The organism is Gloeothece verrucosa PCC 7822 (assembly GCF_000147335.1).
Classification (GTDB): domain Bacteria; phylum Cyanobacteriota; class Cyanobacteriia; order Cyanobacteriales; family Microcystaceae; genus Gloeothece; species Gloeothece verrucosa.
The window spans coordinates 519,045-634,387 of record NC_014533.1; the positions used below are offsets into that span (position 1 = coordinate 519,045).

Sequence of the window (115,343 nt, forward strand, 5' to 3'; positions counted from 1 at the left end):
TAGCAGTTTTTTGCCGAAATTCTAGGTTATGTTGGCTAATTTTTCCGTTTAAATAAGCTTCATACATAGCCATAATTTTTTCTCGGTCATCTTCATGAGTTCGTTCTATTAAAGAAGAAAAAGTTTCTTGAAATTTTTCAGGATTATAATCAAGTATGAGGGCATATTCCGGGGAAACTGTGGCCTGATTTGTAAGCAAATCGAAATCAAATATTCCTTGGTTAGCGGCTTCTAAAGCGAGACGCAATCGCTCTGCCATTTTTTTTAGTTCTGCTGTACGAAGTTGAATTTGCTGTTCTAATTGAGTTCTGCGATGGGTTAAAGTAACCACTACATTTGTTAGCACTCCTGTGAGCAAAATTCCTACTGTTGCGGCTATAATGCCTGTATACTTCAAATCAGTTTTAACAAATGCAGGCCCGGGTTCAGCAAATATTCCATAAGCTTTATCAGCCAGAAATAAGGGATAAATTAAAGAAAAATTGTTTTTTGGTTCTTTTAATAAAGTTTTAATTAACGCTGGTGATTCATAATAGCGTTGATGGGATTTAACTAACCATTGTATAGGCTGATTGATTTGAATTTCAAGCCAATTTAGATACACAGAAGTCTGTTCTTCTCCCGATGGCGTTATGGTTTGTTGAACGAATGGTTTTAAAGGCAACACAGCTATAACAAAACCTTTTATAGATGAGGAAAATAAACTTTTATTATTTTGATTTTTTCTGATTTTTTCTCTGTCGAATACAGGATAATAAATGACAATTTCTTTTGCATTTTCTGTTTGATTTTGTCGCCTTAAAAATTCTGTAACAGTGGGTAATCCCGTTTGAATTGTTTCTGCTAGTGATGCTGAGGAAAAAGAGGCTAAATCATAACCAAAAATTGCTTTATTTGTTTCATTCGGTTCTACATAAAATATAGGATCAAATTCTTGCTGATTTAATGATGAAGCTTTTTGACCTGGTGCATCTTTTTGAAAAATAGAGAAATTAGTTAAGCCTTCTAACTGAGCTTCAGACTCAAATTTTTCTTTTTCTGTAACAGCAACACGAGGAACCCAGGCCCAGGCTTTTACGATATTTTTATCAACTAAAGAAGCTGTATAATAGTTAAATTCTGGCAGACTCACCCATTTACTACTTTCAAAAAATCGTGCTAAAGAAGATAAATTATTTTCGACTTTTTTTAACTCATAAACTACTTTAGAAGCTTTGGCTTCAGCAATTTGTGTAAATAATGATTGACGAGCATAAAATTCACTCTTGGTAACCAGCCAAGTCATGGTTATAGTAAAAACTAAACCACACATCACACTCACATAAATTTCGATGTGTCTTAATTTTTTTTGGTAATAGGGGGTTAATTTTTCCCGTTTTTTTAGGATTAGTGCTATGAGTGACAACATGGCCAACACTATTGCCATAAATATTTCAGGTAAAAGTTTAAGACGATTAATTTGTTTTTGCCATTCAGCAACTTCAACATCCATCGCCACTAACATTAAAACTTTCCCTGAGTCCGAGGCGATTACTGGAGCGTAAGCTGTGATAAATTGACCGTATTCGTCTTTATAAGGCCCCACTGTTCCTGCTTGTGATGAGTGCAAAGCGGCTTGTAATTGGGTAGGCGGCTGCTGGTAAATGGTTCCAGGGGGGGAAGCTAAAGGATCTTTTTCTAAAAGACTTTCCGGACCAAAAACAATTTGGTTATTTTTGATGGCCATACTATATATACTTCTATAGCCAAAAGACTGACTATAAGCCATCATTTGACCCCGCAGTCTTAAAAACTGTGAGTTAGTTTTATCTTTATCTGTAAACGATAAGGATTCTATTTGTTCTGGAGCAATCATTTGGGCTATGGCCTTAACTTGCAGAAGCAATTCTTGACGTAGCTGTAGATTTTCTATTTGCTCTAACCAAATTATTATAGAAATTCCTGTACCTAAAACTATTAGCAATACTAGAGGTAATAGCCAAGAATACCATTGAATTTTTTTAGATTTTTTTCCGAGACGAGGTTTTGGGTTTTCGCCTTTTTTATTCATGTTTTTTGGCTTTCTATTTTTGTTTACACCTTCTATTACTTAATATTTATTATTTCTGCTCGATAGCCTATGCTTTTTTCTTCTTTTAACGGTAATGACTGGGCTGGTCAAATTTTAAAAGTAAGCAGTGGGAAGCTCAGTCAGGTTTGCCTGTTCCCCCATCTAAGTGAACTGCCCCGAAATTTGGCAACAAGCTGGCTGGAGGGTAATAGGGCACGATTGTCCGCCTTTGACAATTGTTGCACATACTACTTTATTTATGCTCCATGTATTGAATCCGTAATTTCACTTGCTCGATGTCATCGGGAAAAGTCAAAATCTATTGTTAACTTTTTGGCTTTGATTTAACCTCTTTCTAACCTTGTATAATTATTATGCCCTTTTTATAGTGGCATATTGCGATCCGGTTTTTGAAACTGCAAATTTAATAATTAGTAATGAATTTAGGCTGAAATGTTGAGTTAAAATTTATGATAACCTTCCGCGAATTGGGGAGAAAACATCAATTTATCTAACTAATTAGTCTCGTTACTAAGTACCTGGGCAAAAATAAAGTGGCTCTCCCGTAGTTGTGGTGATAAAAAAAGCTTATAAATTATAGGGTGGGTTACGGCGCGGCTCAAAAGTAAACTTAACTGTATTACCAAAAAGTGATATATTAATTCTAGTCTCAACTCTTTAATTGTTTTCTCATGATGTCGGATAAGCTTAAACCCGACTGGGCTGGTGAAGACTTCATCTCTCGCTTTGTTAATTTGATGATTCAAACCAAGCCGGTTTATCGTCTGATGAAACACCAAGCTCGGCAAGTCATTATTAATACTGCCAAAAAAAATGGCATTGATTGGCAAGAAATCTGCCAAAATTTAGAAAAATCGGTCACAAAAGGGTTATTAGCCGAAATGACTAACCCTAATATCACTTATCCCGATTATTATCTCGTTCCCTTTCATGCCTATGACGAGGGGAATCTATGTTGGCAAGCCGCTTTAGAAGCCATTCCGGCCACGCAATCTTTAGGCATTCGGGTATGGAAAGGGGAGAAATTGTCTTGGGAAGTAGCACAAGCTCGTTTACGCTCAAGTTTTCATCAGGTCTTAGGGCGTTACAGTTCTCCTATCGTTAGGGACATTTTAGATTTAGGTTGTTCTGTAGGTATTTCCACAAAAGAACTTCATCGTTACTACTTAAAACGGCAAGACCCTCATCCTCTACAAACTCGAGGACTAGATTTATCTCCTTATATGTTAGCGGTTGCCCAAGTAACCGACGAAAAGGAAGAAATTGCTCAATGGGTTCATGGTTTAGCTGAAAAAACCGATTTTCCCGATAATTCCTTTGATGTTATTACCCTGCAATTTGTTCTTCATGAATTGCCGCGTCATGCTAGTTTAGCTATCTTTACAGAAGTAAAGCGCCTTTTACGTCCTGGGGGAGTTTTTGGCATGATTGATAATAATCCACGCTCAAAAGTCATTCAAAATCTTCCACCAGCCCTATTTATGTTGATGAAAAGTACAGAACCCTGGAGTGATGATTATTATACCTTTAATGTAGAACAATCCCTCATAGAGTTAGGCTTTGACTATCAAACTACTGTTGAAAGCGATCCTCGTCATCGCACTATCGTAGCCACTAAGCCATTATAGCCAATGTTTACTTAGGGTTTTGTCCGTCGCTCGCCGACTTAAAACCCTACCCAAAATGCAGAGATGATCGAAGTTTTAGTTATTTTTAGAAAACACTACAAAATTGGCTCTTCCGTCCTTATGGTGATCAGAAAAGTTTATAATTCGTAGGGTGGGTTAGGCGTGTTGATGATTTTCATGAAAAATAGATAAGTTTTGAGTCGCGCCGTAACCCACCTAGGACTTACGCACCGTAACCAAATTATTAGGGTTTGAGATTGTCCACGATCCTTCGCAAGGCTCAGGATGACATAAAATCGTTGTTTTTAATCGAGAGTGCGTAACTCCTACCACCAAATACAATAAGGTTTTAAATAAATCTGTTTCTTAAATTTAGGTAAACAGGTAGCCAAATATTCTACAGACTATCGACTAGATAGCACTTTGGATGAGGCGATAATAACGTTAAAAACTTTTTTGGAGCGCAAAGACTTTATTATTCTGTCTGCCCTAGAAAAGGTTAAATACGGGAAAATCTACACAGAAATTTATGGGATTGTAGCCGGTGATACAATTGAAGGACTACAACATATTGAGAAAAAGTTACAGAGTCAAGGGTTGCATGACCTCAGCTAAACAATGGGATTTAGATCTGTCTTAAGAGAAAGGAACAAACTCTTTTTTGTTTTTAATATTTATCTATAGCAGTTCTCTGTAAAAAATAATTTAAGAATTTTTACCTTAAGAGCATCCTAGATTTCCTATTCTTAAGGGAATTTCTTTCAAACTCAACAATTAAAAACCCTTTGCGGAAAAGGATATTCTTCACGCTCCCCTTAGCACCGTGAGAGGCTAAGTACCTGGACAAAAATAAAGTTAACTGGGGTCGGGAACGCGTTCCCGACTGTGAGGTTAGGGTGTCGGGTGTCGGGTGTGGGGTAATTGTAGCCATTTTACAATTCTTTAGAACGTCTGTCTTTTGTAGAAATGGGGCGAAACTTTACAATAAGATACGAAGAGTATATCTATGAGAGAGTTAAAGAATTAACCGTTGAACAGGTGAGTAAAAATGAAGACTTAAGCCCTGAAAAAGTTGCAAGTATTTTTAAAAGAATCGCACTTAAAAAAAAAAGACTGGGGACTACCTGAGCGTTTAAGCTTGGATGAGTTTAGCCGAAAAAAAGGGCAAGGAAATTTTGTGACTGTTGTTAGTGATATTGACAAAAGCTCTTTATTAGAAGTAATAGATTCTCATAAAACTGATGAAATTATAGAGGCTTTAAAGCAACAACCACAAGAGTTACGAGAGAATGTAAAAGAAGTTTGTGTAGATATGTGGGGAGGTTTTCAAAAAGTAATTAAAGAAGCTTTTCCTCATGCTTTAATTGTAATTGATAGATTTCACGTCATGAAATTAATTAATAAATCTTTAAATAAAATCCGTTTAATTTTAAATTTAAAAGGCTTAAAAACTCGCTGTTTACTTCTTAAAAATAGTACAGACTTAACCGAAGAAGAAAAGAGCGAATTAGAGGAAGTTTTAAAATCCTCTCCTTGCTTAAGGATAGCTTATGAATTAAAGGAAGAACTACGCAATATTTATGAGAGTAGTACCACCGTAAAAATGGGACTGAGAAGAATTAAAAAATGGTTAGTTTTGGCTAGGTGTCTTTTTGGCCAAACTGCCAAAACTGTAGAGAAGCATACTCAAGAAATCTGTCATTACTTTGTTAATAGAACAACCAGTGGTGTTATGGAAGGAATTAATAATAAGATTAAATTGATTATTAGACAAAGCTATGGCTTTAACATTTTTGATTCTTTGCGAGAAAAATTATTAGCTTGCTTGTTTTAATAAGCCGTGCTTATCATCACAGGTACGGGAGAGCCGCTTTATTTTTAGATAATTTACCTTTGAAGAAAGTGCCAAAACATAATGCTGCCCCAGTACCCAAAAACGTTAAAGGTTCTGGAATTGGTTCTACTGTCTTAAAAATTATACTTCCTGAAGATAGTAAATCATTAGTATAGGTATCTGTGTATTCAAAAAATTCTCCAGTATTAACATCGAATCCTCCCACAGAAACGGTTCCCGTAAAATATTGCTCGTAGCTACCACCCAGAAGAAAAAGCGAATGTATCCCATTAATTGTTACTCCCGTACTACCCCCTGGATAAAATACTTCATTGTAAATTAGCTCTGATTCTAAAAATATTCCTGACAATTCTCCTTGATTAAAGTTAAAACTAATGGGAGTTTTAGAACCCGAGATTATGGCGGTTGGAGGAAAGGGCGACGAGGGAATGCCTACATAAGAATAAAAAAAATCAGCATTTTTTAGTTCAGATAACTGAACAGTTTCTAAACCTATTCCTGTTATGGAAGAATTGTCAAAAGATAAAATACCAGACCCTTGGTCACCAAGGAAAAACTCAAAAGAAGCCGCATGAGCCGATGAAGCCGATTCGACAACCACAGTTTTGGCTATAGTTGAGACTTTCACCATAAAAAGGCCAAATTTGTTAACCATAACTTTGCCAGGTTAGAACGAGGTTACAAGGGTTTGCGCCACTGCTCAAGTTGACTTACCTCGGCTATAATTACTCTAACTCCCAAATGTCAACCATAACCGTGCCCGAAGTTCTTGCTCCGTTCGCGCTCCTAAAAAGTTTTCTAAAAACAGCCCCTTTCAAGAGTCAGATATGGTTGATTTTGGCAAAGATATGATTTACAATTAAGAGTAAGTAATAAGCTTAAACACTGACGCAGAGAAAGATTAAAAGGTTTAAAAATGTTGGAACAACTCTAAGGCACTTCGAGGAGTCAAAGAAAGTCAATGAATGACCAACAATTTACTGACTGGTGTCAGAAGTTAAAACTGCCCTCGCCAACCGTGGAATTGATTAAATCAATTCGCTCGTCTCCTCCGTCGCGTCGTGTACAGGGTCGAGCCGGCAATGTGAGCGGGGTGTACCCAAGTCGTAAAATGGGGCATACGGTCTCCTTTGAGAGTGCAAAAGTGGAATTGTGGGCTATTTACCAGATGGAACACGATAAAGATGTTCTGGAGTTTTATGACCAACCAGAGGGGTTTAAAATTAAATATCAAAATGCGGCAGGGCGAACAATTGGACACTATCACACGCCGGATTTTTTCGTGCTGCGCTCAAGTCACGCGGCTTGGGAAGAGTGGAAAACCGAAAAACAATTAATTAATTTAAGTGAAAAATATCCTACCCGTTATCAAAAAACGGAGCTTGGGGTTTGGCGATGTCCTCCAGGGGAAGAATTCGCATCTTTACTAGGTCTTAAATATTATGTTCGTTCTGATGCCAGCCTCAATCCGATTTATATCCAAAATTTAATATTTTTAGAAGATTATTTAAAATTTACGGTTTCGGTTTCTCGAGAAATTCAAACACAAGTTAAAACAATTATTCAAGATAATCAAGGAATCACGCTTACTCAAATTCTGTCAAATTTAGAAGAGGTTCGAGCTAATGATTTGTATAAAATGATAGCTCTTGAACAAATTTATGTAGATTTATCAGCCATCCCTTTAGTTAATGGTGCTGAAGTAAGGTTATATTCCGATAAAACGAGCCATGAAACCGTAATTTCATCCCGTCTCGCCTCAAATTCTCTCTTACCCATATCGTCGATGTTATTATCCGCTAATACTCAGCTAGACTGGGATGGAAAGTTTTGGACATTAATTAATCAAGGGCAGACCACAACAACTTTGTTACCTGAAAATGGACAGCCAGTAAAACTAAATAATGAAATCTTCCAGAACTTATTGCTGTCGGGTTCGATAACTAAACGTTATCCTAATTTATCAGAAAATAATCAACAAAAAATTCGGGAATTAATAAGTCAAGCCTCGGCTAAAGATTTAGAAATAGCTAACCATCGTAATTTGGCTGTTCAAGCCTATTTGGAGCGAAATAAGAATTTTGAAAAAAATTTCTCAGAAAGGACAGTAAGAAAGTGGGTTAAAAAATTTCGTGAAGCTGATGTTGAGTTAGGTTGCGGATACGTAGGTTTATTACCTTTAACAAAAAAACGAGGAAATCGCTTACCCAAAGCCAATAATCAAGCACTTTCATTACTCGATAGTTTTATCGCACAACATTTTGAAACTTCTCGACAAGCTCCTGCGGCATCAGTGTATCGAGCTTACCAGAGAGCTTGTTCGACGGCTCAAATTACTGCCCTTAGTCGCACCACATTCTACAAACGAATAAAAGAGCGCGGATCTCCCGAACATCTAAGAAAGCGATACGGGGCTAAAGTAGCTTATCAGGTAAGTCCTTGGTATTGGGAACTAAATGCTTCTACCCCACGCCACGGAGACCGGCCACTGAGTGTAGCTCATCTGGACCATACTCAGCTAGATATTGAATTACGTTCTTCTACTACAGGCAGACTGTTAGGGCGACCTTGGTTGACTCTGCTGACTGACGCTTACAGTCGTCGCATTCTAGCCATTTATCTAACCTTTGACTCTCCATCTTATCGTTCCTGTATGATGGTTTTACGTATTTGTGTAGGGCGAACAGGGCGCTTTCCTGAGTCATTAGTCGTCGATGGGGGCAAAGAATTCCACAGTGTTTATTTTGATAGCTTACTGGCAAGGTATCACTGCCTAAAAAAAACTCGTCCCGCTCATCAACCTCGCTTTGGAAGCGTTATCGAGCGACTGTTTGATACAACGAATACTCAGTTTGTCTATAATCTATTAGGAAACACTCAAGCATCCAAACAGCCTCGAACCCTCACCAAAGATATTAATCCAAAACAACAAGCGGTTTGGACTTTAAGTGATTTGTACACTTATCTCCAACAGTGGGAGGGGCGAGCTTTATGACACAACTGAGCATCCGGCTCTTTGTGTGACACCCCGAATTGCTTATGAACAGGGGTTAATCTTAACAGGAGAGCGAGAACATCGACATATTGCCTATGATGAAAACTTTATCTTAGCTACTTATCCCACGACCTCTAAATCCACAGCTAAAATTCAAGCCGGTCGCGGAATTAAACTGCATTATCTCTACTATTGGAGTGAGGCTTTTCGTAACCCGGAAATTGAAGGAACTTCTGTGCCAGTCCGTTATGACCCCTTTGATGTTAGTGTCGCTTATGCTTATGTCCAAGGACGTTGGGTCAAGTGCATTTCTCAATACTACAGCATTTTTGAAGGGCGAACTGAAAAAGAACTTGTTTTAGCGGCACAAGAAATGAAGCAACAGGCAAAACTCACCAATAGAAAAATTGTTATTTCTGCGCTTCGTCTAGCCGATTTTCTGCATAGTGTGCAAAAACATGAAGCTTTGCTACTACAACGTTTGCGAGATCTTGAAGGGAAAAATGTTCTTAACGCGCTCGCTCTTGAGCCTACAACAAAATCCTCTGTTAGGCTAACATCAACCCAAATTTTCCCATTATCATCATACGATTCACCAATTACTTTCTCCGAGGTAAAAACCCAATCAATTCCCCCAAAAGTTGAGCTTTCTTCTTTGCCTATATTTGAGGAGTATCGCTAATGGATGAGGAACTATTGGTTAGTAATAGTTTAGCACGCCAAAAGCTCAGTCAATTTAAGGAATATGCGGTATTACATCCTCATTTAAACAAAATTGATCAAGCTTTGATGCGTGCTATTGTCGAGCCAGCCGGCTTTGCTCATGTATTAGTGTACGGACCTAGCGGCGTGGGAAAAACGACAATGATTAATCGTCTTGGAGCAAGGCTAATTTTCATGAAGGTGAAGATACCTTAAGACTACAGCGTATACAAGAGAATGCTCTTACTTTGGCGATAGGGTGAGCGAATGGCTATAGATGCAGTAGAAGGAGAACAAAAATTAACTTATTCGGCAAGTCGCCAAGAACATTTATCAAGATTATTAAAAATGGAAGGAGCTTTGAGAAACATAAAGAATAACGAACAATCTTCTCTACCCGACAGCACATCAAAAATTCCTTCTCCGGAAACGACTTTAACAACTTCTCCCGATGCTCCTCAAACTAATTCTTCGTCAACTCAAAAGAAAAGTCGCAAACGTACTCCAACTGCTTCTTCTACATCTTCAGTTGATAAGGGTAATACAACAGTTGCTTCATCAGCACCAACTGTTAAAAAAGGAAGAAAAAAAGCGACCTCAGTCAAAAACGATGAAATTATCCCTCCTCCTTGTAATAATGAAACTAGAGGAGAAGAGAGCGTAAAAGTAGAAGACCTTGATACAATTGATGCCACATCAACACAGAAAAAGACAAAGCGAAGAGTGGGAGCGCGTAAACCCAAACGCGACCATGTTGGTTCCGAACCCGAAAAAGCGTGAACCTGTATCACTTCGCCCCAGAACCGAGAAACAAGCAGGAGAAGAGCGCTCCTCAGTCAGAAGGAGTAAGCTAGTACATTGATAGTACCCCTAATTTTGTTAACTATAAAAAGACCAATTTGGCCTTTTTATGGTGAAAGTCTCACACACTTTAGTAAGCTGTTGTGCATTAACGCCATTTTCCCTAAGTAAGCAGTTGTTCAGTCCAAGTCGGGCCTTGGGAGCGCGGTCCTTGTGATGTCCAAATCAGCTTATCTAGGCACATTCGCCGCTTTGTCATCTTTGTGTCCCAAGCATGATAAACAATATACTCACTACGATCATCAACCCCCAAAATTATTGAATTATGGCCAGGACCTAAAACACGCTCATTAACAGAACGTAAAACCCTCGGTCCGTTTTCGTTGCCTACGTCTGAGTAAGGCCCCATCACCAGTTCAGCCACAGCGTAATCTACACCATAAAGATCACTTTCCCAGCGTCCTCCGCTATAGAAACAGTAGTATCGCCCAGAATGTTTGCGAACATAAGGCCCTTCAAGAGTATGCCAATCGAATAACTTACCATACATTAAGCGATCTTTTAAAAATCTTTGCCAATCCGAACGCGCTCGTAGAACAACTTTTCCCTCTCCAGATAGAGTTGTCATATCTTGAAGCTTATCTACAAACAGCGCCGTACCGGCACGAACTTCATCCTCAGTATCTAAAAAATCACGAGCGTAAAACAAATACCATTGCCCATCATCATCGCAAAATGGGTGAGGATCGATAGCAAACGGACAAGATTGAGGATCACTTAGCGATTTTCCCACATCACGATAGGGGCCGCTAGGAGTGACACTTTCGGCAACGCGCAACTGATGATTTTTATCCCCATGCCCTACTGAATAATAAAGATAAAATTTGCCGTTGTTATAAGCCACTTCAGGGGCCCAAAAGTTATCACCCAAATGCGAATCAGGCCGTACTAAAGCATTATCCATCCGTTCCCAGTCAACAAGATTATCTGAGCGCAACAAAGGAAATACTAACGATTGAGTCTGTGGGTGATCAATATCTCCTGCCGCTTCAGCCGCTCCTGTGCCGATGGCATAATAAACCCCAAAGTATTTCCAAATAAAGGGATCTGCTAAATAGCCTTCGTACACTGGATTAGTATAAGTCAGGGGAACGGCAGAAAAATTAGATGTGAGATTGTTATCAGACATAGTAATTTTTTGAGTGACAACGGTCTTTGTCGAGGTACTTATCTGTTTAATACTTAAAATTTATATAGGTTTCAGCTTTATTGATGTCTAACTGCTCAATAACCTGACAACGTAGCATTTGTTGTGTTTGTGCTGGCAAACTTTGATAATAATCTTGCGAGAGGGTTAAATCTACTTTTGGCGTGTGTAACCAGTGAATAACATAACCCATGACGATCATTGGTCTTGGAGTCGCCGTCAAATTCGGAGAACCTCGGTGTAAGGCAAAAGGATTTCGCACGATAATGTCACCGGGTTTTAGGTAAAAAGATTCCATTGGGATTTCCCCGCTTGCAATTTTAGCTAACCCTTCGGCACGAGATAGAAGATGTGTCCCCCGCGCCATTTGGAACGGTCCATTATCTGGGGTTACTTCAACCAAAGGAAAATTAATTGCTAAAGCGTAAGCCGGAGTAAATATTTGTTCCGAAAATAAAGGGCGGAAATCTCGGTGAATTTCTTGATAATCAGAACCTTGTACAGGTATATCACAGCCGAGTTGAACCATTACATATTCCTGCCAAAATACGCGGTTTAAAATTTCCAAAACCACTCTATTAGCAAAAACTTCCTCATTAGCAAATGGGGCTATCCAAGGTAAAGTTAAATAATAGCGAGCTTTTTCACGAGGGGCTAGTCCCCCTGGTCGCTTTTGACGCTCTTGAAATAACTTTTCAAAAGCTTGTTGCCACTCTTCAATTAACTCTTGATTAAAAACATTAGGGATGACACAAATTCCATCTTGTTTAATAGCTAAAGCGAATTTATCTAAATCTGTCTCTGTATAGTTAACTTGATTGATTGTTTTTGCCATTTTTTCTCTTTTTAATGAAAATTTCCCCAATTGATTGTCAGTTTTGAAAAGCTGATTGAGCCGCTAATTGACTTCAATTGAAGTTTAAGGTGATACTTGAATTCTAGCAAAACGGCTCTTTTCGCATCGTGGGAGAAAATGTTCATTTATATAGAAAATATAGTTAATCGCTTTGATAATTACAATTTTCCTGAATCTCACTGTTAACTTTATTGGGAGTCCGCCTACTTATTGACTCGCTTTGGTTGTGGCTGGTTCTCTTCAGTTAGCCGCTTTAACTGTCTGTCAAGTGCCTAAATCTTATTTGGTTATGCTATTGCTCTGTTCATCTGTTTCTGTTCGGTGCTGTTGAGTTTATGGAAGTTTTAGAATGGAGTTGGATGAGCGAATGAGGATGATCTTAACTTAGATTTTATGGTTTAATAAGTCGCAGCAAATAGATTGTTAGACCAGCGATAATAAAGGCAACCATTTATTGGAGACTAAGGGAGGCAAAAAAATGTCCACTTCAAATATTGTCAAAGGCAGTTGCTTATGCAAAGCGGTGAGCCTGTCAACAACCAGCTTGAATCATCAAATAGCGGCGTGTCATTGTAATATGTGCCGTAAATGGGGTGGTGGTGCGTTGTTAGCGGTTGAGTGTGGTAGTGACGTGAGTTTCTCTGGTGAAGACAACATCGGAATTTATCAATCATCTCAATGGGCAGAACGAGGTTTTTGTACAAACTGTGGTACTCATCTATTTTATCGCTTGAAACAAAACCACCAGTATTATATTCCAGTGGGAATTCTTGATAATGTGGAAGGTCTTGTTTTAGAGCATCAGGTATTTATCGATGAGAAGCCGGAATATTATTCTTTTGCCAATGAAACTAAAAATATGACCGGAGCGGAATTATTTGCACAGTTTGCACCTCCTGACGAAAGACAATAACACTCTTACCTCACCCTTTCCCATGACACCTACAGGAGACTATCCTGCACTGATCTTTTATAATTCTTTTCAAGGAGGCAAAACCTTTAGAGAAAGAGGATATTTTTGTACAAGTTACTAATTGTTGCGCCTTGGCTGTTTATAATAGTCAAGGTAAGTACCTGGACAAAATTAAAGTTAACTGTTTGGTAAGGGAACAGGGAACAGGAAAGGTTTTCAAGGCTTTTACATTTCTTAACATAATCAACTTTATTTATGTCCAGGTACTTAGCACTTTATTGTTTTAGAACAAAAAGACTCAAAACTGGTGAACGGAATTTTGGTCTATTACATAGACTTTATAAGCCCAAATCAAAATCGATTCTGCACAGATAATTGCTTTCAATTCCTCATTTTCTTTTTTAAATATTAAATTTAAGAAACTTTGAACTTGAAAGAAATAATAATTAAGTTTATGAAAAATGTAACGGACTAAGAAATAACCTTGAAAAAGAAGAGGATTAGAAAAAAATTGTATCGCTTTAACTTGCTCTTTTTCTTTCTCTTTTCTGGGCTGCTCTCCCTTAACATCTAAATAATCATTGGCTAGACGAATTAAAGTATAAATTTCTTCTCGGAAACTTGTTATTTTTTTAGAGAACCAAATTGCGGGAGATATATTAAGAATATAAGCTATATAATTAGAGAGAAGTTCTGCTCCAATGCTGTAACGGCTAATCTGTAAGTATTCTTTTAAAGAAAGTAGTGGGGCTTCATCTGACTCTTCTTCTATGGCTTTAAAAAAATGTTCTATAGCTGGTTGTGTTAAAGAGGAAGATTCAGACAATAATATGCTCATTTTTTCTCGAAGATCCTCGACCTCTGAACGAGCAAAAGTCTTTTCTTTTATATCATAGAGAGAATCCACCTCAAAAATTAGATTAACTAAAGGAAGAAGCACTTTTAACTCTCTTGAACTCACGGAAAGTTTCAACTGTTCTAAAATTTTCTGGTAATAATTAATGTAATGAGAGATTTGCAATTGATTTGGCATAGCTGCACTCAAAACTTTCTCTAACTTTGTTTGATTTTTTGGCTTTCTCAATAATAGTTAGAAATTTTTGGCTCAAACGTAATACCGATTCTCTATAACGCTGCATTTAATTGATCCTCCCAACCCCCTTGTTAAGAGGGCTTTAAAGAAAAATAAATTGTATTATTAAGGAGAATTGGTATAAGTAAACTTAACTATAAATATTCTGGCATAGATAAATTGGCTCTGGCTCTTACTTAAGAGAGATTTTAAAACGTCAATCTTTTAGGTAAAATCTAGCAGACTAGCTAGAAAGCGGAGAACCCGAAAATCTTAAAGAATAATTATTAAAAGCAGGGAAACAATTTATTAAAAGTAAAATTTTTAACAATTAAAGTTTATGCTAGTTGATTAGCGTATTCTTCAGTGAGTAGAATCACAATTATTTTGTTTAATGGCGGCTTATGAGAAAACCTCTAAAGTTTTCTTTCTTCACCGAAAAAATGCACAGCCGGCGACGACAGAGTGAAAACTGTCTCCCGATAGATAACTAGCCTATCGTAGGTCACTAAAATAAAACAAAAAGCTTACCTTTAAATAAAAATTATGGATGCCCTACCCCTTGTCGTCAATCGAGAGCAATTAGAACTGATATATCAAAGCATTTCTCAGATGAGTGCTAATTTAAAAAATGAACAATTTTCTGATAGTTCAAAGCGAGAGCAAAATTTTTCAACTTATGGAACAGATGAATACTCCGAAGCGAGCGAGCGAGCAAAATCGATCGAGGAGGAACTAAAATCTCAATTGCAGTCGTGGGATCATGCGGCTGATCATTCATCACCCATACAGCTTTCTTTAGATTCATATCAACTTAAAATACTGCGGCTAGGGATTGAAAACCAGATGAACACTCTCAACCAGCCTTCAAAAAAAGAACTACTATCGGATGTAATCCATCAGCTTCCTGAAGAAAGCCTACAGGAAGACGCAGATTAAATAAATTTGCCCCAATGGGCGCTCTGCTGATATTTTCTTGCTTTCTCAAACACAAAAATATAGCGTTTTTCAGTCTAGTGAGGTACAAAGTTTTTGGTTTTTGTTCGGTAAACTTTACTATTTTGTAGAGTAATTTAGCTATTTCTATTTAAAAGAGCAAATATTAAGATAGTAATAGATTAATAGCCAGTTAAAAAATTTAAGTCTATGGCGATACTAGAAGAACAAATACAAGCTATTCCTAATGAAGACAAAAGAAAGTATCTTTCGGCTGGTTCTCATGCTTCTATTTTCATAAGCTCATTGGTTGTTTCGATTGGTATTCCTTGTGCGATTGGGTATGTAAGTGAAGATAATATAGTCAAAGAAAACACGGCTGAAGCCATTAATTTTCATCTAAACGTTTGGTTTTATGGAGCCATTATTGCCTTTTTATCTTTTATCAGCTTTGGCCTATTAGGTTTGATTTTAGTTCCTATCTGGTTGGTTTATCATTGGGGTTTGTCGATTTGGGCAGTTATTCACTGTTTGAATAATCCAGACGTTTCTTTTCGTTATCCATTAATTTTTCGACTTGTTTAAAATCATTAAAAATGGTAAATAATTTATCTGACTATCCAGACTGTAAATTATTGAATGAAAAAGGTCTAGCTTTTTATCTTAATCAAGAGTACACAGAAGCCCTTCTTACTTTTAAAAAAGTAGCAGCAATAGTACCTTATTCGGCCACAATTTGGAATAATATAGGAAATACTCTCTCGGCATTAAAACGTCAATCAGAGGCATTGGCGGCCTACGAACGAGCGACTATTCTTGACCCCCAATTTCATGCCGCTTACTTTAACAAAGGATTACTTTTAGCAGAAATGGGAGCCTATGGAAACGCTTTAGAATCTTATGCCAAGGCGATTTCAATTTGTGCTGACCCTTTGTATATACACGCTCAATCAAAAATTTGGCTCAAGAATCAACTCTTTCCAGTTTTTAAAAAATAAGACTTTTTGATTTAAACAGCAATTTCACGGGTTTATTATAATCCTTTTGTCGTTTCTGTGACAATTAAATCAACTCTTCAACACCAATAGTAAAGTCTCCTGATGAGGACGACATACTTAGATCTCCTATGGGTTTAAGAATAAAAACTATTATCAGCAATAGTTGAAAATTTGAGTTTTAATAATCATTATAGGGTTATGCTAAATCTTTTTCCTCTCACTAATTGAGTAGATAGCCTGATAGCCTACTAATAATGTTCTCTTATTTTACTTGGCGGGTTGCTCTTTAAAGAGGAAAAATAAATTGTCATAAATACGAAGTGAGTTGTCTCTCCCGTACTTGTGGTGATAAAAAAAGCTTCCTTATTGTAGGGTGGGTTAGGCGCGGGGATAATTTTTATAAGAAACGAATAAGTTTTGAGCCGGACCGTAACTCGCTAAAGGGAATTTTGTATCTTTATCAATATTTTTCCCCACGATGCCGAAAGAACCCCAAAAATTTTAGTAACTATTAATTATTATTAAATAATTATTGATTGGGCTGGATTTAATGATTTACTATTATTATTATTTGTCTGGGCAACGGGTTTACCCAAATGAGACATCGAAATGGCTAACAGTCCGATTAAAATTAAGTAGAAAAGTTCGCTTCTTTCTCGGCACAACAAAGGTAATTTAGGGAGCTTGACTGCCTTTTTCATTTCTAACCTTCAGTTCTTAATAAAATTTTGGTAAAAAGCTCTTGCCTGTAAACGTTATATTAATAATATTAATTTAAACGAAAGCGATCTGAATTCTTTCTTAAGAGATAAAAAAGTATTGGGTAGGTCAAAGGGACAGATGAATCAAGATCCGCACCAACAGATAAAACGTAGCTGGGAAGCCAATGCCAGAGCTTGGACCGAAGCGGTCCGTAGTGGCTCTATTGTTAGCCGCTCCTTAGCGACTAATGCGGCTATCCTACAGGCTTTAAGTGAGCCTGAAATAAAGCGTGTTCTAGATCTTGGTTGTGGCGAAGGATGGTTGACACGGGCTTTAAGCTCACGAGGAATTGAGGTGATTGGGGTTGATTTTTCTGCACAGTTAATTGAACTGGCACGGGCTGAGGGAGGCGGAACTTTTCACCATTGCTCATATTCTGAACTTATAGCCGCTCCAAAGACTGTAGGCAGCAATTTCGAGGCAATTGTTTGTAACTTTTCACTCTTGGAAAAAGATATTTTAGAACTGCTGAAATCTGTGAGGAGCGTTCTTGTGCCCCCTGGGATGCTAGTAATTCAGACAGTACATCCACTAAGTGAAATCCGACAAAATCAATACTGCGATGGGTGGCGAACAGAAACTTTCACCGGCTTCGGTGTTGGATTTACTGAAGCAATGCCTTGGTATTTTCGTACCTTAAGCTCCTGGGTTTCACTGTTGCGAGGAAGCGGCTATTGCATCGACAAAGTCCATGAACCGGTTCATCCCAATACGGGGGAACCTCTTTCACTGCTGCTAGTGGCCTATAGTGAGCATCATCAAGGATAGTTCACCTAAGTCTAGGATTGTATAAGTTTTCTACAGCAGAAGGAAATCGCTCTCCCGTACTGATGGTGATAAGAAAAGTTTATGATTCGTAGGGTGGGTTAGGCACGGTGATGATTTTCATGAAAAAGAGATAAGTTTTGATCCGCTCCGTAACCCACCAAATACAATATTGTATCTCTATGAACATTCTAGGAATTACGCACTCTCCACGAAATAATTAGGGTTTGAGATTGTTCGCGAGCCTTCGCTAGGCTCGCTTGGGACATAAAATCGTTGTTTTTAATCAGGAGTGCGTAACTCCTAAATTTTTTACTTGCTCAAAGCATTTTTGATGTTATCAATAGTACGTTCAACAGCATTAACATTGTTGTCGATCGCTTTTTGAGTTCTTTGAGCATCTTCATCGGCTCTCTTTTCGATACGGGCTGCATCTCTTTTAGCTTTACGTTCAAGAAAACTTCCATCATTGTCAGTTGCTTTTTCAACTCTTTGAGCATTTTTGGCGGCAGTTTCCTTGACTTTGTCGGCTGCATCCTTTACAAAGTTTTTATTTTCTTGTTGTATTTTATTACCTGTCTCTGTTCCGGCTATGGCTATTAGGTTTCCATTGTATGTGCTACCCCAAACCAATGCAAGGGCACAGACACAAACCATTACGGCAACAGTCCAACGTTTCAGCGTAGCAAAAAAAGAAGTAATTGATTTCATAGAAACAATTTTGACGAAATTATTAGTGTTTCTCACTTTTACATTCTTTTCAAACTCGTTTAAATAACCTTTCGGCAGAATCCAGAAGACATAGATAGAAAAGACCTGAGTGAGGTTTTTTTAAAATATAACGATATATCATTTATGCTTAAATTTTAAGTCGTGTGAAGTTCAATTTTTGTGTTGAGCAAATTAACTAAAGCAGCAGAAATCGCATTTATTGGCAAAACCAAATCTACTTTCCCTGTATCAATAGCAGACTTGGGCATACTGAAACATTCCGAAGTTGCCTCATCTTGAGCAATCACAACTCCGCCATACTTTTTAATCGCCAAGACTCCCAAAGCTCCATCGCTATCTCTGCCTGTAAGAACAATGGCGATCGTTCTAGTCTTGTAAGTTTTTGCTAATGACATAAACATTTTATCCGCACAAGGACGAACAAAATTCATTTTTTCTGAATCCGACAAATAGAAAGTGCCGTCGGGATTGATTAGTAAATGCCTATCAGGAACAGGTGTATAGACCGTACCCGGACGTAATAGTTCTCCATGTTCTGCCTGCTTAACGCGCAAAGCCGTGCGCTGACTTAAAATTTCGCATAGATAGCTAGGATATTGGGGGGCTATATGCTGAACTATAACAATGGCGGCTGGAAAGTTTTCCGGTAAAGCACCCAAAATCTTGCTTATCGCACTGAGTCCCCCAAGAGAAGCGGCAATACCGATAACATTATAAGCAACAAAAGGAAAGTGAGAGAGAATTTTGTGCCGTTGTTTTTCGGTGAATGCTTCTTCTTTTGACTGAAGATCGAGTCGGTGCCAAGGAATTTCCCCTCACTCAAGAGTTTCTAAGCCAGATGTTAGGTGTTCGTCGCGCCAGTGTCAGTTTGGTTGCAGCCACCATTCAAAAAGCGGGACTGATTCAATATCGGCGCGGACAAATGACTATTATTGACCGAGACGGGTTAGAATCGATTTGTTGTGAGTGCTATGGGATTGTCAAAGCAGAATTTGAGCGTTTGCTTGATGATCACCTAAGAAATCACTCCTAAGACTAGACTTGAAACATTTCTTTATTGTTTATTAGGCTTCTTGCAAAAGTCCAATCTCTAGCATAGCTTAGTGTGAAAAACATAAATTTTTTCGCTCAGATTTGTAAAAAACCCTAGGATTACTCTATTATTTCTAATAAATGTTCTCTCCATAGGGAGCTTTTAGGCGGTTTTGAAATTGGTATGGTATATGAAAGTTGTTTTTGATATGGCGTTAATAGAATTAGTCGGTCAATCTGGAGTAGGTAGAGTAGCGAAAAATTTATCTTTACAATTAGCAAAAGCGCCTGAATGCGAGTTATCGGTCTGCGCCAGCCTACCAACAGTTGAGCATTGGCTGGAAGTTTACAAATATTTAAAAAAATCAGAGTTACTAGATACAAAATTATTAATAGAATTCCAAAACAATATCACAATTAACCAAGAAAATTTATTAAAAATTATTAATTATTTAGATAAATTTAATCAATGGGAATTTACCCTATCTAAAAAATTTAAAAAAATCCTAATTAATACATTTTTGGGTAATTTTGATCCTATTCCTCAGCAACAACTAGCTGATAAAGAAATTTATCATTCTTCTTTTTTCTCCATACCTAAAAAAATTCAAGGAATGAAACACTTACAAAAATTTTTGACTTTTCATGATTTAATTCCTATTTTATTTCCCGAGTATGTTCATGAAGCCATCGTTAAAAATTTTCAAGAAATACTCAACAGCATCAATCCTGAAACTTGGTTGATTTGTGTTTCTGAATCTGCCAAAAATGATCTATGTAATCATTTAAAAGTTATAGATAGCCAACGAGTTCATGTCGTTTATTCTGCCGCCTCTGAAAATTTTTATCCCTGTAAAAATATTGAACAAATCGAGCGAATTAAGAAAAAATATAAAATACCAAACCGCCCTTATATTTTGGCGTTGAACAACTTAGAGCCTCGTAAAAATATTGAGCAACTTATCCGATGTTTTGCTCGTTTAGTTCAACAAGAAAAGCTTAAAGATTTATCGTTAGTTTTAGCCGGAGCTAAAGGTTGGCTATATAATAATATCTTCAATGAAATTGATCAACTCAAAGAGTTAAAAAAGCAAATTATTGTTACAGGTTATGTGGATGATGCCGATCTTGCTCCTCTTTATAGCGGAGCGATGATGTTTGTCTTTCCTTCTTTATATGAGGGCTTTGGGCTTCCTCCCCTAGAAGCAATGCAATGCGGTACTCCAGTAATTACTTCTAATACTTCGTCTCTACCAGAGGTGGTTGGCGATGCAGGAATTATGATAAATCCTAAAGATTCTGATGAATTATGCCAAAGTATTCTCGAGCTTTATTATGATTCTTCCCTACGTGAAAAACTGTCTCATAAATCCATCGAACGTGCTAAACTTTTTAGCTGGGAGCAATGCGGAAAAAATGTTATTAATCTTTACAAAACAGCCGTTAATTCTTGAATTAACTTTCTGTAACCTAGAAAAAATTTTTATTATCTTATTTCATTAAATAGTATAATGATATGATAAGTCCCTAGACATCAAGAAATATGATAATAATAAGTAGTAGTATTCCTAAATCTGCTAGTACACTTGTTTTTCGATATCAGCAAGATTTATTAGGATTAGCTAGTCACAAAAATGTCATAGCTCAAGAAAAATTTGACAATTATTCTAATTACGGTTTTTTAAGAAAAATAGGGCTTAAAGAATTTGTAATTATAATTTTTATTAAAATAAAATACGGAAATATTGTTATCAAAACTCATTCAGAACTAACTTTTTTAATTAAATTATTAATGGCTTTAGGATTGGCCAAAGCAACTTTCTGCTATAGAGATCCCAGAGATATTATTCTTTCAGCTATTGATCACGGAGAAAGAAGTAGGAAAGGATTAGATCCTTCAAATGGGTTTAAAAATATGAAGACTATTAAAGATGGTCTTCCCCTGGTTAAATCTTGGACAAGTAACTGGTACAAATGGCATAAAATCAATCAAGTGTTTTTGATTCAGTATGAAAAGTTGATGGCAAATAAATTTGCTGTTCTTTTAGAAATGAGCGAATTTTTAAATTTAAATTTAAAAGAAGAAGAAATTAAGCAGATATATCTAAAACACGAAAATTGCAAAGCAACAGCCTGGAATTTTAATAAAGGTACAATCGAAAGATATAAAAATGAAATGAATCAATCAGATTTATTATTATGCAATCAAGAACTTAAAGATCCTTTAAAAGCTATGGGTTATACTAATTAATTGTATATAAAATTTTTTCTTATTAATAACAAAATAACATCCTAAATCTTAAAAAAAGTTTAGTTTTGTCCAAAAAAGCTAAACTTTATTCTATATTAAAAAATATGAAAATAAAGACCATTAACCAATAATTTCCCCATGCTCAACAAATGTATTCATCATTTATTTGAAACCCAAGTAGAACAAACACCTGAAGCCGCAGCAATAGCTTTTAAAGAAAGAGAATTAACTTACCAAGAATTAAATATAAAAGCAAATCAACTGGCTTATTATTTACAAACATTAGGCATAAAATCTGAGACATTAGTAGGTCTATGTGTTGATAGCTCCTTGGAGATGATTATTGGAATGCTCGGCATTCTCAAAGCCGGAGGTGCTTATGTTCCTCTTGATCCGGCCTATCCCCAGGAAAGATTAAGCTACATGGTGCAAGATTCTCAAATCTCTCTGTTAGTAACTGGAGCAAAATGGTCTAATTTAATTACCAATTATGAGGGAGCAGTAGTTTGTTTAGATAGTCAGTGGTCAGACATTGCCCAATATAGCTCAAGTAATTTAATTAATACAGTAAAACCTAATAATTTAGCCTACATTATCTATACATCAGGTTCAACAGGAAAACCTAAAGGAGTGATGATTGAACATCAGTCCTTAGTTAACTATATTCAGTTAATTATTGATCAATATCAGCTTGTTAAAGCTGAAGGCGTGCTTCAGTTTGCTTCTATTAGTTTTGATGTAGCCGCCGAAGAAATTTATTCTAGTCTTTGTTCAGGTGCTACTTTAGTCTTACGGACTGAAGAAATGATCAGTTCTATCCCCTTATTTGTCAAGAAATCTGAAGAATTAAGTATCAATGTATGGAATTTACCCACTGCTTACTGGCATTTATTAGTTCAGGAATTAATTAACCGTAAAATCGCCTTGCCAAACAGTTTACGATTAGTTATTATTGGTGGAGAAAAAGCCCAGTCTGAAGCAGTAAAACAGTGGTTAAAGAGGGTGGGAACTTTCCCTCAGTTAATAAATATTTATGGCCCAACTGAAACTACAATTGGAGCGACAATTTGTAAGCTATCAGAACTGACAGAAAGTCAACTAAATAGGTCAGAAATTCCCATTGGCAAAAGCATAGGAAATAATATTCAAGTTTATGTTTTAGATGAAAATATAAAAATTTTGCCTACTGAAGTAGAAGGAGAAATTTATATAGGTGGTTTAGGGGTTGCTAGGGGCTATTTAAACCGTCCAGAATTAACAGCAGAAAAATTTATTCAATCTCCCTTTAACCCTTCAGAAAGATTATATAAAACAGGGGATTTAGGTCTATATTTAACGGACGGGAATCTAGAGTATCGGGGACGAATTGATTATCAAGTCAAAATCAACGGTTTTCGGATTGAATTAGGAGAAATAGAAAATTTTTTACGGCAACATCCACAAGTAGCTCAAACCCTTGTTATTGACAGGGAAGATTCTTTAGGAAATAAAAGCTTAGTTGCTTATATTGTTCCCTATTTAGCTGAGGAAAATTTAACCACAAACTTGGAAAAATACCTAACAAATAAACTCCCTAGCTATATGATTCCTAGGAATTTTGTTGTATTAGAAAACTTGCCGCTCACTGTCAATGGAAAAGTTGATCGGAAAGCTTTACCGATACCTTATTTTACTCAAACTGATAGAAAAATTGTAACCCCTCGTAATCCTCAAGAAGAAGCCTTAGCACAAATTTGGTCTAAAGTATTTGGATTAAGGCAAATAGGAGTTAATGAAAACTTTTTCCAATTGGGGGGACATTCCCTAATTGCTGTACAAATTTTATCGAGAATTCGGGATACTTTTAAAGTAGAAATTTCTTTAGAAAATCTTTTAAATAACCCGACGGTTAGTGAATTAGTTCAAGTGATCGCTCAACAACAAAATAAACAGCAAAAATCAAGCTTTACTGAAATTAAGCCTATTCCTAGAGAGGGATATTTACCGGTTTCTTTTGCTCAAGAAAGGGTTTATTTTATAGAACAATTATCTTCCTCAGTAACCGCCTATCAATTTCAAGAAATATTACAGATTAAAGGATATTTAAATATTAGCATTTTAGAAAAAAGCTTAACGGAAATTTTACGTCGTCATGAAATATTTCGTACAACATTTCCTACAATCAATGGTAAATTAGTACAATTGATTCACCCCCCTCAACCGGTTAAGCTACCTGTAATCAACTTGCAAAATTTTTCGGAAGAAGAACAAGCACAAGAAATAGCAAGATTGACTGAGAAATCAATTCATAAACCTTTTAATATTAGCCAATTACCGTTAATCCATTGGACATTATTAAAATTAAGTGATCAAGAATGGGTGCTAATCCATGTAGAACATCACATGGTACACGATGGCTGGTCATTTAATTTATTTTTAAAAGAATTAATCATCCTATATCAAGCTTTTTCAGAAGGAAAACCTTCTCCCTTAAATGAACCTTCAATACAATTTGTAGACTTTGCTCATTGGCAACGAGAATGGGTTAAAACTGAACAAGCACAAACCCAACTCGACTATTGGCAGAAAAAATTAACGGGGATGCCGCCGCTTTTAGAATTACCATTAGATCGCCCACGCCCAACAGAACAAACATACTCAGGGGGAATGATTCGAGTTGATCTCCCCTTAGATATGTGCAAGTCCCTAAGAGCTTTAGGTCGTCAAGAAGGGGTAACACTATTTATGAGTATGTTTGCCGTATTTTTAACCCAAATTTATCGCTATACAGGGCAAGAAGATATTTGTATAGGATCAGGGGTTGCTAACCGACGTTTACGGCAAACTGAAGAATTAATTGGCATGATTGTCAATAATATTGTTTTTCGCACCGATGTTTCAGGTAATCCAACTTTTCGAGAATTATTAAACAGAGTTCGTCAAGTCACCTTAGAAGGTTATGCCAATGAAGACTTGCCCTTTGATAAAGTTGTTGAAATTTTAAAACCAGTTCGTCACTTAAGTTATAATCCCTTATTTCAGGTAATGTTTAGTTTTCATGATGCTCAATTACCTGACCTCAATTTACCGGGATTAAGTATTAAACAAAATGAGGCAGTTAGCAATTCTTCAGCTAAATTTGACCTTGATATTGTAGTAATTCCCCGTTATGAACAACGAGTAAGCTGTCATTCTACTGCCCAAATCAAAAGCAATGAAACTGAAGGAATTACAATGGTTTGGGAATACAATAGTGATCTATTTGATCGCTCTACAATTGAAAGAATGATCACGGATTATCAAACCCTATTAAGTGGCATTTTAGCTAATCCCTATCAACGCCTCTCTCAATATTCTTTATTAAAAGAGGAGCAAAAACATCAGTTATTAGTAGCCTGGAATCAAACTGATACTAAATATCCTGCTGTTAACACTATTCATCAACTCTTTGAGGAACAAGTCAGAAAGAACCCAGAAGCGATCGCCGTTGTTTGTGGGCAAGAAAAAATTAATTACCAACAATTAAATGAAAAAGCTAATCAACTAGCTCATTATTTGCGAACTTTAGGGGTTAAATCTGATGATTTAGTAGGGATTTGTTTAGAGCGATCCCTAGAAATGATCATCGGAGTTTTGGGCATACTCAAAGCAGGAGCCGCCTACTTATCTCTTGATCCTGTCTACCCGAAAGAAAGATTAGATTATATGATGATAGATGCTAAGGTTTCTATTGTTGTCACCTTAGAAAAGTATGCTTATTTAACTAATAATCAAGCCGTAAAATCAGTTTATCTAGATAGCCAAAAAGCGATTATTGAAGAACAAAATACCGCTAATTTTGAGGCAGAAATTGGTACTAAAAACCTTGCCTATATTATCTATACATCAGGTTCTACGGGACAGCCTAAAGGAGTGTTAATTGAGCATAAATCTTTAATTAACTTGACTCAAAGTGCTATTAATCAATATCAAATAAATGTTAAAGATAAAGTTTTACAATTTGCCTCGATTAATTTTGATGCGGCGGCAGAAGAAATTTATCCCTGTTTAAGTAGCGGCGGTACTCTTGTTCTCAGAACAGAAGAGATGATGAAATCTGTGGCTAATTTTATACAAAAATCCCAAGAAAAAGGGATTACTATTTGGGATTTACCTACCGCTTACTGGCATTTATTAGTCACAGAAATAATGCAGGAAAATCTATCTTTACCCCCTTCATTACGGTTAGTCATTTTAGGCGGTGAAAGAGTCTTACCTGAACGGGTAAAAATGTGGCAGGAATACGTCGGTTATTATCCCAAATTAGTTAATAGTTATGGTCCGACTGAGGCCACCGTTGTCTCTACCCTCTATTATCTCCCTGATGCCCCCGTTAAGGGAGGCGAAATTCCTATAGGTAAACCTATCAATAATGTTCAGGTTTATATTTTAGATCAATATTTACAACCCATGCCGCTTGGTGTACCTGGGGAACTTTATATAGGGGGATTAGGTATAGCTAGAGGTTACTTAAACCGCCCTGAACTAACCGCCGAAAAATTTATTGATAATCCTTTTAAAGCCGGCGATAAACTCTACAAAACTGGAGATTTAGTTCGTTATAAACCAGATGGTAATCTAGAATTTTTAGGACGGATAGACTCTCAAGTTAAAATTCGCGGCTTTCGTATTGAACTGGCAGAAATAGAAGCCATTTTAAACCAATATTCTCGAATCAAACAAGCAGTAGTCATCGCTAGGGAAGATCATCCAGGAAATAAACAGTTAGTGGCCTATTTACTAGGGAAGCAAAATCAAGTAACCCTTGAAGAAATTCGCTATTACCTCAAGGAGAAATTACCCGCCTATATGGTTCCCTCTGTCTTTATTTTCTTAGACGAGATTCCCTTAACACCCAATGGAAAAGTCGATTATAAAGCTCTACCAATTCCTGATAAAACTCTGTCTTATACTCAGGATATTACTGTTCCAACCAGCCAAACTGAAAAACAATTAGCCAGCATTTGGGCTGAAGTTTTAAGGCTGCAACAAGTGGGCATTCATGACAATTTTTTTGAACTAGGGGGCGATTCAATTATTAGTATCCAAATGATTTCTAAAGCGAATCAGATGGGGATACAGTTAATTCCTAAACAGCTTTTTCAGTATCAAACCATTGCGGAATTAGCCACTGTGATTGGAACCAGTCAACAAATTGAAGCTAATCAAAATGTTGTTACAGGAATTCTACCATTAACGCCTATTCAGTGTTGGTTTTTTGAGCAAAATTTAGCTGAAACACACTTTTTCAATCAATCCGCTTTAATAGAAGTACCAGCTACCTTAGACCCAGACTTATTAAAAGGAGTTTTACAGCAATTACTCAGTCACCATGATGCGTTACGGTTACGTTATGAAGAAAAAAATGGTCAGATTCAGCAAATTAATGATGGCCTCAATGAAATTGTTCCCTTAAGCGTTATTGATTTATCTCATCTGTCTACCAACGACCAAGCCGCCGCTATTAACCGTTATGATTCTGAGTTACAACGGAGCTTAAATTTGACATCAGGAGAAATTGTTAAAGTCGCCTTATTTAAATTAGGTAATCAACAAGCAAATCAATTATTAATCGTCATTCATCATTTAGCGGTAGATGGTATTTCCTGGCGGATTTTGCTAGAAGATTTAACCACTGCTTATCAACAAATTAGTCAAGATCAAGCCATTAAATTACCGCGCAAAACCACTTCTTTTCAAGATTGGTCAAAACGGCTAGTTAGCTATAGTCAATCTGATAAATTAAAACACGAGTTAAGTTATTGGTTATCTCAATTCCCAACAAAAATACAGCCTTTACCTGTAGATTATAACCCCGAACAAGATGTAAATTTATTAAGTTCAGCTAAAGCGACTAACTTGTCCTTAACAGAAGAAGAAACGCGAGGATTATTACAAGATGTTCCCAGTGCTTACAATACTCAAATTAACGATATTTTGTTAACTGCGTTAGTGGAAAGTTTTGGTCAATGGACGGGGGAAAATGCCTTATTAGTTGACTTAGAAGGACATGGACGAGAAAACTTATTTGACGATATAGATTTATCTCGCACTGTCGGTTGGTTTACCACTTTATTTCCTCTAAAATTGGAACGGAGTCAAACAGGTAAACCCCAAGAAACATTAAAAACTGTTAAAGAACAATTACGTCATCTACCCAATCATGGTATTAGTTATGGTATCCTCAGATATCTATCCAAAGATAAAGAGGTAATATATAATTGTGAACAGTTAATAAAGCCCCAGGTCAGTTTTAATTACTTAGGTCAATTTGATCAGGTACTATCCGCTACCGGGGTCTTAGGAACAGTCAAAGAATGGAAATCCGATCACACTTCTTTAGGCTATCGTAGTCATCTTTTAGAAGTTAGTGGTCTCATTCATTCTCACAAATTGGAAATACAATTTGTTTACAGTGAAAATATTCATCGTTTAGAAACTATTGAACAACTCGCCAAGCAATTTATGAAGATTTTGAGAAATTTGATTGTTCACTGTCAAGCGATTGAAACGAAAAGTTACACTCCTTCTGACTTTGCAGCCGCTCAAATTAGCCAGCAACAGCTTGACAAATTTCTGAACAAAATAGCTCAAAAGCAATCGAGAAAAAAATAGCGAAATGAGCAATAGAGTCTAACTCCTTTTAATTGCTATCTTATTTTAGTCAACAACAAGCTGATAAATTTTTGAGCAGAATAAACCAACCCCAAGAGAAAAAGAGGTATTCAAATGAACAATATTGAAGATCTGTATGAGCTTTCGCCCATGCAGCAAGGAATGCTGTTTCATAGTCTTTATTCCCCTGAGTCGGAAGTTTATTTTGAGCAGCTAATTTGCACATTAAAAGGAAAATTAAATTTGTCGACTTTCCAAGAAACTTGGCAAAAAATCGTAGCTCGTCATCCTGTTTTACGTAGTTCTTTTTATTGGGAAGAAATAGAAAAACCCCTGCAAATGGTCAATCGTCAGGTAGAATTATTCTGGAAAATTTATGATTGGCAACATTGGGATCACGAGCAACAAAAAAGTCAATTAGAAATCTTTTTAAAACAGGATCGCGCCAAAGGAATAGCATTAGATGAAGCTCCTCTAATGCGTTTTACAATTATACAATTAGACAGCGATACTTATCAATTTATTTGGAGTCATCATCATATCTTATTTGATGGCTGGTCAATGCAAATTATTTTGCAAGAAGTTTTTGACTTATACGAAGCTTATCAAGGGGGCAAATCTTTAACTTTAAAACCCTGTTATCCTTATCGGGAGTATATTCAATGGTTACAACAACAGGACAACAGTAAAGCTCAAAAATTTTGGCAAAATAAATTGCAAGGTTTTGAAGCCACCACCCCGATAGAAATTGATAAATTACCCGGTCAGAAAACCTCTCAAGTTGCCTATCATCAAATACCCTTTAAATTACCTTTAGAAATCTCGCAAAAATTAGAATCTTTAGCAAAAAAAAATCATTTAACCCTCAATAATATAGTGCAAGGTGCATGGGGATTACTGCTGTCTCGCTACAGTGGAGAAAGTGACGTTATTTTTGGTGCTACAGTATCAGGTCGTCCTAGTAATTTGCCGGATGTAGACAAAAGAGTTGGGTTATTTATTAATACTTTACCCATTCGCTTAATAATTTCTGAGCAGATGGCATTAATTCCTTGGCTGAAGGAATTACAATCTCAACAGCTTGAACAAGAACAATATGCTTATTATTCTCTAGCAGACATTCAAAAAAACAGTGATATTTTGCCTGGTAAGCCTTTATTTGAAAGCATTTTAGTTTTTGAGAATTACCCTGATTATCCCGAAGAGGCTGCAAACAAAACTTTAAGAATTACTGACCTGTATTGTTTTGAAAGAACCAATTATCCTATAACCCTCGTCGTTAACCCTGACTCAGAATTATCAGGACGAATTATTTATGATAGCAGTCGTTTTGCGCCCGAACCCATTGAGCGTATGATAGAACATTTTCAAAATTTATTAACAAGTATTGCTGAGAATCCCGAACAGCCAGTCGTCCTCATTCCCTTTTTAACGCCGCAAGAGCAACAGCAATTACTCAAAGATTGGAACGATACCCAGGTTGATTATGCCTACGATAAATGTATTCATCAGTTATTTGAGGAACAGGTCCAGCGTACACCAGATGCAGTAGCAGTGGTGTTTGAAAATGAACAATTAACATACCAAGAATTGAATCATCGTGCTAATCAGTTAGCACATTATTTGCAGTCTTTGGGAGTAGGTGCGGATGTATTAGTAGGGGTGTGCTTGGAACGTTCATTAGAAATGATAGTGGGACTACTTGGTATTCTCAAAGCCGGCGGCGCTTATGTTCCTTTTGACCCACAATATCCAATAGAGCGCTTAAAATTTATGCTTGAAGACACTCAGGTGAAAGTGCTACTAACTCAAGAAAAATTAGTCAAATCTTTGCCTCAAAATCACGTACATATTATCTGTTTGGATACTGACTGGCAAACAATATCCCTGGCAAATCAAGATAATCTCAATACCCTAGTTAGTGGAGAAAACCTGGCTTATGTAATTTACACCTCTGGTTCTACAGGAAAACCTAAAGGAGTAGTTGTAACTCATCAATCTGTAAATAGACTTGTGTTAAACACTAACTATATCCAGTTAACAGTTGATGATTGCATTGCACAAGCAGCAAACATTGCTTTTGATGCTGCTACATTTGAAATTTGGGGAGCATTACTTAACGGAGCAAAGTTAGTAATTATCAATAAATCTGTATTACTTTCGCCGTCAGAATTTGCTTTCAATATTAGCTCCCAAAAGATTAGTGTCTTATTTTTAACAACAGCTTTATTCAATCAGCTTGCTAGTTTTGTACCTAAAGCATTTAGTTCTTTAAGATATTTATTATTTGGTGGGGAAGCGGTTGATCCTAGGTGGGTACAAGAAGTTTTGGACAAAGGCGCTCCAGAAAAACTGCTTCATGTTTATGGACCCACAGAAAATACTACTTTTTCTTCTTGGTATTTGGTAGAAAACTTATCAACTACAGCGACAACTATTCCCATTGGCAAACCTATCACTAATACCCAAATTTATGTTTTAGACAAGTATTTACGCCCTGTTCCTGTAGGTATTCCAGGCGAATTGTATATTGGTGGTTTAGGATTAGCACGAGGGTATTTACATCAGCCAACATTAACTCAAGAAAAGTTTATTACTAATCCCTTTAGCTTGGGAGAAATCCTTTATAAAACAGGAGATATAGCTCGTCGTCTTCCTGATGGTAATTTGGAATTTGTAGGCAGGATAAATAATCAAATAAAAATTCGAGGCTTTCGTATTGAATTAGAAGAAATTGAAACCGTTTTAGTCCTACATTCTGAAATAAAACAAGCTGTGGTTACTTTACGAAAAAATTCTTTAGGAGAAAAATATTTAGTTGCTTATATCATTGCTAAAAATTCCCAATTAAGTCCTAAAATAGTACGGAATTTTCTTATGCAAAAATTGCCAGATTATATGATTCCTAATGACTTTGTTTTTTTAGACGCTTTTCCCCTTAATACTAATGGTAAAATTAACCGGCAAGATTTACCAAATCCCAATCCACAGCAGAGACAAACCTGGGTAGAATTTGTTGAACCTTGCACAGAAATAGAGCAGGAAATAGCAACTATTTGGTTAAAGGTTCTTCGCTTAAATAAAGTGGGAATATATAATAACTTTTTTGAATTAGGGGGACATTCTTTACTCGCTACTCAAGTTATTTCTCGGCTAAAAGAAACATTTGAAATGGAATTGTCTTTCCGTTATTTTTTTGAGAATCCGACCATTGCTCAACTAGCTGAAAAAATTGTTATCCAGCAACTTGAAGAGACAGAAATTGATGACATAGATCAAATGTTAGAAGAAATAGAACAATTATCTGAAGAAGAAGTTGTTCAACAATTATCTCTTGAAATTTAAATAAAACAACCTAACCCTTTTTTAAGATGAGTGATATTTTACAAAAACTAGAAAAGCTTTCGCCTGAAAAGCGGCAATTAGTTTTACAAAAACTAAAACAGCAACAAGGCAAAAAATCAAATAATAAGGAAAAGCTAACCCTAATTCCTAGATCAAGAGAAGAAAATATTCCTCTTTCTTTTGCTCAAACTCGCCTTTGGTTTGTCCATCAATTAGAAGGAGCAAGCGGCGCTTACACCATAGAGCGAACTCTCCGTTTGCAAGGTAAATTGAATCTACAAGCCTTAGAACAAGCTTTTCAGGCTCTTATACAACGCCATGAACCCCTACGGACTCAGTTTAAAATTAAAAATAATCAACCTATTCAGGTGATCGCCGCTAACGTCACCTTCCAATTACCTGTCATTAATCTGCAACATCTGAGCAACCCTGAGCAAGAAATCACCCATTTATTAGCAAAAGCTGTCTGTGAACCCTTTGATCTAGCTAATGGTTCGGTTCTCCGAGTCAAACTCTGGCAAGTGGCAACCGATGAATACATCTTGCTCATTGCTATACATCATATTGCGGCAGATGGTTGGTCAATGGGGATATTAATCCGTGAACTAGCCGCCTATTACCAAAGTCATTGCATGGGTGCAACTGCTGATTTACCTCCTTTACCGATTCAATATGCTGATTTTGTCTCCTGGCAGCGTCAATGGTTCACCGGTGAAGTGCTAGAGCGTCAATTGAGCTATTGGAAACAGAAATTAGCCACTATTCCCCTACTGCATCAATTACCAAGCGATCGCCCTCGCCCCGCCACTCAAAGTTTTTCCGGGGGAACGGAACTATTTCAATTAGACCGGGAACTGACTGAACAACTCAAACAACTGAGTCAGCGAGCCGGTTGTACCCTCTTTATGACCCTTTTAGCCGGATTTGCGGTGTTGTTGTCCCGTTATAGTGGGCAAGATGATATTGTGATTGGCTCACCGATCGCTAACCGTAACCGGACTGAAATTGAAGGGCTAATCGGCTTTTTTGTCAATACCTTGGTTTTAAGGTTTTATCTCTCGAAAAACCCTAGTTTTGAGGAATTTCTGATACAGGTTAGAGAAACGACTCAAGAAGCTTATGATCATCAGGATTTACCTTTTGAGATGTTAGTCGAAGCCTTGCAACCTGAACGGCATTTAGACCGTCATCCCTTAGTACAGATTATTTTTGCCTTCCAAAATGCCCCCTCAGCATCTTGGGACTTGCCGGGGGTAAGGGTGGAAAAAATCGAGACAGGGTTAGGGTTAGACTCCCTATCCCTCGATCTAGAGATTCATCTTTCTGAAGTAGGCGGCACTATCGAGGGTTACTGTTGTTATAGCCGCGATCTTTTCGACGGAGAAACTATTAGCCGTTTAATGACCCATTTTCGCAATTTATTAAAAAATATTGCTAAAAATCCCCAACAATCCGTCGCTCTGATTCCCTTCCTAACGTCGGACGAGCAACAGCAATTATTGAAAGATTGGAACAATAATAAAAAAGATTATGGTTGCAATCAATGTATTCATCAACTGGTGGAAGAACAAGCCGCCCTTAATCCCGAAGCGATCGCTCTAGTTTTTGAAAATCAATCTCTCACCTATCGCCAACTGAACGAAAAAGCAAACCAATTAGCTCATTATTTGCGGGAAATGGGCATTAAAACCGAAACGCTGATAGGTCTATCTATAGAACGTTCTTTAGAGATGATTATCGCTCTCCTGGGCATTCTAAAAGCCGGAGCCGCCTATCTTCCCCTTGATCCTGAATATCCCCCAGAACGTTTACATTTCATGCTAGAAGATAGTCAAGCGTTTCTCCTACTAACCCAGGCTTCATTATTAGAAAAATTACCAAATAATCAAACCAAAATACTTTTACTAGCAGAAATTTGGCCAAGAATCTCCTCTTATAGTCAAGAGAATTTGACCGGAGTTGTAGAAGCCGCTAACCTAGCCTATCTTATTTATACATCGGGTTCCACAGGCAAACCCAAAGGCGTGATGGTAGAACATCGAGGCGTTTATAACCTTGCTCAAGCCCAAATAGAAGCCTTTTCCGTAGAAAAGAACAGCCGCGTTCTCCAGTTTGCCTCCTTTAGTTTTGATGCTTGCATTTCAGAAATATTAATGGCTTTAGGTTCAGGGGCGACTCTTTATCTAGCTTGCAAAGATGCTATCATGCCGGGACAGCCTTTAAATGATTTTTTGCGGCAACAAGAAATTACCCATGTCACCCTACCCCCATCGGTTTTAGCCGCCTTACCCGTTGAGACTTTACCCGCATTACAAAGCCTGATCGTAGCAGGAGAAGCCTGTTCTCTCGAACTTATGAAACAATGGTCAAGGGAGCGAAACTTTTTTAATGCTTATGGACCGACGGAAGCAAGCGTCTGTGCTACGATCGCCCAATGTACCCCCAATGACGCTAAAGTGACCATAGGTTGTGCGATGGCTAATGTTCAGGTTTATATTTTAGATTCCCACCTTCAACCCGTACCCATAGGGGTCATTGGCGAAATTCATATCGGTGGGGTAGGAATTGCTCGGGGTTATTTAAACCGCCCCGAATTAACTCAAGAAAAATTTATCCGAGATCCTTTCAGTAATAATCAAGCTAGACTTTATAAAACAGGCGATTTAGGACGTTATTTAGCCGATGGTAAAATTGAATATTTAGGACGCATTGACCATCAGGTAAAAGTACGCGGTTTTCGGATTGAATTAGGAGAAATTGAAGCCGCTTTATTGAAACATCCTTTCGTAAAAGAAGCAGTAGTTATCGCCCGAAGTGATTATACAACTGTTCAGCATGACTCTAAACTAAATACTAATCTTATCGCTTATTTAATTCCTGCCTTTTCTGCTCAGGTTTTAGCTGAACAACTCGCCCAAGTACGGGAGTTTATTCAACAACAACTGCCCGGTTATATGGTTCCCCAAGAGTTTGTACTGCTCGATGCTTTCCCCCTAACCTCTAATGGCAAAATAGATCGGAGAAAGCTACCAACTCCTGATAAAAATACTCGTCATTTGACAGAGCGCTTTTTAGCTCCAAGTAGTCCTATTGAAGTCCAGATGGCGGAACTTTGGAGTCAAATTTTAGGGATTGAACCCATAGGAGTAGATGATAATTTCTTTAAAATTGGTGGTCATTCTCTTTTAGCAACCCAATTAGTTACCCGTATTCGTGACCAATTTAAGCTAGATTTACCCCTAAAAAAAATCTTTGAATATCCAGTCCTTAAAGATTTAGCGAATTATTTATGCTGTAATGAATCGGCAGATGTGGCAAAAGATCAAGAAATAATATTAGAAGATATTCCCCGTCGGCCAGAAAATAGCCCTAAAAAGCTTTCTTTTGCTCAACAACGTTTGTGGATATTAGAGCAAATAAAAGGCCCTTCTCCCATTTATAATATGCCGATTGCCTTAGAATTAAAAGGCGACTTAAATATTGAGGTGCTTTCTCAAAGTTTAACCTATATTGTCAATCGCCATAGTAGTTTACGAATGTATTTTCCTTCGGTGAACGGTCAACCTGAAACTCAAATTAAAAGAATAGAAAAACTGAGCATTTTAAGCCTAAAAAATTTACAAAATTTAGATCAAAATACTCAATTTTTAACTGTCCAACAACTTATTGATTTTCATGCTTTAGAACCGTTTGATTTGAAGGTAGGGCCCTTATTTAAAGTTAAGTTGTTACAACTCCAAGCTAAAAAATTTATTTTATTAATTAATATGCACCATATTATCAGTGATGGCTGGTCTATGGCGATATTTATGCGGGAATTAAATCATGCTTATAATGCCTTTTTTCAAGGTCAAAAACCATCCCTTCCGTCACTACCTATCGAGTATACTGATTTTGCCGCTTGGCAACGTGAGCGCCTAGAAAAAGGAACTTTAGAAACCCAAGTTAACTATTGGAAAAATCAACTTAAAGATGTTCCTCCCCTAGATAATTTATTGATAAATTGTCCAAAATGTGCTAATGAGAATCAGGAGGGTAATTCTTATATTCATAATTTAAACCCTAAATTAACAGAAAAATTAAAAACCTTAAGTCAGGAACAAGGCGTTAGTTTATTTATGGTTTTATTAGCCGCTTTTAGCCTTTTACTTTCCCGTTATAGCGGTCAAAATGATCTGTGTATTGGTTCTCCCATCGCTAATCGCACCCATAGCCAAACTGAAGGCTTAATCGGCTTTTTTATTAATATCTTAGTTATGCGAAGTAAAATCAATCTAGAAGAAAGTTTTATTGAATTATTGCAACAAACTCGACAAACTTGCTTAGACGCATACTCTCATCAAGAAATTCCCTTTGAGTATATTGTAAAACTTTTACACCCAGACTGTAATCTAACTTATAATCCCTTCTTTAAAGCGCTGTTGGTGTTACAAAATATTAAAGGATTAGAGCAGGGATTTAGTTTACCAGACCTGAATATTCAACCTTTAGAACAGAATTATTCTTTTGCCAAATTTGACCTACTGCTTGATATTTCCGAACAAGAAGATCAACTACGTTGTGGGTGGGTAGGTGCCAAGAATTTATGTGAAGTTGAAACCCTTCAACAGATAGCGGCTCATTTTGTAGTTTTGTTAGAAGAAATTGTAAATAATTCACAACAAGCGCTTAAGTACCTAGACATTCATTAAAGTTAACTGTTTGGCAAGGGAACACCGGATCTGAGAACAGGAACGAGCCTTGTCTAGAGGGACTTTTAAAGATTTTTGAAGCCGCTTTACTGGTTTGTACGTACCCCTAACCGTTCCTATGGCTCTATATATTATGGGGTCGTTGTGGGGTTTTTCGCTCATGTATACAAAACCGCGTAGGCAATTAAGACAACGAAATTTTTTTTGAGGAAATTTTGGGAATAAGCCATGAAGAGCTTGTTGTAAGAAATATAAGGATAACAATCCAGCTTACACCCTATTACTTTCAATAAAGAAATATGCTAGTTAAATCTCAAAGTTTATCTATAATTCGGATGGTTGCTATTGGCTGTTTATCTGCAACAGTTCTTATCAGTACCTTTGATGTTAAGAGTGCTAATGCTGGAAACCGTTTTGGCCGAAATCATAGTGAAAATTCTCACAGTCGCGGTTCGGGAAGTTCCCATAATGGGGACCATCATCCCAGTTCAAGAAATTCTCATGATTCCCACGACGATTGGGACAATTCTAGTAATTCGGGCCATCATCCTAATTCGAGAAATTCTCATGATTCCCACGACGATTGGGACAATTCTAGTAATTCGGGCCATCATCCTAATTCGAGAAATTCTCATGATTCCCACGACGATTGGGACAATTCTAGTAATTCGGGCCATCATCCTAATTCGAGAAATTCTCATGATTCCCATGACGATTGGGGCAATTCTAGTAATTCGGGCCATCATCCCAGTTCGAGAAATTCTCATAACTCCCACGATGATTGGAACAGTTCTAATGAACCCTCTCGTGATAGCCGTTCCCGCAATTTCTAACATAGATAGCTAATAAAAAGCCAAAATTGATTTGTTTGCTGCTCACAAAGCTAGTTTGGAGTACATTTGGGGCTAGATTTTGTTTAAGTCCCATTAGTAATGATGTTTATGCTTGTGGAAGATGTCAACGAGATGAACCTGCAAGAGAATTCATTCTGGCACACCGTAAACAAGTGTATGGATGAGTAGCACACAAAGGTTGTTCTTCTGTAACGGCATTAGCGATCACAAATTCTCGTAAAATTGTCACCCAAGAATCTGATAAAGAAGCCGCTTGTGCAAAAGCTAAAATAGGAGCATATTCAATTAAAAGATCTTTTTTCAAAACCCTAGAAATTTCTTCATTAGTAACATCATTATCAAAACAGGGCGGTAAATCAAGTCCTAACACTCGAAAAGTAAGAATAGCTTGAACGCATTTTTCACAATACCCACAGTTACGGTCTTTTTGTTTTCCTTCCCAACAAACTCTGAGGTTTTCTAACGCTTCTGGCCACTGAGCAACTAGCTCAAGTTTAGCGGGACGAGAAAAAGCGCCTCCATCATGAAATATATTAAAAGAATCGCTTGACAACAAAGGATCAGTCAAAGGATTTGAACCCCAACCCCAAGATATATCAATGGCATTATAAGGATCAGAACTCGGAATTAAACCAATAGAATAGCCGCCCTGTAATAGCATTAAACCAGAAGCAACAGCCGCGCCGTGAACATCCTCCCAAATTTTTGATTTTCCCAGAAATTCTCGAAAGTTAGTTTTCATGGTAATTAGCTCTAAACCCAGACTGTTGAGCATTAATTTGGACTTTTGCGCCGCTCGCTCAAAAGCTTCAGATTCAGACAGAGGAATATCAAACCCTTGCACCATCAACCCTGCTTGTAGAGGGCGCTGACTCCTGCCGCATTTTCCTTGACTATGACGAAAGGCCGTAAAGCAACTATCTAAACCCCCTGAGAAAGCAGAAATAGCTTTTTGAGGTCTATCGGTTATCAAAGGTTCTCGTTCAACTTCTGCGGTCATTGCGACTGGCCGGTAACGATTTGGCCGCCAGCATGACCAGACTGCTTGAAATTCCTCTAGATTTCGTAACAAAGAGGGGGAAACCTCTCCATGAATCACTAGGTCAGTTTTTTGACTCATGGCAAGAAAAATTACAGCCGCCACAAAGGGATCACAGTTTGGAGTCAGTAAAGAACTATGCTCTGCTGGTATTTGATAGCAAAGAATATTTTTATTGTTATCTGGAGTTTCAATGGTCACACTAACGGTAGTTATGCCATCAGTTTCGACTGTTGATTCTGGCCAAAGATGAGTTTTAGTCATGATTTAATTTCCTTTTAAGATAAATTATGAAAATATTGACTTGATTTGTCTAATAAATACTCCGCAGCCTGATTAATTTCTGAAGAATCTTTAACAAATCTACAAAATGAAACTTCATGAGTCCAGCTTTCATAAAATGACTGATTTTTATGATAAGAGTTAGCGAGAAAAATGTGAGGAATACCTAAAATAACACAAAGAATATGCCCATGTAAGCGATTTGTAATAATCATTTTATGTTGTTTAAATTGATAAATACCACAGTGCATTATTGCCCAAGAAATACGATGATGATTACAATTATAAAGGCTATTAAAAATTACTGGGTATGAATTAAATATTGGCTGTAGCTCTTTCAACATAAACTCTAGTTCATTAGTTAAACCCATAACTTGACCACCAGTTATAGCATTGACTAGGTTTGATTCGCAAATCTTCCAAGGTCTTCCTAATTGGTAGGAAACCCAATCAGCTTGAACAACATTTGATAGAGTGAAAATAGGTGCTGATGAAAAATCTTTATTCAGTTCTTCGTCAAAGCGGCAATGATACAAAATAGAAGAAGATTGACCATAATTAAGAGAGGTTAAATAAGATGTATTCGCCAATTGAAACGCTATATCAGTTGTTTTAAATATCTGACAGTTACTAAAATATTTTAGCGCAATTTCATAGCTCTGATTTTCTCGTGTAAATAAAGTTAAATTAGGATGAGAATTAAAAATATCAGCCGCTTGTTTTAAATTCTCCTGATTTTGAAAATAAATGCTTTGCGGCATAATGATAATGGGGCGATCACGATATTTAGCAATCACATATTCCCTAAACTCTTGATGATTTTTCCATAAATCCCCTAAATTACCGCCTCCTTGAAAAATAATCGGTATTTTACCGGCTTTTTTTTCCATTTCTTCATCAGAAAAATCGTAGATGCTGGCGGCAGTATAGCGGATTTTGGTCGGGCAAGCTTCGGTTAAATAAGAAATCTCTCCTAACCAAATTAGATGATCTCCAATATTATGATAATCAGGAAAATTGAGGAGACAGCACTCAGTTAATGAGCCAATTTGAGTTAAACTTTGGTGTAAATTTGTTTTGAGTTTTTCTGCTACAGAATTATTCATTACTTGACCTGATTTAGTTAGAGAAATTATTTTTTTGATTTATGTTTTTAAAGTTTAAGCTAAAAAATTATTTGACATTTTTAGAAAAACTCGCTCTTAAAAAACCATAAGACCAGAATAAACGATAAATAGGGACTCGTAAAAGCCAAAATTTTCTCTTCTTATTTTTAACAATAAAACAAAAATCAGCTAAGACTGATGTCGCCCAATTTTTGATAACATAAAACCGACCTACTCGAAGTTGATAAATCGACTGAAGTCCTATTATTTCTTTATAAATTCTGCGATAGACTTTGAGCAAAGATTCGTTATGCGAATGATAAACGGCGGCTGAAGGTTCATAAATAATTTTGTAGCCCATCTTTAACATTGTTACTGCCCACTCTCGGTCTTCGCAAGCCGGTAAAATTTCATCAAAATTATGCTTTTCCCAACAAAGACGGCGAATCGCAGAATTAGCATTAGAAAAAGAATGTTCTTTGATATTATCTGGATCTGTCTGAATTCGTATCTCGTCTTTGTAACACATTAAATGATCTCGCTCAACTGTTGGCCAAGCATCGGGTTGAGGTAGCTGTTTACCATAAACACCCGCCACTTTTTGATCATCAAAATGTTTAACCATATTTTGTAACCAGTGCTGATCGTAGGGAAAAGCATGAGCGCTCAATAAGAGAATGATCTCTCCTGTAGCCGCTTTAAAACCAATGTTCAAAGAACCACCAAATGTAAATTCCTCTGGAGAAATTTGAATGAGTTTAATGTCACTTCTTTGCTTGACAATTTCCACTGTTCCATCTGTAGAACCGGAATCTACTACAATAATCTCATTAGGTTTGATTGATTGATTATTCAGAATATCTAAAGTTTTTCCTATATATTTAGCTTCATTTTTGGTACGAATCAAGATGGTAGTTGTGGGACTTGTACAAATATCATTTACCATGAGCAAAACCTTGTAAGTAACTGGATTTTCATTAAAGTTAACTCTGTTTTTTTGACATACTATTTTTAATGACTTCCATAAGGTTAGTCATCATTCGTTCTACTGTAAACATCTTTTCTGCTCGTTGCCGGCAAGCTTGACCAATAGAGCGACGTAATTCCGGATTAAGCGCCCATTCTTCAATAGTTGTCACCAATTCTGCGACGGTAGCTTCCTCCTCAATTTTAGGGTCGCTGACTAATTTTCCTGTGTCTCCCAATTGTTCAGGTATACCACTAACCGCCGAAGCAACCACAGGTAAACCCTTTGCCATCGCCTCCATCACACACAAAGGCATTCCTTCTAATTTGGAAGGAAATACAAATATATCAGCCGCATTGAGCAAATCTGGTATATCTGAACGAGAACCTAAAAATATTACTTTGTCAGCGATGTTTAATTTTTCTATTATGCGTTTAAGTTTGCTTTGGAGTCTTCGCTCTCGCCATAGTTCTCTTCCTGCCCAAACAAAATAAAGTTGAGGCCAGATTTTGCTATGAACTAACTGTTTAATTGCTTCTATCTGGTATTGATAACCTTTTCGTCTTTCTATACGAGCGGATGTAAAACAAATTACCCCATCTGCCGGAATATTCAACGATTGACGCAGACGATCACGTATTACTTGATCACAAGGAGTAAAATACTCCGGAGGTCTTCCACAATGAATAACTTGCCCCTTATTTTTAGGCACTTTGAAGAGTTGATGTAATAAATTTAGATTATCCTGGGAGACGGTAATTACTGCCTGAGCTTGATTGTAGTGATCTAATAGTTCATCTAAATATTCTGGAAAAAACTCAGGGAAAGATGGTACTACTAAACCCTCACGTATAATATAGGGAATTTTCCGTTTAATAGCGATTTGTTTAACGGCAAAATTAGAGAAGGGATCACAATTACTACAAATAATTAAATCTGGCCGTTCGGAAGCATTGTTTAAAGTGGCTTGCCAACTTTGGGGATTATAATTTATATGCCATATTTTCCCTTCTGGTTCTACCCAAATATGTTTTATTCCTAACTGTTTTTGCTCGTTTATTTTATCTTCATTGAAAGGCTGAGGTTGAATACAAGTAACTTGATAACCCAATTGGGCTAAGGCACACATAATGGTGTGATTATCTTCTGCCACTCCTCCAATACCCCTATCATTTGTGTATAAAAATATCTGTTGACTCATTTTTTTTGTTGATTATTGACTTAATACAGCAGTTTTGTAAGCTTTAATTGTTTCTTGACCAAACTTTTCCCAACTAAACTTTTTTGCTTGCTCAAGTGATTTTAAAGACATTTCCTCCCTCAAATTAGAGTTATTATATAGCTGAAAAAGATTATGGCAAAGCTCATCTCTATCCCTAGGATCGACCATAATACCAGCATCTCCTACAACTTCTGGCAGGGAAGAGGTATTAGAAGTAATGACTGGAGTCCCACACTGCATAGCTTCTAGAGGTGGAATACCAAAACCTTCATACAAAGAAGGATAGACAAAGGTCAAAGCATCACTATATAAAGCCGCTAGGTCTTCATCAGATATATAATCAGTTATAATAATTCGCTCTTTTAATAAATTGTAATTTTCATGTTCTTGTAAAATTTGCTCGTACTCGGCTAGTTTATTTTTAATGGTTACACAAACTAAAACAAGATAAAGGTCGTTAATCTTTTGTTCTTGTAGCAGTTGAGCAAAACAATGAATGAGATGAGGAAAGTTTTTTCTTGTTACCCAAGCACTGACACTTAAGATATAAGGACAATCCCTAGGAATATTATATTTATTTCTAATGGCAGTAATTTTTTCGGGATCGGAACAGGAAGAAAAAACTTTTGAGGGTGCTAAATGGGTAACAAACACTTTAGCAGGATCAATTTCTGGACAATAGTTACATAAATCATCTTTACCAGACTGAGATACACAAAATACCCAATCGTAGGATTTTATGCTATTTACTATCCTATGAGTAAGAGGAATTAACCCCGGATTTTTTTTATCAACTAATTCTGGATATAAAAGGGGAATGATATCGTGAATAGTGATAAATCGCTGTAGTTTTGGGTTGGATGGTGAGAGTTCAGGTAAAGGATAAAAGGGAGAATGAAATATATCATTTTTATCTAAATTGCTGGGAGTTAACAAAAGATTATTGTTAGTCATCAATTCAATTATTTTTAATAATATTGATTGCCATATTCTTGAGATATAGTTTAAATTATATTTTTTATTTAATTCTACCAAAGTCCTTCTAATTTTTCTATGAATATACTTTTCAATAGTTGAAGTGGCTAAATTTATATCAGAAAATTTATCGCAAGATTCTAAGTATGAAAGGGCACAATCTATCATAAGTTCTCCTGGATCAAGCCACTCATTTAACTCTGGACATAAAAAAGTACAGAAAGATAGATCACATTCTTTTGAAGTGGCAATTATTTCGGCAATTTTTTCAGCAACACGGAACGCTCCTGTACGGGTATTATACTTGTAGCTTATACCCAGTAGAGAAATGTCATAAAGAACTTTCATTTCAAACCCATGAAAAATAATTTTTTAGTTTGCTTATCATAAATTACCATAATCTACCTCTATAAAAAGGAGGAAATAATAAAGATTTTAGATTTGCGCTTTGGAAAAAAGAAGTAATAAGCTATAATTAATTTTAATGAGTCAAAAAAAGACTTATAATCTTGAAAACCCTATTTTTTATGGTAAGTACCTGGACATAAATAAAGCACTTTATGTTAAGAAATGTAAAAACCTTGAAAGCCTTTCCTCTTCCCTGTTCCCAGATCCGGTGTTCCCTTACCAAACAGTTAACTTTACTTTTGTCCAGGTACTTAAATCCATTGATAATTACATAAATGAGCGATATGATTAAGTTATATTTACATATTGGCACGCCGAAAACAGGTACAAGTACACTACAACATTTTTTAACGGTAAAACGGCAAGAACTTTTAAAGGAAGGTTTTTTATATCCTTTGGCGGGAACTATTGATTTTGACCCAGGTATATTAATGAGTCATGAAAAGTTAAGTATAGCCATCAAACATGAATTAAATATTCCAGTGAGTTATAAATTATATAAGCAAGAGGAATGGCGAAATACCCTTAAAACAGAATGGAATAGACTGCATGATGAAATTAATAAGCATTCAGGAAGAAATGTAGTAATAAGTGCAGAATCTTTTAGTGACTTTGAGCTTGAGGGAATTAAATTAATTAAAAAAAATTTATCAAACTCTGATGTTAAAATAGTTGTTTATATTAGACAACAAGATGAATTTTATCAATCTTGGTATAATCAAAAAGTTAAAATAGGAATTTATGGTAAAGATATTCATCAATTCATTACCGAAGACAGACCTGACTATATTTATTATTATAATTTTTTGCAATCTTGGAGAAAGGTTTTTGGTAAAGAAAATATCATTTTGAGAGTTTTTGAAAAACAACAATTGAAAAATGGCTTAATAGGAGATTTTTTAGAAGCCATTAGTTTTAAAGAAAATAAAGATTATTTAAAAAATATAGACTTTATTAATGAAAGTCCCTCTATCCAAGCTATTAAATTTATGAGAATTTTTAATAATTTAATCATGAATAAAATGTATCTCTCATATCCAGTTCGACAAAAAATTAATCATTTATTGAGAATAAAATTATCGAAAAAAAATGAGTCTTTTTCAACAAAATTATTTAATAATATTATTGGATTATTATTTAAAGATACTCAAGATGTTGTTTTGACTCATCAGGAAAAGATAGACATTCTTAAGGAATTTGAAGAAAATAATCAGAAAGTAGCTCAAGAATATTTCGGAAGACAAGACGGAAGGCTATTTTTAAAATCTCAATCTAAGTAATTACAAGCAGTAAAAGTTGGCTAAATACCATGTGTAACAACTTAATTCATTTTTTTCCATCTCCAACTTGAATCAACCTGTAATTCTAGAATATAGTCATGATAATCTAATAAACTGGGACGATGGCCAGTGCTGATAAAAGTTATGCCGATGTCTTTTAAATACTTATATAAATCTTTTTCATTTTTGAGGTCTAGGGCACTGGTAGCCTCATCTAAAATAACATAGTCTGGCTGGTTAAGTAAAATACGGGCGAAATTAACCCGTTGTTGTTCTCCCACTGACAGAACTGATCTCCAATCATACTGTACATCAAAACCGCCGAATCTTTCTTCTAAACCTTGTAGATTAACTTGCTGGAGTACCTGTTGTAATTCCTCATCCTTAACCTGACTCCTACGATAGGGATAAAGTAACTGATCTCGTAATGTTCCTAAAATCATATAGGGACGTTGCGGCAAAAACAGCATTTGCTCAATATCTGGCCGTATAATTAAGCCAGTACCAGCATTGTCTAGTCCAGCGATCGCTCTTAACAAAGAACTTTTTCCACAGCCGCTTGGCCCCCAAATTAGCAAATCTGAAGCCGGTTCCAGGGTAAATGAAAGATGTTTAATTAAAGTTCGTTTATAATCGGGGGTTAGCAAGGTCATTTCTTTAATAGCTATTCTATTATCTATCTGAGTATGAATACAATTGAATTCCTGTTGCTGTTTTTGAGTAGAAAGATTCATCACCGTCAAAAATGACCCTAAACGATTAATTTGAGCGATAAAAGCACTTAAACTATCAAACTGTCTGACAATCAAAGAAAAAGCCGACAGAATTTGAGCAAAAGCCAAATTAGCTTGAGTAATTACACCAAATTCCACTTTGCCGTTAAAATAGAGAGGAGCAATCACTAAAGAAGGTATAATCAGATGAAAATAATTGTAGCCAACGGTAAAAAATCTTAAATTACGCTGCCAACCAATCAATTCCATCAAATTTTTAAATACTGCATTAAAAGTTTTTTTAATTTGTTTTAATTCGGGTTTTTCTCCCATAAAAAAAGCAATCATTTCGCTGTGATTCCGTACATAAATAAGTTGATAGCGAAAATTAGCTTCTTTTTGAAGTTGTTTAAAATTGAGCTTAATTAATTTTTTGCCTAATAAAATAGTAATAAAACTTCCCAAAAAAACATAAACAATAACAATGATTACCAAACTAAAAGAAATAGAATAAAGAATCCCTAAAAAAGAGATCAAAGTAATAATACTCTCAATAATTTTGAGAAAATACTCAAGAGTCGCTATTGTAAAAGCTTCTATATCCTGACTTATCCGCTCATCAGGATTGTCAATTTCGGAATTATAATTAATGGTGTAAAAATTACGGTTACTAAAATATTTGTCTAAAAAATAACAAGTTAACCATCGTCGCCAATAAATTCTTAATTTTTGTTGAAAATAAGTATAAAAAACCACAAGAGGAATCATAATAACAAAAGAACCTATATAAATTAAAGCTAAATAAAAAAACTTTGATGTATTCTTATTGGCGAGCGCTGTCATAAAATCTCGATTAATAAAACTCCAATATACATCAACTCCGTTTACTGAGAGAACTAATAATAACAACACCATTAATAACGCTCTAGCTCCCCATTTTTCTTCAGAAAACCAGTAGGGAATAGTAAGATGCCAAAAAACATACCAGAATTGACGATTAAATAGGTTCATAACTAATAGTCAGATGCTATAATATTATAAGCAAATAGAACAGTATCAACTGTTGTAAAAGCTAAAATAAAACTAAAAAGAAAGCTAAATTCTGTTTTGATGTATTTCTCTGTGAAGATGGAAAGCATAATTATAGCACCAATTTAGCCAGAAAGATCGAAAAGCCAAACAACAATTAATTAATCTGTGAATAAATAAAAAATGATCCTGTTGTCTATTTTTTATTCTCTACTTTAATGATTATGGAAGACAATAAACAAAAAAGCAATAATTTTATTACTACTTTTAAGTTTGCCTGGCATTATTGGTCTGGATACCGTTATGCTATTGTATTTTTACTGGTTTTGCTGGGACTTCAGACTATTTTACAGGTTTTTATTCCCATTTTGACAGGAAAATTAGTCAATAGTTTTACCAATTCTACAGATAATTGGATCATTCCTGCGTGGATATGTGGAACTTTAGCTAGTATAAAATTATTATCTTACATTTTGCGGATATCGACAATTTATTTATGGAGTAACGCGACTATGAAAGTGACAAGTAAACTTGTCGCTGAAACTTTTAATAGAGTGCAACATTTAAGTACAGAATGGCATATCAACAATTTTGCAGGTAGTATCATCAGAAATATTAATCGTGGAACATGGGGTTTTGACAAGTTTATTGATACACTCTCTATGTCAATTTACCCAAGTATTTTGACAAGTATCGGGTTGATATGTATTTTATTTAGAAACGGGGTTTGGATTGGAATTATTGGTTTTTTGGGCTTTATAATTTTCTTTTTTGTAACTAACAATCTATCAAAAAACTATTTAGTTCCTAGTTTTGAAGAAGTTAATCAAGTAGATACCAAGATGAATGGTATTCTCTCAGATGCTATTGTCTGTAATAGCTTAATTAAATCTTTTGCAACTGAAGAATATGAAAACCAAAAATTTAACCAAATAGTAGAGCAATGGCGCATTAAAAACAAAAAAGTTTGGTGGCGCATGGAAACATTTTTATCGGCTCAATCTCTCTTGTTTTTAATGTTAGAAACCGCCATTATTAGCATCGCTATTTGGTTATGGTATCAAGGCATTCGCACAGCCGGTGATGTCATTACAATTTTGGCAAGTTTTCAGATGGCACAAGGTAAAATGCAAGAAATTAGCAATGGCATCAGTAATTTAAAAAAATCTATCACTGATCTTAAAGAAATTATCAATTTAGAACATATTAATGCCAAAATAGTTGATAGTGAATCTGCCGTTAATTTAGAAATAAAATTAGGAAAAATTGCTTTTAAAGAAGTAAGCTTTAGTTATACAAATCAAAAAAATACTCTTTATAAAAACCTTTCTATTACAATTAATGGTGGGCAAAAAGTTGCCCTTGTTGGTCATTCTGGGAGTGGGAAAAGTACCTTTATTAAATTGCTTCAGCGCCTTTATGATGTGCAAGAAGGAGAAATAACGATTGATGATCAAAATATTCGTGATATTACTCAACAAAGTTTACGCAAAGCTATCGCCGTAGTTCCTCAAGAACCTATACTTTTTCACCGTTCGATCGCTGAAAATATTAGCTATGGTAAACCCGATGCCACAAGAGCAGAAATTGAAGAAGCCGCCCGTAAAGCGTACGCTCACGACTTCATTATTAACTTACCTGAAGGTTATGATAGTCAAGTCGGAGAGCGTGGTGTCAAACTTTCAGGAGGTGAACGTCAAAGGATAGCAATAGCTCGGGCTTTTTTAGCTGACTGTCCTATTCTCGTTTTAGATGAAGCAACCAGCAGCTTAGATTCTGTTTCAGAAGCCTTAATTCAAAAAGCATTAGATAGCTTATTTATCGGACGAACAACGGTAATTATTGCCCATAGATTATCAACAATTAAAGCTGTGGATCGCATTTTTGTTTTCTCTCAAGGAAATATAGTTGAAGAAGGAACACACGAAACTTTACTCAGTGATTTGAAAAGTCATTACTACGCCCTCTACTCTCTTCAGTCTCGTAGTAACGGCTTTTATGGGTGAGGTAATTTGTTAACGAAAAACCGAGAAAATGGAGAATTATTTTGATTATGGGAGAAAATTGAAAATTAAGTTATTTAATAAGATGGCTATTCTCAATAAGCTGCAAATTTCTTCCAATTTAACCGATTAAAACCAGTCTGGACAATTGTTTCAACAAGCTTGTCACCCCCTCATGGCACTGTTGCACTATTCCAAGAGTACCTGTTGCGATAACTCAACGATAGTTTTAATTAAGACGCTAGGGTTGATCGGTTTAATAATGTGTCTTTGAAATCCCTCTCTAAGAGCTTGTTGCCGGTCAATTTCTCCAGCATAAGCTGTAAGAGCGATCGCTTTAATTTTTTCTCTACCTTGTTGAGCTTCTAACATTCGTATTTGTTGTATCAGCATATATCCGTCCATATCCGGCATACCCACATCGCTAACAATGACATTTGGAGCAGACCTCACCAAAACTTGTAGAGCTTCGCTTGCAGAGCCTACTGTCGTTACCGTTGCGCCGCTTTGTTGGAGAGCAAACGCCAAAAAATAACGAGTGTCCTCATCATCATCTACCACTAAAATTTCTAAGTCTGCCAAAGGTAAAACAGTCTCTTTAATATTTGAAATAGACACATTTTCATCTTCTTTCGTGAAACTTGAGGTGATTAATGGAAATTTAACCCAAAAAGTCGCTCCTTGATTTTCGCCGGGGCTTTCGGCTCCAACGGTCCCACCGTGTAGTTCTACTAAGTGACGAACGATCGCTAACCCTAACCCTAAGCCACCAAATTTTCGGGTTGTTGTACTATCGGCCTGACGAAAGTAATCAAATACATAAGGTAAAAATTCAGAAGTAATGCCTTTACCAGTGTCGCTGACAGTAATCTGGGCAGATTGGCCTACAGACTCCAACAAAACCTCCACTCGGCCTCCCGTTGATGTAAACTTAACCGCATTTGACAACAGATTCCAGACAATTTGTTGTAAGCGAGCCGGATCGCCTAAAATTTGTCCGACTGTTTCGTCAAGAGTGGTTTGAATATCAATAGATTTAGCGTTAGCGGCTAAATACACTGTTTCAATAGAATGCCTGATAATAGAAGCTAAATTAACCGGAATCGGATTAAGACTGATTTTGCCTTGCAAAATTCGAGAAACATCGAGCAAATCCTCGATCAGTTGAGCTTGAAGTTGGGCATTACGTTCAATGGTAGAGAGAGCTTGTTTAAAAGTTGCCCCATCGAGTTTTTTTGTTTGCAGTAATTTAGCCCAGCCGAGAATCGGATTAAGCGGCGAGCGTAATTCATGAGACAACACGGCTAAAAACTCATCTTTTATTCGGTTAGCTTTCTCAGCTTCTGTTCTGGCAGCTTGCTCCCTTTGCAAAAGACGATCCCGTTCCACTTCAGCCGCTTTGCGTTCGCTAATATCAATCACTGAGCCGATGTATCCTTTGAATTCTCCCTCCAACCCAAACCAAGGACTACCGACATCAAGTGCCCAGCGATATTCACCATCAAAACGCCGCAAGCGGTATTCTAGACGGAACGCTTCCTGACACTTGTTAGCGGCTAGAAAAATATTTCTCGAGTCTTCGGAGTCTTCCGGATGTACAGCATCTAGCCACCCGAATCCTAAACCCGTTTCTTCATTCTGGCCGGAAAATTCATACCAACTTTTGCTGAGGTAGGTGCAGTAACCTGTAGGATCGGTCACCCACACCATGACAGGGGCATTATCAGCCATTTGTCGGAATCGTTCTTCGCTTTCCCGTAGTTCTTTTTCTGCTTGTTTGCGAGCGCTAATGTCGCTCACCAATATAGTCACACCCTCAGCAAACGGATAAATCCGGTTTTCGAACCAGCGCTGCCAAGGCCAATAAAAAAACTCTACTTGAACGACTGTTTGTTCGGCAACAGCACGGTGACACTCAGTATAGAATGGGCTGTTCACTAGGTCAGGAAATAAGTCCCAAATGTTATGACCCAGAAGTTCTTCGTTGGACTTGCCGGTCACTTGTATCACTTGGTCATTGATGAAGCTATAACGCCACTGTTGATCCAGCACGATAAACTGCTCATTGATTTGTGCTAAAACATTTTCTAAACGAACTCTGGCCGCTTGCGCTTGGGCCCGTAATCCCTGCTCCCGTCGAGTTGCCTCTTGACGCAAATAGGACAATTTTAGAGTGGCTTCTACCCGTGCTAATAATTCACGGGCCGAGAATGGTTTAATAAGGTAATCATCCGCTCCTGCTTCCAACCCTTCTACGCGAGATTCTTCTCCTGCCCTTGCAGATAACAAGATAATGGGAATATGTTGGGTGCTGAGGTCAGCACGGAGCGATTTTAATAACTCAAAACCATCAAGTCCGGGCATCATCACATCTGTCAAGACTAAATCGGGATGACAAGAATGAATCGCCTTTAAAGCCGTTAAACCGTCAACAACCGCCTCGACTTCATATTGTTGACTTAATAAGCGCTTGAGGTAGTCACGCATATCAGCATTGTCATCAGCAATAAGAATACGACTCCTATTCAACAGAGAAAGGGGTGTTCGCAGTTTTTTTAGGGAATAAGAAAGCAGGGGCAGAGGAGAAGCCGAAAAAATCTCTTTTTTTTCTGTTTCTGTTTCTGTTTCTTCTTGGGGGGGTAGCCAACGCGATGCTTCTTCCAGGAAAGTAGTAGCACCTGTTGCTGTTGATGTCAGGGTACGAGTAGTGCTAATGCGTTCTTGAGGGAGATGAGCAGTCCCGGTAGGAATAAAAATGGTGAAGCAAGTGCCCAATCCTTCTACACTGACAACATCAATACTTCCTTGATGCAGTTTCACCAATTCTTGCACCAGTGAAAGCCCAATACCCGAGCCTTCAAAACTTCGTCCTTGTGCCCCTTTAACTCGATGAAATCGCTCAAACAAGAGAGGAATTTCAGCTTCGGGAATACCAATACCTGTATCATTTACCGAGAGTTTAACGGAATGCTTAACCCATTCTAAGCTCACCGAAATTTCTCCATTTAAAGTAAATTTAAAAGCATTAGAAAGTAAGTTCAGAACAATTTTTTCCCACATTTCTCGATCTACATAGACGGGTTCTGGTAAAGGAGGGCAATTGACCATTAAACGCATTCCGGCCCGTTCAATAGTAGAACGAAATACACTGGCTAACTCGGTGGTAAACACTGACAGATCTGTCGCTTCGTAAACCGCCTCGACACGACCTGCTTCTATTCGGGAAAAATCCAGCAGAGTATTGACAAGCTTCAATAAACGTAGTCCATTGCGTTGCACAATTTCAATACGCTCTTGCTGAGATGGACCTAGAGGTTCATCTTTATCAGTTAGGACATCCTCTATCGGCCCTAACATTAAAGTTAGAGGAGTGCGAAATTCATGGCTAACATTGCTGAAAAACACTGTTTTAGCGCGGTCTAATTCGGCTAGAGCTTCTGCTCGTTTTCGCTCTTCTTCGTAAGCCTGAGCATTAGCAATGCTGGCTGAGATTTGTGCCGCTACCAAATCAATGAATCGTCGATAATCATCATCAAAAAGCCTAAATGGATTTAAACCTACCACCAGTAAGCCAGCTTTTCCGGTTTGTCCAGATGATGCGATCGGTACAACTACTGCTTGATGGGGTGTTCGCTGCCAAGCGCCGCTAGGCAAGTTTTCAAAAAAGGATTCCAAGTTAGAAACTAGACAAGCTTTATTCTCTGTAATTACTTTTTTAAAGGGCCAAACAGAATCGGATTGTAGAGCCACCTTTGGGGGTGCTGCCACGTTATCTATATCAATACCACAAGTTCCTGCTAACACCACCTCATGCTTTTCTCGATCAATGAGATAAATCATTGCAAAGGGAAGGTCATAAGGGTTGCTTTCCAAACATTTCGCACTCACTCTACAGGCCTCATCAAATGTCCGAGCATCTGCTGTCCTAGCCGCTAGTTCCCGCAACAAAGCCAACTGACGTTCGCCGATAATGCGCCCGGTGTCATCTGTGTTGGCGCAAATAATCCCCCCTGTGCCACCTTCGTCATTGGGAACTGGACTATAAGAAAATGTATAATAGGTTTCCTCTGAGTAGCCGTTACGCTCCATAATGAGCAGCAGGGCTTCGTCGTAAGTCCCTTCATTATTGAGGAGTGCTGAGGCGGCTCTAGGGCCTACCTGATCCCAAATCTCGCGCCACACAGATGATGCTGGCTGCCCAAGGGCAAGCGGATGTTTGCCACCGACAATCGCTTTGTAAGCGTCATTATAAAGGTTAATTAATTCCTCGCCCCACCAGACAAACATTGCTTGGCGAGAGGTCAACATAATGCGAACAGCAGTCTTCAAGCTCTGCGGCCATTTTTCTACTGAACCGAGGGAAGTTTGCGACCAATCATACGCTTGCATCAGCCCCCCCATTGTCCCTCCACCAATAAAGAGATTATGATCAGTTGATGTCATTTGTTCTATACATTTAAATAAAAATATACATTGTTTGAATTGCTTTCTAGTTTATCGAGTAGGGTGTTGAAAATGCTAGGAAACCCAAAAAAATTTCCTACACAACTTTTATGCCACAAGGGTAGCTCCGATTTTTAAACAGAGTGCCTGTATTGGCGTGCGTTGCTATCCCTTTTCTGTCATTCTCCGAAATCACGAAGTCATAATTAAGCTAGTTGAGCCAAAATTATAAAATGGTTGAAATTGATTCATTAAATTAATTCAATCAAGCAAACCAAGCAATAAAGCTGTGCTTGCTTTTTGACATCCGCGTCAGTTACCATCTATTAGGATGGTAGAGAGATGATTAAGGTGAGTGATACAGAAAAAATCACAATTAATATAGGCTTTGTCGATCTTGGACAGATTGATTTATTGGTACAGGAGGGCTTTTATTCCAATCGTACTGATTTTATCCGCACGGCAATCCGTAATCAGTTGAGTACCCATAGCGAAGAAGTCAAGCAAACACTCGCCCGTAAAACTCTAATCCTCGGTCGCCAACATTACACTCGCTCAAATTTAGAAAAAGTACACTCCGCCGGCATCAAACTGGAAATACAGGTGCTAGGCTTGGTCAGCATTGCCCCCGATGTACCTCCTGAACTGGCAAGAGCGACGATTAAATCTATTTTCGTTCTAGGTGCATTTAAAGCTACTCCTCAAGTCAAAGCGGCTTTGGCAGATCGAATTCATGGTTAATATCAGCACTTATCAAGCCTCAATCGAGAGTAAAATGATGGAAAACCCAATTTTAGCTAAAATAGCTCAAGCTACCGAACTGACACAAGCGGGACGCTTAAAAGAAGCCACTCAATTAATCCAACGGACACTGCAAAATTTAAAAGACCCCTCGACCACTGATGAGGTCGCCGTAGCCGGAACTGATGAAATCATCGATGTTACGGCTGTTGTGATTGACGAGCCAATAAATTCAACAGCACATCCAGGGCAAACGAGAACTGAGCCAACTCCAGCATCATCAGAAGCCGTTGACTTCAAAGAGCAACCGAGGCGCGAAGCAACTGAGTTCCCTCAATCACCGAAGAAAAGTTCTATAGCCATTTCTGAACAGTTAAACTCGATCTTAAACTTTTTTCCTCAATTAAAATCCCAGGCCCAACCCGCCAAAAATTCAGACCCACAGACAAAGGGAGGACAGTTTATTGAAGGCTATTATACAAAAGGCACTCAAAGCCGTAGCTATAAACTTTACATTCCGGGTGGTTACACAGGCCAAGCTTTACCTGTTGTGGTTATGCTTCATGGCTGTAATCAATCAGTAGATGATTTTGCCAATGGCACTCGTATGAATTTATGGGCAGAAGAAGAATTGTTTTTTGTGGTTTACCCGGCGCAGGAAAAGAAAGCTAATGGGTCACTTTGCTGGAATTGGTTCAATAATAGTGACCAGCAGCGTGGTCGTGGCGAACCATCGATTATTGCTGGAATCACCGAACAAGTGGTTAGCACTTATAATCTTGATCAAACTCGGGTTTATGTATCGGGTATGTCGGCAGGGGGAGCGATGGCTGGGATTATGGGGATATGCTACCCTGATGTTTATGCGGCGGTGGGAATTCATTCGGGTCTTCCATATAGGGCGGCAGGAGATCTTCAAGGCGCGTTCGCTGCCATGCGCGGGGGAGGAAACGGACTCTTAGGGCACACAGATGAGAACTTGCCTCATCTCAACGTAAATACTCGATTCGTACCGATAATCGTCTTTCATGGCGATCGTGACAGCACTGTTCATCCCGTCAATTCCGAAAAAATTATAGCACAATGGGCTTTGATCCATTCTCAAGGAAACTCAAGCCGAAGTGAAAAAATCTTATTGCGTCCTAAAGTGCTTCGAGAGCGAGTAAAAAATGGTCATGCCTACACTCGTTCGATCTATCATGACTTGAACGGTTATCCTATTATGGAACGGTGGTTGGTACATGGTTCAGGACATGGATGGTCAGGCGGAAGTGCTTCGGGATCGTTTACGGATGTTCAGGGGCCCAACGCATCAAGGGAGATGCTACGCTTCTTTAAAGAGCAGACAAAAACAAGCAAATAAAGGCAAAGGCAGGGAATAGATTCATTATTGACCTAAAAGCAAAAACCTCGATTGCCGAGGTTTAGATTAGGAAAAATCAATTGTTAATGTAGTCTTTGTAAAATTTTGATTAGCTTACTGCTAAGGAAACTAAAACTAATGTGGTGACAAATAGAGTAGCGATAGCTCCTTGAATTAAATAGCGACGTTGTTGGTAGGGAGCGGGATACTCCGCGTAATAGGTTTGGGGTTCAGCAGCGTAGATATTTCCGATTCCGTTATCGAGTTGGGTGGTGTACATTGCTTGTTTTCTCCGTTATTTACCTTATGGAGATAAATGTAGCAATTTATTTATTAATAGTAAATAAGACTTGACAAAAGATTTTAAATAGTCTATATAAAGGCGGCTTATCGTTTTTGGTTGGCTGCGGGAAGACTTAAAGTGATGTTAAGCTAAGACGCATTTAATTTTTATAACTTTATTTTTGGTACAAAGGTTCAATCCTTTCCCCTTTCCCCTTTCCCCCTTCTTTATCTGGACTAATAATTTAGATGCGTAACAGCTTAATCAGCCGCTTCAAGCCAAGGAAGTTGAGAAAAAAAGTAATGATTTAATTGATTTTTGCCATGTAGAAAGTAGTGGTAAATTAGAATACAGAACGAGTTTTTTAAAAGCTTGCAGGAAGATGCTGATTAAGCCCTAGGCTACTAAACTTGTTATTCTATAGAAAGGAACTCAACTATTAAAATAATTTTTCCGATGGCAGATCTAGGTTTAACTCATCTGGCTATAGAAGTGAGTAACATTGATAAGAGCATTGCTTTTTATGAAAAGTACGCTCGAATGAAAGTGGTACATCGTCGCAGCGATCAGACGATCCAATCAGATGTCGCTTGGATCAGCGATCTAACTCGCCCCTTTGTGATTGTTTTGCTGAAAATGCCTTCTGTAAAGGCGAAGCTCGTTCCAAATTTTCATTTTGGAGTGGCGGTTGAAAGTAGACTTGAGGTTGATCGCGGAGCGCCACTTCGTGATCGTCTTTGGGCTGCCGCCTCAGAGGAGGGGATTTTGCTTGATGGGCCAGATGAAGCGGGGCCACCAGTCGGTTATTGGGCATATATACAAGATCCCGATGGACACACCTTGGAAATTTCTTACGGGCAAGAAGTTCGCTTTACAGTCGAACAAGCCGCTAAGTACCTGGACAAAAATAAAGTTAACTGTGAGGTTAGGGTGTAGGGTGTAGGGTGTAGGGTGTAGGGTGTCGGGTGTGGGGTAATTGTAGCCATTTTACAATTCTTTATATAGAGTGCTTTATTTATGTCCGACTACTTAATCAATAAATTTTATTTAAAAAAAGCTGATTTATGTGGGAACATTGGCTAATACCTTTGCGTGGGATTTATTGCAAGGTGAGTTATCGCAGTATTTTAAGTCTGGCCAGCGTTGGAAGTTTACTTAGTATTGGCAGTGTTGGCAGTATTTTAAGTATTGGTAGCGTTGGAAGTATTTTGAGTATCGCCAGTGCAGGGAGTATCTTAAGCGTGGCGAGTGCGGGCAGTATTCTTTCGTTTTTTGGTGTCGGCAGTGTATTGAGTTTTTTTCATTACAAAACTATTCTTAATCAAGAGATGGTAAGTAATGTTTTGTCTAAAATTAAATAAATTAATTATTGGACTTTGGACATAACATTAATGGCTCTTTACTTAGAGTTCGATTTTATTTGTTCGACGAAGGTGCATCAGGCGTAGAGCTTGGAGTTCATCGCTACTTTGAGCAAACTCCTCTATTAGGATTATGTCAACGACCCCAAGGAGAGAGAGTGATTGATTTTAGTAACATCAATCCTTTTAGTTGCGATCTCCAATTAGCTTGGCAAGAGAATCTGTATCAAGGAAATAATGCGCCTAATGGCTGTCCGTCAACTTTTCCTCCTGGCGGTAAAGTGGTTTCTTACCTAAATTTGGGAGAGAATGATATTTATTCATTGGATCAAATTTTTAATGCCAATGGAGGGCTAGAAGCTGGCACACCGATACAGTTTAGGCGTGTTACTATTCCCGAACCTTCCTTGCTAGACGGGCTTATCTTATTCGGAGTTAGTAGCATTTTGATTAAAAAAGTCTCTTGAAGACATAAGCATTAACAACTTTTAATCAAAAGATATAAAAGAAAGTCCTCAACACTAACCTATTAGCTGATACATCTAAGGCCACTTAGCCGCTTAAGAAATGTGAGCGGGCACGTGCTAAGTAGAATCTGGGAGCGGCGTGATGAGGCAAGGTCATGATGTAAAAAAAGGAAGCAATTGCTGTTTAGTGATCGTCTAGTCCATCACTAAAATAAAATTTTGTGGAAGATTTGTTATTGTCTGAGCTTGTTATGGTTAAATTAGGTAGTAAGCACTACTTGATAACCAAATAAGTAAGTAAGTTAGTATATCAGCCTTAAGTCCCTCAATAAATGTAAGGCTAATCATTAATATTGACTGCCATTCGTGGCGGTAGAGCTTTCCATATTTGACGAAAGGAAAAGGTTGTCATGAAAAAACTATTGCTGGTAGCAGCTATATTTTCACTCGTTTTCAGTTCTGCTGACATAGCCAACGCACAGGAAAAATTGGCTTTGGAAAATACCTCTTCAATCACGAAAAGCATTAAAGATTGGGTAGATATTTTAGTTCCTGTCATTGGGGGAATTGGGGGAGTTATTGCCTTATTGAAAGGCGTAGAAGAGTACAAAAGAGAGCAAAGATGGAAAAGATTAGAATTTGTTGCTAATGTATTTAAAGAGTTTGAATCAAAAGCAGAAGTTAAAAATGTTTTTTGGATGCTAGATTGGAATGGGGCTTATTTAAATTTTGAAGGGATTGAAGGTACAGTTTGTGCTGATGAACCTTTATTGCAAAAATCTTTTAGTAAAAAAACCTCTTTTGAAAAGGATGAAGCAGCTATTAGAAATGCTTTTGATGTGTTTTTAACTGGCTTAGACCAATTTAATACTTATATTAAAACAGGACTAATTGCCAATGAGGACTTTAAACCTTACTTAAAATACTGGCTGAAAATTTTAACTAATAGTTCTGAAATTAAAAATGAAAATCGTAAATCACTTCTTTTTTATCAAAATCTTTGGAATAATTTTATCGATAAATATGAATACTCAACCAGAGAATTATTAGGAAGATATGGCTATCCAGTTAATTTATCTACTGATTGTCATGAAGAAGCTAAAAACCAAGAATTAAATTAACACGAAATTAGTTCTCTATTATTAATTAACGGCCGACTACCCCAGGCGCTAAAGGTTTCAAACGAAAGAGATAAAAAGGCGGTGCAGCCGTATTATTTCCCCGATTTAAAGGCGCAGAACGGTGTAACTGATTGCAATTGAGATATAAATAACCGTCTGCTCCAAAACTCAAGGAATCCACCCAAGATAACCGTTCATCACTGATGAATAATTGATAGGTGCGATCGCTCTTTATGACCCCAACCCCATTAGCCGCTAAATCTCCTAAATAAAGATTATCATTTTGATCGATAGAAATTCCGTCACAAATGGGTCTATCACCGTATCGTTCTACTTTACTAGCGAGTTGGGCATCACTCAAATTCTGATTGCACAAATCTTCACTTTTAATCCGATACATCGTATTACTGTGCATAGGGCAATAATACAACCATTCATTATTAGCATCGAGAACAAGACCATTAACCCCCAAATGCGGTCGGATATCTGGGGGATTCACCACAGGTACTCCGTCAATGATTAAATCAATATTTTGCGGAATAACGCTTTGATGACCTTGTAAAATCCGGGTAGCTAATCCTGTTTTTAAATCTACTCGAATTAACGCCGCTTCTTCACCTTGAATAGGATCAGAAATATAGATGACATTATGGGTCAAATCTACCGCTAAATCATTGACAAAAGAGTTATTTTTAGTAATGGGTGGAGGTAAATAAAACACTCGGGCTAGTTCATGGTTGACAATATCCCAAGCGACTAATTTTGGATTCAAAAGATTAGGATTTCCATTATCTAACATCCAAACCCACCCATTCTTATCGCACTGAATACCCAATACATTATCAAAGTTAATTTGATCACTTCCAAAACCACTGGGAAATTCAACTAATCTACCATCAACCAGTTCCGCGATTTTAAATTCGGGGTTATAGAACTGGTGTAAACTCATAAAAATTCGACCATCGGATGATAGAGTAATATTCCCGGGTGCTTGGGATAATTCGGCGACTATTTCTAAGCTAGTTGATAAAGGCTCCATGTCAATTTATTTTACAAAAGTGTTAGATAAAACATCATATGACAACACGAGATTAGTAGCCGTTACCTGTAAGCCAGGCAAGTAAAGCATCAGGATCATCTAAGATAGCTTTAGGGTCAAACATTGGCCAAATATAAGAAAGTCCTTGCTCATCGAGACGGAAAAAATTATGTAAAGTATAGAGAGTTCCTTTAGTTGTTCTCATCTGCCATACCCCGCTTGCTCTAGGATATTCAACAGTAATTGAGAGGACATTTACCTCAGAAACCCGTGTTGCAACCCCACTAACAAAATTGACAACGGCTTCAATACCGTCGATGGTATCTTGACGAATAGGACTAAGAAACTGAATGTTAGGAGAAAACTGAACGAGGGAAAAATCACCTGTTTTAAAAGCTTGGAAATATTGCTCGATAATCTCGTGATATTTTGTTGTATCCATGATTAAAACTCTCTAAATCTACAAATTTACAAAAATTACAAGGGCTTATTATTACAGATTTGATAGTCAATTTTCCAGGTATTTTCTACTTTTTTCAATAATGCCCGAAATTTAACCTATCTTGATGGACTCCCATCATGGAGATGAATAATGGCGATAGAAATTCTAACTACATAACTAAAATCCCCCATCACATCGAAGAATTACCCTAACAATAGAAACTAATAAACCATTACTATATTCAAGCCAAAAGCTGTCATAATAGCGGTTTGGGTTTATGTAAATTCATTTCAATTTCTGTAAAAGCTTGAATGGGTGAATTTGTGCTAATTTACTAACTCAAATGGTTTCAATTAAAGAATTGTTAAAAATATTCGGAAATTATTTAACAGTATTACCCATTTAGGAACAGATGTTAGGTTAGGAAAAAATCTTTAAAACAATAGTGAGATAAATTCCTAATCAAGATATCTTAGCTTTTAGCATACGCTATTTTTGCTTTAAAAGCCAGCCTCATCTCCATAAAAGTTTACAAAAAGCCTCAAATAGCCTTGAAAATATGTAAATAATCCTAAACTGCCATTGAATAAATGTTAACTTTTGTAACAACCTTATCTTAATATTACTCACTTAAAGTAATATCAATTGGTTAATAGAGTAGCAATGGTATTCGGATAAATATTCAAACTTTGTCTTAACTAAAATCTAATTTCTTAGGAAACTAAGATCAACAAATAGTCTTGAAGGGTTAAAAGGTCATGACTTCTTCATTCAATGAAATTCTCAGTCAAGCAACAGCAATTCCGTCCTACTCTCTAATGACGAAACAGCCTCAAAAAGACCGTCCCAAAGAAGATTCTATTCCTAATCCGAGGGTTATCTCGCCGCGAGTGGGACAACCTTCTATTACCACTAACAACATCATATTTGATGCACTCTATGCTCTTGCCATAAGTGAAATGGAGGAAAATACTGTCCTCAATATTAGGGATAATAATTTCAACAATGGGCAGGCGATACCATGTCCTCCTGGGGGCTGTTTTCAGGCTGGGAAAAGTTGGACTTATGTCTGGACTCGTGACACTGCCTACGCTATTCACCTAGCCTTAGCTGCACTCAAGCCCAAAACTGCGCTAAATTCTTTGAAATTTAAAACTTCTGCTGATAGACACGGACAAAACCCTCAAATTATTCAAGATACTGGTACAGGAGGTAGCTATCCTATATCCTCCGATAGAGTGGTATGGGCTTTGGGCGCTGCAAGACTCCTACATTATTTGTCGGGAGAAGAACGGGGAACTTTTGAGAAGGAAGCTCTAGAAATCATCAAAAACACTATTGAACAAGACCGTAAAGTCCTTTTTGATCAGCATAACGGCTTATATTCAGGAGAACAATCTTTTTTGGATTGGCGGGAACAAACCTATCCGGGTTGGGTAGCCGAAGACGTTATTCATGTGGGTATGTCTAAATGCCTGTCTACAAACCTGCTCCATCTCCATATTCTCGAATTTGGGTCTGCCTTAGCCCTAGAAACTGGCGAAGTGAATTTATCCAATCAATATCAGGATTGGGCAAAAGAGCTTAGAGAGGCTATTCAAAACCACCTTTATTTAAAAGACAGTAAGCTTTACTCAACATTTATTACCACGTTCCTAGATAATGGACCGAGCCATCAGTTCGACTTATTGGGTTTGACTCTGGCTATTTTGTTAGAAGTTGCCACTCAAGAGCAAACAAAAGACATTATTGCTCATTATCCCCTATTGCCCAATGGGATTTCGGTGATTTGGCCTCAACAGCAATATACTCCAATCTATCACAATCGGGCTATTTGGCCTTTTGTCACAGCCTACTGGATTAAAGCGGCACGAAAAGCAGGAAATGCCACTGCCGTCAATCACGGCATTAAATCTCTAATGGAGGGGGTAATCCGCTATCGCTCAAATAGGGAAAACTTTGAGTTGGTTTCTGGTGATATCTGGGTTGATGAAGGGGAAACTTCAGGCCCTGTTGTTAATTCTCAAGCTCAACTTTGGTCTATAGCAGGCTATCTCTCGATGGTTAATGATATCATTTTCGGCCTAGAAACTACTGATTACGGCATTCGCTTTCTTCCTTACATAACTTGTGAAATGAGGAAGGAAGTATTTAGTGAGACTCAATTCCTTACTCTAAATGACTTTCCCTATCAAGGAAAAATTATCACTGTAACTGTAAAGCTTCCTGATTCCGACAATCAAGTGCAAGGAGCTTATAAAATATCAAACATTACACTAAATGATCAGGCGATTTCATCGGAAGACTTTATTAAGAGCGACAGGCTTGAGAGTGATAATCGTATTGTAATTGAGTTATCAGAAGACCTTGAATTAACAATTAGTAAAAATCAAAATTCAATTACCTTAATCACTGATACTGGAGAATGGCGCAATTTATTTGCACCCAAATATCCAATTATTAAATCTATTGATTTAGTATCTGGTAAGATTCAAATAACCTTTAGTTCAAATGGAGAAAATGCAGAGAATATTGCTTTTAATATCTACCGTGATGGGAAACTGGTAAAAGGGGAATTACCAGGATCGACGTTGTCGTGGGTCGATCCTGAAACAAATCAATCTTCTCCAAGCTACTGCTACACCGTTGAAAGTTATTATTATCATGATGGTTTAGCCATTAAAAATTACTCCCAAAAGTCCCGTCCTGTTTGTTATTGGGGATCAAATGATTCGCGAATTCAAGTCTTTGAAGCTACTCAAGATTTGAACTATCCTGGGAGCGATCAAGATCGAGTAAAGAAATCTCAAAATCATGGATACTCTCACTATGAAAATTGGGGCCAAGCTGAAGACACCCTAATTCTTGAAGCCTTTAAACCAAAGGTGACTGGGTTTCACCTTCTCCAGGTCGCTGCTGCCAACGGTTCAGGTCCTTGGAATACAGGTGTTACCTGTGGAGTAAAATATATTCAGGTTTTTGACCAAGCTAATACTTGTATTGGTAGTGGCTATTTGATTATGCCTCAGACCAGTTCATGGGAAAACTTGAGAGATTCTTCTTTTGTACGGGTCAATTTGGATGTAGATAAAATTTACAAAATCGTTATTGGCGAAAATGAAAATGCTTTTAATATGTCTAAATTTAAACATTTTGACTCTTATACAGGAAATAACGGTACTGGTGGAACAAAGGGTCTCTATAATTATGTCAATATCGCTGCTCTTAAGGTTTTGGCATTAACAAGCTTAAACACTTAATTCAGTATTCAGTGCTTAAACCGTCTGAGTAAAAATACAAATATAACGCAAAAAATATGAATTGATCACCCACATTTCGCACATCGATTTGTTGTATTAAAATACAAATATAATCTAAAAAAGAGTGTTCATTATTAACTGAATTTGACGACTATTTTTACTTACAAACAATAGTTTTCATGTCAAAATAAAAAACTGTATTTTAAAGTGCGGAATGTGGGATATAAAGCAAAAATAAGAAAGTTATAAGAAAAACAAAATTTTAATAAATCTTAAAATTGACGAGTAAAAGATACAAGACCACGTTTTAGTATTAGAACAGCCTTGAGGAAAACAATAACGGGAAACAGTTCAATCTATTGAGCTTTCACGGGTGTAATTGGTCTTGCTTTAAGTGTATAAAATCCGAAGCTTACATACAAGAGTTTAGCTTTATTTTTAAAATATAAGAAAATTATAAGAGTCAGCCCAAATGTTTAGATTACTTTTTGCTTGTATATCTCTCTACGTCTAGCTCTCGTGAGAAGAACAGAAAAAACAAAAAAACGGATTTAAGAAAAAATATTGCTAAAAATGATTAGCCGTGTTATTTTTCTAAAAGAGCATTTGTGCAGGTTTTTCATCTATCAAAAGAATGAACATGAAAAACCAAAAGCATAACAATAAGAAAAAGAATACATTACCGTATCCTCTTGATTAGGGGTGCTATCGTCGCGTCAATAAATGCGGCAAAGCACTTAATTCTTAATCTAATCGGTGAACCCCAAACGCCAACCTAGTAATTATTACTTCGATGGTGTGGACGCGACAGCGTAAGTATGTATGAAGGATTACAAAATCTTTCTGACCAACATCGTCAAAGGGGCTTCCGAATTTATCCCCCTCGAGACAACCAAAAACATCCAAACTGTTTTTTAATCCTAACTAAAAGTTTTCTATGATGATGCCGAGAGTTTTCGTCCGAAGTTGTACAGTTGTGCTTGCTATCTTGTTTGCCGTTCAGTCGTTGTTTCTGTTCCCCATGACAGCTAAAGCGGCAAGTTATCCCATCACAACGTCAGGCCAGGACATTCTCCCCTTCTCGGCATCATCTCCAATGCCAGCCGCACTGCTAGAGGCTAATGGTTTGCCGCTAAATATACAAGCACAACCGTCAGTCATACCATCAAACGAGCCTGAATCGCTCTCAGCAACGGATGGTTCTTTGATAGCCTCTAGAGAAATCGGCGATATCATCAACTATGGCGATAATCCGATATTTATCTTTGGTAATGACAACACAGTCAATGTGAATCAAGGCAAGGCTTCTAGGGATGAAAAAGAAAAGGAAAAAGCGCAAGAAAGAGGTGAAGTCGCTTCTCCATCCATGAGCCAAGAGCAGGTGAGAGGGCTGGTACAACAAGGCCGGGCTAAGTTAAAGGAAATGGTCGCACGAGATGCAACAAGCGGCTATATCAAAGTCACTAAGACTAACGATAGCAGTAGTGATGAAGGATCTTTTCGCTATGCGCTTCGGCAGGCTATGGCTGCCAATCACGACGTAGTCATTGATACCCGCTCGGTCGATGGCACGATGCAACTAAATACTCCTTTAAACGTAGTTGAAGGCAGCAACAATATTTGGGTGATTGATGATGGCGGCTTCACAATTGATGGACGTGGCGAACACCAGATTATCTCCGTTAACAAGAGTAGTGGCTTTGTGGTGTTTGAAGAAGTTACCTTTAAGAATGGACTAGCTCAAGGAGAAGATGCACCCAGAGATTATATATCTTATGATGGTGGTAGCTATAAGGGTGGCGGTGGCGGTGGACTTGGGGCTGGTGGTGCTTTATTTATCAATAGGGGTCAAGTTATTGTTGTGCATTCAAAGTTCAATAATAACAAAGCTCAAGGAGGCAATAACAGTTCACCGGCCGGCTATGGCGCTGTTAATGAAAGATACAAGGGACAGCAAGCAAATCGTGGAGGCAAGTTTAATATCACATCCGATTTATCCTTTTCGTCGCTATTTATTCCTGGATCTGGTGGTCAAGGCGGACCAGAATGCGGAAATTATAATGTCTGTGGGGCTGATCCAATACAGAATGGAGGAAATGGTGAATTTGGAACCGGCGGCGGAGGTGGTGGCGGAGGTGGCCGAGATAATAAGGAAGGTGGTGATGCCGCTAGAAGTGGTGGACCTGGTGGTAAGGGTGGATTTGGAGCCGGCGGAGGTGGTGGCGGTGGCGGTGGCTACGACGACGGCGAATGTGACGATTATGAAAATGATCAGGGATTTGGTGGACCTGGTGGTCAAGGTGGTGCTTATGGAGGGAAAGGTCGCAATGGTAATCAAGCCGGCAGAAATGGATGTGATGCTGGATGGGGGGGTTACGGTGGCGGTGGTGCCGGTCTTGGAGGAGCCATTTTTGTCCGCAATAGCGACAATGAACAAGGCAGTTTAGTTGTATTTGAGAGTAGCTTTGAGAATAACGTAGTTCAACAAGGAACATCAACAAAAAATCCTGATACAGTGGAAAATACGGTTGGGGAGAATGGTCAAGCGTTAGGTGCTGCTATCTTTACTACAAAAGGAGAAAAAATAGACAATGGCACATTCGATTTTATGTTGTCTAGTAGTGTTCCAACTCTTAGTTTGAGCCTAGTGAATGAGAGTGGTGAAGACATCAGCACTAGCGACAAAAATAAAGTTAAAGAGGGAAAACAAGCTCTCTTCAAGATTACAGCCGACCAAGACATTCCCAACGGCACAACCATCTATTTCTACCTCACCTATCCAGAGGAAAATAAACCAACTAAAGGAGAAGATTTTGCCTGGTCAGACACAGAAGTTGGCTCAGTTAAACTTGGGTCAAACATGAGAGAGTTTTACCTTAAACGGGGATTAGGGGATACCAGCTTTACGGCGGTGTCAGACAAGGTTGACGGTGGCATTGAGTTCAACGACGACTACAAAAGAGAAGAAAATGAAGCGTTCACCATTAACCTACTCCCCAGTGGTAGCTACAAGCTAGGTGACCAATATACTCAACAGGTTGTTATTGAAGATATGACAGCGATCGTTGAGTTATCATTAGTGGATATCAACGGCAAACCTATTGATAAAGTCTGGGAAGGAGAGCGGGCTATCCTTCAGGTGAAAGTAGACGAGAACTCCCCAAGAGAATCTATGATCCAGGGGACGGAGTTGCGTTTCAAGCTCACCCAAGGTACAGGCTTAAAAGATACTGATTATCAAGGGGAAGAGGAAACTAACGGTTACATCAGCCGCACCCTAGACAAAGCTTATGAAGAATACTATCTCAACATACCCGAAACACAGGGAGAAACCAACGCATTAGGGGCTTACGCTGGAGTCCGAACCTATATTGATAAAGAGGTAGAAGGAGACGAATCCTTCACCGTCGAGCTATTAGACTATGAAGATGCTCAATACAAGCTCAAGAATAACCTGCAACAGAAGCAGGTTATCATAGACGACGCGAACTACGAAGCCGAAATTCTGATAGATGAAAGTAACCTTGACATAGCCGATGTAGCCAATGCTCTAGCCCCCAAAGACGGCCCGACTAAAACCTCTGAAAATACTATCGATGTATCCAATCTTAAAGGGCTAGGGTACGCCACAGTACAAGTAAGCCGCAAAAACGGCGACAAAAAGGTTTACTCTAACTTATTTAACAATGCCTTAGCCGCCGGATTACCCGTACATTACACCCTCACCCGCAATGACGAAGAAAACGGGGGATACGGGGAAGAATATTTCAGTAACAAACTGAACTACAACAACGATAAATACAATCCTCATCAAATCGTTAATGCAGTAGTCATACCTGTCACCCCGCCGAGCGACTCCCAATACAATCAATTACAGCCAGGACAAGCTCGAATCTATTTTGCGGCGCTGCCAGATGCCGTAAAAGAAGAGCCGGAGGAGTACACTCTAACCCTAGTTCCCTTCGATGATCCCAGTTATAATCCCGATTTAGAAAACAACATCTCCTCTGATCAGATGTTCCAGTTCTACACCGTCAAAGAAAATGCTAAACAAGCAACCTTTACCCTCAACGACAGTGGAGAATTCCTGCCCGGTATCCTCATTGCTGACAACATCAATGGCGAGCTGGTAGATGAAAATAATACCTTAGTCCCTAATCAAGATGGGACAGTTAAATTCTCGGTTAAGCTTTCCAGTCAACCGACGGCTGATGTTACGGTAAATACGGGGGGAGTATCCCTTATCTTTACTCCGGCCAATTGGTATACCTATCAGTCAGTAACGCTCTCAGAAGTGGCGCCCGGAGACATAATCAACCTTACCGGCAGCAGCGAGGATAATAACTACAAAGATGGGGTTAATCGCCAGATTACCCTAGTTGAATCTTATGATCACTTTAAAATTTCAGAAGGAGCAAGTCCGGATGTTTCTAAACGTAGCGTAACCCTCAACGTCACCGCCAGCAATGATACCAACCTCGAAGGATCTCCATCACCGGGGGAATTTGTCGTTACCCTAGGCCAGCTGCTACCGTTTGATCTTCCTGTTCAATACACCCTAAAAGTAAATGATGTAACTGAGACAACAGACACCCTCATCGTACCCAAATATCAGCAAAGCGCGAGTCTAAAATATCTTGTTCGGGACGATGACATTGTGAGCGGCACAAAAACCATCAGCATCACCTTGACTGCCGAAGGGTTACCCGAAGGTGTAAGCATTTTACCCGCAGGAGAAACTGCCAGCTTTATTGTAAAAGATAACGATAAAGCTCAAATTCGATATACCAAGCACTTACCTGCTGAACCTGTGCCTGGGGATTTCGTCAACTTCTTCCCTGAAGTGGAAGTTTTGGGCAAAAATGAAGATCAAAGCCTAATCATTCAAGAATCTGATGCACTGATCAAAGATATTATCTTAGAACCCGTTGACTCTGGGAAAGCAGATAACAGTGCTTCTTCTAAACCTCACCCCGGAGTACGAGTAGAAATAGCCCCGGTGACTGAAACAGTTGAACCTAAAATTCAACTCCCTTATCTCACTTTCCCTGATCAAGCAGAAATAGCTTATTATAATCCTAACTTTGAAATTAAAAACATTCCAGCTAATACCTACCTCCGGGCGATCACCTATCTGACTCCCAATGAGTCCAAAAACGAAGATTATATTTATCACTTCATCACAGAGGTTGAAGCGGTTAACTCAGCAGATGACGGGACTTTCAATGCAGAATCGGAGCTTTGGCTCAATAAATTTGGCCCTTATGGGGATGCGGCGCAACTGATCAGACCTGATGATGAGATTCATTTGAAGCCGGGGCAAACTTATTACCTAGAAGCCCGCTACAAAGGCGGAAATGCTGCCGGAAACCTGATGGTTAAGTGGAATGGTGACCAAGACGAACAATTAAATATTATTAAAAATCCGTATCTCCGGGCTGAACTTATTCGTCATGGTTTCTTAGTCGAGACTTGGAATAACCTGATCACTAACGATGTTTCAGTCTTGACTAACAATGATCGTTACCCAAACCAACCCACACAATCGGGTAAGTTCCTCGCTCAGGCTTTAGATCTGCCCGAAACCAACAGCCAAAATAAAGGCCGACGGATTAAAGCCCTCATTACCCCACCCGAAACGGGAGATTATACTTTTTGGATCGCCTCTAACGGAAATTCTGAGCTACGCTTAAATCCTAGCGGTGAAGCGGCTGAAGCGACTGAAACCATCGCTCAAGTCGAGGGTCAAGAAATCTACGCCTCTGTTGCTTTTCAACCAAACGAGACCAAACATTTTGTAAGAGTTACAGTTGAGCGAGGAAAACCTGACGAGACAATAACACCTAATTTTGATTCTCAATACTGTAGACCAAAAGCTACTATTGAATTCAACTCGGACATAACTCCTCGTATTGATCCAGATAGCTGGTTAGAAATAACTGGGGACGATGGGCAAACAATTAGTGGCTATCGCAATCAGGTTTATGCTGAAAAAAATGAGGGTATTGTAAAGCTCTGTGATCAAATTTCAGGCCACGATAAGAATCAAATAAATATTAACATGGGTATCTCAGGCTCATCTAAACCGGCTTCCCACTTTGTGATAGACAGTCATAATCTAGATGATTTATCTACTGTTGATTTTCCCGCCTATCAGCAATGGGATTGGAATGAGAGCCAAAAATCTAGCCCTATTCACTTAGAAAAAGGAAAATATTATTATCTGGAAGCATTGCAGGTTAATTTCACAGAAGCCGACCATCTATCAGTCGCATGGCAGCCGCCAAGAGCTATTAGACCAGAAATTTTACCCGCCAGTGTTACAACAATTCCTAGAACTATTATTCCGATCCGCTTAAAAACTCCAAGTTACAACATCGAAGATGATGGACAAATTGCGGCTGAACTTCAGTTAGAGCCAAGCCAAGTCTCTATTTTAGGTCAAACCTATAACGTTAAGAGCGTAACTCTAGAAGAAAATGCACAACTGAATTTCGTTTCAGGTTTTCTCGCTCAAGCGTCTGAAATTAAGCTTGATCAGGGTTCTGCTCAATCTGTCATCCTCAAGCCGCTAGATAACCCGATCAAATTAGAAATCTTGAACCTTACCGAAGGCGAACGAGGAAGGATTAGCCTTCAGCTTGAGTCTCAACCCGCAACGAATCTAGAGGTTACCCTGAGTGAAAGTGGGGTAGGAACATCTGCCGGGGCGGACCTAGAAATTTATTGTGCTGACGGCAACCCTTGTCAAAAACTTACCTTTACCCCCGAAAACTGGAACCAGCCCCAATATTTGATAATTGAGGGAATCAGAGCCGGTTATGATGCTAGTGGTTATAATCCCGATGATTCTCAAATCAACCTAAACGCCACAGGTGACGGTTTAAATGAAAATTTCATTACCGTTAACCTTTTACCTGCCACCTTAGATAGTTTTGCGGTGTATCACGTCAAAGCTAATGGCGAAACTCTAAGCGGCGTGAACTTTATCGATCCCCAAACACAACCAGAACCTCCCAGTGTTACCTATACAGATAGAGACGGTAATCAGCAGCCCTTAGCTTGGACATGGGCACTGGATAATTTGGACATAGTCGCACAACAAAACGGTAGTGAAGTCTTACGACTAATTCCCCATGAAGAAGAGCTTCCAGCAGGTAGTCCCGTTACTCCAGTGTTACTAACCGCTCAAGCATTGGTCAACGGCAATTTATTTAAAGGAGAACAATGGCAGGGCACGATTGCAATTACTGGACTACAACTTCAAGCAGAGGGTAACCAATCGACAAAAATGGCCGATGTTAAAGTTATCTTAAGCGATGGTCAGCCCACTATTGAGGTACACAGCACCTTTACGGGAGAAGAGGACTTAAGCTCACCTACTTTAGTCACTTATAGCACCACTGGAGGAAAAACCATTGAAGCTAAAGTCAATGAACCTCTAATAACCGAATACGGAATATTTACGCTAGAAGTTAATGATCAAACCCGATGGGTTTATGAGCCTAATCCAAGGCAACAGCCGGACCAATTAGCTTTTACTGTTAAGGACGGAACACAAGAGAAAGAGATTGTAGTTGACCTCAGTGAATGCAACACCAGTCTGCAAATTCCCACCAGCTTACTTACTATCCCTGATGCGACAAAGCCTTTAGCTACCATTTCAGCCGCAGTATCAACAGTCAGTGAAAACCAGTCCGGGGTCGATCTCACCATACAACTAGACTCAGCACCCGCAGAAGATACCCAAATCTACTACAGCATTGATACCCCAACCCCAGAAACACCGAGCAATAGTGCCCTAAGCCTAAATGCTATAACCGATCAAAACTATGCTTTAGAGTTCCCAGATCCAGGTTTTGCAATAGGGGGTCAAAACGGAAATGGCACGATTGAAATGTGGGTTCGTCCTGCCGCATTTACAGGCAATCAAAGCTTATTCATTACTTCTAACTCCTCCTCAGACGGTTTGATTTTAAATGATGCAAAAATTGAAATCAAAAAAGAAAATTTAACGCCATTATCAGTTGATCTTCAGAATGATTTAGGGATATTGCCGGGTCAATGGTTCCATGTCGCCTATAGCTATGAAAACAATGGTGAAGCGAGACTCTACATTAATGGCGAAAAACAGATGGGTAGTGAATATAAAGAATCAATTTTCCTACCAAGAATCAAAGCCATTGGTCGCGGGTCAGACAAAAACTACTTCAAAGGCGCTATTGATGAAATACGGATCTGGGATATCCCTCTAAGCGACAAACAAATTCAAACGCACTACAACGCCACCCTCCCCATCCAAGAAACAAAGATTGCTGAACACCTTGTAGGTTACTGGAATTTCAACCAGCAAACTCTGACTAATGCGATGGATGAGAACCAAACAGTTCAACTGATCGGAGACGGTGAACCGATCAACTTACAGCAGTCGGGCCTTTGGGCGATACGGGGAGCGGCAGAGCAAGAGAAAGACTATAGCTCGCTTAGTGGTTTCACTAGCCAGCAACGCAACCTTTTCGGGCTAGATGCCGGGACGCTAGGAGGCCGTACAACCTTTGCGATAGGTGACTTTGATGGTGACAATCAAACAGATGCTGTCATTGTCGATGGTCACGGTGAGGCCATGCTTTACCAAAATCAAGGACAAACCCGCAATGGAAAACCCCAATTTAATGTTCAATCCCTCGGCCTAAATTTGGGTGAAGCCGCACCGATATCCGCAGGAGACATGGATACTGACGGCGATCTTGACCTAATCATCGGCAAGAGTAGCGGGGATGTTCAAATAATCGAAAATAACGGCTCTAGGTTATTCCCAAGCTTTCGACAACCGCGTGCCCTCATAGGTGATGGAAAAGCTTTAAGGATGTCTGGACCAGTCGCCCCAACCTTAGCGGATCTAGACGGCGATGGTATACTAGATCTCATTAGCATTGACAGTACAGGTCAAATGAGTGAGTTTACCGTAGGGACAGCCGAAGGAAAAATGAGCCTACAGCGTAGTGTCGCTCACCGGTTACCCAAATTGGGAGCCAATGAGCAAGGTTACTTTGTCCAATTCTTTGACCTAGACCAAGATGGCGATCTAGATGCCTTAGTAGATAACACCCGCAATCGTCCAGGACAACTGGGGAACGGTTACCACTATTATGTCAACTACGGGACAACCGAATCACCCTACTTTGTAGAATCGTTCCACAGTAGTGTCAATGTCTTTTTACGAGATTTAGATACCCAAGTTACCTACGGTAATCGCACTCTCAATAGTCCTTATGACCAAGTCCAGTTCTATAGCTTTGCAGATTGGAATCGGGACGGCAATCCGGATCTCTTCCAAAGTGACAACCGAGGGGAAATACACCTACGAGAAAATGATCGTTTAGAATCGGTAACCATTCGGGCCGGACAAAATAGTGTCACCTTACCGATACAACTGATAGATGATCACCAAGTTGAAGGGACGGAAGTTATTCATATTCACCTGATAGAAGGAAGGGCAGATGCGGCTGACTATCACACCGAAGTGGGAACAGATCACATCACCCTCGAAATTACGGATAATGATATTGCAGATATCCAAGTCCTTAATGCTAATGGAGAACCGATAGATTTAACCCATCCGGTTAACGTATCGGAAACAACAGGAACAGCTACCCGGTATCAGGTCAAGCTAACCAGTCAACCCACCAGTGATGTACAGCTTACCATCGCTACCAGTAGTATTCTTCAAGGTTTAATTTCTAGAGACTCAGAGGGCACATATCTACCGACGATCACCTTGCTGATTCCTAGCAATCAATGGGATCAGCCGCAGGTTTTCTGGGTCAAAGGAGTCGATAATCGCATAGATGATCAAGATGCAACCTTCGGCTATATCATTACCACCCAAAGCACAGATTATACTTATAGCAATGGTCTGAGGGTCTTACAAGCGATAAGTACCGATAATGACGATCAGGTTGGGTTAAATCTTACCTTTGATACCTTGCCAGATGTGGCCATTGCCCAAGGTGCTTTACACACCACCGAAGGACAAATTAATACGGTTAAAGTCTCCCTAAACAGCCAACCAACCGAACCGGTAATGGTTATACTCGACCCAACGGATCGAGAAATCACCTTCTACCCTCAGCGACGAATGGCTGAATCAGTAGAAATGGATTCCCTCAGCCGCCAATTCAAAACAATTCGCACCCGTAAAGCGAAAAATGGGAATTGTAACCCCGGCGATGGTCAACTGGATGGGACAATCAAAGTCGGGCAATACGGAACCCTGTGCTGGCGTGCTAATGGAGACTATACTTATACTCAAACTCAGCTTGCATCAGAAGCTAACGCCAGAGATGAGTTTTCTTTCTCGATTGACAATGGCTATGGTTTTCTGAGTAATGATGGGATCAGTATCCCTGTTGCTTACGCAGTCAATGAGCAAGAAACTGTCCCAGAAGAAAGCGGATCACTCAATCTCATTACTTATACAGGTAACCTTTTCTATAATACCAACGAGTTAGCTGGTCAGCCGATCCAACTTTATTTCACCCCTCAAGATTGGAATTTAGAGCGCACTGTTGCAGTAGCGGCAGTCGATGATGACACAGTGGAATATCACCACGAAAGCCAGATCAAGGTTCGTCTCTGGGACCCCAATCAAACCTTATATGGTAGCTACGGTAGCCTGAAATCGACGTACGATTCCGAAATTACTACTCTTACTTATACTTTACCCACAGAGCTACAACTCGAAGCCGGAAAGTATACTGAACCCCGAATTTATTTTACTCAAGCAGACGACAAAACGAAGAATCATACCCTAGATTTTCAGGTTACAGCGATCAACGATGAAGAAGGGACAGTCACTTATAATGTAGTGGCTATCATCGACCAAAACCTCGATCAACCTATCGTTCTGACTCAGAGTGAATCCCTACCCGGAGTCTTCATTGGCCAGATTGAGCTAAAAGTAACTGGTATGAGTCAGGAAATGCTCGATCCAGCCTATCTCGCTACAGGTGAAGCCGAACTTCGGGTCAGTATTGAAGATAACGACAAACCTATTGTAAGAGCGGGAGTTGACCTAAACGCGCCAGAAAATACTCATCCGGGCTATTTTAGCCTCAATGTGATGGAACCGGTCGGCGACCCCAGTGGGCTACCTGTGCATTACAAGATATATGCGTTTGAGGATGGCCCTAACTTCGGTGCTACCGCAGAAAGAATAGAGCATCAAGGAGATCCGGGCCCAGACTTCCAGTTACCCGAAACCTTAAAAGAAGGTACGTTATACATACCATCTGGCCAAACTAAGGTTCTTTTCCCCATCTTCCCGATAGATGATTTCGTTCCTGAGCAATCAATGGCGGTACGTTATGAGACGGTAATTGTCGAAATTCAACCCCCGAATGATACAGATAACTATCGCTTAGACGAATTCTACCCAGATACCCAAACCGCCGCCGTCCGCATTTTGGATAATGAGGAAGTTGGACTCAAAATAGTCATTCCTGCCGATGGCTTAAAGATTGATGAAGGGAAATTTAACGGCTTCCGGGTGGGTCTTAAATCTCAACCTCAACAGGATGTAGCCGTGAAATTCTACTATAACGATATTCTGTCTGATAACCAAAGAGACCTCACCTATCTAGATATTGACTCTGCTACCTTTACCCCGAACAACTGGAACCAGTGGCAAACTATCGATGTACGCGCATTCAATAATCTGAAGGAAAACCGAGATGATATTCATCCCCGTTACACCGATCTCTATGTGGCAGTAGGGGAAGATAATACAGATCCCTTCTACAACAGCCTAAAAGGTTTACTTAACCTTACCGCAGAAGTGGATAATCCTGAAGCAGTGACTATTGAAGGTACTGTCAAGATTGAGACTACAGGTGATTACGGTACTCTAACTACACTGAACGATCAAGGTGACTTTAGCTACGACCTTAAAGATGAGCCAGCTATCCTTGCAGAGATTGCCCAATCGCCTTTAGGTAAAGTGTTCGATGTATTTGACTACACTATAGAGAAAGACGGTACTACAATCTTAGACCAAAAGTTAGCCGTTGAAATTCGCGCTCTCAACGATACTCAAATCGATCATGAGCCGGGTTTTTTAGAGGGCGACTTTGGAACTCTTATTCTCAATAGAGATGGTAGCTACACCTATACTTTAGAAGAAGGAAAATTACCAACTGATGACAATTGGTCTATTCATGATTCCTTCCTGTACGAGCAGACAACTGAAATCCCTGGACAAACACCTCTGATAGACCGTTATGCCCTAAATCTGACCGTCACCCAAGACATGGATGCTGAAGGTAACATCACAATGTATGCTCAGGCTAATGGGGATACGGTTCAATTCTGTAGCGATGACCTCACCGTATGCGAGAATGTTGTCGAGGGTAATGTCATCATCAATCAAATCCCAGATCCGGACGCGGCGCAAAAAAATCTTTCTGTCACGATCACTAAAATAGGCCGTACCACCTTAAAACCTGTGGTCACAGCTATGATCCTTCGGGATAGTAATAACCAAGATCTAGAAGTTGCTGGTGTCCCTCTGTATGCTAACCCCCTCCATGCCGCTAATCCTTTGAACCGCGCTAAGATTTATGTCACTCCTGAACAAGCACTGAAGGGAAATCACGGCGTATTAACCCTTAATGCAGATCGCACCTATACCTATACGATTGACAAAGCGGCTCTGAGTCATAACTTAGAAGACTTTGATGAGCGGGTCGTTCACGATCGCTTTACCTATGACCTCGATAATCACGGCGACGGAATCCTAGAACTGGTTACCGTCTATACTCAAGATCCCCAAAATAGCTGTCCAATGGTGGTATACGCTAACGGTATTCCCCTAGAAGAGTCTCAAAACTGCGGCAGTTTCAGCGGCCAGTTAGAAGAACCCCAGACGGCTCAAGTCCTGCGCTATGGCCTGGCTACAGCAAGTGTGCATCTCCAAGAGCAACCCCTAGATCCCTTTGTGGTAGCCGAAGGGTTAGAAAACGTCCTCCCGCTTTTAGATGAAAACATCAACAATATCAGCCTTCCGGTCTTGGGTCGCCTAGGTGGGGGTCAGGAGGCTGATGAATCGGGAACCGCAACCAGCGCTCAAATACCCAGCTTCGGAGAGCGCTTACTGGCGATGGTGACTAGCCAAATTAAGAAACAGCCTCATCTAACCACCGCCGAGTTAGAAAAAGTTCTTAAAAAAGCCCTTCAGGCGACGTTTGCCGAGTACGGTATTCCCCTCTATGTGATCAAACTCGATAGCGAGAAACTGATCCTCCAACTGTCCTTTAATTGGGGTCAAGGTGTCTCTACTGAAGGAAAAGATAGCGATTTTGGTATACCTGCCCTTCAGGGTCATGGGGAAGCGAGTGGCCAGGCCAATTGGAAAATCAGCATAGATCTGGTATTTGGCATTAAATTCCGGGGAACTGAGACAAGCGGCACTAATATTACAAACCAAGTCTTTATTGTCACCGACAAAGCGGCTTTAACGGATTTGACCAGTAGTCCTAAGAGCAAACCGGTCACTATTCCTAACTTCTTAGTCAAGACCTTTCCGGGGACGGTCGTCTCGGCCGATGGAATTCGCTTTACAAAACAGAATGGGAACGAAGTCGCACCGCCTACGAATAACAATGACATTAACGATCAACTCAAGACTAAATATTCCCAATCAGAAGATCCAGAGCTTCAACAAGCTCCGCCGCAAATTACCTGGGATTGGAAAGAGATCCCCGGTCATACTCCAAAACCTGAGCGTAACAAGGATAAGTCGGTCATGGTGGGATACGCCGTTAAGGGTGAAGAGTTAGAAGTTCCCTTTATTGAGATCTCTTTACAACAACCGGCCTCCATTGTGCCGAATCAAGCCGCCGAAATAGAAATCAATGCTTTATTTGATCCTGAACATTATTTAACTCAATGGAATTCTGGAGAGAGTTTATCTAGTTTGCCTTCTAAGACTAAATATCTGAAAGCAGTTATCGATTATCTCAAACAGATTGAAATCAACTTTGCCGACCGTGAGATTCAAGCTACCGATCTATCTGGTAAAGCAACTTCCCAGGTACTCAAAGTTAGCTTCGGTCTTAAACTAAAAGACAATAAAGAACCCGGCGCAGGAGGAATAGAAATAATCACGGTCAAGCCGGTTTTGGATTTGGATAACACCCCTCCAACCGTCGACCCCGCTTTCCCCGATGACAAGAATGTCCTAATACAGACTAGCTCGGTTTACGCAGACCCCGGCAGAATTACAACTACCTGCGGTCAAAAAACCGCTCAAAATCCTTGTCCAAACCTGCAAAAACTAAATGTGCTGGCAACGCTAGAAGATGGAAAACAAACCCAGGTGCAGTTACCTCGTAAAGCAAACGCCTTTAAGAGTGGGAAACGATACAAGGAACGGGTAAAACTCCAGGATGGGGAACTGGCCCTGACGGGGACTTTGAAAGCCAAAGATGCTAACACTAACGAAATTGAATGGACCTGGAAATTTTACACCGACGCTGAAAATGAAATACAGTGGCCAAATAATGCCAAGCTCAAGGATGTTCACATCACTCTAAATGGGGGAGCAACTTCTCAGGAAGTGACATACACTATCAATGGCTACTCAGTTATCTTCTCCGAAGCCGGGGATGAACAGCCGAAAGATCCAAAACAGGAAGCCGTCAGTAAAGTGACGATTGAAGCCAATGCCTCAGCCGATTTTCTAGCCACCGGACAGATGGGTCCTTTAGCCGCCAGCTTTACCCAAGCCCTTGTGCCTCCTGCACCCGCCAGTAATGCCAATGCCGGTGATTTACCAAAAATTTATAAAGACTTATCAGCTAAATATTCGGATCGCCAAAAAGTGGTGACGCTTACAGATGAAAATGCTTCTCCCGGTCAAGGGACACCCCTTTATGTCGTGGGCAAATATGGGGTATTGAGTATCTGGCAAGATGGGACTTCCCATTACACCTTAAGAAAAGAAGCCACAAGCGATAAGACTAATCTGTATTGCCCAGGTACGAGCGCAGACGGTACTTTTATCTTAAATCAGGCAAGCAATGCTGTGGAAGCGGGGACTTATGAGGTTTGTCAGGCCCTTCTGGCCACAGATAGCGGCGGTAAACTCCTGCACTGGAAACCCGACCCTGCGGCTGAGACTCCGGTTTATCCGCCCCAAAAGCTTGATTTCATGGGCTATCAAATGCAGTGCCCCTCGCCAACTGACTTAATAGACGGTATACCTTGCACTGAGTTTACTCGTCACATCCTGATCTCTGAAGTGAGCAAGGAAGACCTAAAAGGAAAAGGAGTTCCTAGCTTAGAAGCCGCCTACTCCGTTCAGAGCAATGATGTTCCTATTACGGGTTGGCAAGAGGTATCACAACTTCCCAACTATCGTTCTCTTCAAGAGTTAAGAGACGAAATTAATAACGGGAATACAGAAGAAACTTTTGAGCTTGACAAGCTTGAGGATGAGTTCTTTATTGCCACTGACCGAGAGCAGACTTTTCAAAAATTGTCAATCCGCATTAAGTCTAACGATGGGTTAGAAGTAGAGTTTAATGGCAAGCTATTAGATCAGTTTAACAAACTCACTGAAGATATTGATAGCGATGGCATAACCGACACCGGATTGGGTAATCTCTTTGATACAGAGCCTATTGCCCTGAAAATCGTAAAAGTTTCTCCTTCTAAAATTGCACCTATGGCTAAAGTTCGGGCATACATGGAAATTGCTTTGCGAGATCCCAAGAGAAACACGTCTACAGAAGGAACACAGCAGAGCGGTTATCCTAATGGGATCATCCCGATTGCAGAGATAACCCGAGTTTCAGATTATTTCCTGTTCAGTTTGGGGGGGAACTTCGCCTTCTACATGAATACCAATTTGGGACTAACCCCTGTGGACAATACTCTCTCTCAAGAACAACCCATATCCTTACCCTTGCCTTCGGTTAACTTGAAACTAGGCATTACCCTCAATGCAACCGCCCAAGCTTCAGCCAGCAGTAAATTATCCAGTGCTAACCCCGATGTGGTTATCGGCCTTTATGACTTGGGACTTGACTTAGGTGAGTTTTTGTCCGATCAGTTTGCGGCTGTTCTTGGTAAATGGAGTGACATTGTAGACCCGGCCAAGCCAATTGTAGACACTTTAAGTGCAGACACTAAGATTTTTAACAAGTTAAATCTTCAAAGCGTCTTTGATATTAATGGCGATGGCCGAGTCACACCGCTAGAAATTCCGACTCCCTTGCTGCAAATTGTGGGAGGAAATTCCCAAAAGTATAAACAGAGATTAGAACAGGTCAACAAATTTTTGAACCAGTTTATGGAGCTTCTGAAGCTTTACCAAATTTCTGTTGATTTAGGCGAGCAACTCAGAGGAGTGACAGCCTTGTCTGAACTCGTTGTTTCCAGAGATGGATTCTTAGTCAATCCCGACGACATCCGGGTTAATCCTCTAGAGGGTAGTGAACCTATTATCCCCGGTTTCCAACCCTATGCCGATAAATATGGTCATGTCATTTTGGGGAGTACAATGGGCTATCAATACACGACCCAACTCGGCCAAAAAGGAAGCGGTGGCGATCAACCCCAACAACCCAAAGTTAGTCCGGATAATGTCAAGGAAGTTCAGCCAGAAAAACCTGCATCGGCGAATAAGAACAATAATGCTAATGTGGGCAAGATTAAAGATAAAATGCGAAACTTCCTCAGTAAGAGTGGTTTCATTGATTTTCCGATCTTTACTAACCCTCTAGATGTGATCAAGTTCGTTTTGGGTGATCCCACCGAGATTGTAACTATTACCCTTCCTGATTTGTATTACGAGTTTATGGTGTCTCGGGAGTTCCGGCCTTATCCTGGCATTATTGCAGAAATTGTCGGTACGCTAGAGTTTGGGACTAAAGATATTTCTCTGGGAGTTGATACGGCGGGTATCCTAGCGATAGTCTGCGGCAGCGATACCCCGCAAGCTATCTGGGAGTGTCGTGCCCAAGGACAAAGTGAATTATCTTCGTCTGTGGGACAGCATTTTCTCCGTTTACTCAATAGTATTTACTTAAAAGATTGGTCGGTGGCTAGTTATGGGGCAGAGGGCGATAGCGCGGCCAATTATTGCGACGGTTCCCAATGTTGGCGAGGATTTGAACGGGAAGCTCCGGGCGGCAAGACGATTTTTGATAAGAATGAACTCCAAGGTAAGGGAGGGGCTGATCTCGGATTTGGTTTAGATGCCTTGGTTGCCTCGGTGACCTTACGAGGTGGTCCTCATATTGAGGGCGGCGCAGATATCGCTGATCTCTGTGAGGCAACGACTCCCGATGTTTGTGATCCGATTAAAGTGGGCAGTGTTACAGCCGGAGGTTTCTATGATGGTAAGATCCGAGCTTGGGACTTTATCGCCCAAATTGCGGATGTGTTTGAGGGTGATAGCTCAGGGTTGAGTTTATTCAACGTCTTCTTTCAAATTTATGTTGAACTCAAAGCGGTTGTCAAAGTCCTAGGCGCTGAAGTTTGGTCGAGCAGGTTGGGTCGTTTTCCGATTTACACCTTTGTGCTGGATGGGGGCAACTTTAATAGCAATGGTGTATGGGGAAGCGATGGTCACCCGGTTGTAGGTGCGGCCCTCTTCTTCGATGCTAATGGCAACGGACTTCCCGATAGTGGTGAACCCTTCACCTTTACCGATAGTCAAGGTCGCGCCGCCCTCCATATTCCTTATCAGTTCTTTGACAAGAATGGCGATAGAGTAATTGATGAGCGGGATGGTCGTATTGTGATGCTCGATGGAGTAGATACACAAACCGGAGCGCCTCAGCTTGAAAGACTTGTGGCAGTTCCTCAAGCTAAGACTGTTAGCCCCTTAACTACTCGGATTAGTGATCTCGTTGATCTGGGACTATCGGTAGATGAGGCTCAAGTACGGGTCAGAAGTAGTTTCTATTTCCCTGCCGAACTAGACTTCCTACGCTAAGAACAAATGTATTTATTTTGGTTTTTCAAGCTGAAGCCTGCTAAACTAATCAAAAATTTGTTACGAAAGGTTGTCATAATTTAAGCCTAATAAACTTTATAAACTTTAGTTTTACTGGTAAACTTGAGAATGTAACAAAATGTTAAGAAAAGTTAAACTTAAAAAAGTTTACTGTACAAGGCTTTGAGTCGAAAACATGACTCTTAAAGCAGATTGGCTACCTAAAAGTCCCTCAAAAAAAAATGAAAAATCTTGATTTAAAAAAAAGAACCAAAAAAATAATCGAATCTCTCCCACTAGAAAACCAACTTGGCATTGAATCTGCCAAAAGAGTGCTGATGGGTCTTGAACGTGATGAACTAGAAATTACCATCATCTACCTTATGGCTCGTGAAGAGGTTTACAGACAGATGATTTCACAACTAAAAGCCAAATTAGCCCAGAAAGGAATAACGACAGATTTGTCCAAGGGAGAGACGAAAATGATCAAGAAGAGGGAAATAACCCCAAATGCTGATAAATTCACGCTTTGAGCGAGAAAATAAGGGGGTTTCTAAAATTTCTTCATCTGCCTGTTTATAAGCTGTCACGCATTTAAATTGTTCTTGGCGACAGGGTGTAGGGTGTAAAGGGTAGGGTGTGGGGTGTGGGGTTTTGGGATTTATTTGTTTTCAAGGGCACGAATTAAAGCTAGTAGCTAAATTTACGGCCTCCTGCCAAACTGTTAAATCTCGTTTGAATTGAATTTTTGAATTCGTCATGAATTTTGCTCGCCATCCCTACACCTTAATATTACACTTACACCCTACACCCTACACCCTACACCCTACACCCTTTCTCAACAATGAAAGCAGTTGGTGCAAGCTCTGAGTTGACTCAGAGTCGGAAAATTGCCGAAAGTATTAGGGGGAAAATATTTCTCTTATTTCAATAAATTAACAAGAAGTTAAGAGCGAAATTCAGAAATAGGAAGATGAATAAGGAAACTTGTATAGCCAGGCTCAGAGAGACAGCGAATGGTTCCCTTATGTTCATTAACTACTATTTTGTAGACCAAATCTAAGCCTAATCCCATACCTTTACCTACTTCTTTTGTTGTAAAAAAAGGTTCAAAAATACGAGATTGAATTTCAGGCGGAATTCCAGAGCCATTATCAGCAATTTCTACAATTACATAATTTTTTTCTACGGCTGTACGAATCCAAATCGTTCCTTTTGTATTTATAGCATCTATGGCATTATCAATAAGATTTGTCCACACTTGATTGAGAGAATTACCATCTGCATAAATAAAAGGTAATTGATGATCATAATTACAAATGACCGATATATTTTTTTTCTTCAACTTAAAACTTAAAATGATCAAAGTATTTTCTAAACAAGCGTGCAAATCGACATCTTTCTTTTTATAAGGCGTTTGTTCTACAAAAGAGTAAGATTTAACCGCAGTGATTATATCAGAAATGCGAATAATACCTTGTTGTAAAACATTAAGCATATTAAATTCATTGATGATTGCTTCTAACCAGACCAATACATCTTTAAAAGTTTGAGTCGGTAATTCTTGGCTTATCTTTTCTAAATGCTCAACCTTAATACCTCCTATAACTAAATTAGGGGCAAGTTTCCAGCTATTATCAACTTGATGAGTATCTAGCCAATTTGTTAATTCATCTTCCCACTCGATTTGTTTTAATGGTTCTAAGCACAGGGCATTACTCGCATATTTAACAGCATAGTTTTTTAGATTTAAAAAAGATTCTAATTGCTTAGGATCGAGAGCTTCTGTAATAGCTTTTGAGGCTAGAGTATTGCGGTTATTAATTGTCTCATTCAATAATCCTACAGCACCCTGTACTGCTGATGCAGGATTATTTAATTCATGAGCCAGCCCGGCAGCTAATGTTCCTAATGCAATCATTTTTTCATGATGTAGAGATATTGTTTGTAACTCTTGCATTCGATTTGCCATAAAACCTATAATTTTTTTGCGAATACAAGGAAAAGTTAACATAATTTGCCAGAAATCTTTCTCATCAAAACAATACAACACACTGTAGATAACAGCTTTTCCACTGGCGAGATGAGGGGTGCCGGCAAGCAGAGGAACTTCTCCAAAAAATTGATTATTGCTATAGGTTCCTATCAAAATTTCTTGCTCCTCAACTTTTTGTATAATTTGAATTTGTCCTTCAAGAACTATATAAAAGTGAGTAGCCGGTTCATTTTGCTTAAAAAGGATTTCTCCAGAACTGAGAGAAATTTGATGTCCTATTTGAAAAATTTTATATTTTTCTGTATTTTCTAATTCTTGAAAAAGAGGAATTTGGGGCAGAACTTCAAGCATATTTGTGACCTCACAATTTTTAGAAAGAAGATAGATATTGATGAACAAATTGAACAGCCATTGCGCCTTCACCAACAGCAGAAGCCACTCTTTTAACAGATCCAGAGCGAACGTCTCCAATGGCAAAAGTGCCTGGTATATTAGTTTCAAATAAAAATGGTGGGCGTAGAAGCGGCCATTCCGCTAAGGCTTTTTTTTCTTTCATCAGGCTCGGTCCGGTTAATATAAAACCATTATCATCCCGTTCTACAAAATCTTGCAACCAATCTGTATTAGGTTTAGCACCGATAAAAATAAACAAAGCATTAGCCGCGACTGTTTCTACTTTACCAGTTTTTGAATTAGCAAGTTTTAGTCCGGTCAGTTTATCTTCGCCTAAAACTTCTACTACTTCAGTAAAAACTTTCACATAAATATTAGGACTAGCTTCAATGCGATCAACGAGATATTTCGACATTTTAGTGCCTAGAGATTCTCCTCGAATCACAAGGGTTACAGAGCGAGCATATTCACAAAGACACATTGCCGCTTGTCCAGCAGAATTTGCTCCACCAACGATATAAACATCATCATTACGACAAGAAATCGCCTCAGTAATAGCAGCACCATAATACACACCAGCACCATTTAAATGATCAATTCCCGGAATGTTTAACTTAACATAAGAAACCCCACTAGCAATAATGAGCGCGTGACAACTTAATTTAGTGCCATCAGCTAAGGTTACTACACGGTATTGTCCTTCTAAACAGATACTAGCGACTTCTTGGGGTGAAATAATTTCAGTTCCAAATTTTTGAGCCTGAGCAACAGCACGTCGCGCTAAATCACTTCCAGTTAATCCCATAGGAAAACCAAGGTAATTTTCAATGCGGGAGCTTGTTCCGGCTTGCCCTCCTGGTGCTTCTTTTTCTAATAAAACTGTTTTAAGTCCTTCCGAAGACGCATAAACAGAGGCCGCTAAACCGGCTGGGCCTCCACCAATAACAACCAAATCATAAAAAGGCATTTCGGCACGGGTTTTTAAACCGATGATTTCAGCAATTTTTTGATTAGAAGGACACTCCATTTTTTGCCCATTTGGAAAGACCACTATGGGAAATTTAGATGCCTCTAAATTTAGGTCTGATAAAAGCTCAATAGCTGTAGAATCTTTTTCCATATCTCGCCAAATATAAGGAATATGATGGCGAGCTAAAAAATCTTTTGTTTGGTGGCTTTTAGGAGACCATCTAAACCCAATAACCTGAAGTCCTTCAAAAACTTGTATTGAGTTTGCCTGCCAAATTTCGAGCAAATCGTTTAGCACAGGATATAAATTGATTTCAGGGGGCAGCCAAGGCTTTAACAGATAGTAGTGAACTTGGGCTTTATTGATAGCATCAATGGCGGCATTTGTATCTGCATAGGCGGTTAGTAAGGCTCGTTTAGCATCAGGAAATAAATCTTTTGCTTGCTCAAGAAATTCTACTCCTGTCATTTTTGGCATTCGCTGATCGACTAAAAAAAGGGCTACAGATTCTTGACGTTTTTTTAAAGCTTCTAGAGTTTCTAAGATTTTTTCACTTGAGTCCGAAGAAATTACCCGAAATTTAGCACCATATTTGTTTCTTAAATCTTGAACAATAGTACGTAAAACTTGTGGGTCATCATCTAGGGTAATAATAACTGGTTTTGCCATTGTCTTTTGTGGATGTATTTTATTGAGTAATTTATTAAAAGTTTGAAATTGAGCTTTTTTTAACAAATATAAGAAAATAGCGGTTAAGGAACTTATTTTTTGTGTAGAGACATTTTATCTAACGTCTCTACGGCTATTGGCGATCTGGCGTTTTTGGGTCAACTTAAAAAACTTAACCCCAGAAAAGAAGAATTTTATTACTTAAATGGCATGAGTTCGGGATTTTGAGAATTGTTTAACAGATTTTTGCTTTCATCAAAATCATCTGACAAAATTAAATCTAACTCGTTAGATTGATTGTTGATGACTACCGTTGAATCTTCAAGCTTAGGAATAATTTTGACTCCTTGGCAAAAAGAACTCATTTTTAATAATTTAGTCACTGAATCACTAGCCCCTACTAATTGAACTTCGACAGTTTTTCCCAGTTTTTGCTTAGTAAAAATCAAGGTTCGTATGCCCGTGCTGGAAATACATTTTAAATTTTCTAAAAACAAAATAAGCCGATGGATTGGCTGTTTAGTTGCTCGCTCTAAAGCCTCTTGAAATATTCCATTGGCATTGGCATCAAGTAATCCTGTCAGGGCAATTTTAGCCGTACCTTGGGACACTTCTAGCACAGTCGCATCAAAAAAGACTTGAGCCGGAATTAAGCGCACTTTTACTTTCAGTGATTCTTCAGAGAAAGGTAAATTAACGGTCAATTTTTCAGCATCAAAATCAAAATAAGTTTGACCGTCAATTTGAACTTCTCCAATTCTAACACTTCCTAAAGGCAAAATATCTGGAGCTACCCGTAGAATATTGTCTTTAAATGCACCTGGTTTGGGCTTAAAATATAGCTCCATTGGTTGTTTAGTAATCAATAAATTGGTGTAGACTGTCGCCAAATATCCTAACTCAAAAGCGTGATAACCGCTCATAGAATGTGAGCCTTTACCTCGTTCATTTCCTCCAGCTAAATAGGGAATTCCATTAGCTTGTACATTAAAATAAATGCCTCCGTCTTCAGAATCTAAAAACCAAGCATTATAAAAAGCTGCGGCTTCTCGTGCTAATTGACGATACTTAGGATTTTCTAAAGAACCTGCCAAAATTAAATAAGCTAAAATAGCCTGTTCTTGCTGCCACCAGGCTTTGCGATCATGCCAGACAAAGCGATGTTTTTCTTGCCCAGGTTCAAGAAAGCGTTCTACTACATCATACCAGCCACCTCGTTGCTGGTCGCTGCCGACTTTTGGCATAGTTTGCCCTATTTTTTCGGCTAATTTAGTGTATTTTTCTTTAGGGATAAGATGATTCATCCGCATAATATTCCAAGCAATTTTTAGGTTGTGGCCAACTACTGCTCGATTCTGTTGCCAAAACCAGTGAAGATCATGGCTCCAATCTTCATGAAAACGCTCTTGGACAAAAAAGCTATTTTCATCATCTGGAAAATATTTTTCTATCAAATCAAAAGTTTTTTCGAGCATCTCTGTATATTTATGATCCTCAGTGGCTAACCAAAGATTGATCAAATAGGCAGGCGCATGGTCTCCTACAGAGTTCCAATTTTTTCTGGCTCGGTTTTGACCTAAAGTAGCACTATAAGGACTGAGAGTAATGGGGTCAATGTGAGAGAAAAATCCGCCGTATTGTGTTTTATCTCGAAAATAACGGTCAAATAAATTGACAGTTCGCTCAATGTCCCCAAGTACACAAAGATCGCCTGTGATTCGATACAACTGCGTCGGGCCAACTAGAGCATAAATTTGTTCATAAGCAGGAATAGCATCATAATCATCGCCAAATTCTGAGGCGAAAATCTTTTGCTCACTGCCATCAGGATGTACATCTATGCCATGATACCAATAACAAATTTGTTCATCAGTATCTAAAAAGCGCATATGTTGACGCAAATATTCAGTGCCTTTTTCTGCGGCTTCGAGATAACGTTCGTCGCCGGTTAACATATATGCAGTAGCAAAACCATAGACAAGACGAGAAATAGTATCAGTTTCCTGACGAGTGGAATTTTTTTTACTACCCACTAAGCTCAGGTCCGTACGGTATTGACGAAAATCAATTTCTTTATCTTCAAATTGACATTTTAAGTAAAAGTCAGCTAACTGTTGAATTTGTTTTACCCACCAGTCAGGCTTTTCAAATAAATACTCGGCCTCAGTTCGTCCCAGAAAAACAATATTTTTAGCCTCAAATTTGTTTTCTCCGGCTTCGGGATAAAAAATTCCATAAACAAAAAGATAACGCTGAGGAACGAGCATAGAACTGATCTGTGTGGTGCAGTTATAATAAGGCTCCCCTAAGTTTCGCACCAATTGAGCATTGGTCATAGAAGTTAGGCTAACTTTAAAAGTCTTACCGTCTGAAGTTTTGAGATGGAAACTTCCAAACTTACCCTCTAATGGTTCAAATTTGACAACATATCCAGCAATGAGATCCGAAAAAGAGAAATTGAGTTTATTCATGGCTAAAAATTTCCAAAAACATTTACATAGAAAGGTGAAAAAAAGAGAGAAAAGAGAAACAATGAAAGAGAATAACTAATGACTATTGAGAAATTAAAACTACAACACTGCGCTCTTTTGCTAAATAAGTATTACCTAAAACTTTTAATTCATGCCCTGGCTCTAAAAAGTCATTAGGGGAAGAATTGGCAGTATCTATTACCTTGTACCAATTTCTACCTTTTATAACGGGAATTTCTAGCTCGAGGCTATTCCAATACATATTTAATATGACATGAATATCTGCATCTCCGTTAAAACCTCCTAAAGTGAAGGCAAGAGAACTGCCGTGAGGATCGTTCCATCCAGGCTGAAATAATTTACAGCCATGCCAGGATAAATCAGCTAACCCCCTTTCGTTAATTTCTCCTTTGAAAAACTCTCGTCGGCATAAACTACTGTGACGCTTACGAAAGCCAATCATTAATTTAAAAAAGCGAAAAATTTCAGCACTTTTTTGTAACAAACTCCAATCAAACCAACTGGTTTCATTATCTTGGCAATAGTTATTATTATTTCCTTTTTGAGTGTGTCTGACTTCATCTCCAGATAAAATCATTGGCACACCTTGAGACAGTAAAAGAATCGCGGTAAAATTTTTAATTTGTCGTCGGCGTAAAGCTTCAATTTCTGGGTTATCTGTTTCCCCTTCTACACCACAATTCCAACTTAAATTATCATTGATTCCATCCTGATTGTTTTCTCCATTAGATTCATTATGCTTATCATTATAAGAAACAAGGTCATTAAGAGTAAAGCCATCATGACAAGTAATAAAATTAATACTGTTAGTCGGCAAACGTTTATTTGATTGGTAGAGATCCGCACTTCCACTGATACGAGATGCTACCGCACTAACGAGACCTTCATCTCCTTTAACAAAACGCCGAATATCATCTCGATAAAGTCCGTTCCATTCTGCATAACGACAACCTGGAAATTTTCCAATTTGATATAAGCCACCAGCATCCCACGCCTCAGTAATAATTTTAGTATTAGATAAAATTTCTGAGGTTTCAATATGCCAAATAACTGGCGGATAAGACATAGGACTTCCATCTTGACCTCGGGCTAATATAGAGCCTTCATCAAACCGGAAACCATCAACGTGCATTTCTTTAACCCAAAATTCTAAACATTCTACAATCAATTTATCAACCATAGGATGATTACAATTAAATGTATTACCGCAGCCAGAATAATTCATGTAGAATTGTTTATCTAAAGGAAAAAGATGGTAATAAATAGAATTATCTATCCCCTTAAAGTTGATTACTGGGCCTTGGTGATTTCCTTCGCTGGTATGATTAAAGACTACGTCTAAAATAACTTCAATACCTGCCTTATGCAGTGCTTTAACCATGTCACGGAACTCTCGGATCGGGCTTCTTTCCGTAGGAGAATAGCAATAAGAAGTCTCGGGCGCAAAAAAACTATGAGGATCATAACCCCAATAATTTTTTAGCGGTTTTCCATTTACTGTTCGTAGTACCTCTGTTTCGTCAAAATCAAACACAGGTAAAAGTTCAACAGTAGTAATTCCTAATTCTTGAAGATAAGGAATTTTTTCGATGATACCTGCAAATGTTCCTTTATGCTTACAGTTAGAAGATAGGGATTTAGTAAACCCGCGCACGTGCATTTCGTAAATGATAGTTTTACTCATGGGATGGGCAGGGGACTGATCATTTTCCCAATCATAATCATTAAGATCTACAACAATGCTACGCATTGAGGTTGTTAGGTTATCTTCTGTCCCTAACGCATTTATGCGCTTCCAAAGTATACAGCTATTACTTTTGGAGTAGGGATCAAGAAGAACTTTGTTTTTGTTATAGCGATGTCCTGCCTCGTGTAAATTATTTGGACCATCGACTCGATAACCATAAGCTGCACCAGGTTTTAACCCTTCAACATAAACGTGCCAGTAATAAAAAGTTTTATTGGTAGCTGGATCGAGTTTGATAATTTGAACAGGATAGAGATCATCATATTTTTCAAATATTAAAAGTTCTACTGCGGTGGCATGGGCAGAATACAGGGAAAAATTAACGCCATTTGCATCTACAATTGCTCCTAGCGGCTGGGTTCTTCCCGATTTGGTTTGATATTTAGGTTGTCCTAAAGGTTCTTTCAGTTTGTTGGCAATAGTAACCATTTTGACCTTCTAATTTATTTGGATGAGGTTTGTTTTGAAAAATTCAAACGGCAAATATTCAAGAAAATTTTGCTGGTTTTCTTCAAAAAATCAAATACCTGGATAACAAAAGTTATAGTGATACGCACAAGCTTGCCCCTCACGGTGTCCAAGCTTTAACGATTGAGGGGTGTTAATTCAAGAGATTTAATTGTTTCTAGCTCATTTAAAAAAATTTCTAAAAACTCATCAATTGAGTCAGGATGCTTACCAGTCACCAGCCCACCATCAATATGTACAATTTTAGTTTGTTCACCCTCAAACATCACAATTCCTCCGGCATTTTCTACATCACAAATAACATTATGGGCACAAGTAACTTCACGACCTTTTAAAATGTCTGGAGCCGCACAAAATAACCAAATACTATGACAAATAGTGCCGATAATTAATTGGTTATCGTCCATTGCCTTAACGGCTTTTCGTAAAAACTGGACTGCTGGTGCTGTATTGGGATGACCGGGTTTAGGATTAGCTTCATAGCGTAAGCGATCCATCGCATAGGCTCCAATTAAAATGATGCCTTTGTAATCTCTTGGCTCAATATCATTCACCTCTACTGTAACAGTGACTTGTTCTTTTAGTTCATTTCCTTTAAAAGTCAACTGTTCTTGATGCCAAAGATGAGTCAAATACTCGACTTCATAACCGTTAGCTGGAAAAAACTCATTAAATCTACGAAATTCTGTGTCATCAAAGTGATCCTCAATGAGTACACCTATTTTTCCCTTAAATTGCACAATGTTATTTTTCATGGTTTTTAGGCTATGACTATTGAACTTCACTAAGGTACTAACTTTTGGCTCACCTATGAGCAGACTAGCTTTTTCCTACGGGGGGATTCAGCTTTAGCAGATTTGTGCTGCTATAGTCCAAACTATTTCATTTTTTTTTTGATTTAACCAGGGAAGATTAGGAAGTTAAAGAAAAAATTAAATTTTTTCTAAACAATTTTTATATTTTTTTAAGTATAGTTTTTTTTAAATTGTTACTATAGACTGGTTTCAATTAATGCCTCTATCTAAAGATAGATTTTTGTTGTCTTATAAAAAATAGGTTATACTAGCCTTGAAATTACCTAAGTGATTAAGCACTAAGTTCCCTAACCTCTTTTTTCAAATAGTGATTTTAATAACAATATAAAAAAATGACTAAACCAAAAAGAAAACGTGGGGTTGTGCTTACGCCAGAAGGGCTTGAAAAACTCTTGCAAGCGAGGCTAAAGTCAGAAAATGAAGAAAATGAAGGAGTGCGCTATACTTTAGAACAATTAAGTGAGCGCACGGGATTAGACCTTCATACGATAAAAAGAGTCCTCGCTTGTGACGAAGGCGTTGATCTGCGAACCCTTGAACGTTTATTTCTCTCATTTAATTTAAAATTAACCACCAACTTTTATAGCGTTCCAAACCCTAACAAACGGCAAGATTGGGGAGAGGCAATTTGTACCTCTCTTTTTTATGGACGCATTGAAGAACTAGAAATTTTAGAAAAATGGTTAATACAAGATCGTTGCCGCTTAGTAACGATTTTAGGTATTGGAGGAGTAGGCAAAACTTGTCTGTCTGTTAAATTAGCAGAACAAGTTCAAAATCAATTTGATTGTGTTATTTGGCGCTCGCTACGAGATGCACCCTCCTTAAGTTGTATTTTGAATGACCTGATCCAATTTTTATCTTATGAACAAGAAAGTATAACCGATATAGCTGACAGTCCTAAAGAACAAATTACCAGATTAATCAAATGGCTTCGCGCTTCCCGTTGTTTAGTAGTATTAGATAATCTTGAGTCTTTATTACAAGATCAAACGCGGGCCGGACAATATCGAGACAATTATCAAGAGTATGCTAATTTATTTAAACGAGTAGGAGAATCCGACCATCAAAGCTGCTTACTTTTGACAACTCGAGAAAAACCGAGAGAAATAGCGTTTTTGGAAGGTGAAGTGATGCCAGTGAGAACCTTTCGATTACGAGGGGTAAAAAATGAAGAAGGGACAGAAATTCTTAAAGCTAAAGGAGTACATGGTCTAGAGTCTCAGTTTGCCCAACTGACAAAACGTTATGCAGGTAACGCTTTGGCTTTAAAAGTAGTAGCCACTACGATTCAAGATTTATTTGGTGGAAATATTAACTTATTTTTGCAAGAAGATACCACAATTTTTGGCGATTTACGTGACCTCATAGAACAACATTTTGCTCGATTATCAGATTTAGAAAAAGAGATTATGTGTTGGTTAGCTATTAATCGAGAACCAGCCTCTTTATCTCAATTACGAGAAGATATGATTTTTGCTCGTTCTTCTCAAATTTTATTGGAGGAATTAGAATCATTATCTAGGCGTGAATTAATTGAACGGCAGGGTGATTGTTTTACACTACAACCTGTAGTAATGGAGTACGCCACAAGTTTTTTAATCGAGCAGGTTAGCAAAGAAATTGCTAATCAACAGAAATTTCAATTTTTTCGCTGTCATGCACTAATGAAGGCTCAATCTAAAGATTATATTAGAGAATCCCAAATTCGTTTGATTGTTCAGCCGCTTATCGCCGAATTGTTCAGGTTTTTTTCTTGCCAACAAGATATCGAAAGCCGCTTAAAAGAAATTTTAGTGGCTCTCAGAGAGAAAGCACCTTTAGAATTAGGATATACGGCGGGTAACATTTTGAATCTATTTTGTCAAATGGGAACTGATCTGACAGGCTATGATTTTTCCCATCTGACCATTTTGCAAGCTGATTTGCGGCATAACAAATTACATAATACGGATTTTACCTGTGCTAATTTAACTAAATCAGCTTTTGCTGAAACCCTAGGCGGAATACATTCTCTAGCATTCAGTCCAGACGGGAGCTTTTTGGTCATCGGTGATACAAATAATGATATTTATCTTTACTCAATTAAGGAAGAAAGGCACAAATTTATTTATAAAGAACATTTTGGGTGGATCTGGTCCCTTAAATTTAGCCCCAAAGGAAATTTATTTGCTAGTAGCAGTGTTGACAAAACAATAAAACTTTGGGATGTTGAGACAGGAAAAAGTATTCAAACATTGCAAGGTCATAAAGGGGGAGTATGGTCAATTGCTTTTAGCTCAGATGGTTGTTTATTAGCCAGTAGTAGTGAAGATAAAACAGTAAGGTTATGGGATGTTAATACAGGGCAATGTCTAAAAATTTTTGAACAAGATGACACTCAAAGTTTAGGAGTCGCGTTTAGTCCAAATAACCAAGTTTTAGCAAGTAGTCATGAGAGCGGAAAAATACACCTCTGGGATATTAGCACAAGACAATATTTGGCGACTTTACAGGATAATACTCATAGAGTTGAATGTATTGCTTTCAGTCCAGATGGACAGAAGCTTGCTAGTGGAAGCAGCGATAAAACTGTGAAAATTTGGGACCTTACTACAAAAAAATGCTTATTTATTTTACAAGGTCATACAGACATAATAATTTCAGTTAGTTTCAGCCCAAAAACAAACATACTGGCTAGTAGTGGAGAAGATAAAACGGTAAAATTATGGGATATCAACACTGGCCGTTGCGTTAAAACATTAGAAGGACATGAAACCCGCGTTTGGATTGTTGACTTTAGTCCAGATGGAAAAATCTTAGCCAGTGGGAGTGATGATCAAACTGTAAAACTATGGGACCTTAGTAAAAATCAATGTTGTAAAACTTTACGGGGTTGGAGTAATGGAGTATGGTCTATTGCTTTTAGTCCAGATGGTCATAAACTTGTTAGTGGCAGTAACGATCAGACTCTAAATTTATGGGATATTACCACAGGTCTGTGTCGAAAAATGTGGCATGGACATAATCATCGTGTGACTTCAGTAGCATTTAGCCCTAATAATCGTATTTTTGCTAGTAGTAGCGAAGATCAAACTATTAAGATCTGGGATGTTGAGACTTTACAGTATATTAAAAGTTTACAAGGACATACCCATCGGGTTTGGTCTGTTGCTTTCAGTCCAGACGGACAAACTTTAGCTAGTGGTTCTCAAGAACAAGTAGTCAGGTTGTGGAATATTACTACGGGTCAATGTTTTAAAAGTTTACAAGGACATACCCATCGAATTTGGTCTGTTGCTTTCAGTCCAGATGGACGAATTTTAGCAAGCGGTTCCCACGATCAAACTATTAGATTATGGGATATTCACACAGGTCAATGTCTTAAAATATTTGATGAACATCAAGATTGGATTTGGTCTGTTGTTTTCAGTCCAGACGGACGAATTTTAGCTAGTAGTAGTAGCGATCGGACGATCAAAATTTGGGATGTTTTTACTGGTCAATGTCTTAAAACTTTACGGGGCCATAGTCATTGTGTCTATTCTATTGCTATCAGCCGGGATAATCAAATTTTAATTAGTGGTGGCGGAGATCAATTGATAAACTTATGGGATATTAATACAGGAATTTGTCTAAAAAGTTTACCAAAGCAACCTAAATGGATTTGGGCAGTTCGGTTAAGTCCAGATGGTCAAACTTTTAGCACTGCTTGTGAAGATGGAACAATTAAACTCTGGGATATGCAGACAGGAGATTGTTTAAAAACTATGAAAAGTCCTAAATTTTATGAAAAGATGAAAATTAATGGAATTAGAGGTATTACCTCCGCTACTATTAACACTTTAAAAACTTTAGGAGCGCTAGAGGAATAAAAAAAACAGGGCTGATTTATAAATTTTTCGGTTTGTATAGCTATGATTATTAGCCTTATCAAAAAACGAAAAAATTCAAATCTTTTCCCTGTTCTCTCCGCATTAACTGTTACTTATAATATAACAAGTTTGGAAGAACTAAAAATTTTAACTTTAAAATAAGGTCAAGGTTTACAAGCAGTAATAATACTCCAATAACCGCAAGTTGGCTTGACTTCTACATTCTCAAAACCAACTTTTTTTAAAAGAGTGGTTAACTCATGACCTGAGTATTGCTGTCCTTCTGTCCATAAAAGCATGATCATATTAGAAGCAGCAACAGATAAAGGACCGTTTTTTTGCTCATTATAAAGCATTTCATGAATAATAATGCGCCCTCCAGATTCTAAATTATTAAAACTTTTTTGCGCTAATAAAAAACATTTTTCTAATGACCAATCGTGAAAAATATCACTATAAAAATGAATGTCTGCTTTGGGAAAAGGTTGATTCCATATATCACAAATTTCAGTTTTAATACGTTCTTGTAAACCATATTTGCTTACAAATTCTTTAGCCAAGTTGCAAACAGAAGCCAAATCTATAATAATAGCTTCTAAGTTCGGCCATCTCATGACGGCATTAATAGCATAAATTCCTGAACCTCCGCCAATATCTAGCAAAACCTTGTTTTTTGACAAATCAAGATTATCTGCCCACGCTTGCGCTGGAGCAAGATTACGATCATGAATTGCATAAGTAAAAGCCCGTGCTAAATCTACCTTTTCTTGATGAGTTTGAAACAGATCATTTCCCGCATATATTTGTGCAGAATTAGTCAGTACAGCATTTTTCAAGTTTTGCCATGAGTATATATTTTCATTGGCACTCAAAAAATTTAAAAAATTACCTAAATAATTTGGGCTACTTTCCACAAGATAATTTTGTGAAAATTGCGTAAGTGAATAATAATTATTTTTAATTTGTAAAAGCCCAGTCGCTAGACACATGGATAAAAGAGCGTTGGCTGCACGATGCTCAATTTTGAGTATTTGACAAACTTCTGGCACGGTCAAAGGTTTTTCAACAAATATCGAAAAAAAATTAAGGTTATAGGCTACCAGAAGGGTTTTAAAGCTAATATGTCCAGATATTAAATCCCACAATATTCGCTCATCTGTTGTCGGTTTCTGTATTTTTGCAAAAGTATTTTGGTTCATAAGCTGTCAGATATATAGTGTTTCTATTTGAGTTGTGAATAAACTTGGTCGTCAAAAGGGAACAGGGAACACCCTAACTGGTGAGACCCGTACCGTTGGCGAGGTTCCGAATGCCTAGTGCGCCGTTGATAAAGGATCTGGTCCTAAAGCTATATTTCCCCAACGTATTACACTAGCGGCGGCAACACCAGCCGCCCCAAAACCATAAATAAAAACTAAATCATTTTCTTGAATTTTACCTAGTTTTGCAGCGTAATAAAGATTAGCTACTGTAATAACAGGGCCAATATTAGCAATTTGAGGATATAAATTAAAAGTCTTTGTTGAACTAATACCTAATACACGACTGCAAAAGCTTGCCAGCCAGGCAGTAGAAGTATTAAAAAGAAAAAAGTCAATATCCTCAATAGATAAGCCCGCCTCAGCCATCGCTCCCTCACTACAGGTACGCAGAAATCCTACTGCGGTTTCCCGAATCGCTCGATTTGCTCCCTTGTTTAATTTCATACGAATCTGAAGCTGTCCTTGAGCATCTGACTGAAGCTTGGCAGAAACCAAATTTGCTAAAGCAGAGGTGTGTATTGCTTTAGTACCCAAAAGCCCTTGATTGCCATTTATGGGACCTACCAGGAAAGCTCCTGCACAATCTCCTGTAAACCAAGAGAGAGTATCCGTCTCATCAAAAAAACGAGAGTAACAACAGGAAATAACCACAAGCACATTGTCGTATTCTCCTGTACGCACGAGAGAACAGGCTGTTTGCAGAGCTACTGGAGTGACCCCACAGGTTCCATCTAGATTCCAAGCCGCTCCCTGCAAACCAAGCTTTTGAGCAAGAAATGCAGCATCTCCAAACCCTACTTGTTCTGGCCAAATAGAAGCCACTAGCATTAAATCTATATCATTTATAGTTAATTGCGCTGCATTAAGAGCATCTTTTGCCGCCCGCTCTTGTAGATTTAATGCCGATTCATCAGTACCTAGTATCCATCGCTCAACAGTACCTCGAAAAGGGTCTGATAGGTACGGCATCATTTCTTCGTCAAACTCGTTAGTAGGAGAACCAGTGAGTGAAAAAAGTTTTGCTAAGTTTTGTTGTTCAGCATTAGCCACCAGTTCAGAAAAATTTTTTTTATAATAATCGTTTGTTCGTTTGATACTGGGGAAACTCAGCCCGATTGAACGAATGCCAACTGAAAAATTCATTACTCTTTTACTCCTTATAATAAATAATGATTTGATTTTTGTGCCATTAAACTTTGAATGCGTTTTCCAATCGGAGCAACAACACTTGAGTCAATCACTACATCAACTACAAAAGGAACGCTAGAAGCCATAGCTTGCTCCAATGCTAATTTGATCTGACTTTCGTTTTCTACACGAATACCTTTTGCGCCCATTCCTAAAGCAATTTTTACAAAATCTGTTTTAGGAATTGTTACATTAACATTATTGTAATTTTCAAACCCCATTCCTTGCTCACACATATTGTAGCGTCCGTCATTAAGAACAATCCAAACCACAGGAATAGCATATTTTACCGCAGTGCTAATTTCATTATTCATTAACATCGCTCCATCCCCAACAATTGCTATTGCTTTGCCTTGATGTGCTATGGCAGCCCCAACTACTCCTGTAACAAAATGTCCCATTGAGGCAAATCGAGTAGTTATACGATAACGATTTGCTTGAGTAAATCGCAGTAGATGAGTAGCCCAAGCCAATGAATTTCCTCCTTCAGCCATAATTATGGCATTACTTCCTTCGACTATTATTCTTTGAATCATATTCATCAGCACTTGAGGACGCACAGGAGTTTGGGCATTGGGATTAATAACAAACCGTTGTGGCCTTGGTATTTTTAGTCGTGTGAAAACATTTTTGTTTTTAGAAAAATAATTCAGTAGCTCTTTGACAAATAAATTTATATCTGATTGGATTCCAACAGTTTCTGAGTTTGGGTAAGCGGTTCCAGGTATATCTGAATTAAGGTCGACATGAACAAACCCTTTTTTAGGAATCATATTAGGATTCCATAAAGAAGTCAATTCCCCCAAGCGTGTTCCTAAAACCAGGGTGCGTAAAGGGCACTGTTCCTGCATATATTTCAAAACTGATTCATGTCCGGCAAAACCAGTAACACCAACAAATTGAGAATGGTCTTCTGGGAAAATTCCCTTGCCGCGTGGAGAACATATTACTCCGGCTCCTGTTGTTTCAGCTAATTGACGGATGGCTTCTGCCGCAGAGCGTGCCCCAAAACCAACCCAAATCGCAAAATGTCCCTCAGACAATAATCGCCCACATTCAGCTACTGTTTGCTGAGTGGTTGTAACTAGAGAACGAGAAAACGGAACCAAAGGTAATAGGCTATTAATTTTGCTAGCTTGGATAGCTCTAGAAATACTCACATGAGCGACAAAACCCCCTGGTTGTTCTAAACCTGAAGCTAACCGACGAGCAATGACCGGCAGTTGATCCGGAGATTCAAAGGTAGTGGCGTAATTAAATAAAGTTCCTGATGTAAAAATTCCTTCATGCGGCATGGTGTAGGTACTGGTTTCTTGGCACGCCCAACGCCCTCGCTGCGGAGCAGAGGTAGCTCCTGATAAAAAAATGACTTTGGCTCCTTCCCAACGGGCTGCCATTAAACCAGTCAAGGCATTAGTAATGCCGGGTCCAGTGGTGGTAAAAACGACTACTGGTTTATTACTGGCAAAATAGGCTTCGGCTGCGGCAAAAGCGGCTCCGGCTTCATGACGAAAATGCAGCACTTGTATTGAGCTATGAGCTAAAGCATCCCACAACGGGGCGATCGCTCCTCCTGAAACCCCAAAAGCATATTGTACCCCCATCTGTTCTAACATATTGACGATGGCATGGCTGACGGTCGTTGTGGAATTTTGGCTTAAAGAATTTTTATTCAGTTTAGCTAATTGGGTGTTTTGGTTGATAGTTTTTGCGGGAAAAGTTGTACTCATAATTCGTTGATTTACTCTTGTATTAAAGAAAATTATGCAACTGATTATGCTTTTTATTAGAGCTTATTAAGTCCATTAATTAAAGAGCGGGTTAATCAATTCGTGTTTGATTTTCGCTTCCTTCGCTAATTTTTATCCATTTTTGGATGAGATTAGTGATAACAAAACGAATTTTTAGTTTTTTTTGTGTACAAAGCACTTTGAACTCTAGTTTTAGAGAGCTAGGAAGATAGCCTTTAATATCTTCATAAGTTTCATTTAAAACATCTTCGAGATATTCAAATTCGTTTGTGGGACCGTTATTTAGAATCCACTCACGAATTAGACTTTCGATCACGTCACTCATATTCAAGTTTTTTTGTACACAGATTACCTTAAACTTGAGCTTAAGGGAGCTTGGAATAGATGCTTTAACAACCAGTTTTCTGTCTCCTTGTTTTTCAATCACTAAATCACCGTAGTGCTTTATGACTTAATATGCTCATTTTTTTTCTGTTGCACCAGTCAAGATAAGGAAGTTAACAATTAAAAATGATTACAATGGGTTTGATGGTATTTTTTAAATCTTAATCAATTAAATAAAAGTAAAAAATACTTTTTTAGCTATTTTTTACCCAAAAATACTTTTTTTGTTTTTAAATGCCTTATTTTTATTGATTTTATTTTGAGATGACAAGCAAGTCGATTTTTTATATTGATCACTTATTTGCTGAAATTATAGCTTGTGCCTGACTCGGACTGATGCTGATGGTTATGTGGTTTTTCTTGGCTTAAGTTCCTAAACTTCACTGGTGGCAGGCAAGCTAACAACCGATACTGTTAAGCAAAAATACAGACTATCTCTGTTTAACGAGAGCAACGAGAAGCGATAAAAGTCGTTTATGAGTAATACATTAGGTGATCTATGAGTAGTATATTGTCAGATTTCTATATTATTGGGCAAGAAAATTTCAATAATTGGAGTAATGGGTACAATAGCAACGGCTATTTAAAAGTTTTGCCTCAACATCAACAAAAAGTATTGTTTAAAGACCCTTTTCAAGATTGGCAACAAGGGCGCTCCGGAAATTACTTTTCTAGTTGGGGGCCTGATCAACAGTTAGAAGTAACTCTGACCCTACAAGACCTAACTCAAGTCGAAATCGAAGGATTTGGAATTGTTAAAGCGGGTGATGGAATAATTCCTTGGCTTAACAACAAACCCACCCCTTTTGAATTTTTAAGAGGCTATAATGGCACAATTCCGGGTCCTATGCTGATTGTCGATCCTGGAGATACCCTCAAGATCACACTGAAAAATGATTTAAACGATCCTCAACAAGGTACTAATTTTCACTTTCATGGGGGACATATTTCACCGTTAGGACATGGAGATAATGTTCTTATCAATATCCCACCGGGAAATACTTGGACCACTGAAATCAAAATTCCCGATAATCATGAAATAGGACCTGCCTGGTATCATCCGCATTTACACGGTTTAACCAATGAACAACTTGCTTCAGGATTAGCCGGTTATTTGCTGGTGAATCCTAAATATAACCTTCCTGACTTAGACAAATGGAACCCAAAAGAGATGCCGATGCATTTTATGGCTCTCAATAGTTTCGGTATTCAACAAATTAATCGTCCCGGCAAACCCGGAGATCCCCTTAACCAAAATCCTCAGCAAGCGATTCCGGCAGGTACACCGTTAAAAGTTTTAGGACAAACCCAAGACGGTAAGCCCATTTATGAACTCTCTGATGCAGTGGGTATTGGCAAAAATGCGCTTCCTGCATCATATGACCCGGCAATTCCCACTGGTGACCCTTCTCAACTGCTATTTGAATATGGTGGCGGCGTTTTAAAAGGTCCTGTGGAAAATGTGATTCATACCGTTAACGGGCAGTATAATCCCACTTTAGAAGTGGCAACTGGTCAGTGGAATATGTTTTCTTTTCTTAACCAAGACCCAAACGCCTTTCATGTCTTGCAATTGGTTAAAGAGGAAAACGGACAACTGATTCCTCAAGAAATGTCTTTAATTGGCATGGATACAGACCTTTCAGGATTAATAGAAGACAATAAAAAAGAAGTCAATACTCTGCCTATTCTTAATCCTGGGTCCAGAATATCAATGCTGGAATGGTTTGAAAAGCCAGGAACTTATTATTTACTTTCAAATGCTACCTCGGAGATTCTGGGAGATAAAGCACCTCTGTTAACTCGTGATGAGGGAGCGAAAGATGGCCGTTTTAAATGGCCGCCTCAAGTGTTAGCAACCATTGAAGTGACAGGAGATGAAATTCCTAAAGGGGCTTTTCCAGAAGCTTATGATACGCTTAAACAGCAAGATCAAAAAACCAAAGAAATGATCGCAGCCGTTGAAAATGGCGATTTTGAACGAGAGCGAGACTTTGTTTGGACGGCAAATATTGGGGGAGCTATTGCAGAAGGTAATAGTCCCGATGATACAGAAGTTGAAACTTTTGAGGGCAGTTATAAAATTAATGGTGGATATTTTTCTAGCGACCCTAGCAAGCTAACGCCACTCACTATGTCGATGCTAGATACTTATGAGGTTTGGAATATTATTAATGAATCTGGAAAAAGTGACCCCTCTCTACCGGTAGATATTCCTCTATTAGAATGGCATCCTTTCCATCAACATCAAAATTCTTTTGTGGTTTTAGAAATAAACGGTATTAAGGTAAGCGACATGGATCAAACTTACCTAGCGGGTGTTTTAAGCGATACTATTGCCCTGCCTCCCACTTACAAACCGGGTACTGTAACGCCTGAAAATCCCTATGGCGAAGCCATGTTAAATGGTACGCCGTCCAACGTTAAAATTTTGATGAATTTTAAAGACTTTCCCGGAACTTTTGTTAATCATTGTCACATTCTGTTTCATGAAGATGCGGGTATGATGGCTCCGGTTAGGGTCATTCTTAATACGAACAATACTTGGTTAGGATTAGGGGCAAAAAGCAATGCCAAAGGACAAGTGGAACTGATTCGCGCTAGTGATTTAGATCAGCGTCTTTATTTTAAACCTTACGGAAATAATTTTAAAGGTGCTATTGATGTTGCTATTGGCGATGTTAATTATAAACAAAAACCTCTCAGCAATTATTATGTTACTGATAATGTGACTGATATTGTCACTGTACAACGTTCTTTGACTAATCCTAATCAAAAATTTACCGTTAAAGTTTTTGATGGTCAGACATTAATTGATGAGGTAGAACAAGGAAGAACCAGAATTAACAATCCTACCGCCAATAGTCTCATTGGAGAAATTACGCCTTTTAACAATTTAAATTTCAACCCCAACAATCAGGCATCCGTTGCCACCGGTGATATTAATGGGGATGGTTATTCAGATATTGTTGTTGGTGTAGGCGGAAGAATTAAACCACAAATAGAAATTTACAGTGGTAAAGATTTTAGTTTATTGAGTCGTATTAGCCCTTTTCATCACGAAACTTATTTCAAGGGCAAAGTAAACTTAGCAGTGGGAGATGTAAACGGCGATAATTTTGACGATATTATTATTGGTCAAGGTCGAGGAGGCCGAGGACTGGTAGAAATTTACAGTGGTATTTTAATTCAACAGCAACAGTCTTTAGATGGAATTGATGTTTCACACAAAACATCTTTAATTTCTGAAACCTTTAAGCCTTTCGGTGATGGTTATAAAGGGGAGGTGGATGTCACCTCTGGCTATATTTTACAAAGACCACAAGTGCTGAATGGTAAACCTGTGCAAACTCATTATGCCAATATTACGACCTTGGCGGTAGATGGGGTCCCATCCGATCTCGGGCAAATTAGGGTTTTTACTCATGTTGGCGAACACGGGGCACATAGTTCTCATGAAACAATGGCAGCACCCCAAGCCGCAGATTCTGGACATGATCATGAATATATGGAACTGCGTTTAGATGCACAATTCACGCCAGATCGTCCCATTAGCCAATTGATGGGAACTTTTATCGATATTCCGGACTCTCCTCGCGGTGAACCTGCGCTATATACTCTCAACGATGCTGGAAATCCTGAAATTATTCGCTTACAAGAAAATAATGTTCCTGAAACGATTACGTTAAAGTCTGCACCCACAATCCCAAAAAATGTTACAGGTACGCCTGAAAATGATTACTTTGATAGTGCTAGTCCAGAACCTGAACGTTATTTTATTGGAGATAATCAAATCCTTACTACGGGTAATGGCGATGACATTGTAGATGTAACTGATGCTGTCGGCAACAACCGCATTGAGACTGGCAACGGCAATGACATTATATTTGCTGGAAGCAATAACCGTCTTATAGGGGGTGCAGGAAATGATCAGTTTTTTGTGGGAACAGGAGAAGGTAATAACCGAATCTGGGGAAATTCTGGTGCAGATTCCTTTTACATTGTCACCGATGAACAAAACTTAGTTACCAAAGCCAACCAAATTCTTGATTTTAATCCTTCTCAAGATAAAATTATTTTGGCTAATACTAGCTTTAATTATAATTCATTAGGCACAGATTGGAAGGTTCGTCAAGAAGATCAAAAGACGATTATTCAGGTATTCAACCAAGATGTGGCAGTGTTCGCAAACCTTCAAGCCAGTGCTTTAAATAGGACAAATGTTCTATTTAGTTGACAGACTAATCGTATTTGACTGAAGGCTCGTTACAAATCGTCAACACTGAATAAACTTTAAAGGGAAAGAAACTTTTAGTTAGTGCCTTTCCCCTTCCTTGTGCTTTTTTCTCCAACAAAATTTTGGCTCTTTGAACTCACGTTGTTGAAAGATTATATTTAACCTTCAAAGATTAATCAATGTTATTCTCTTGAGGATGTTTTACTGGCTTACGAACAAGTTTTACATTACGCGACTTACGGAAAAACTCTTTGGTCTGTCTATCCTATAAGTAACTAAATAACAAGAGCTTAATCCTTAAGTTTTTCTTTAATTTCCTAATCTTCCCTGGTCAAGTTGAAATTCTTCTGGGAAACTGTGGACAGAGTTGGGTAAGACAACTTATCGCTTTTCCCTCATTACAAGGAGAAAAAATGATGTATGAAAATGCCGTTCTAGATGATAGACAAGTTCAAGAAGGGCTAAATAACATTAACCCAAAATTTGGAGATTTTTGCACTCGTGTAGCCGGAGAAGCTTGGGGTTTACCCTTAATTGATCAAAAAACCAAAGCTTTAATTACTATCGCGGTTGATGTCGCTAATCAAACCCAGACTGGTGCAGGAAGTCCTTTTGCCGCTCATGTAAACATGGCTCTAAAACAAGGAGCCACATTAGAAGAAATTGAAGAACTTCTTCTATTTATGTGTGTTTATGCCGGATTTAATAAAGCGGCTGGTTGTTTTGGGACATTAAAAGAAATATTCAAAAAACCAGTCTTACAGGTTTAAAGTTTGGCAAAAATAGTATCTTACTCAATCGACTGAAAAATCATCTTTTTGGCTATGTTAGAACAACAATTCTCTCAATCTTTATCTCAGGAATTTAACCAAAGGACTCTAAATTACAAACAAGCAAGTCAGTCTCGGACAAACTACTATAAAGATTTGACTGCTGATTATTCTCGTCCAGGGTTAGTTAACCAAGAATTAGCAGCAAAACTTATTAAAAGAGCCGAGGAAATTGTAGACTTAAAAGAAAAAGTTTTACCTTTGATTGGTTCTGATTATACTATTGAACAAATTGAAAAAGAAAATCAAGAATGGTGGCCTACTCATTGTGAAGCTTTGAGACAAGGAAGAGGGGACATTCTAACAGGTGAGTATCGTGAAGACTTGGTTTATTTATGTCAAGACGGTCCTTATTATGGTCTAGAACAACAAAAAGAACGGGAACAACATTGGTGGGCATTAATCGCTCAACCTGGAGTGACGATGTGTTGGCCCATTGTAATGTTTCATGGTGAAGTTACTTATTTTGAATGGAAATGTGTTGATGATGAAACTAATGAAACAATTGCTAAAGGCAATGTAACTTGGGTTCGTCGAGGACACCGAGGAGCTTGTTATCTAAAAACGGAGCAACTCACTTTTTATCGAGATGTTTTCGCGCCTGAGTTTTTGTTGAAATTAATTACAACTTAAAGTTTATATTGAAGGGTTACTTAAAACCCTCTTCAATAATAGCTGAAAATTTTGAATTGTTGCCTTTACTGTTTTTGAATTAAATCAAAGGAAGTTTGTCATGAATAAGCCAACTATTTCCAAAAACCAACCCGTTGTATTAGAATTAGAAGCCGGAGATTATTATTACTGTTCTTGTGGAAAATCTGGCAAAGATCCTTTCTGTGATGGTTCACATAAAGGAACTGATTTTACTCCTTTAAAGTTCACAATTAATGAAAAGAAAAAAGTTGCTTTATGTTTAAGTAAACAAAGCAAAAATCCTCCTTTTTGTGACGGCTCTCATAACCAACTTTAACAATATTTGAGTAATCATCATTTGAGGAAAAAAAAGATGAGTTCTCCTGTAATTTTACCAGACTATTCTTTTCGTGACCAAAAAGCGCAAACTTCATTTTATGTTCTTTTATGGAGACGTAATGGCATCAGCTTAGAAACCTTTGATGACTATTGGAGAGATGTACATGGCCCAGTTTGCGCTCGCTTACCTGGTCAGGAACAATACTGGCAATTTCATGTTTCACCGAGTCCTAAAGCAATTTGGCCGGTTATGGAAGGAATAAAATATGACTTATTGCCTGAAGAACAATTTGAAGGAATTGCTGAATTAACTTTTGTTTCTGAAGAAAAGCGTCAAATTTGGTTTAATGCTGCCGCTATTTTGATGGATGACGAGCAAAATATTTTTAGAAAAGCAATTGGTTACACTGTTAGCCCAGGCAATTCTAAAACTTATATTGATCGTATTGCTACTGGAAACCCTAACGGAGAATTAGGTATTGTCAAATACCATGTTTTGCTTAAAAAAGCAGATGGAGTTAGTTTAGAAGATTTCCGGCAATACTTGAAGGAGGAATTTGCTACTACTGTTACTCAAAATCAATTAGTTTTAAAATTTCGGCTTCATCTGTTTGATGCTGTCGATAATTCTCGTCCTGATGCGGCTGGTGTCGTTCATTATGAACCTGAAGAAAATCAATATCAAGCGGCCTTTGAAATTGGTTTTTCTGACCATTTAGCGATGAGAGAGTTTTTAGTTTCTGCTGAGTACAACATTGCTGTTAGAAGCCAACAAAGGTATATTAAACAAATCAGTGTATTTGTTGAGCGTAGTGTTTATACTTTTGTTTATAACGGGCAAATAACACTAGCAGGCCAACGAGGATCTCGTGTAGCAGAACTAATTACAAAAGTTGGAGCAATAAACCAACTTAAGGATGATATTTCTGCTTTAATAAGTCCTCAAATCAATTCAGTTTACGCAACCACTAATAAAATTACTGATGATTTAGTTTTAGCTAACTGAACTTAGGACTTTTAAGTGGCTATAGAAGCTGAAAATATTGCTGTAAACCCAAATATTATAAACTAAATTTGGGCTTTTCAAAAAAAATCAACCAAGTAAAAACGACAAGTTCTCAAACAATAAAAAACTAAAAAAATATGAACAGACCAACAATTACTAATCAAAAGCCAAAAATTGTAGAGTTAGACAGTGGCGTTTATTTTGGCTGCACCTGCGGTCAATCTGATAAATTTCCTTTCTGCGATGGGACTCATAAAAATACAGATTTTGTCCCCGTAAAACTCACTTTATCTGAAAAGAAAAAAGTCGCTTTTTGCGAGTGTAAAAAAAGTCAAAATACTCCTTTTTGTGATGGTTCTCATAGCCAATTATAAAACCAATGGATAAAATTAGAAGTTTCTACTGTTTTCGTTAATTATGCAATTTACTCTCATTGTAATTTTAAATACAAAAATTTCTAGTAGCTTAATCAGTGATGAATGGGAGATAATTTAGATGCAGTTTCAGCGAAAATCAATGTTAGAAACATTTCCTAATTAAATTTAACTAAATTTTTTACCCTCATACTTATTCTTAAAGAATTTGTATGAGGATTTATTAATTTAATTTTTTTTTTACGTACTTAGTGTACTAAATCTTTAGGATATTGTTAGTTTAACAGCAAGCTCATTTAACAATTTCGCTCCTTCGGATGAGGTGGACATAAATTTTTTATGGATTAAATAGATTGAGCGAAAGAGCTAAACCCTTCAATTTCGGTTTGGGAGAAAAAACAGATGAGCTTAAAAGGCGTGCTTTTAGATGTAGATGGGACACTGGTAAACAGCAATGATGCTCATGCACAAGCTTGGGTTGAGGCATTTAAAAAGTTTGCTTACGATATCAGCTTTGAGGAGGTTAGACCTTTAATCGGGATGGGTGGCGACAAAGTAATTTCTCTACTTGTACCAGGGCTAACTGACTCAAAGGGCGTAGGCAAGGAAATATCTTCTTTTCGCCAACAGTTAATCATCAACCAATACGGTACTAAGTTAAGTCCGACACCAGGGGCACGTCAACTATTATTAAAAATGCTATCAGAGGGACTTGAATTAATCGTTGCCAGTTCAGCCAAAAGCGACGAACTCTCAGTATTACTCAAATCCGGTGGCATCGACGATTTGTTACCACAAGCTACAACATCGAGCGATGTCGATAACTCCAAACCTGAGCCTGATATCGTCCAAGCGGCTTTAGACAAAATCAACCTCCCCCCTGAGCAAGTTTTAATGTTAGGGGATACTCCCTATGATATCGAGGCAGCCTCAAGAGCCGGTATTAATGTTATCGCTTTACGTTGTGGAGGCTTCAGTGACTCCCAACTTGAAGGCGCAGGGGCTATTTATGATGACCCGGCTCAGTTATTAGAACAGTATGAAACATCGGCTTTATCTAGATAATACATTTGTAGATATTATTAAGTTAAATTGAGTTTAGAGTAACGGCAATTCTTGCTCAACTTAACCTGAAAAACGCAAATCTTATTTTTGATGATTGTGAAGGATATAAAGACTAACCAATCGAGCAATAATAGTTGTCGGATAAAGAATTCCGGCAATTCCTTCAAGATTGGTTAAAACCCTCACCCAAGGACTAATGGGAATAATATCTCCATAACCCACAGTTGTCAGGGTCAAAAAACTAAAATAAAAAGGATCGAAAGTCGAACCTTGTTCGGCAAAGGGAAGATAAAAACTTTGAGGAACTTCTAAATGAATAGCACGATAAATAATGGCAAAAATAATGCCTATTAATAAATAGACATTGATGCCGTTTCTTATAGTATCATTCGTGACTTTATCTTCAAAATATATTCGTCTCAAAATTATCAAAATAGCCATTCCCAAAAAACAAATTTCAATGAAAATATTAAAAGTTATTAAAGCTAAATGGATGGGAAAAAGTTTGAGCCAAATAATAGTGTCTAATAATAAAGCTATAAAAGCTAACAGCCGATACAAAATTTTTAAGGATTTTGAACGAAGATGAAAAATATCAATAATTACAAGGAGTGCTATAAACAGGAAAATATCATGGATTAATCGGCCAAGCCGCGTTTGCCACAAAGGAGAAAGAATAAACAAAATAATCAGGAGCAGTAGCAGACGATGAGGAGATGGTTTTTTAGTAGCCAATCTGAGTAACTCCCCCTTGTGTAAATAAATTACTGAGGCGATTATGCCTGTTCATAGAAAAAAGGAAAAATTCATCGTAAGTTAAAATTTTAGCATTTAAAACCCAAAATAAACAACTCTTAAAAAATGTCAGCTATTTTTGCCTTTTTTTTATTTTTTATTACTTTTTAAACAATAAGTACCTAGACATAAATAAAGCACTTTATGTTAAGAAATGTAAAAACCTTGAAAGTCTTACCTGTTCCCAGATCCGGTGTTCCCTGTTCCCTAATCACACAGTTAACTTTAATGGTGTCCAGGTACTTATCAGTACATTTTTTCTTTTGCTTTCGTCCTTAATTAAGCATATTTACTCAGTAAGTTATTACTGAATCGGTGTTCTAGGGTAACTGTATCAAAAAGCAAATGTAGTTCTTACAGTACCAATAATTTCATCGTTACTACTAGGCACTTGTTCAGGATTAGAAATCCAAATCGCGCCAGGGGTAATATTAATGTTGTCAGTTAACTGATATTTGTAAAATACTTCTACATGAACTGGGTTTTTGTTATTAGTATTTAAAGTTTTATTACCTAAATAAGGTTGAACGCCAGCAAAAATTCCTAAAATATTACCTTCTTTACCCAAATCTGGCAAAGCAAAACCTCCGGCATAAGTCCAATACTCAGAATTAAAACCCCCGATTTGCTTAAGGTCACCATAGGCGAAGAAAGCGGTGAAACTGAGGGCATCAACAATTCTCCAAAATGCCTGAAATCCATAAGTATTAGTAACCCTGTCGCTTTCTGCACCCGCAAAGTTAACAGCATTAGTACCGACGAAAGGTTGTCTACTTCCATAACCAAAAATAGGATTGCCTCTTTTATGAAAACCGTGAACGTATGTTATTCCCAGTTCAATTGTTTTGATGGGCTGGAAATTTAATTGAACCAAGGCAGCATAATCACCGTTAAACAGACCTGAACCTTGTACTGGATTGCCTGCCCGGCCAGCCTGACCCGCTAGGTAGCCACCACTGAGTTGTACAATATTAAAGTTAAAGTTTAGAACAAAACCGCTACCTCCCCCAATCCGATAAATCGGGCTTAAGTTAGCGAAAGTAGATAGAGAACCATTACCTCCATCATAATTAAAGAAAAATGGATTACTCGAAGGAACATTATCAGGCCAAATCCCTCCTAGGGCTGGTATATATGTATTAAATTTAAACTTGTCATTAAGCTTGAATGAGTCAAAATGAGCTAACCAATCGATGACGATGTCATTATTTCCAGTATAGCCCACATTAAAACCTTGTGTTGTTGTCGGCGACTCGATAAAAGCATCATTACGTTCAGTATCAAAAGCTCTTAAATTACCAGCCGCCAAACGAGTCACCAAAAGATCCTTTCCATCGAAGCTAGTTTTAAACGTTAAACGAATGCGATCACCAAAAATCGTTTGTGTGGTGTCATTATTTCCAAAAGTATCGGTGAGAGCAACAACTACTTCACCCTGCAATTTAGTGGTTGTCGAAAACTGGTGATCTTCAAAAAAAGCAACTCGAGCCTCTAAATCATCACTACGCACTTTCAAGCCTGTTAGCTCGGAATCAAACTCTTGTGCCAATCTCTTGAGTGTCTCAATGTCTTCTCTCAAAATAGCAACGTTTTCTTGAATTAAGCTCTCCATATTATTTATACAAATATTAAGACCAACTGCAAACTCCCAGCGAGTGAGAGTTTGATTACCTCGGTCAGTGAGATTAGGATAACCAACAATACATTTATACCGTTCAGCTAAACTCCGTAGTGATTCGTAAGCCCAATCTCTAGAAGAAACATCTTTAAGTTGATTAACTCTGGGAACTTGGCTTCCTAATCCTTTTAAAATTGAATTATCATTTTGACTAATTGGTATTGCTGGAGTTTGAGCCGCTTCTAACTCAGAACTGAAATTTAGAAACGTTTCAGCTTGCGTTGAGTTTTCTGAACAAACTGCTGATGCTAATGTTAAAACACTCATTAAAAGACTAGAAACAGTCAAAATTATTTTTCCAAAAATTTCAAGCATATCTTATTTTACCTCACACCTTTAATGGTTAGACATGGAAACTATGGTTTTTTTCAAGAAGTTTATGCATAGATAACACAGCTTTTTCTTAAAAATATGTGTCAAGCTTTACTTTCTCCAAAACTCATAAAGAATAATATCTAATAAACTATTTTCTTAATAAATGTCAGAATTTTTCAACTGTTAAAATGAGCTTTTTAAAGCAATTTTTTAGACAAAATCGTTAAAATTAGCAGTATTTATCTTAGTTTAAACTAAATACAAATTTATCCTCAATATTAATATGTAAATTAAGATTACAATCTAATTAGTTCAAATTTATTAACTCTTAATAAGTATCTGGACACAATTAAAGTTAACTGTTTGGTAAGGGAACACCGGCTCTGGGAACAGGGAACAGGTAAAACTTTCAAGGTTTTTACATTTTTTAACATAAAGTGCTTTATTGATGTCCAGGTACTTACATTTATTAATATATTAAAATAATTATCAGTTTTTTCGATTAAACTAATGTTTTAAATACTGGCATTTAGGCATGATTTCCGAATTAAAAAGGAAAAGATTTCTGGCTATTTGATCACCTTCGTATGACACAAAGTCATACTTAAAATCAAGGCACATTAATTACATTTTGTCAATAATATTTAGATGCGTTTGCCTTGGGGTTTTATCTTAAGCGATTGCCCAGTATTTAGGAGAAGGATAAGACGACAGCAGGAAAAATTTTCAACCTAAACTCTTTTTCCTTCAACCTAACATTCTGGGATTTTGTCAGAGATACTGCATCTTAATTTCTAGCATTAGCAGAACCGCAACTATTTTTAAGTGCAGATTCAACTCTCTTTAATAAAGATAATTTATCATACTCCCGATACTGACCAGCAGCAATGCGAACAGGATCTCCTGCATGATATCGCTCGTAAAGAAGTTGGCGCTGACCAAAGGCATCTCCGGTAACGTCCCAAGCTAATTTTAGCAAATGAAGTCGCTCCTGTGCCGATACCTCAGTTCCCCGAAAGTAGCGCTCAATATCTGCACCAATAGGAGTATTAAAATCTTGTTCCATTGGGCAAGATATTAAACCTCCAGCCCCTAAAGTCTGGATAACCTCCACCATTCGCGCATTCATACGTGGGAAATGGTAGCGAAGTGCCACAAGAGGCTCAATCGCAGGACATAAAGTGCCCCAGGGGGTTTTTTGGGCTTCTCGTTCCGACAGTAAAACCGCGCCTTTGACAAGTTCTAAATACCCTAATAGCTCCCCTAACATCTCTTGAACGTGCAGGAATGAATTAGTTTTAGCCATCTCCGCTAAGGCGATCGCAATGCCTACCAATAGCTCGGCCTTTGCCAGTGCCCGAACAGCCCCTTGATGGCTGGTGTAATTACGAGCATTTGTTTGAGCGTACAGAACGTTAGCTAATTCCACATTTCCATAAAAGAAAACCCGTTCCCAAGGAATTAGCACATCATCAAATACGCAAGCGGCATCGATTTCCTCGAATCGGCTGCTTAATGGATGATCGAAAAGAGACTGATTAGTGCGGCTAAAAGATTCTCGACAAATCAAGCGCAATCCTGGTGTATTGATGGGAATGCTAAAAGCAAGGGCGTAGGGTTCGTCTCCGGGTTTTAATCCAGGTAGAGGAAAGACGAATAACTCGTCCGCGAGGGGGGCAAGGGTAGAAATCATTTTGGCTCCCCGCACTAATAATCCATCTGCTGTTTCCTGTACCACCCGCAAATGAGCATAGGGATCTTTCTGTTCGCCGGAAGCTTTTGAGCGGTCTACTTGAGGATTAACCAGGGCGCAGCTTAAGAAAACATCATTCTCTTGACAATAGTTGTAGTAAGTCAAGATGTTATCAGCAAAATCGCTATTAACTTGACCGAAAAAGTCTTTAGCGGCAGCAAATGCCATAACGGCGGTATTAAGAAAATCTGGTGACCTTCCCATTAATCCGAAAGTTGCATCCGCGTAGGTTTTAATTGCCATGCGACGCTTTAATAGATGGTCGTGAGTAACGGGGGTCAGGAAAAAGGTACTGGTTTTATTATTGGTATCTGGAGAAGAATAGGTCAAAATCTCCGATAACTCTGGTTGATGTTGCTTGTCATAAAGACTTGCAATAGAGGCAATTGGCTCAGTAAAAGCGTAATGGGTTGTAACGTCATCGATTTTTTGTCCTTCTATCCAGACCTCGCGGTAATTTTTTAAACCCGCTTTGTATTGTGCCCCAGTTCTAATTGTCATAAAATATTTCTCCTTGTCCAATTTAAAGGAATTTAATTAACAGGGAAGATATAAGAGTCAGGAGTTAAAAGGCGAGTTAATTGTTAATTGCAACTCCTGTCTCTTTTAAATAAAGTGATTGCTTGAGATGTTTCTTAGGCGTTTTGAAAAATGGTAGAATTGTGACAGAGCGTCGCTTAAACTCCTACCGCTACACCAGCATTAGCCGTTTCTCGCTCAACCTCCAAAACATAAGGCTGATAATTTGAGTAAATAGACTTTCTTAAGGGAGCCATTACTGGGTTGAGATCACGAGGTAGTGATTTAGGTTCAAACAGCCCATCTTGCTCCCATTGATCGGGATTCAAACTGATTCCCCAAGCATTTAACCAGATAGGCTGCGAGAAATTTTGAAGTTTTTCCGGCATGGTATCTTCTACTGCCAGTAAGAAGATTACTTGAGCCAGTTCTTCTAAAAGTTTTAAACTGTCTTTACATCCATTAATTAATTCTTGATCGGTTTTATTAAATTTCACATGGAGTGAGCGCATTTCATCAACAAAAGGTAACTCTCCTAAATAATCGAAATATTCAAACTTTAGTCTGTTTGATGAATTATCCGACCAATCATTCAGTAATTGTTGGACTCGATGGGCTAAAGAATAAATTTCCGCCAAAACAGGTTGAAATTTTGCCATTCTGTCCGGATCTAGAATCACTGAGTTAAGACTCACCGTTGAGAGAGTAGACCAAGAAACCAACGCTCCCCAGACCGATTGCAAGGCAAACGTTATCGGTTTTTTCCCAATAAGTGCGTAAATATTTTCATAGACTAAGTTTAATTGATCGATAGTGTCTATATAAAAAACGTTAGCATGATCTACCGTTCTTTGGCTTAACTTGTTATTAAGATCAAGTTTGATTAATTCAGTAGTGAGAGAATTTGCCAAAAAAATTAAATCAAATCCAGGAGAAAATAAGGGGTCTACAAATGCTGCGGCTTCACCAACACAAGCCCAACGATTTTGAGAAAATACCTGATGAGATGAGTGGCTGTATTTGGGTATTTTCATGAAATCTTTCGGCTGTCGGTCTTTTAAATAATCAGCCAACGCCGGTTCGTGCTTTTGCAACCATTGGCAGGCTTTTTCATAGGTATGGTAATTGTGAAAATTATGAACCTCGTCACTAGCAACAATGCCAACACTGGTGCATCCAGAAGACAAAGGAATTAGCCACACCCAGTAACCCTCGCCCATTAAATGATTAGTGGAGTAATAGCGCAGATTGTTAGGAACTTGAGCGTGCCACTTTGACTCCGTAAGGGGAACTAGGTCACTCACGTCAACGCGCCCATCGAGCCGAAACCACACAGCACTGCGGTTTTTGGCATTGGCTTTGCCTAAACCAAGCTTGTTCTGTAATAGCCGACGACGACCTGTTGCATCAACAACCCACCGCGCTTTTACGGATTGAGTTTCTTTAGTGTCTAATTTTTTATAAATAACTGTGTGAAACTCTTCACCGTCGGTAAGTTTAACATCCTGTATGGAACAATTTTCTAGTAAATCTATTCCGGCTTCGATGTTAAAATTTCGCAAATCATTCTCTAGTTTCCCTCTGTCAAGTTGATAGGTAAAATCTGAGTGGAAGATTTCAAAATTTCTCACGCCAATTTCTGGGCGCTCGCCGAAGGGGGCTTGAGGATCACCAACAAAATATCGCAGTCCGAGTTTAGGCAGGTGATATTGTTGAATGTAATCTTTTAACTGTAGAGTCTCTGTAAAATAGTGAGCGCCAATTTCAACGGTTGATTCACCTACTTTGAAGGTAGCCTCCGGCAAAGGTCTTGCTAGGCGATCACAGACTAAGATGGATATTTTAGGCAGATTTAGTCTTAACTGTCGTGCTAAAGTTATTCCGGCAATGCCTCCGCCACAGATAACTACGTCATAGGCATCTTGAAGATTAGGAAGCTGAAAATTCTCAAAAGATTGTAGCATCATAACACATCTTAATTTTAAAAAAGTAAACAACATTCTTGTTGAGGCAAGAAAACGGGGACTAACGCCAATCGTCTATGATGTAAGCACCAGGGCGATTAAAAGCAGGTTCGTTGGGATTTAGCATTGCAATGCCCAAGCGATCAATCCGAAAACCAAAAGCGAGCATTTGTTGATAAGCTTCTTGGCGGGCAGTATTAACTCCTCCGATCAATTGGGAAGCTCCTTGCCATCTACTGAGTGTCTCGCATTCTTGGAGTAATTGCTCAAAATTTTGTCCTGCTTTTGCCCCCAAACGTATTGCCGCAAATTTGATATAGCAAGCGTTACTTCCGGCCTCAGTACCTTTTCCGTAATGACAAATTGCGAAAGCACTTAAACCTTTGTCATCCCAAAGAAAAAGAGTATCGCCTAAACTTTGGTCTTCTACAATTCGAATTTCTCGTTCTAAATCTAGACCATCGTAAATAGCGTCGGTTAATTCCTGGCTTGATCTGAGACACTCTATTTGTTTGTCTTTGGGAAGTTCGGAGTATCTAAGCCCCTGCGGTAGCTGTTTGGTTGGTTTGACTTCCTTAGTCATGACAGCCGTTAGAAAACGGGGGTAGAAATCAAATTTTTGGTACAAACTAAGGTGCAAAGGGCTGTTAGGAAAGGTGAAAAGACCCACCTGTTTATTGTTCCATCGTTTAAAACATTCTAAAACAGGTTCGATTAAGCGTGGGGCTATTTTCTGACCCCAAAAATCCGGATGAATTGTTAAAGGGCCGAAAAATCCAAAGCTTCCCCAATTGCTGGCAAAATTTGAACCTACTAATTTTCCGTCAATTTCAGCCGCAAAAACAGCAGTAGGATCGGTAAACCAGCGCTTGATAAAGGTCATATCACCACCATACTGAGCCGGATTTGGTAGTTTTCTAAAAGTCCCAAAAGCTAGTCGGAAGATTTGATCGGCAGCCGTTAATTCATTTTGTTCTAGTGGACGAATAGAGACCTGCATCACCTTTTTACCTTGTGCCTAAGTAATACTGAAGAAATATGACTCATTGCGTCAATTATTAATTTTTTTAGCAGTTACGCACTCTCGATTAAAAACTAAGACTTACGCACCATAACCCAATTTTATGGGTTTGAGATTCCTCGCGATCCTTGGCAAGGCTCAGGACTCAGAATAACATAAACTCGTTAGTTTAGTTTCTAAG

The 115,343-nt window shown here is 38.3% G+C and carries 67 protein-coding genes and 2 pseudogenes (1 of these 69 only partly in view); 38 read left to right on the plus strand and 31 right to left on the minus strand.

Going from position 1 to position 115,343, the window contains the following annotated elements; genetic code table 11:
* Positions 1-2,050: the 5' portion of a bifunctional diguanylate cyclase/phosphodiesterase gene (locus CYAN7822_RS40265; RefSeq protein ID WP_013334558.1), read on the minus strand. The gene continues 1,409 nt to the left of window position 1, outside the view; 2,050 of the gene's 3,459 nt are visible here — the first part of the coding sequence; the start codon lies at positions 2,048-2,050; its stop codon lies off the left edge, out of view.
* Between the two features lie 695 nt (positions 2,051-2,745).
* Between CYAN7822_RS40265 and CYAN7822_RS29115 the strand changes: the two genes are divergently transcribed.
* The 3 genes and pseudogenes from CYAN7822_RS29115 to CYAN7822_RS29125 form a co-directional block, all read left to right on the plus strand.
* Entirely contained in the window at positions 2,746-3,699 is a 954-nt protein-coding gene (locus CYAN7822_RS29115) for a class I SAM-dependent methyltransferase (protein ID WP_041934083.1), read from the plus strand.
* A 366-nt stretch (positions 3,700-4,065) separates the two neighbouring features.
* Positions 4,066-4,314, plus strand: a pseudogene (locus tag CYAN7822_RS29120) (ATP-grasp domain-containing protein); the annotation flags it as partial.
* A 324-nt stretch (positions 4,315-4,638) separates the two neighbouring features.
* A pseudogene (locus CYAN7822_RS29125) lies at positions 4,639-5,533 on the plus strand (ISL3 family transposase); the annotation flags it as partial.
* A 16-nt stretch (positions 5,534-5,549) separates the two neighbouring features.
* Here CYAN7822_RS29125 and CYAN7822_RS29130 read toward each other — a convergent pair.
* Positions 5,550-6,209, minus strand: a complete 660-nt coding sequence (locus tag CYAN7822_RS29130; protein WP_041934085.1) for a PEP-CTERM sorting domain-containing protein — start codon at positions 6,207-6,209, stop codon at positions 5,550-5,552.
* Between the two features lie 306 nt (positions 6,210-6,515).
* Here CYAN7822_RS29130 and CYAN7822_RS29135 point away from each other — a divergent pair, with 306 nt between their 5' ends.
* Genes CYAN7822_RS29135 through CYAN7822_RS29145 form a run of 4 tightly spaced genes read left to right on the plus strand, consistent with a single transcriptional unit; the run spans position 6,516 to position 10,031 of the window.
* Positions 6,516-8,549: a TnsA endonuclease N-terminal domain-containing protein gene (locus CYAN7822_RS29135; protein ID WP_245602818.1), complete on the plus strand. Its 2,034-nt coding sequence runs from the start codon at positions 6,516-6,518 to the stop codon at positions 8,547-8,549.
* A gap of 25 nt (positions 8,550-8,574) precedes the next feature.
* Positions 8,575-9,231, plus strand: a complete 657-nt coding sequence (locus CYAN7822_RS39775) for a Mu transposase C-terminal domain-containing protein (RefSeq protein WP_245602819.1) — start codon at positions 8,575-8,577, stop codon at positions 9,229-9,231.
* Positions 9,231-9,467 (plus strand): hypothetical protein, encoded by a 237-nt coding sequence (locus tag CYAN7822_RS29140; RefSeq protein WP_041934086.1) that lies wholly within the window; start codon positions 9,231-9,233, stop codon positions 9,465-9,467. Before CYAN7822_RS39775 ends, CYAN7822_RS29140 begins: the two co-directional genes overlap by 1 nt.
* A 51-nt stretch (positions 9,468-9,518) precedes the next feature.
* Positions 9,519-10,031 carry a hypothetical protein gene (locus CYAN7822_RS29145; protein WP_041934087.1) on the plus strand — a complete coding sequence of 171 codons (513 nt, stop codon included), beginning with the start codon at positions 9,519-9,521 and terminating at the stop codon, positions 10,029-10,031.
* A 184-nt stretch (positions 10,032-10,215) separates the two neighbouring features.
* Here CYAN7822_RS29145 and CYAN7822_RS29150 read toward each other — a convergent pair whose 3' ends face one another.
* Both CYAN7822_RS29150 and CYAN7822_RS29155 read right to left on the minus strand, forming a co-directional pair.
* On the minus strand, positions 10,216-11,241 hold the full coding sequence (locus CYAN7822_RS29150) for a glycoside hydrolase family 43 protein (RefSeq protein WP_013334561.1): 1,026 nt from the start codon (positions 11,239-11,241) through the stop codon (positions 10,216-10,218).
* Positions 11,242-11,287: 46 nt separating this feature from the next.
* The gene (locus tag CYAN7822_RS29155; protein ID WP_013334562.1) at positions 11,288-12,094 is read right to left on the minus strand and encodes a phytanoyl-CoA dioxygenase family protein; all 807 of its coding nucleotides are present in this window, start codon (positions 12,092-12,094) and stop codon (positions 11,288-11,290) included.
* 499 nt (positions 12,095-12,593) lie between these two features.
* Here CYAN7822_RS29155 and CYAN7822_RS29160 point away from each other — a divergent pair, with 499 nt between their 5' ends.
* Positions 12,594-13,028, plus strand: coding sequence for a GFA family protein (locus tag CYAN7822_RS29160; protein WP_013334563.1), 435 nt, complete (start codon positions 12,594-12,596; stop codon positions 13,026-13,028).
* A gap of 298 nt (positions 13,029-13,326) precedes the next feature.
* On the opposite strand, the gene CYAN7822_RS29165 is transcribed toward CYAN7822_RS29160, so the two are convergent.
* A complete protein-coding gene (locus CYAN7822_RS29165) occupies positions 13,327-14,112 on the minus strand; it encodes a terpene synthase family protein (protein ID WP_245602820.1) in 786 nt (261 codons plus the stop codon).
* A gap of 534 nt (positions 14,113-14,646) precedes the next feature.
* Between CYAN7822_RS29165 and CYAN7822_RS29170 the strand changes: the two genes are divergently transcribed.
* The 4 genes from CYAN7822_RS29170 to CYAN7822_RS29190 all read left to right on the plus strand — a co-directional run bounded on the left by CYAN7822_RS29170 (position 14,647) and on the right by CYAN7822_RS29190 (position 17,564).
* Complete coding sequence (locus tag CYAN7822_RS29170) at positions 14,647-15,039, plus strand: hypothetical protein (RefSeq protein ID WP_013334565.1); 393 nt, start codon at positions 14,647-14,649, stop codon at positions 15,037-15,039.
* 207 nt (positions 15,040-15,246) lie between these two features.
* Positions 15,247-15,621, plus strand: a complete 375-nt coding sequence (locus tag CYAN7822_RS29175) for a DUF4870 domain-containing protein (protein ID WP_013334566.1) — start codon at positions 15,247-15,249, stop codon at positions 15,619-15,621.
* A gap of 11 nt (positions 15,622-15,632) precedes the next feature.
* Positions 15,633-16,034, plus strand: a complete 402-nt coding sequence (locus tag CYAN7822_RS29180; protein WP_013334567.1) for a tetratricopeptide repeat protein — start codon at positions 15,633-15,635, stop codon at positions 16,032-16,034.
* A gap of 840 nt (positions 16,035-16,874) precedes the next feature.
* On the plus strand, positions 16,875-17,564 hold the full coding sequence (locus CYAN7822_RS29190) for a class I SAM-dependent methyltransferase (protein WP_013334569.1): 690 nt from the start codon (positions 16,875-16,877) through the stop codon (positions 17,562-17,564).
* A 309-nt stretch (positions 17,565-17,873) separates the two neighbouring features.
* Here CYAN7822_RS29190 and CYAN7822_RS29195 read toward each other — a convergent pair whose 3' ends face one another.
* Both CYAN7822_RS29195 and CYAN7822_RS29200 read right to left on the minus strand, forming a co-directional pair.
* Positions 17,874-18,272 carry a hypothetical protein gene (locus tag CYAN7822_RS29195; protein ID WP_013334570.1) on the minus strand — a complete coding sequence of 133 codons (399 nt, stop codon included), beginning with the start codon at positions 18,270-18,272 and terminating at the stop codon, positions 17,874-17,876.
* A 155-nt stretch (positions 18,273-18,427) separates the two neighbouring features.
* Positions 18,428-19,036, minus strand: coding sequence for a chemotaxis protein CheB (locus CYAN7822_RS29200; RefSeq protein WP_013334571.1), 609 nt, complete (start codon positions 19,034-19,036; stop codon positions 18,428-18,430).
* A gap of 35 nt (positions 19,037-19,071) precedes the next feature.
* Here CYAN7822_RS29200 and CYAN7822_RS29205 point away from each other — a divergent pair, with 35 nt between their 5' ends.
* From CYAN7822_RS29205 to CYAN7822_RS29235, 7 genes are all read left to right on the plus strand, one after another.
* Entirely contained in the window at positions 19,072-19,326 is a 255-nt protein-coding gene (locus CYAN7822_RS29205; protein WP_245602821.1) for a Crp/Fnr family transcriptional regulator, read from the plus strand.
* 190 nt (positions 19,327-19,516) lie between these two features.
* The gene (locus CYAN7822_RS29210; RefSeq protein WP_041934089.1) at positions 19,517-20,779 is read left to right on the plus strand and encodes a glycosyltransferase family 4 protein; all 1,263 of its coding nucleotides are present in this window, start codon (positions 19,517-19,519) and stop codon (positions 20,777-20,779) included.
* Positions 20,780-20,868: 89 nt separating this feature from the next.
* Positions 20,869-21,576, plus strand: coding sequence for a sulfotransferase domain-containing protein (locus CYAN7822_RS29215; RefSeq protein ID WP_013334573.1), 708 nt, complete (start codon positions 20,869-20,871; stop codon positions 21,574-21,576).
* Between the two features lie 138 nt (positions 21,577-21,714).
* Complete coding sequence (locus tag CYAN7822_RS29220) at positions 21,715-28,209, plus strand: non-ribosomal peptide synthetase (protein ID WP_013334574.1); 6,495 nt, start codon at positions 21,715-21,717, stop codon at positions 28,207-28,209.
* Positions 28,210-28,323: 114 nt separating this feature from the next.
* Complete coding sequence (locus CYAN7822_RS29225) at positions 28,324-31,554, plus strand: non-ribosomal peptide synthetase (protein WP_013334575.1); 3,231 nt, start codon at positions 28,324-28,326, stop codon at positions 31,552-31,554.
* Between the two features lie 26 nt (positions 31,555-31,580).
* On the plus strand, positions 31,581-36,245 hold the full coding sequence (locus tag CYAN7822_RS29230; protein ID WP_013334576.1) for a non-ribosomal peptide synthetase: 4,665 nt from the start codon (positions 31,581-31,583) through the stop codon (positions 36,243-36,245).
* 299 nt (positions 36,246-36,544) lie between these two features.
* A complete protein-coding gene (locus CYAN7822_RS29235; protein WP_157871981.1) occupies positions 36,545-37,078 on the plus strand; it encodes a hypothetical protein in 534 nt (177 codons plus the stop codon).
* A 124-nt stretch (positions 37,079-37,202) separates the two neighbouring features.
* On the opposite strand, the gene CYAN7822_RS29240 is transcribed toward CYAN7822_RS29235, so the two are convergent.
* The 5 genes from CYAN7822_RS29240 to CYAN7822_RS29260 all read right to left on the minus strand — a co-directional run bounded on the left by CYAN7822_RS29240 (position 37,203) and on the right by CYAN7822_RS29260 (position 43,038).
* Positions 37,203-38,402: a hypothetical protein gene (locus tag CYAN7822_RS29240; protein ID WP_013334578.1), complete on the minus strand. Its 1,200-nt coding sequence runs from the start codon at positions 38,400-38,402 to the stop codon at positions 37,203-37,205.
* A gap of 14 nt (positions 38,403-38,416) precedes the next feature.
* Positions 38,417-39,526 (minus strand): polysaccharide pyruvyl transferase family protein, encoded by a 1,110-nt coding sequence (locus CYAN7822_RS29245; protein ID WP_013334579.1) that lies wholly within the window; start codon positions 39,524-39,526, stop codon positions 38,417-38,419.
* Between the two features lie 67 nt (positions 39,527-39,593).
* Complete coding sequence (locus CYAN7822_RS29250) at positions 39,594-40,472, minus strand: glycosyltransferase family 2 protein (protein ID WP_013334580.1); 879 nt, start codon at positions 40,470-40,472, stop codon at positions 39,594-39,596.
* A 37-nt stretch (positions 40,473-40,509) separates the two neighbouring features.
* Positions 40,510-41,694 carry a glycosyltransferase family 4 protein gene (locus CYAN7822_RS29255; protein WP_013334581.1) on the minus strand — a complete coding sequence of 395 codons (1,185 nt, stop codon included), beginning with the start codon at positions 41,692-41,694 and terminating at the stop codon, positions 40,510-40,512.
* Positions 41,695-41,706: 12 nt separating this feature from the next.
* Positions 41,707-43,038 carry a glycosyltransferase family 4 protein gene (locus CYAN7822_RS29260; RefSeq protein ID WP_013334582.1) on the minus strand — a complete coding sequence of 444 codons (1,332 nt, stop codon included), beginning with the start codon at positions 43,036-43,038 and terminating at the stop codon, positions 41,707-41,709.
* Between the two features lie 335 nt (positions 43,039-43,373).
* Here CYAN7822_RS29260 and CYAN7822_RS29270 point away from each other — a divergent pair, with 335 nt between their 5' ends.
* Complete coding sequence (locus CYAN7822_RS29270) at positions 43,374-44,378, plus strand: hypothetical protein (protein WP_013334583.1); 1,005 nt, start codon at positions 43,374-43,376, stop codon at positions 44,376-44,378.
* 41 nt (positions 44,379-44,419) lie between these two features.
* Here CYAN7822_RS29270 and CYAN7822_RS29275 read toward each other — a convergent pair whose 3' ends face one another.
* Entirely contained in the window at positions 44,420-46,102 is a 1,683-nt protein-coding gene (locus tag CYAN7822_RS29275; RefSeq protein ID WP_013334584.1) for an ABC transporter ATP-binding protein/permease, read from the minus strand.
* Between the two features lie 242 nt (positions 46,103-46,344).
* On the opposite strand from CYAN7822_RS29275, the gene CYAN7822_RS29280 reads away from it, so the two are divergent.
* A complete protein-coding gene (locus tag CYAN7822_RS29280) occupies positions 46,345-48,126 on the plus strand; it encodes an ABC transporter ATP-binding protein (RefSeq protein WP_245602822.1) in 1,782 nt (593 codons plus the stop codon).
* Positions 48,127-48,312: 186 nt separating this feature from the next.
* Here CYAN7822_RS29280 and CYAN7822_RS29285 read toward each other — a convergent pair whose 3' ends face one another.
* On the minus strand, positions 48,313-52,566 hold the full coding sequence (locus CYAN7822_RS29285; protein WP_041934091.1) for an ATP-binding protein: 4,254 nt from the start codon (positions 52,564-52,566) through the stop codon (positions 48,313-48,315).
* Between the two features lie 342 nt (positions 52,567-52,908).
* Between CYAN7822_RS29285 and CYAN7822_RS29290 the strand changes: the two genes are divergently transcribed.
* Both CYAN7822_RS29290 and CYAN7822_RS29295 read left to right on the plus strand, forming a co-directional pair.
* Positions 52,909-53,307, plus strand: coding sequence for a CopG family transcriptional regulator (locus tag CYAN7822_RS29290; protein WP_013334587.1), 399 nt, complete (start codon positions 52,909-52,911; stop codon positions 53,305-53,307).
* The gene (locus CYAN7822_RS29295) at positions 53,300-54,670 is read left to right on the plus strand and encodes an extracellular catalytic domain type 1 short-chain-length polyhydroxyalkanoate depolymerase (protein ID WP_013334588.1); all 1,371 of its coding nucleotides are present in this window, start codon (positions 53,300-53,302) and stop codon (positions 54,668-54,670) included. Before CYAN7822_RS29290 ends, CYAN7822_RS29295 begins: the two co-directional genes overlap by 8 nt.
* A 109-nt stretch (positions 54,671-54,779) precedes the next feature.
* Here the strand turns inward: CYAN7822_RS29295 and psb34 are convergent, their stop codons facing one another.
* Positions 54,780-54,950, minus strand: coding sequence for a photosystem II assembly protein Psb34 (psb34, locus tag CYAN7822_RS38145; RefSeq protein ID WP_013334589.1), 171 nt, complete (start codon positions 54,948-54,950; stop codon positions 54,780-54,782).
* A 459-nt stretch (positions 54,951-55,409) separates the two neighbouring features.
* Here psb34 and CYAN7822_RS29305 point away from each other — a divergent pair, with 459 nt between their 5' ends.
* The 4 genes from CYAN7822_RS29305 (at position 55,410) to CYAN7822_RS29320 (ending at position 57,902) form a co-directional block, all read left to right on the plus strand.
* Positions 55,410-55,889, plus strand: a complete 480-nt coding sequence (locus tag CYAN7822_RS29305) for a VOC family protein (protein ID WP_013334590.1) — start codon at positions 55,410-55,412, stop codon at positions 55,887-55,889.
* A 128-nt stretch (positions 55,890-56,017) separates the two neighbouring features.
* Entirely contained in the window at positions 56,018-56,314 is a 297-nt protein-coding gene (locus CYAN7822_RS29310) for a hypothetical protein (protein WP_013334591.1), read from the plus strand.
* An 8-nt stretch (positions 56,315-56,322) separates the two neighbouring features.
* Positions 56,323-56,781, plus strand: a complete 459-nt coding sequence (locus tag CYAN7822_RS29315) for a CpcT/CpeT family chromophore lyase (protein ID WP_013334592.1) — start codon at positions 56,323-56,325, stop codon at positions 56,779-56,781.
* Between the two features lie 410 nt (positions 56,782-57,191).
* Complete coding sequence (locus tag CYAN7822_RS29320) at positions 57,192-57,902, plus strand: hypothetical protein (RefSeq protein WP_013334593.1); 711 nt, start codon at positions 57,192-57,194, stop codon at positions 57,900-57,902.
* Positions 57,903-57,927: 25 nt separating this feature from the next.
* On the opposite strand, the gene CYAN7822_RS29325 is transcribed toward CYAN7822_RS29320, so the two are convergent.
* Both CYAN7822_RS29325 and CYAN7822_RS29330 read right to left on the minus strand, forming a co-directional pair.
* Positions 57,928-58,941 (minus strand): L-dopachrome tautomerase-related protein, encoded by a 1,014-nt coding sequence (locus tag CYAN7822_RS29325; RefSeq protein WP_013334594.1) that lies wholly within the window; start codon positions 58,939-58,941, stop codon positions 57,928-57,930.
* Positions 58,942-58,993: 52 nt separating this feature from the next.
* Positions 58,994-59,383 carry a DUF4904 domain-containing protein gene (locus CYAN7822_RS29330; protein ID WP_013334595.1) on the minus strand — a complete coding sequence of 130 codons (390 nt, stop codon included), beginning with the start codon at positions 59,381-59,383 and terminating at the stop codon, positions 58,994-58,996.
* A 758-nt stretch (positions 59,384-60,141) separates the two neighbouring features.
* Here CYAN7822_RS29330 and CYAN7822_RS29335 point away from each other — a divergent pair.
* The 3 genes from CYAN7822_RS29335 (at position 60,142) to CYAN7822_RS29345 (ending at position 81,177) form a co-directional block, all read left to right on the plus strand.
* A complete protein-coding gene (locus tag CYAN7822_RS29335) occupies positions 60,142-62,643 on the plus strand; it encodes an amylo-alpha-1,6-glucosidase (protein WP_013334596.1) in 2,502 nt (833 codons plus the stop codon).
* A 937-nt stretch (positions 62,644-63,580) separates the two neighbouring features.
* Complete coding sequence (locus CYAN7822_RS29340; protein WP_013334597.1) at positions 63,581-80,644, plus strand: LamG-like jellyroll fold domain-containing protein; 17,064 nt, start codon at positions 63,581-63,583, stop codon at positions 80,642-80,644.
* Positions 80,645-80,886: 242 nt separating this feature from the next.
* Positions 80,887-81,177: a hypothetical protein gene (locus tag CYAN7822_RS29345; RefSeq protein ID WP_013334598.1), complete on the plus strand. Its 291-nt coding sequence runs from the start codon at positions 80,887-80,889 to the stop codon at positions 81,175-81,177.
* A 413-nt stretch (positions 81,178-81,590) separates the two neighbouring features.
* Here the strand turns inward: CYAN7822_RS29345 and CYAN7822_RS29350 are convergent, their stop codons facing one another.
* The 5 genes from CYAN7822_RS29350 to CYAN7822_RS29370 all read right to left on the minus strand — a co-directional run bounded on the left by CYAN7822_RS29350 (position 81,591) and on the right by CYAN7822_RS29370 (position 90,134).
* Positions 81,591-82,991: an ATP-binding protein gene (locus CYAN7822_RS29350; RefSeq protein ID WP_013334599.1), complete on the minus strand. Its 1,401-nt coding sequence runs from the start codon at positions 82,989-82,991 to the stop codon at positions 81,591-81,593.
* Between the two features lie 19 nt (positions 82,992-83,010).
* Positions 83,011-84,672 carry an FAD-dependent oxidoreductase gene (locus tag CYAN7822_RS29355; protein WP_013334600.1) on the minus strand — a complete coding sequence of 554 codons (1,662 nt, stop codon included), beginning with the start codon at positions 84,670-84,672 and terminating at the stop codon, positions 83,011-83,013.
* 197 nt (positions 84,673-84,869) lie between these two features.
* Positions 84,870-87,143 carry an AGE family epimerase/isomerase gene (locus CYAN7822_RS29360; RefSeq protein ID WP_013334601.1) on the minus strand — a complete coding sequence of 758 codons (2,274 nt, stop codon included), beginning with the start codon at positions 87,141-87,143 and terminating at the stop codon, positions 84,870-84,872.
* 82 nt (positions 87,144-87,225) lie between these two features.
* Complete coding sequence (glgX, locus tag CYAN7822_RS29365; RefSeq protein WP_013334602.1) at positions 87,226-89,340, minus strand: glycogen debranching protein GlgX; 2,115 nt, start codon at positions 89,338-89,340, stop codon at positions 87,226-87,228.
* A gap of 155 nt (positions 89,341-89,495) precedes the next feature.
* Complete coding sequence (locus CYAN7822_RS29370) at positions 89,496-90,134, minus strand: DJ-1/PfpI family protein (protein ID WP_013334603.1); 639 nt, start codon at positions 90,132-90,134, stop codon at positions 89,496-89,498.
* A gap of 392 nt (positions 90,135-90,526) precedes the next feature.
* Between CYAN7822_RS29370 and CYAN7822_RS29375 the strand changes: the two genes are divergently transcribed.
* Complete coding sequence (locus CYAN7822_RS29375) at positions 90,527-94,048, plus strand: WD40 domain-containing protein (RefSeq protein WP_013334604.1); 3,522 nt, start codon at positions 90,527-90,529, stop codon at positions 94,046-94,048.
* Between the two features lie 164 nt (positions 94,049-94,212).
* Here the strand turns inward: CYAN7822_RS29375 and CYAN7822_RS29380 are convergent, their stop codons facing one another.
* The 4 genes from CYAN7822_RS29380 to CYAN7822_RS29395 form a co-directional block, all read right to left on the minus strand.
* Positions 94,213-95,247, minus strand: a complete 1,035-nt coding sequence (locus tag CYAN7822_RS29380) for a methyltransferase (RefSeq protein WP_013334605.1) — start codon at positions 95,245-95,247, stop codon at positions 94,213-94,215.
* Between the two features lie 114 nt (positions 95,248-95,361).
* A complete protein-coding gene (locus CYAN7822_RS29385) occupies positions 95,362-96,453 on the minus strand; it encodes a 3-oxoacyl-ACP synthase III family protein (RefSeq protein ID WP_013334606.1) in 1,092 nt (363 codons plus the stop codon).
* Between the two features lie 14 nt (positions 96,454-96,467).
* Positions 96,468-98,228 carry a thiamine pyrophosphate-binding protein gene (locus tag CYAN7822_RS29390; RefSeq protein ID WP_013334607.1) on the minus strand — a complete coding sequence of 587 codons (1,761 nt, stop codon included), beginning with the start codon at positions 98,226-98,228 and terminating at the stop codon, positions 96,468-96,470.
* A 91-nt stretch (positions 98,229-98,319) separates the two neighbouring features.
* Entirely contained in the window at positions 98,320-98,574 is a 255-nt protein-coding gene (locus CYAN7822_RS29395; RefSeq protein ID WP_245602823.1) for a hypothetical protein, read from the minus strand.
* Positions 98,575-99,132: 558 nt separating this feature from the next.
* On the opposite strand from CYAN7822_RS29395, the gene CYAN7822_RS29400 reads away from it, so the two are divergent.
* The 7 genes from CYAN7822_RS29400 (at position 99,133) to CYAN7822_RS29430 (ending at position 107,117) form a co-directional block, all read left to right on the plus strand.
* Entirely contained in the window at positions 99,133-102,870 is a 3,738-nt protein-coding gene (locus tag CYAN7822_RS29400) for a multicopper oxidase domain-containing protein (protein WP_013334609.1), read from the plus strand.
* Between the two features lie 413 nt (positions 102,871-103,283).
* Positions 103,284-103,640 (plus strand): carboxymuconolactone decarboxylase family protein, encoded by a 357-nt coding sequence (locus tag CYAN7822_RS29405; RefSeq protein ID WP_041934094.1) that lies wholly within the window; start codon positions 103,284-103,286, stop codon positions 103,638-103,640.
* A 54-nt stretch (positions 103,641-103,694) separates the two neighbouring features.
* Positions 103,695-104,333 (plus strand): hypothetical protein, encoded by a 639-nt coding sequence (locus tag CYAN7822_RS29410; protein ID WP_013334611.1) that lies wholly within the window; start codon positions 103,695-103,697, stop codon positions 104,331-104,333.
* A 100-nt stretch (positions 104,334-104,433) separates the two neighbouring features.
* Positions 104,434-104,670: a CDGSH iron-sulfur domain-containing protein gene (locus tag CYAN7822_RS29415; protein ID WP_013334612.1), complete on the plus strand. Its 237-nt coding sequence runs from the start codon at positions 104,434-104,436 to the stop codon at positions 104,668-104,670.
* 36 nt (positions 104,671-104,706) lie between these two features.
* The gene (locus CYAN7822_RS29420) at positions 104,707-105,678 is read left to right on the plus strand and encodes an EthD domain-containing protein (protein ID WP_013334613.1); all 972 of its coding nucleotides are present in this window, start codon (positions 104,707-104,709) and stop codon (positions 105,676-105,678) included.
* 137 nt (positions 105,679-105,815) lie between these two features.
* Positions 105,816-106,052 (plus strand): CDGSH iron-sulfur domain-containing protein, encoded by a 237-nt coding sequence (locus tag CYAN7822_RS29425; RefSeq protein WP_013334614.1) that lies wholly within the window; start codon positions 105,816-105,818, stop codon positions 106,050-106,052.
* 402 nt (positions 106,053-106,454) lie between these two features.
* Entirely contained in the window at positions 106,455-107,117 is a 663-nt protein-coding gene (locus CYAN7822_RS29430; RefSeq protein ID WP_013334615.1) for an HAD family hydrolase, read from the plus strand.
* Between the two features lie 81 nt (positions 107,118-107,198).
* On the opposite strand, the gene CYAN7822_RS29435 is transcribed toward CYAN7822_RS29430, so the two are convergent.
* From CYAN7822_RS29435 to CYAN7822_RS29455, 5 genes are all read right to left on the minus strand, one after another.
* Positions 107,199-107,852 (minus strand): potassium channel family protein, encoded by a 654-nt coding sequence (locus CYAN7822_RS29435; RefSeq protein ID WP_013334616.1) that lies wholly within the window; start codon positions 107,850-107,852, stop codon positions 107,199-107,201.
* Between the two features lie 394 nt (positions 107,853-108,246).
* Entirely contained in the window at positions 108,247-109,905 is a 1,659-nt protein-coding gene (locus tag CYAN7822_RS29440; RefSeq protein ID WP_013334617.1) for an iron uptake porin, read from the minus strand.
* A 787-nt stretch (positions 109,906-110,692) separates the two neighbouring features.
* On the minus strand, positions 110,693-112,159 hold the full coding sequence (hpaB, locus tag CYAN7822_RS29445; RefSeq protein ID WP_013334618.1) for a 4-hydroxyphenylacetate 3-monooxygenase, oxygenase component: 1,467 nt from the start codon (positions 112,157-112,159) through the stop codon (positions 110,693-110,695).
* Positions 112,160-112,335: 176 nt separating this feature from the next.
* Entirely contained in the window at positions 112,336-114,144 is a 1,809-nt protein-coding gene (locus CYAN7822_RS29450) for an NAD(P)/FAD-dependent oxidoreductase (RefSeq protein WP_013334619.1), read from the minus strand.
* Positions 114,145-114,202: 58 nt separating this feature from the next.
* A complete protein-coding gene (locus CYAN7822_RS29455) occupies positions 114,203-115,141 on the minus strand; it encodes a GNAT family N-acetyltransferase (protein WP_013334620.1) in 939 nt (312 codons plus the stop codon).
* Positions 115,142-115,343: the final 202 nt, after the last annotated feature.

What these genes read in the sequence shown, in the direction of transcription:
- CYAN7822_RS29115 (WP_041934083.1), top strand. Translation starts at nt 2,746, where the DNA reads ATGTCGGATAAGCTTAAACCCGACTGGGCTGGTGAAGACTTCATCTCT.
- CYAN7822_RS29130 (WP_041934085.1), bottom strand. Translation starts at nt 6,209, where the DNA reads ATGGTTAACAAATTTGGCCTTTTTATGGTGAAAGTCTCAACTATAGCC.
- CYAN7822_RS29135 (WP_245602818.1), top strand. Translation starts at nt 6,516, where the DNA reads ATGAATGACCAACAATTTACTGACTGGTGTCAGAAGTTAAAACTGCCC.
- CYAN7822_RS29140 (WP_041934086.1), top strand. Translation starts at nt 9,231, where the DNA reads ATGGATGAGGAACTATTGGTTAGTAATAGTTTAGCACGCCAAAAGCTC.
- CYAN7822_RS29145 (WP_041934087.1), top strand. Translation starts at nt 9,519, where the DNA reads ATGGCTATAGATGCAGTAGAAGGAGAACAAAAATTAACTTATTCGGCA.
- CYAN7822_RS29150 (WP_013334561.1), bottom strand. Translation starts at nt 11,241, where the DNA reads ATGTCTGATAACAATCTCACATCTAATTTTTCTGCCGTTCCCCTGACT.
- CYAN7822_RS29155 (WP_013334562.1), bottom strand. Translation starts at nt 12,094, where the DNA reads ATGGCAAAAACAATCAATCAAGTTAACTATACAGAGACAGATTTAGAT.
- CYAN7822_RS29160 (WP_013334563.1), top strand. Translation starts at nt 12,594, where the DNA reads ATGTCCACTTCAAATATTGTCAAAGGCAGTTGCTTATGCAAAGCGGTG.
- CYAN7822_RS29170 (WP_013334565.1), top strand. Translation starts at nt 14,647, where the DNA reads ATGGATGCCCTACCCCTTGTCGTCAATCGAGAGCAATTAGAACTGATA.
- CYAN7822_RS29175 (WP_013334566.1), top strand. Translation starts at nt 15,247, where the DNA reads ATGGCGATACTAGAAGAACAAATACAAGCTATTCCTAATGAAGACAAA.
- CYAN7822_RS29180 (WP_013334567.1), top strand. Translation starts at nt 15,633, where the DNA reads ATGGTAAATAATTTATCTGACTATCCAGACTGTAAATTATTGAATGAA.
- CYAN7822_RS29190 (WP_013334569.1), top strand. Translation starts at nt 16,875, where the DNA reads ATGAATCAAGATCCGCACCAACAGATAAAACGTAGCTGGGAAGCCAAT.
- CYAN7822_RS29195 (WP_013334570.1), bottom strand. Translation starts at nt 18,272, where the DNA reads ATGAAATCAATTACTTCTTTTTTTGCTACGCTGAAACGTTGGACTGTT.
- CYAN7822_RS29210 (WP_041934089.1), top strand. Translation starts at nt 19,517, where the DNA reads ATGAAAGTTGTTTTTGATATGGCGTTAATAGAATTAGTCGGTCAATCT.
- CYAN7822_RS29215 (WP_013334573.1), top strand. Translation starts at nt 20,869, where the DNA reads ATGATAATAATAAGTAGTAGTATTCCTAAATCTGCTAGTACACTTGTT.
- CYAN7822_RS29220 (WP_013334574.1), top strand. Translation starts at nt 21,715, where the DNA reads ATGCTCAACAAATGTATTCATCATTTATTTGAAACCCAAGTAGAACAA.
- CYAN7822_RS29225 (WP_013334575.1), top strand. Translation starts at nt 28,324, where the DNA reads ATGAACAATATTGAAGATCTGTATGAGCTTTCGCCCATGCAGCAAGGA.
- CYAN7822_RS29230 (WP_013334576.1), top strand. Translation starts at nt 31,581, where the DNA reads ATGAGTGATATTTTACAAAAACTAGAAAAGCTTTCGCCTGAAAAGCGG.
- CYAN7822_RS29235 (WP_157871981.1), top strand. Translation starts at nt 36,545, where the DNA reads ATGCTAGTTAAATCTCAAAGTTTATCTATAATTCGGATGGTTGCTATT.
- CYAN7822_RS29240 (WP_013334578.1), bottom strand. Translation starts at nt 38,402, where the DNA reads ATGACTAAAACTCATCTTTGGCCAGAATCAACAGTCGAAACTGATGGC.
- CYAN7822_RS29245 (WP_013334579.1), bottom strand. Translation starts at nt 39,526, where the DNA reads ATGAATAATTCTGTAGCAGAAAAACTCAAAACAAATTTACACCAAAGT.
- CYAN7822_RS29250 (WP_013334580.1), bottom strand. Translation starts at nt 40,472, where the DNA reads ATGGTAAATGATATTTGTACAAGTCCCACAACTACCATCTTGATTCGT.
- CYAN7822_RS29255 (WP_013334581.1), bottom strand. Translation starts at nt 41,694, where the DNA reads ATGAGTCAACAGATATTTTTATACACAAATGATAGGGGTATTGGAGGA.
- CYAN7822_RS29260 (WP_013334582.1), bottom strand. Translation starts at nt 43,038, where the DNA reads ATGAAAGTTCTTTATGACATTTCTCTACTGGGTATAAGCTACAAGTAT.
- CYAN7822_RS29270 (WP_013334583.1), top strand. Translation starts at nt 43,374, where the DNA reads ATGAGCGATATGATTAAGTTATATTTACATATTGGCACGCCGAAAACA.
- CYAN7822_RS29275 (WP_013334584.1), bottom strand. Translation starts at nt 46,102, where the DNA reads ATGAACCTATTTAATCGTCAATTCTGGTATGTTTTTTGGCATCTTACT.
- CYAN7822_RS29280 (WP_245602822.1), top strand. Translation starts at nt 46,345, where the DNA reads ATGGAAGACAATAAACAAAAAAGCAATAATTTTATTACTACTTTTAAG.
- CYAN7822_RS29285 (WP_041934091.1), bottom strand. Translation starts at nt 52,566, where the DNA reads ATGACATCAACTGATCATAATCTCTTTATTGGTGGAGGGACAATGGGG.
- CYAN7822_RS29290 (WP_013334587.1), top strand. Translation starts at nt 52,909, where the DNA reads ATGATTAAGGTGAGTGATACAGAAAAAATCACAATTAATATAGGCTTT.
- CYAN7822_RS29295 (WP_013334588.1), top strand. Translation starts at nt 53,300, where the DNA reads ATGGTTAATATCAGCACTTATCAAGCCTCAATCGAGAGTAAAATGATG.
- psb34 (WP_013334589.1), bottom strand. Translation starts at nt 54,950, where the DNA reads ATGTACACCACCCAACTCGATAACGGAATCGGAAATATCTACGCTGCT.
- CYAN7822_RS29305 (WP_013334590.1), top strand. Translation starts at nt 55,410, where the DNA reads ATGGCAGATCTAGGTTTAACTCATCTGGCTATAGAAGTGAGTAACATT.
- CYAN7822_RS29310 (WP_013334591.1), top strand. Translation starts at nt 56,018, where the DNA reads ATGTGGGAACATTGGCTAATACCTTTGCGTGGGATTTATTGCAAGGTG.
- CYAN7822_RS29320 (WP_013334593.1), top strand. Translation starts at nt 57,192, where the DNA reads ATGAAAAAACTATTGCTGGTAGCAGCTATATTTTCACTCGTTTTCAGT.
- CYAN7822_RS29325 (WP_013334594.1), bottom strand. Translation starts at nt 58,941, where the DNA reads ATGGAGCCTTTATCAACTAGCTTAGAAATAGTCGCCGAATTATCCCAA.
- CYAN7822_RS29330 (WP_013334595.1), bottom strand. Translation starts at nt 59,383, where the DNA reads ATGGATACAACAAAATATCACGAGATTATCGAGCAATATTTCCAAGCT.
- CYAN7822_RS29335 (WP_013334596.1), top strand. Translation starts at nt 60,142, where the DNA reads ATGACTTCTTCATTCAATGAAATTCTCAGTCAAGCAACAGCAATTCCG.
- CYAN7822_RS29340 (WP_013334597.1), top strand. Translation starts at nt 63,581, where the DNA reads ATGATGATGCCGAGAGTTTTCGTCCGAAGTTGTACAGTTGTGCTTGCT.
- CYAN7822_RS29345 (WP_013334598.1), top strand. Translation starts at nt 80,887, where the DNA reads ATGAAAAATCTTGATTTAAAAAAAAGAACCAAAAAAATAATCGAATCT.
- CYAN7822_RS29350 (WP_013334599.1), bottom strand. Translation starts at nt 82,991, where the DNA reads ATGCTTGAAGTTCTGCCCCAAATTCCTCTTTTTCAAGAATTAGAAAAT.
- CYAN7822_RS29355 (WP_013334600.1), bottom strand. Translation starts at nt 84,672, where the DNA reads ATGGCAAAACCAGTTATTATTACCCTAGATGATGACCCACAAGTTTTA.
- CYAN7822_RS29360 (WP_013334601.1), bottom strand. Translation starts at nt 87,143, where the DNA reads ATGAATAAACTCAATTTCTCTTTTTCGGATCTCATTGCTGGATATGTT.
- glgX (WP_013334602.1), bottom strand. Translation starts at nt 89,340, where the DNA reads ATGGTTACTATTGCCAACAAACTGAAAGAACCTTTAGGACAACCTAAA.
- CYAN7822_RS29370 (WP_013334603.1), bottom strand. Translation starts at nt 90,134, where the DNA reads ATGAAAAATAACATTGTGCAATTTAAGGGAAAAATAGGTGTACTCATT.
- CYAN7822_RS29375 (WP_013334604.1), top strand. Translation starts at nt 90,527, where the DNA reads ATGACTAAACCAAAAAGAAAACGTGGGGTTGTGCTTACGCCAGAAGGG.
- CYAN7822_RS29380 (WP_013334605.1), bottom strand. Translation starts at nt 95,247, where the DNA reads ATGAACCAAAATACTTTTGCAAAAATACAGAAACCGACAACAGATGAG.
- CYAN7822_RS29385 (WP_013334606.1), bottom strand. Translation starts at nt 96,453, where the DNA reads ATGAATTTTTCAGTTGGCATTCGTTCAATCGGGCTGAGTTTCCCCAGT.
- CYAN7822_RS29390 (WP_013334607.1), bottom strand. Translation starts at nt 98,228, where the DNA reads ATGAGTACAACTTTTCCCGCAAAAACTATCAACCAAAACACCCAATTA.
- CYAN7822_RS29395 (WP_245602823.1), bottom strand. Translation starts at nt 98,574, where the DNA reads ATGAGTGACGTGATCGAAAGTCTAATTCGTGAGTGGATTCTAAATAAC.
- CYAN7822_RS29400 (WP_013334609.1), top strand. Translation starts at nt 99,133, where the DNA reads ATGAGTAGTATATTGTCAGATTTCTATATTATTGGGCAAGAAAATTTC.
- CYAN7822_RS29405 (WP_041934094.1), top strand. Translation starts at nt 103,284, where the DNA reads ATGATGTATGAAAATGCCGTTCTAGATGATAGACAAGTTCAAGAAGGG.
- CYAN7822_RS29410 (WP_013334611.1), top strand. Translation starts at nt 103,695, where the DNA reads ATGTTAGAACAACAATTCTCTCAATCTTTATCTCAGGAATTTAACCAA.
- CYAN7822_RS29415 (WP_013334612.1), top strand. Translation starts at nt 104,434, where the DNA reads ATGAATAAGCCAACTATTTCCAAAAACCAACCCGTTGTATTAGAATTA.
- CYAN7822_RS29420 (WP_013334613.1), top strand. Translation starts at nt 104,707, where the DNA reads ATGAGTTCTCCTGTAATTTTACCAGACTATTCTTTTCGTGACCAAAAA.
- CYAN7822_RS29425 (WP_013334614.1), top strand. Translation starts at nt 105,816, where the DNA reads ATGAACAGACCAACAATTACTAATCAAAAGCCAAAAATTGTAGAGTTA.
- CYAN7822_RS29430 (WP_013334615.1), top strand. Translation starts at nt 106,455, where the DNA reads ATGAGCTTAAAAGGCGTGCTTTTAGATGTAGATGGGACACTGGTAAAC.
- CYAN7822_RS29440 (WP_013334617.1), bottom strand. Translation starts at nt 109,905, where the DNA reads ATGCTTGAAATTTTTGGAAAAATAATTTTGACTGTTTCTAGTCTTTTA.
- hpaB (WP_013334618.1), bottom strand. Translation starts at nt 112,159, where the DNA reads ATGACAATTAGAACTGGGGCACAATACAAAGCGGGTTTAAAAAATTAC.
- CYAN7822_RS29450 (WP_013334619.1), bottom strand. Translation starts at nt 114,144, where the DNA reads ATGATGCTACAATCTTTTGAGAATTTTCAGCTTCCTAATCTTCAAGAT.
- CYAN7822_RS29455 (WP_013334620.1), bottom strand. Translation starts at nt 115,141, where the DNA reads ATGCAGGTCTCTATTCGTCCACTAGAACAAAATGAATTAACGGCTGCC.